80 protein-coding genes, 2 tRNA genes and 1 pseudogene are annotated in these 107,991 nt (G+C 40.0%); 54 read left to right on the forward strand and 29 right to left on the reverse strand.

The annotated features are described in order from the left end of the window. Nucleotides 1-150 precede the first annotated feature (150 nt). Both A9Y75_RS01395 and A9Y75_RS01400 read right to left on the reverse strand, forming a co-directional pair. Nucleotides 151-3,240, reverse strand: a complete 3,090-nt coding sequence (locus tag A9Y75_RS01395; protein WP_071187537.1) for a PAS domain S-box protein — start codon at nucleotides 3,238-3,240, stop codon at nucleotides 151-153. 185 nt (nucleotides 3,241-3,425) lie between these two features. Further along, nucleotides 3,426-4,997: a diguanylate cyclase gene (locus A9Y75_RS01400; RefSeq protein WP_236721298.1), complete on the reverse strand. Its 1,572-nt coding sequence runs from the start codon at nucleotides 4,995-4,997 to the stop codon at nucleotides 3,426-3,428. A gap of 1,038 nt (nucleotides 4,998-6,035) precedes the next feature. Between A9Y75_RS01400 and A9Y75_RS01405 the strand changes: the two genes are divergently transcribed. The 3 genes from A9Y75_RS01405 to A9Y75_RS01415 all read left to right on the forward strand — a co-directional run bounded on the left by A9Y75_RS01405 (nucleotide 6,036) and on the right by A9Y75_RS01415 (nucleotide 10,299). After that, nucleotides 6,036-8,456: a dynamin-like GTPase family protein gene (locus A9Y75_RS01405; RefSeq protein WP_071187542.1), complete on the forward strand. Its 2,421-nt coding sequence runs from the start codon at nucleotides 6,036-6,038 to the stop codon at nucleotides 8,454-8,456. 204 nt (nucleotides 8,457-8,660) lie between these two features. Then, complete coding sequence (locus A9Y75_RS01410; RefSeq protein WP_071187543.1) at nucleotides 8,661-9,848, forward strand: DUF2252 domain-containing protein; 1,188 nt, start codon at nucleotides 8,661-8,663, stop codon at nucleotides 9,846-9,848. A gap of 208 nt (nucleotides 9,849-10,056) precedes the next feature. Beyond that, entirely contained in the window at nucleotides 10,057-10,299 is a 243-nt protein-coding gene (locus A9Y75_RS01415) for a hypothetical protein (RefSeq protein WP_071188782.1), read from the forward strand. 311 nt (nucleotides 10,300-10,610) lie between these two features. Here the strand turns inward: A9Y75_RS01415 and A9Y75_RS01420 are convergent, their stop codons facing one another. Next, nucleotides 10,611-13,310, reverse strand: a complete 2,700-nt coding sequence (locus tag A9Y75_RS01420) for a DUF3536 domain-containing protein (protein ID WP_071187545.1) — start codon at nucleotides 13,308-13,310, stop codon at nucleotides 10,611-10,613. A gap of 496 nt (nucleotides 13,311-13,806) precedes the next feature. Here A9Y75_RS01420 and cax point away from each other — a divergent pair, with 496 nt between their 5' ends. Together cax and A9Y75_RS01430 are read left to right on the forward strand one after the other, a co-directional pair. Then, complete coding sequence (cax, locus tag A9Y75_RS01425; protein ID WP_071187547.1) at nucleotides 13,807-14,895, forward strand: calcium/proton exchanger; 1,089 nt, start codon at nucleotides 13,807-13,809, stop codon at nucleotides 14,893-14,895. A gap of 423 nt (nucleotides 14,896-15,318) precedes the next feature. After that, complete coding sequence (locus A9Y75_RS01430) at nucleotides 15,319-15,876, forward strand: peptidoglycan-binding domain-containing protein (RefSeq protein WP_071187549.1); 558 nt, start codon at nucleotides 15,319-15,321, stop codon at nucleotides 15,874-15,876. Between the two features lie 285 nt (nucleotides 15,877-16,161). Here A9Y75_RS01430 and A9Y75_RS01435 read toward each other — a convergent pair. Beyond that, nucleotides 16,162-16,234 (reverse strand) — tRNA-His (locus tag A9Y75_RS01435). Between the two features lie 113 nt (nucleotides 16,235-16,347). On the opposite strand from A9Y75_RS01435, the gene A9Y75_RS01440 reads away from it, so the two are divergent. The 5 genes from A9Y75_RS01440 (at nucleotide 16,348) to cobA (ending at nucleotide 20,794) form a co-directional block, all read left to right on the forward strand. Continuing rightward, nucleotides 16,348-16,728, forward strand: a complete 381-nt coding sequence (locus tag A9Y75_RS01440) for a DUF4359 domain-containing protein (protein ID WP_071187551.1) — start codon at nucleotides 16,348-16,350, stop codon at nucleotides 16,726-16,728. Nucleotides 16,729-16,944: 216 nt separating this feature from the next. Further along, nucleotides 16,945-18,471, forward strand: coding sequence for a GUN4 domain-containing protein (locus tag A9Y75_RS01445; RefSeq protein WP_071187553.1), 1,527 nt, complete (start codon nucleotides 16,945-16,947; stop codon nucleotides 18,469-18,471). A gap of 107 nt (nucleotides 18,472-18,578) precedes the next feature. Beyond that, nucleotides 18,579-19,151 carry a GAF domain-containing protein gene (locus tag A9Y75_RS01450; protein ID WP_071187556.1) on the forward strand — a complete coding sequence of 191 codons (573 nt, stop codon included), beginning with the start codon at nucleotides 18,579-18,581 and terminating at the stop codon, nucleotides 19,149-19,151. A gap of 166 nt (nucleotides 19,152-19,317) precedes the next feature. Further along, complete coding sequence (locus tag A9Y75_RS01455; RefSeq protein ID WP_071187558.1) at nucleotides 19,318-20,049, forward strand: sirohydrochlorin chelatase; 732 nt, start codon at nucleotides 19,318-19,320, stop codon at nucleotides 20,047-20,049. Then, the gene (gene cobA / locus A9Y75_RS01460; protein ID WP_177176070.1) at nucleotides 20,042-20,794 is read left to right on the forward strand and encodes a uroporphyrinogen-III C-methyltransferase; all 753 of its coding nucleotides are present in this window, start codon (nucleotides 20,042-20,044) and stop codon (nucleotides 20,792-20,794) included. Before A9Y75_RS01455 ends, cobA begins: the two co-directional genes overlap by 8 nt. Nucleotides 20,795-20,805: 11 nt before the next feature. Here cobA and A9Y75_RS01465 read toward each other — a convergent pair whose 3' ends face one another. Beyond that, nucleotides 20,806-21,831 (reverse strand): response regulator, encoded by a 1,026-nt coding sequence (locus A9Y75_RS01465; RefSeq protein WP_071187562.1) that lies wholly within the window; start codon nucleotides 21,829-21,831, stop codon nucleotides 20,806-20,808. A gap of 1,298 nt (nucleotides 21,832-23,129) precedes the next feature. On the opposite strand from A9Y75_RS01465, the gene A9Y75_RS01470 reads away from it, so the two are divergent. The 11 genes from A9Y75_RS01470 (at nucleotide 23,130) to A9Y75_RS01520 (ending at nucleotide 31,644) form a co-directional block, all read left to right on the forward strand. Beyond that, nucleotides 23,130-23,324 carry a hypothetical protein gene (locus A9Y75_RS01470; RefSeq protein WP_071187563.1) on the forward strand — a complete coding sequence of 65 codons (195 nt, stop codon included), beginning with the start codon at nucleotides 23,130-23,132 and terminating at the stop codon, nucleotides 23,322-23,324. Nucleotides 23,325-23,379: 55 nt separating this feature from the next. Continuing rightward, nucleotides 23,380-24,300 carry an RluA family pseudouridine synthase gene (locus A9Y75_RS01475; RefSeq protein ID WP_071187564.1) on the forward strand — a complete coding sequence of 307 codons (921 nt, stop codon included), beginning with the start codon at nucleotides 23,380-23,382 and terminating at the stop codon, nucleotides 24,298-24,300. A 601-nt stretch (nucleotides 24,301-24,901) separates the two neighbouring features. Further along, on the forward strand, nucleotides 24,902-25,423 hold the full coding sequence (locus A9Y75_RS01480; RefSeq protein WP_071187565.1) for a phycocyanin subunit beta: 522 nt from the start codon (nucleotides 24,902-24,904) through the stop codon (nucleotides 25,421-25,423). An 85-nt stretch (nucleotides 25,424-25,508) separates the two neighbouring features. Then, nucleotides 25,509-25,997 carry a phycocyanin subunit alpha gene (gene cpcA, locus A9Y75_RS01485; RefSeq protein WP_071187567.1) on the forward strand — a complete coding sequence of 163 codons (489 nt, stop codon included), beginning with the start codon at nucleotides 25,509-25,511 and terminating at the stop codon, nucleotides 25,995-25,997. A gap of 214 nt (nucleotides 25,998-26,211) precedes the next feature. After that, complete coding sequence (locus tag A9Y75_RS01490) at nucleotides 26,212-27,072, forward strand: phycobilisome linker polypeptide (RefSeq protein WP_071187569.1); 861 nt, start codon at nucleotides 26,212-26,214, stop codon at nucleotides 27,070-27,072. Nucleotides 27,073-27,239: 167 nt separating this feature from the next. Beyond that, entirely contained in the window at nucleotides 27,240-27,485 is a 246-nt protein-coding gene (locus A9Y75_RS01495; RefSeq protein WP_071187573.1) for a phycobilisome linker polypeptide, read from the forward strand. A 10-nt stretch (nucleotides 27,486-27,495) separates the two neighbouring features. Next, entirely contained in the window at nucleotides 27,496-28,326 is an 831-nt protein-coding gene (locus A9Y75_RS01500; protein WP_071187575.1) for a HEAT repeat domain-containing protein, read from the forward strand. Nucleotides 28,327-28,388: 62 nt separating this feature from the next. Next, complete coding sequence (locus A9Y75_RS01505; protein WP_071187577.1) at nucleotides 28,389-28,997, forward strand: HEAT repeat domain-containing protein; 609 nt, start codon at nucleotides 28,389-28,391, stop codon at nucleotides 28,995-28,997. Between the two features lie 110 nt (nucleotides 28,998-29,107). Continuing rightward, nucleotides 29,108-29,947, forward strand: coding sequence for a phycobilisome rod-core linker polypeptide (locus tag A9Y75_RS01510; protein ID WP_071187579.1), 840 nt, complete (start codon nucleotides 29,108-29,110; stop codon nucleotides 29,945-29,947). A 64-nt stretch (nucleotides 29,948-30,011) separates the two neighbouring features. Next, nucleotides 30,012-30,755 (forward strand): phycobilisome rod-core linker polypeptide, encoded by a 744-nt coding sequence (locus A9Y75_RS01515; RefSeq protein ID WP_071187581.1) that lies wholly within the window; start codon nucleotides 30,012-30,014, stop codon nucleotides 30,753-30,755. A gap of 127 nt (nucleotides 30,756-30,882) precedes the next feature. Further along, on the forward strand, nucleotides 30,883-31,644 hold the full coding sequence (locus A9Y75_RS01520; RefSeq protein ID WP_071187583.1) for a phycobilisome rod-core linker polypeptide: 762 nt from the start codon (nucleotides 30,883-30,885) through the stop codon (nucleotides 31,642-31,644). 244 nt (nucleotides 31,645-31,888) lie between these two features. On the opposite strand, the gene A9Y75_RS01525 is transcribed toward A9Y75_RS01520, so the two are convergent. The 9 genes from A9Y75_RS01525 to A9Y75_RS01565 all read right to left on the reverse strand — a co-directional run bounded on the left by A9Y75_RS01525 (nucleotide 31,889) and on the right by A9Y75_RS01565 (nucleotide 55,357). Beyond that, complete coding sequence (locus A9Y75_RS01525; protein ID WP_071187585.1) at nucleotides 31,889-33,679, reverse strand: AarF/ABC1/UbiB kinase family protein; 1,791 nt, start codon at nucleotides 33,677-33,679, stop codon at nucleotides 31,889-31,891. 278 nt (nucleotides 33,680-33,957) lie between these two features. Further along, nucleotides 33,958-38,397, reverse strand: coding sequence for a LamG-like jellyroll fold domain-containing protein (locus A9Y75_RS01530; RefSeq protein ID WP_071187587.1), 4,440 nt, complete (start codon nucleotides 38,395-38,397; stop codon nucleotides 33,958-33,960). Between the two features lie 267 nt (nucleotides 38,398-38,664). After that, nucleotides 38,665-39,948, reverse strand: a complete 1,284-nt coding sequence (locus tag A9Y75_RS01535; RefSeq protein WP_071187589.1) for a hypothetical protein — start codon at nucleotides 39,946-39,948, stop codon at nucleotides 38,665-38,667. Between the two features lie 76 nt (nucleotides 39,949-40,024). Next, complete coding sequence (locus A9Y75_RS01540) at nucleotides 40,025-47,002, reverse strand: SDR family NAD(P)-dependent oxidoreductase (protein WP_071187591.1); 6,978 nt, start codon at nucleotides 47,000-47,002, stop codon at nucleotides 40,025-40,027. Beyond that, nucleotides 46,999-49,908: a type I polyketide synthase gene (locus tag A9Y75_RS01545; protein ID WP_071187593.1), complete on the reverse strand. Its 2,910-nt coding sequence runs from the start codon at nucleotides 49,906-49,908 to the stop codon at nucleotides 46,999-47,001. The genes A9Y75_RS01540 and A9Y75_RS01545 overlap by 4 nt, the downstream gene beginning before the upstream one ends. Before the next feature lie 3 nt (nucleotides 49,909-49,911). Next, nucleotides 49,912-51,240: a hypothetical protein gene (locus A9Y75_RS01550; protein ID WP_071187594.1), complete on the reverse strand. Its 1,329-nt coding sequence runs from the start codon at nucleotides 51,238-51,240 to the stop codon at nucleotides 49,912-49,914. Between the two features lie 190 nt (nucleotides 51,241-51,430). Next, nucleotides 51,431-51,715: an acyl carrier protein gene (locus tag A9Y75_RS01555; RefSeq protein WP_071187595.1), complete on the reverse strand. Its 285-nt coding sequence runs from the start codon at nucleotides 51,713-51,715 to the stop codon at nucleotides 51,431-51,433. 140 nt (nucleotides 51,716-51,855) lie between these two features. Next, nucleotides 51,856-53,463, reverse strand: a complete 1,608-nt coding sequence (locus A9Y75_RS01560; protein ID WP_071187597.1) for an acyl-CoA dehydrogenase family protein — start codon at nucleotides 53,461-53,463, stop codon at nucleotides 51,856-51,858. Then, nucleotides 53,450-55,357, reverse strand: coding sequence for a fatty acyl-AMP ligase (locus A9Y75_RS01565; RefSeq protein WP_071187600.1), 1,908 nt, complete (start codon nucleotides 55,355-55,357; stop codon nucleotides 53,450-53,452). Before A9Y75_RS01565 ends, A9Y75_RS01560 begins: the two co-directional genes overlap by 14 nt. A gap of 1,054 nt (nucleotides 55,358-56,411) precedes the next feature. Here A9Y75_RS01565 and A9Y75_RS01570 point away from each other — a divergent pair. From A9Y75_RS01570 to A9Y75_RS01615, 10 genes are all read left to right on the forward strand, one after another. After that, nucleotides 56,412-57,554 (forward strand): DUF3419 family protein, encoded by a 1,143-nt coding sequence (locus tag A9Y75_RS01570; protein ID WP_071187602.1) that lies wholly within the window; start codon nucleotides 56,412-56,414, stop codon nucleotides 57,552-57,554. Between the two features lie 37 nt (nucleotides 57,555-57,591). Continuing rightward, nucleotides 57,592-58,575, forward strand: a complete 984-nt coding sequence (locus A9Y75_RS01575) for a Rieske 2Fe-2S domain-containing protein (RefSeq protein WP_071187604.1) — start codon at nucleotides 57,592-57,594, stop codon at nucleotides 58,573-58,575. A 196-nt stretch (nucleotides 58,576-58,771) separates the two neighbouring features. Continuing rightward, the gene (locus tag A9Y75_RS01580; protein WP_071187606.1) at nucleotides 58,772-59,893 is read left to right on the forward strand and encodes an acyl-CoA dehydrogenase family protein; all 1,122 of its coding nucleotides are present in this window, start codon (nucleotides 58,772-58,774) and stop codon (nucleotides 59,891-59,893) included. Between the two features lie 63 nt (nucleotides 59,894-59,956). After that, nucleotides 59,957-62,047: an AMP-binding protein gene (locus A9Y75_RS01585; protein WP_071187608.1), complete on the forward strand. Its 2,091-nt coding sequence runs from the start codon at nucleotides 59,957-59,959 to the stop codon at nucleotides 62,045-62,047. A 130-nt stretch (nucleotides 62,048-62,177) separates the two neighbouring features. Then, the gene (locus A9Y75_RS01590; protein WP_071187609.1) at nucleotides 62,178-63,221 is read left to right on the forward strand and encodes a 3-oxoacyl-[acyl-carrier-protein] synthase III C-terminal domain-containing protein; all 1,044 of its coding nucleotides are present in this window, start codon (nucleotides 62,178-62,180) and stop codon (nucleotides 63,219-63,221) included. 228 nt (nucleotides 63,222-63,449) lie between these two features. Beyond that, nucleotides 63,450-65,933 (forward strand): aminotransferase class III-fold pyridoxal phosphate-dependent enzyme, encoded by a 2,484-nt coding sequence (locus A9Y75_RS01595; protein ID WP_236721299.1) that lies wholly within the window; start codon nucleotides 63,450-63,452, stop codon nucleotides 65,931-65,933. Nucleotides 65,934-66,032: 99 nt separating this feature from the next. After that, entirely contained in the window at nucleotides 66,033-67,493 is a 1,461-nt protein-coding gene (locus tag A9Y75_RS01600; protein ID WP_071187613.1) for an NAD(P)-binding domain-containing protein, read from the forward strand. 82 nt (nucleotides 67,494-67,575) lie between these two features. Beyond that, nucleotides 67,576-68,961 carry a cytochrome P450 gene (locus tag A9Y75_RS01605; RefSeq protein ID WP_236721300.1) on the forward strand — a complete coding sequence of 462 codons (1,386 nt, stop codon included), beginning with the start codon at nucleotides 67,576-67,578 and terminating at the stop codon, nucleotides 68,959-68,961. 63 nt (nucleotides 68,962-69,024) lie between these two features. Beyond that, complete coding sequence (locus A9Y75_RS01610) at nucleotides 69,025-69,894, forward strand: class I SAM-dependent methyltransferase (protein ID WP_071187615.1); 870 nt, start codon at nucleotides 69,025-69,027, stop codon at nucleotides 69,892-69,894. Between the two features lie 142 nt (nucleotides 69,895-70,036). Continuing rightward, on the forward strand, nucleotides 70,037-70,714 hold the full coding sequence (locus A9Y75_RS01615) for an isoprenylcysteine carboxylmethyltransferase family protein (RefSeq protein WP_071187617.1): 678 nt from the start codon (nucleotides 70,037-70,039) through the stop codon (nucleotides 70,712-70,714). 423 nt (nucleotides 70,715-71,137) lie between these two features. Here A9Y75_RS01615 and A9Y75_RS01620 read toward each other — a convergent pair whose 3' ends face one another. Beyond that, complete coding sequence (locus A9Y75_RS01620; protein ID WP_071187619.1) at nucleotides 71,138-71,614, reverse strand: DUF3237 domain-containing protein; 477 nt, start codon at nucleotides 71,612-71,614, stop codon at nucleotides 71,138-71,140. A gap of 380 nt (nucleotides 71,615-71,994) precedes the next feature. Continuing rightward, nucleotides 71,995-72,708 (reverse strand): Coq4 family protein, encoded by a 714-nt coding sequence (locus tag A9Y75_RS01625; RefSeq protein WP_071187621.1) that lies wholly within the window; start codon nucleotides 72,706-72,708, stop codon nucleotides 71,995-71,997. A gap of 377 nt (nucleotides 72,709-73,085) precedes the next feature. Between A9Y75_RS01625 and A9Y75_RS01630 the strand changes: the two genes are divergently transcribed. Together A9Y75_RS01630 and A9Y75_RS29240 are read left to right on the forward strand one after the other, a co-directional pair. Further along, entirely contained in the window at nucleotides 73,086-73,943 is an 858-nt protein-coding gene (locus A9Y75_RS01630) for an alpha/beta hydrolase (protein ID WP_071187623.1), read from the forward strand. A gap of 131 nt (nucleotides 73,944-74,074) precedes the next feature. Next, nucleotides 74,075-74,281 (forward strand): annotated as a pseudogene (locus A9Y75_RS29240) (GUN4 domain-containing protein); the annotation flags it as partial. Between the two features lie 59 nt (nucleotides 74,282-74,340). On the opposite strand, the gene A9Y75_RS01635 reads toward A9Y75_RS29240, so the two are convergent. Next, nucleotides 74,341-75,801: an adenylate/guanylate cyclase domain-containing protein gene (locus A9Y75_RS01635; protein ID WP_071187625.1), complete on the reverse strand. Its 1,461-nt coding sequence runs from the start codon at nucleotides 75,799-75,801 to the stop codon at nucleotides 74,341-74,343. Beyond that, nucleotides 75,798-76,820 carry a molybdopterin-dependent oxidoreductase gene (locus tag A9Y75_RS01640; RefSeq protein ID WP_071187627.1) on the reverse strand — a complete coding sequence of 341 codons (1,023 nt, stop codon included), beginning with the start codon at nucleotides 76,818-76,820 and terminating at the stop codon, nucleotides 75,798-75,800. The genes A9Y75_RS01635 and A9Y75_RS01640 overlap by 4 nt, the downstream gene beginning before the upstream one ends. Before the next feature lie 175 nt (nucleotides 76,821-76,995). Here A9Y75_RS01640 and pruA point away from each other — a divergent pair, with 175 nt between their 5' ends. Beyond that, entirely contained in the window at nucleotides 76,996-79,974 is a 2,979-nt protein-coding gene (gene pruA / locus A9Y75_RS01645; RefSeq protein WP_071187629.1) for an L-glutamate gamma-semialdehyde dehydrogenase, read from the forward strand. Nucleotides 79,975-80,035: 61 nt separating this feature from the next. Here the strand turns inward: pruA and A9Y75_RS01650 are convergent, their stop codons facing one another. Further along, entirely contained in the window at nucleotides 80,036-80,371 is a 336-nt protein-coding gene (locus A9Y75_RS01650; protein ID WP_083389462.1) for a hypothetical protein, read from the reverse strand. Nucleotides 80,372-80,600: 229 nt separating this feature from the next. On the opposite strand from A9Y75_RS01650, the gene A9Y75_RS01655 reads away from it, so the two are divergent. Next, nucleotides 80,601-81,386, forward strand: a complete 786-nt coding sequence (locus A9Y75_RS01655) for an HAD hydrolase-like protein (protein WP_071187630.1) — start codon at nucleotides 80,601-80,603, stop codon at nucleotides 81,384-81,386. A gap of 229 nt (nucleotides 81,387-81,615) precedes the next feature. On the opposite strand, the gene A9Y75_RS01660 is transcribed toward A9Y75_RS01655, so the two are convergent. Continuing rightward, entirely contained in the window at nucleotides 81,616-82,224 is a 609-nt protein-coding gene (locus A9Y75_RS01660; RefSeq protein ID WP_071187632.1) for a tetratricopeptide repeat protein, read from the reverse strand. A gap of 320 nt (nucleotides 82,225-82,544) precedes the next feature. On the opposite strand from A9Y75_RS01660, the gene A9Y75_RS01665 reads away from it, so the two are divergent. Together A9Y75_RS01665 and A9Y75_RS01670 are read left to right on the forward strand one after the other, a co-directional pair. After that, the gene (locus tag A9Y75_RS01665) at nucleotides 82,545-83,720 is read left to right on the forward strand and encodes a DNA double-strand break repair nuclease NurA (RefSeq protein WP_071187633.1); all 1,176 of its coding nucleotides are present in this window, start codon (nucleotides 82,545-82,547) and stop codon (nucleotides 83,718-83,720) included. Between the two features lie 95 nt (nucleotides 83,721-83,815). Beyond that, nucleotides 83,816-84,601, forward strand: coding sequence for an FHA domain-containing protein (locus A9Y75_RS01670; RefSeq protein ID WP_071187634.1), 786 nt, complete (start codon nucleotides 83,816-83,818; stop codon nucleotides 84,599-84,601). 95 nt (nucleotides 84,602-84,696) lie between these two features. On the opposite strand, the gene dacB is transcribed toward A9Y75_RS01670, so the two are convergent. The 6 genes from dacB to A9Y75_RS01700 all read right to left on the reverse strand — a co-directional run bounded on the left by dacB (nucleotide 84,697) and on the right by A9Y75_RS01700 (nucleotide 92,138). Further along, a complete protein-coding gene (gene dacB, locus A9Y75_RS01675) occupies nucleotides 84,697-86,136 on the reverse strand; it encodes a D-alanyl-D-alanine carboxypeptidase/D-alanyl-D-alanine-endopeptidase (protein ID WP_236721302.1) in 1,440 nt (479 codons plus the stop codon). Between the two features lie 373 nt (nucleotides 86,137-86,509). Next, a complete protein-coding gene (locus A9Y75_RS01680; protein WP_071187635.1) occupies nucleotides 86,510-87,625 on the reverse strand; it encodes a ferrochelatase in 1,116 nt (371 codons plus the stop codon). 477 nt (nucleotides 87,626-88,102) lie between these two features. After that, nucleotides 88,103-88,336 (reverse strand): DUF3134 domain-containing protein, encoded by a 234-nt coding sequence (locus tag A9Y75_RS01685; protein ID WP_071187636.1) that lies wholly within the window; start codon nucleotides 88,334-88,336, stop codon nucleotides 88,103-88,105. Nucleotides 88,337-88,453: 117 nt separating this feature from the next. Continuing rightward, nucleotides 88,454-89,062, reverse strand: a complete 609-nt coding sequence (gene leuD, locus A9Y75_RS01690; RefSeq protein WP_071187637.1) for a 3-isopropylmalate dehydratase small subunit — start codon at nucleotides 89,060-89,062, stop codon at nucleotides 88,454-88,456. A gap of 57 nt (nucleotides 89,063-89,119) precedes the next feature. Further along, nucleotides 89,120-90,523 (reverse strand): 3-isopropylmalate dehydratase large subunit, encoded by a 1,404-nt coding sequence (leuC, locus tag A9Y75_RS01695; RefSeq protein ID WP_071187639.1) that lies wholly within the window; start codon nucleotides 90,521-90,523, stop codon nucleotides 89,120-89,122. A 205-nt stretch (nucleotides 90,524-90,728) separates the two neighbouring features. Then, complete coding sequence (locus A9Y75_RS01700; RefSeq protein WP_071187641.1) at nucleotides 90,729-92,138, reverse strand: 1-acyl-sn-glycerol-3-phosphate acyltransferase; 1,410 nt, start codon at nucleotides 92,136-92,138, stop codon at nucleotides 90,729-90,731. 78 nt (nucleotides 92,139-92,216) lie between these two features. Here A9Y75_RS01700 and A9Y75_RS01705 point away from each other — a divergent pair, with 78 nt between their 5' ends. Further along, a complete protein-coding gene (locus tag A9Y75_RS01705; RefSeq protein ID WP_071187642.1) occupies nucleotides 92,217-92,849 on the forward strand; it encodes a class I SAM-dependent methyltransferase in 633 nt (210 codons plus the stop codon). Here A9Y75_RS01705 and A9Y75_RS01710 read toward each other — a convergent pair. Further along, nucleotides 92,850-92,922, reverse strand: a tRNA-Ala gene (locus tag A9Y75_RS01710). Between the two features lie 90 nt (nucleotides 92,923-93,012). Here A9Y75_RS01710 and A9Y75_RS01715 point away from each other — a divergent pair. Beyond that, nucleotides 93,013-93,912 carry a rhodanese-related sulfurtransferase gene (locus A9Y75_RS01715; protein WP_071187644.1) on the forward strand — a complete coding sequence of 300 codons (900 nt, stop codon included), beginning with the start codon at nucleotides 93,013-93,015 and terminating at the stop codon, nucleotides 93,910-93,912. 118 nt (nucleotides 93,913-94,030) lie between these two features. Here the strand turns inward: A9Y75_RS01715 and A9Y75_RS01720 are convergent, their stop codons facing one another. Then, entirely contained in the window at nucleotides 94,031-94,693 is a 663-nt protein-coding gene (locus tag A9Y75_RS01720) for a class I SAM-dependent methyltransferase (protein ID WP_071187646.1), read from the reverse strand. 245 nt (nucleotides 94,694-94,938) lie between these two features. Here A9Y75_RS01720 and A9Y75_RS01725 point away from each other — a divergent pair, with 245 nt between their 5' ends. From A9Y75_RS01725 to A9Y75_RS01790, 14 genes are all read left to right on the forward strand, one after another. Then, nucleotides 94,939-95,877 carry a phosphoribulokinase gene (locus A9Y75_RS01725; RefSeq protein ID WP_071187648.1) on the forward strand — a complete coding sequence of 313 codons (939 nt, stop codon included), beginning with the start codon at nucleotides 94,939-94,941 and terminating at the stop codon, nucleotides 95,875-95,877. Nucleotides 95,878-96,021: 144 nt separating this feature from the next. Continuing rightward, on the forward strand, nucleotides 96,022-96,753 hold the full coding sequence (gene radC, locus A9Y75_RS01730; RefSeq protein WP_071187652.1) for a DNA repair protein RadC: 732 nt from the start codon (nucleotides 96,022-96,024) through the stop codon (nucleotides 96,751-96,753). Between the two features lie 292 nt (nucleotides 96,754-97,045). Continuing rightward, complete coding sequence (locus A9Y75_RS01735) at nucleotides 97,046-97,291, forward strand: DUF2281 domain-containing protein (RefSeq protein WP_071187653.1); 246 nt, start codon at nucleotides 97,046-97,048, stop codon at nucleotides 97,289-97,291. After that, nucleotides 97,291-97,677, forward strand: coding sequence for a type II toxin-antitoxin system VapC family toxin (locus A9Y75_RS01740; protein WP_071187654.1), 387 nt, complete (start codon nucleotides 97,291-97,293; stop codon nucleotides 97,675-97,677). Before A9Y75_RS01735 ends, A9Y75_RS01740 begins: the two co-directional genes overlap by 1 nt. Before the next feature lie 91 nt (nucleotides 97,678-97,768). After that, entirely contained in the window at nucleotides 97,769-99,076 is a 1,308-nt protein-coding gene (locus A9Y75_RS01745) for a GTPase (RefSeq protein ID WP_071187656.1), read from the forward strand. A 200-nt stretch (nucleotides 99,077-99,276) separates the two neighbouring features. Continuing rightward, a complete protein-coding gene (locus A9Y75_RS01750; RefSeq protein ID WP_071187658.1) occupies nucleotides 99,277-99,846 on the forward strand; it encodes a hypothetical protein in 570 nt (189 codons plus the stop codon). A 599-nt stretch (nucleotides 99,847-100,445) separates the two neighbouring features. Continuing rightward, a complete protein-coding gene (locus tag A9Y75_RS01755; RefSeq protein WP_071187660.1) occupies nucleotides 100,446-101,702 on the forward strand; it encodes an MFS transporter in 1,257 nt (418 codons plus the stop codon). Nucleotides 101,703-101,847: 145 nt separating this feature from the next. Next, complete coding sequence (gene ilvB / locus A9Y75_RS01760) at nucleotides 101,848-103,764, forward strand: biosynthetic-type acetolactate synthase large subunit (RefSeq protein ID WP_071187662.1); 1,917 nt, start codon at nucleotides 101,848-101,850, stop codon at nucleotides 103,762-103,764. Nucleotides 103,765-104,049: 285 nt separating this feature from the next. Continuing rightward, complete coding sequence (locus A9Y75_RS01765) at nucleotides 104,050-104,256, forward strand: DUF2281 domain-containing protein (protein ID WP_071187664.1); 207 nt, start codon at nucleotides 104,050-104,052, stop codon at nucleotides 104,254-104,256. Between the two features lie 34 nt (nucleotides 104,257-104,290). Then, complete coding sequence (locus A9Y75_RS01770) at nucleotides 104,291-104,533, forward strand: hypothetical protein (protein WP_083389463.1); 243 nt, start codon at nucleotides 104,291-104,293, stop codon at nucleotides 104,531-104,533. Then, entirely contained in the window at nucleotides 104,533-104,793 is a 261-nt protein-coding gene (locus A9Y75_RS01775) for a type II toxin-antitoxin system RelE/ParE family toxin (RefSeq protein WP_071187667.1), read from the forward strand. Before A9Y75_RS01770 ends, A9Y75_RS01775 begins: the two co-directional genes overlap by 1 nt. A 190-nt stretch (nucleotides 104,794-104,983) precedes the next feature. Next, nucleotides 104,984-105,565, forward strand: a complete 582-nt coding sequence (locus A9Y75_RS01780) for a hypothetical protein (RefSeq protein ID WP_071187669.1) — start codon at nucleotides 104,984-104,986, stop codon at nucleotides 105,563-105,565. 168 nt (nucleotides 105,566-105,733) lie between these two features. Beyond that, nucleotides 105,734-105,979 (forward strand): hypothetical protein, encoded by a 246-nt coding sequence (locus tag A9Y75_RS01785; RefSeq protein WP_071187670.1) that lies wholly within the window; start codon nucleotides 105,734-105,736, stop codon nucleotides 105,977-105,979. After that, a complete protein-coding gene (locus A9Y75_RS01790) occupies nucleotides 105,972-106,346 on the forward strand; it encodes a type II toxin-antitoxin system RelE/ParE family toxin (RefSeq protein WP_177176071.1) in 375 nt (124 codons plus the stop codon). Before A9Y75_RS01785 ends, A9Y75_RS01790 begins: the two co-directional genes overlap by 8 nt. Before the next feature lie 133 nt (nucleotides 106,347-106,479). Here the strand turns inward: A9Y75_RS01790 and A9Y75_RS01795 are convergent, their stop codons facing one another. Then, nucleotides 106,480-107,025, reverse strand: coding sequence for an NADPH-dependent FMN reductase (locus A9Y75_RS01795; protein WP_071187674.1), 546 nt, complete (start codon nucleotides 107,023-107,025; stop codon nucleotides 106,480-106,482). 294 nt (nucleotides 107,026-107,319) lie between these two features. Here A9Y75_RS01795 and A9Y75_RS01800 point away from each other — a divergent pair. After that, a partial coding sequence (locus A9Y75_RS01800; RefSeq protein WP_343232337.1) for an ATP-dependent metallopeptidase FtsH/Yme1/Tma family protein occupies nucleotides 107,320-107,991 on the forward strand: 672 nt, incomplete at its 3' end.

Below are 107,991 nucleotides of genomic sequence, written 5' to 3' on the forward strand. Positions count from 1 at the left end.
CTTGTAGCAACTGCCGTCAACTGCCGTTCAGGAGTAAAACTGGCGAATGTGTCTAGGTTTCAATTTTGATTCTGTACCTCATTGATCTGCAATCTGCTGTAGTTTCAATTAGATACAGTCACAAAAAAAGTAGGGTGATGAATATTCATCCTACTTTTTTGTATCAGAAGTCAAAATTTGTAAGATGACCTGGAACTGATAGTTGTGGACTAAACTTTTCAAGCCAGCAATCAAACCAGTGTTTGCTTCGGGAATTTGATCAATCAGATTTAGCACTTCTTCCTCATCACAACATAATGCGGCTTGATGCAATTCATTCAGCCAACTTGAAGGCATAACAGAGAGACTTTCAGAGATTACAGTTTTAGATTGCTCGTCTTGAATATTGTTCCTAATTGGTAATTGAGGATTTCCTTCAGCATATGAACTAGGGGAAATCCCTTCTGCTGTAGCTAATTGGACTGGAATATCAAAATAGAAAGTACTGCCTTGATTGAGACGACTGGTGACTTTGAGATTGCCATTCATCAAGTTAACAAACTTGTGGCTAATGGAGAGTCCTAATCCAGTTCCTTCTATATAAGTTGTACCTATGTTTGAGTTGCTATGCGATCGCACAGATTGGACAAAAGCATCAAAAATTGTGGTTATTTCCTCCGGGGCAATACCAATACCAGTATCTTCGACTTGAAAATGGAGGGTGAGTGGGTCAATTGGGGCATGATTGCGATTTTTGACTTCTACACGTAGAGTGACACTACCTTGATCTGTAAACTTAAGGGCATTATTAAGCAAGTTAATCAGTACTTGGCGGAGTTTATTGGCATCGGTGGTGATGTACTGAGGTAAGTCTGAAGCTAGTTTCAAATTAAGTTGTAAGTTTTTCGCTGCGGCTTTCAAGCAGAACATTTCTTGCAGGGACTTTAACAGATCTATCAGGTCACAGCTAGTTTCATTCAATACCATGCGTCCGGCTTCAATTTTGGATAAATCTAAAATTTCGTTGATGAAGTTAAGCAGGTGATTACCGCTGCGATGAATGATTTGCAGATTTTCTTGTTGCTCTAGATTGAGGGAACTGTCACGTTTCATGACTTGAGTGAAACCAAGGATAACGTTAAGTGGTGTTCGCAATTCATGACTCATATTTGCTAAGAAGATGCTTTTTACCTGGTTTGCGGCTACTGCTGCTTCTTTTGCTTGTCGAAGTTCTATTTCGGCTTGTTTGCAAACGTTAATATCTCGTCCAACTGCTTGAAATTCTACAAACTCTTCTTGCTCATCAAAGATCATCAGGTTAATCCACTGAGTCCAGCGTATTTCTTCACCAACCATGACGCGATTTTCAATTAATACCGTGGGATTTTCCCGGCTCATGGAGTTGATAAGTTGGGCGACATAATCTTTGTCTTCCTCAAAAATGACGGGGTAAAAATTATGTGCCAACAACTCTTCTGGCGATCGCTTAAAGTATCGGCAAAATGCCTCGTTGACAAAGGTTGTAGTTCCATCTGGTTGATAGCGGATAATTAGTTCAGTTTGATCTTGAACAATGGCACGATAGCGATCTCTACTAGCGTGTAAAGCAGCTTGTGCTTTTTTCAGTTCGGTAATTTCTTTACTGATTGTGAGAACGCAGGGTTTACCATCCAGTTCGATGATCTCACAAGAAACGAGAGATACTTTGATTTCTTGTGATTTTGTCCGCCAATGAAATTCTTGGTTGCGTACAAATCCTGTTTGTTGAAGTTGTTGGGCGATGGCTTCTACCTCTGGAGGATTTACCAAAAGATTCATTTCTATTGCTGTACGACCAATAATTTCATCATAGGTATATCCAGCAAGTTGCAAAAAAGCATTGTTAACATTAATCCAGCGCCCATCCTCTAAGAGCGTAATGGTAATAGGATCAGGGCAGGTATGAAAGATGGTGGCATAATTGCCTTCTAATTCTGATAGATTGACTTGAATTTGTGCAAAGTTGTCTCTTAACTGCTGCGCCATCTGGTTAAAAGATTGTGCCATACGAGCCAATTCGCGTATAGGCTGATTTTGGGGAATTCGCTGCTGCAAATCCCCTTGAGCCATTAAGGATGAAATCTGGCTAATATTCAGGATGGGATTGGCCAGCCAACGGGTAATCAGAGAAGTGAGAGCGATCGCTATTATTACCGCAAATATTACCAAATTTATCGTAGTTTGGGTTGTGTCATGAATGCGACCTAGAAAATCGGATTTGGGTACAACTGTCACAATTAACCAATTCAATCCATATTCATTTTTGTAAGGTTGAATCTGAGATAAATAAGTTTGCCTATTATCAATAAATTGCCAATTTTTAAGTTTTTTTATCTGACTCCAATCGTCAATTTTTGATTTTATAAATTGGCTGGCAGATTTAATTAGTGGCTGTCGGCTTTGGTTAGCAATAATTCGCTCTATTTTACCATCACTAGTTTTAATAAAAGGTAATTCATCTGTTGAACTAGCAATTAAGGAACCATCCATTTCGGTCAGAAATACAATCCCCGAATGCCCTAATTTTAAATTATTGAGAAATGTATTGATGTTTTTTAATAATAAATTAACGCCAAATAGTCCCGTAAATTTTTTAGTCACGGGGTCATAAATTGGCATACTCGCATTAATTTTTAGATCCCTGCTATTAGCAGATGTATAAACAGGACTCCAAGTTGCTTTTTTTCTCTGTTTGGATAACTTATACCAATAGTTTTGTCTAATATCCCAATTAGGTCGATATTCTCCCATTTTTAATAATTGAACACGCTCACCTTTGGAGTTCACTTCATACCGTTGAAATTTTCTGATATTCGGACTATCCGTTACAGTAATTTGGCGTTTTCCATCTGTAGAAACAACAATTCTAAAACTACCTTCTTCGTTAGCATAGACAATATTTTCAAGATTATCAAACCTGTAAATTTGCCTAATTAAATGACGTTCTACATCATCAATATTAGTAATATCAAGATCACCATCTTTAACTTCGTTAACATTGAGCCGATTAATCAGATGAGGTAATGATAGATAATTATCTAGATAAAGATAGACACGATTTCCAACTTCAACCATTAATTGCTGTGTTATTTCCTCTACAACCTGGTTACTATTATGCAAACAAAAAAAGTTAGTCAGTCCTACTGTAATCACCAATAGCAAGATCAACGGTAGAGTCAGAACTGTGCGGAGAGGAAGTGGAGGAAAGGGATTGTAACGCATATACAGCAGAATTCAGGAGTCAGGAGTCAGGAGTAAAACTGGCTTGGTGTCTAGGTTTCAATTTTGATTCTGTACCTCATTGATCTGCAATGTGCTGTATAATTATGGTTTAACACAGCAATATTACCAATAGACTTACAAATCTAAAAATATCCCCAAAATGACGCAAAATCCGACAATACCGATTAAATGGTAGAAGATACACAGTAGGTGTTACGTCCTTGGGCTTTTGCCTGATAAAGTGCCTCATCTGCGGCAGCAATAAGCTCTTTTGGTGGAGTTTGACCTTGAGGAATTATACTGGCAATGCCTATACTCAAAGTTACTTGTTTACTAGAGGACAATTGATGGGGAATGGCTAACCTTGCTATTTCTGTTTGAATCTGTTTAGCGAGATGAATCGCTCCGTCTACATCGGTATTAGGTAGTAAAATCACAAATTCTTCACCACCATAGCGTGCTACTAGATCCGCAGGACGATGGCAGGTTTGGGCGATCGCTTCCGCCACTTTTCTCAGGCATTCATCACCAGCTAAATGCCCATAGTAGTCGTTGTAGGACTTAAAATAATCAATATCCCCAAGCAGTAATGACAAGGGTGCTTTTTCCCTTCGCAGTCTTTGCCACTCTTGAGAAAGTGATTGATCAAAACATCTGCGATTGGCAATCTGTGTTAAGCCATCTAAATTTGCTAACCGCAGTAATTCTTTATTCGCTTGTTTGAGTGCCTCATCTGCCTGCTTACGTCCAATAAATGCGCTCAATTCCATAGTCACTGCATTGACCAATTCTACAAGTTTTGAATTATGGGGTAAGGGCGATCGCTTGAAGAAGCACATAACTACAAGTGTTTGTCCTTCAAGAGTAATTGGCACTGCAAATACAGTCTTCAATCCGGCCTGATTCGCCGATTCAACCCTGATAAACATATCTGGCTGTATTTGTGAAATATCCTCAATCCATAGCGGTTGCTGGGTTGCACCGACTTTACCTATTAGTTTTACTCCATAAGAAAAAATATATTTTAAACTTGCTTGGTGAAAGTCTTTTAACTGTTGATCAATAGGATCATAGGCCACTTGCCCTAGTTTCAATCCTGTACCATCTAAGTTGGTGTTCCAAGCCTCTCCATAGTCCCAACCTATCACCTGACAAACTTCACACAAAACAGCATCTAAAGCATGATTTAAATTCGGTGCTTGATTCACTAAATTCATGGTTTTTAATAGCAGTTGCAATCTTGCTTCAGTTTGCTTGCGCTCTTCAATTTCCTTGCTTAATGCCTGATTATGTTGATAAAGTTCCTGGTTTTGTCTGACAATTGTTAGTTGATGCTGAACTCTCATTAATACTTCTTCTGCCTGAAAAGGTTTAGTAATATAGTCAACACCACCCACTTCAAATCCTTTAACTTTATCAGCAACAGCATCTAGAGAACTTAAGAAAATGACAGGGATATGATGAGTTTCATGATTTTGTTTCAGCATTGAGCAAACCCTGTAGCCATCAATTTTCGGCATTTTGATGTCTAACAGAATTAGATCAGGCGCTTCAATGTTTACGGTATCTAAAGCGACTTCTCCGCTGATAGCTTTTCTGACTTTGTACCCTTCCTGGCTTAAAATCGCAGATAGTGTACGCAGGTTGTCTGGATGATCGTCAACCACCAGTAAATTAGCTTTGTACACAGATAGTTTTGTGTCTATTAGCGAAATGGAGGTAACTTGTCTGCTACTGTAACCCTCTTTACCTTGCATTTGGGAGGACATTTCTTACGAAATTTTGGCAGTTTTAAGCAGATTTTTTCGTAGAATTGGGGCTAATTGTCCTGAGCGCATGGTATAGGGTTAATATGGAGTTACTAAAATGATACTTTCTGTTAATATTCTTCATATATAGGTAAATGTCGATATTAACACAATCTAACTTTTTACGCTATTTTATGGTTTTGTATCATTATATGCTTTCTAAGTCCCCTAAGAGGGCATTTTGATTGAAGAGTTAAACAACTTAAAATTTAGAATAGCGCCTACTGTTACTGCAATACCGTTTCACTTTAAGGTTGATATAAATCGACAGATGTGGAAACACGGAGACACGGAAGGAGATTCATTTGGAACTTTAATTAAGCCTCAATAACATCTCCCTAATCCTCTTTTAAAGGCTTCTCTTGATTGTAGGAAAAAGGTTTAAAAGAGATATCTGATCGTGATTCCCACATTTGAGGGGTACAGCAAGAAATATCAACTGCATATAAGCGTAAATATACGGTGACAACTTTGGTTATCAGCAGACTAGAAAATGCACTAAGTAGCCATCATGAACTGCGTAAACCTTGATTCCTTCTTCCCTTTTCCCTGTTACCTGTTACCTGTTACCTGTTACCTGTTACCTGTTACCTGTTACCTGTTACCTGTTACCTGTTACCTGTTACCTGTTACCTGTTACCTGTTACCTGTTACCTGTTACCTGTTACCTGTTACCTGTTACCTGTTACCTGTTACCTGTTACCTGTTACCTGTTACCTGTTACCTGTTACCTGTTACCTGTTACCTGTTACCTGTTACCTGTTACCTGTTACCTGTTACCTGTTACCTGTTACCTGTTACCTGTTACCTGTTACCTGTTACCTGTTACCTGTTACCTGTTACCTGTTACCTGTTACCTGTTACCTGTTACCTGTTACCTGTTACCTGTTCCCTGTTCCCTGTTCCCTATATATGCAACCGTGAATTTACTGTACAAGTATTTGCTTAAGTATATTAAACTATTTATAAATAATTCTGTTCTTCAAGATGTCAAACTTACCTCCACAGTGTAAAAATTTAGCCGCGCAAGTTGAATCTATCTTACAACTTCTACAGCAAGAACCAAGTTTGCGTTCCCAAGATATTACATCTGTCAAGCTTTCTTTGGATAAAGCGATTTCTCCCAAGTTTGAAATTGTCTTTGCTGGTGCATTTAGTGCAGGTAAGTCGATGTTAATTAATGCACTATTAGAGAGAGAATTACTGTACAGTGCAGAGGGACACGCTACGGGGACAGAATGTAAGATTGAGTATGCACCAGCAGATGCAGAAAGAGTAGTTTTAACTTTTTTGAGTGAAGTCGAAATTCGAGAACAAGCGATTTCTTTGTGTCAGCAGTTAGGGTTTAACACAGTTGCAAATATTAATCAATCGGATGTGATTGATTTACTCCGACAAGGTTGTGAAGCAATTATTCAGCAAGAGGGTGGAGAAAGTAAATCAGAACGCGCTAAACAAGCAAAAGCATTAATCTTGTTGTTAGAAGGATATATAACTAACCGCGATCGCATCAAAACAGTTAATAATGCTACATATTCAATGGAACAATTTAATTTTACTAATCTCAAAGAAGCTGCTGGATATGCACGAAGAGGTAGTAACAGCGCGGTTTTGAAACGGATTGAATATTATTGTTATCATCCTCTTCTACAAGATGGAAATGTCATTATTGACACTCCTGGAATCGATGCACCAGTAGAAAAAGACGCACAATTAACTTACAACAAAATTCAAGATGCGGATACTTCAGCGGTAGTGTGTGTACTCAAACCTGCTGCTGCTGGGGATCTGACAAAGGAAAAAACGGAACTTTTAGAAATGATGCGGGGAAATGCGGGAATACGCGATCGCGTTTTTTATATTTTCAACCGCATTGATGAAACTTGGTACAACACCCAACTTAGACAAAGATTAGAAGATTTAATTAATGGACAATTTCGTGACAGCAGCAGAGTTTATAAAACTAGCGGGTTATTAGGATTTTACGGAAGTCAAATTAAACAGACAAATAGATTAGATAGATTTGGGTTAGATTCGGTTTTTGCAGAAAGTGTGAAAGGTTTAGATGGTAGGGAAGAGATACCACAATTTGTCTATGCTTTTAATAACTATTGCGTTAGTTCGGGAAAACTTTCTCCTAGTCAATTCCGAATTTCTCTGAATGGCTTTGAAACTCCCAATGAAAACTATGTCCGAATTTTAGATGAACAAGGAATACTGCTAATTAACCAACTAATTCAAGATAGCGGTATTGAAGAATTCCGCACAGCAATTACTCGCTATTTAACTGAAGAAAAGCGTCCTCAATTGTTTAAAAATCTTGCCGATGATTTGGAAGATATTTGTATTAATCTGAAAAAACATTATCAGAGTTCTCAGCGAGATTTAGATAGTCAACCGCGAGAAATAGAAACGATGAAGGCACAGGAATTACAACGCCTAAATCAGCAACTTCAGCAAGTTGGTAGAGACTTTCATCAACATATCACAGATGAAGTTAATAGATTAATTAATAATTCCTGTGAAGAGTTTGAATCTGATTTTCGCCAATTACAAACTCGGATGATTCGCCGTTTGGATGAGTTGCTAGATACCTTCTCTGTGGCTAATGCTTATCGACGTGCAACTATCAGCCATCCTCGTAACGCAACTGCACCTTTATTAGCTATTTTAGTAGAGGCGTTTTATTACTTAGCTAATCAGTTGGAAGACATTTTAATAGAGTCTTGTGAACAATTAATTGCTAATCTATTCCAACGGTTAATTGAGAAGCTTCAAAAGTCGGAATATTATCGCCAATTGTATCGTTTGTTAGGTAATGATGGCGGAATTGAACAACAAGTAAAAGTGATAGAAAAACAAGTTGCTCAAGTTTTGATCAGTGCTGCTAGTATAGAGTGCGATAGATTTGTCAGAGAAAGTCCTAGATTTTACGATGAAGGTACTTTTTCTATCTATCAATTTCGTCAAACCTTACAGCAAACTTCCCAAGGTTATGATGCAGAAAGCGTTGTAGAAGCCGAACCAGCAATTAGACAATTATTAAAGTTAGATTTTGAGCCGAAAGTTTCTCATACTATTCGCAAATCTTTCCGTCAAACTATTAACCAAACGCTCAAAACTCAGTTGTTACCAATGGCTGAAAAACAAGCCGATCATATTTTGCAGCAGTATCCCTATGCGCGGGCTTATTTAGAAGCTACTTTGGAACAGGAAGCTGCGGAAAAAATTGCCAATAATCAACGTTTATTGGGTGCTGTAGAACAAAAAATTGAAGATTATAATGCGGCTGTTTCTGGTATTAACAATTGTTTGCAAGCGATGCAGTTATATGAACATCTTTTGCCTATAATTGATGTGATATCTTTTAATGATGTGATTGTTTCTGAGGAAGTAGTAGAGGTTTAATTATAATATTAATCACAGGTAAATGTGGGGATCTATCTGCGTTTATCTGTGATTTTATTATTGTTTGTTTCGCGCCAAGTTGGAATTGTATATTTTTAACATTGATTCCTGGGGATATTAGGTGGATAAGCAAAAATAAAACTTCACACTTTTTAAGATTATAAAAGTGATATTTTAAATCCTAATACAACAATATCTAAAGCCATGTCTAACAATATTACCGAAAGAATCTACAAATTCAATAATGGACGCAATCCCGAATTTTTAAAATTAAAATACCAGAATATGCGTTCTGACGTATTCACATTTTATCGCGGAACTTGTCATTTATTTTATGAAGACTTTCCTCAAGATTCATTACTCAATGCAGCACCAGCAGTATGGATTTGTGGTGATTTACATTTAGAAAACTTTGGTAGCTATAAAGGAGATAACCGATTAGTCTATTTCGATATGAATGATTTTGATGAAGCTGTTCTTGCTCCTTGCACCTGGGATATAGTAAGATTTGTAGTTAGTATAATAGTTGGTTGTCACGCTTTGGGAGTAAATGCTACAGAAGCATTGCATTTAAGTAATCATTATCTAGATGCTTACAGCAAAACTCTCTCTAAAGGACAGATAAGAAGTATAGAGAAAGAAACCGCTAAGGGTTTAGTTAAGGATTTATCGGAAACCTTAAAAGCCCGAAAACGTTCTGAATTTTTAGATCAGCGTACCAAAGTAAAAAAAGGTAAGCGGCGCTTAATTATCGATAATAAACGTACTGCTGAAGCAACCGAAGCACAGCAAGAAAAGGTGAAAAGATTAATTGCATCTTGGCACAAAGCTACACAGCAAGATCAGGATTTTTATCAAATATTAGATGTGCAAATCAGGATAGCTGGGACTGGTAGTTTGGGTTTAGAACGCTATATAATTTTGGTAGAGGGTGAAGGTTCTCCAGATCACAATTATTTGTTAGATTTTAAGGAAACAAAAACTAGTTCATTACAACCTTATTTAACAATACCTCAACCACAATGGAACAGTCCATCTGCACGAGTTGTAGCTATTCAAAACCGGGTACAGGGAACTCCACCTGCATTGTTGGAAGCGATTGTTGATAGTGATAAATGCTATGTTTTACGGGAATTGCAACCAACTCAAGATAAAGTGAATTTAAAGGCGTGGCATGGCAAATTCGGACGTTTAGAAAAGTTAATTCAAACTATGGCTGAGGTGACAGCTTGGGATCAATTACGTAGCGGTGGTAGGCAAGGTTCTGCTATTGCTGATGATTTAATTGATTTTGCTCACTCTTATCAATGGCGTGAATCTATTTTAGAATATGCAATTAACTACTCTGAGCAAGTAGAAAAAGATTTTCAGGAATTTTGTCAAATATCATAAGTCGGTTTTACTGATAGCGTGGCGTAAGCCATAAAAGTTGTTCATGAGGAGAGGGAATAGGGAATAGGCAATAGTTTTTTTATCATTATTTAATAACCAATCCATATAAAAAGAGAGTTTCAAGCCTGTTAAGAGTTCCCTGCTGTAGGATTGATTTAGACGACATTTTCAACTTTAAGCTAGGATGGACTTTGAGTTAATCATTTCTATGCCTAAAAAACTCAAAACTAAGTCCCGTGAATTCCCTAAAGCTGTTACTTTGACTCTTTACATCTTCGCTGTTATGGCTGTTTTAGTAGCAGCATTTCCTTGGTTATACGAGATAAAAACTAAAGCAGGGATTGATATCTCACCTAAATATCACGCTGGAACATTTTTTGAGAAACATACTAACGGATTGTTTAGGTGTGAGTGGTTGTATCCCTATCATTGTGACCGTTCTAAAAGTTAAATCGTAATAAAATGGTGGGCAATGCCCACCCAGCTTTGGCGACTAGAAGTCGCGGCTACACAAACAAAGTCCGCCTGCGCGGACTAAATTCCTAAACTTTGAAAGAATGAAATAGTCCATCTACAGCGGTTTCCGCTCTTATGAGGAGCATCTTAGCCCCCTCATCGCTTGCGGTGAACCAGCGCTGTAGGCGGGTTTCCCTCCGTAGGCGACTGGTGTTCGCGTAGCGTGCCGGAGGCATCACCCGAAGGGGGAGGGGGTTGGGGGTGGGGTTCTTGTACCTCATAACACCGGGAAGTGCTGTAACAAATTTAAGCTAATTTCTTCTCAATCATGGTGACATCAACGGCTAATTTTTGCCCTAATTTCAGTAATTGACGACAGTGATCTGTTTCTGCTTGATTGTTAAAGTTGCTGAGACACAGGGGAATTATTTGACTATGCAAACAGCTGAAGTAGAGTTCTTGGGATTTTTCTAAGGAAATGCCAAGATTCAGCTGATATCCTACATCTATCAACTTTTCTAGGCGTTGGATATTTGTCCCAAATGCACCATTAGCGTCGTGTAAAACTTGCCACAGCGATCGCACAATTAACTGTTCTAATATCTGCTTTCCTTCAGGAGTATTCAGGTGACAACGCAGATGTTTAGCTTCAGTAGCGATCGCTTCTAATTCTCCAATATGATTCCAGCTGGATTCTGCTTCGCCAATATCTTGTTCTAAAGACCTTAATGTCATCATACAGCGATAACCCAAAGCAATCTCCGCTGCAACTTGCAATTCTTGGGGAACTGCTAACTCATCGCGATGAAAGGCCATAATCACACCGTAATTTTCCCGGTATGCTTGGGTATATAACTGGTCTAATCTTGTCAGTGTTTCCTGGCTTAATAGCCGCATAATTCTGTGTCGTTCTTCGGCAAATAAATTTTGCAAACTAAAAGCTTCATCCCCAAATAGCTGCGTCATTACCAAGATAGCGTGTGCCGCACTAGCTTGTTTTAGTGATGCCAATAGCTTATCTTTCAATTGGCCGTAGTCACGCCTTCCCGTAAATTGTTGAATACAGCAATGAAAATCCCAGCCTCCCAAATGGAGAACAGCAAACACTAAATTTTCACTTTCCCAAGTAATTTCTGACACCAATTTCAAATGTCCTACCGCCATAGTCAACGATCCCATGCGTTGCATTTGGTAATCTAACTCATTAGCGGCATAACAATAAACACGCTTTTGGTGAGGATGAGGATGTTTATCTGCATCTGGTGGAAACGAGGAATTTTTGTGATTGTTAAATAGGGAAGTAATTGCGTAATGGGCAGCAACTTGTTTAAAACCGATTTGGGCTGTTAGCACCAATTGACGATAAATTTCTCCACCATGCTTAAAGTGTTCCACATTGCTGGGGGCTAAACCCAAACGTTTGAGGAAGCCTTTTTCTAACTGCACACCTGCCACATCTCCGGCTAATTCTAAAGCACGGGAAGCATAACGGAGAATCTGTGTTCCTTCCGGGCGAGAAATTTCTTCAAAAAACCAACCGCAACTAGTAAACATCAGCAAAGCATGACGCTGCATTTCTAATAAACGCAAAGCATCTACTTGTTCTGCGGCTTGTAGTTTCCGGGTTTGATGACGAGAAAGAAAACGGCTAATATTGGCAGGAGAGCGATCGCGCAGCACTTCAATATATTCATCCCTAGCTAACCAGGGATCACGAAATAACTGTCCGCCATATTCTTCAAACACCTCAATTAACTGATCTCGTAGCCAATTTAAGGCATCTCGCAACGGCCGTCGCCATTTTTGATGCCATACACCACCTTCTCCACCGCAACCACAATCATCCTGCCATCTATCGACACCGTGGGCGCAACTCCAGGCGGTGATTGACTTTAATTCCACTTCCCAAGTCGGAGGATTTAAACTGAGATAATGAGCAAAGTTTGTTACCGTCCAACCATGACGGGGAAACTCGCCAATAAAAGCATAAGCTAAAGTTTTCTCAGTTCCCTTTTTATGATGTCCAAAGGTTTCCCCATCTGTGGCTACAGAAATTAATTGCGACTGACGATGATCCCCGCGCACTGCTGCACCAACTCTGCCTGCGAAGTGGCTGGAACTATAAACCACATCACTAAAACCCATATCCCGCGAAATCGGTCCATCGTAGAAGAAGATATCAATGTACGGTAAGCCTTGTGTACTTTCTGAGGTAGTTACACGAGTTGTACTCAACAAAGAAGATGCAATGCTGAGGCTAGGCTTTAAATAACAACGATAGGGACGGGTGGGATCAATCTGACTACCACCAACTTCATGCCATTCATGCTGGGGATCATTTTCATTAGCCAGAGGACGACAACGCTGTGCTTGCGATGGTGCTAAGACAATAAAGCGAATTCCTTGTGCCACTAAAGCTTCTAAAGTGGCATAATCTACAGCCGTTTCCGCTAACCATATACCTTCGGGATCACGACCAAATCGGGATTTGAAGTCTTCTTTACCCCAGCGAATTTGGGTATGTTTATCTCGTTCATTCGCCAAAGGCATGATGATGTGATTATATACTTGCGCGATCGCATTGCCGTGACCATGCAACCTTTGACTACTCTTAGCATCAGCCTCCAAAATCCGCTGATAAACTTCCACATCGTAGCGTTCTAACCACGACATCAGCGTTGGACCGATATTGAAGCTCATGTACTCATAATTATTGACGATCCCCACCAACTCGTTGCGGTCATTTAGCACTCTGGCAAAGGCGTTGGGGCGATAGCATTCCCAATGAATGCGTTCGTTCCAATCATGGAAAGGGGTAGCACTCGGTTGGCGTTCAATCGCATCTAAATAAGGGTTTTCTCGTGGTGGCTGGTAAAAATGACCATGAACCGTTACATATACACCCTGGGACTTTTTCAGGGGATCATTATCAGCAATCTGTTGGGAATCTTGGTGTAATGTCAATGTTGAGCCAGAGCTAACTGGCAGTTCAGCAGCAGAAGTCATGATATTTTTATCCAAAAAAAAATGGTAAATGTGGCGAAAATCTTATTATGTATGCTTTTTACGGTGGTTTTTTCACAAAATCCGGTATAAACAACAGCTATGAAATCCGGCTCAATAGTTATTTTTGCCAAAATAGTTGAAGTTTTCGGAGAAATCTGCATTATCTCGCCGTTATTTCCCGCAAATAAATAGTCATCAACTATGGAATCAAGTCTCTATAGTGGAAATTTTATCACTGGCAACCTTAATCAGCCAATAAAATTAATGGTGTTTTAATGTATTAAAACCCATTTTTGTTATAAAACCCAGGCTTGCATCCATATTTTGGCAACAAAAGATTGCAATAGCTAATTAAATCGCCATCTGATTTTATATCTCTGCTGCTATTATCAAACACAGTAAAATTTGAGAGTATCGTAGAATCAATCTAGTTAAAGATTGCTGTTCCAATTGATCACAAGCATTTGTAACTGATCCCCAAAATTCGAGATGCCAAATGTCAGCTAAAAACATCATTTTTTTCGGCTTGTTACTTTTTATTCCCATTTCCCTAGCTGCTCACTTTCTAGAATGGGGAGACTTAATAGTTTTTATCACCGCTGGACTAGCAATTCTTCCCCTTGCTGGTTGGATGGGTACGGCTACAGAAGAAATTGCCGTAGTTGTCGGTCCTTCATTGGGGGGTTTGTTAAACGCCACCTTTGGTAACGCTACAGAATTGATTATTGCCTTAGTTGCCCTGAATGCTGGGTTAATAGATGTAGTTAAAGCCAGTATCACGGGATCGATTATCAGTAACTTACTCCTAGTCATGGGTTTTTCCATGCTTTTGGGCGGACTGCGTTATAAAGAACAAACATTCCAATCAGTTGTAGCGCGGGTAAATGCTTCATCGATGAATTTGGCAGTAATTGCAATTCTATTACCAACGGCGATGAATTACACATCAGTGGGAATTAATGAAATAACAGTGCAAAATCTTTCCCTTGCCGTTGCTGTGGTGTTAATTCTGGTTTACGCCTTAACCCTGCTATTTTCTATGAAAACCCACGCCTATTTATATGATGTGGGTGTAGCAGAGACAGAAGAAGAACAAGTAGAACCAGAAGTTACCCATGAAAAACCAAATATTTGGTTTTGGACTGCCATACTGCTAGTATCTACCTTACTAGTAGCTTGGGAGTCAGAATTGCTGGTTGAGACTTTAGAAGTAGCCACGTCTAAGTTAGGTTTGACGGCATTATTTACAGGGGTAATTTTACTTCCCATCGTCGGTAACGCTGCTGAACACGCTACAGCCGTCACAGTAGCGATGAAAAATAAAATGGATCTTTCCGTATCTGTAGCTGTAGGCTCAAGTATGCAGATTGCCCTATTTGTCGCCCCTGTTTTAGTGATTGCTGGGCGTTTCATGGGTCAGCCGATGGATTTAGATTTCAATCCCTTTGAATTAGTAGCAGTGGTAGTATCAGTGTTAATTGCCAATAGCATTAGTTCCGATGGTAAGTCTAATTGGTTGGAAGGAACTTTACTTTTAGCCACTTATACGGTTTTGGGTTTCGCCTTCTATTTCCATCCAGTTTAGGTTAGTGGTCGAGCGATACTATTCATCTAATCATTAATTGATTAGACATAAGTAGCTTAGAGACCATAATTATATTTCTGGTTTAGGTAGTTTGATTGGAAACCAGATCTCAATTATCAGAAACTCTTGTGGTGCGGGCCGAAAAGCCCGCCCTAGTTATGCAAATTAAATCTCTAAGAGATTACCAACAAAGAAAAATGATGGCAAGAGATGGAAAACTGCAAAGCTAATGCAATCAGTCTTTGACAATTTCAAATCTAAATTGGTATTATTTGCGGTTGTATTTTACAAATCAAATAAAAGGGCAATCATGCAACTTCTTACGGAGTAAATTATTTTCTTCATCTAGAGTCATACTTTCACTCTCTTTGTTTGTCTACTCCTGGTTTATCCTTATAGGTGCAAGATATGAGATGAACTACAATGACTGAAATTGGCCTGCTGATGACGGGCGTGTTAAACACCACACAACCAACCTTACCTCCTTTACCGGAGCAGCGACCATTTCATCTGGAAAATGGCGTTCACCAGTCAGCAAATAGTCAGTTATCTCAGTTAGTTCCCACTCCTCAAATCACGCCACCTGAATTCATCGAGACAAATGAAAGGGAGAAACCTAAAATCTCAACACTCGCACTCAAACGGGAAAACATACTAAAGCAAATTAGACAAAAGCACCTGTCCCTAGATTCCTTGAAGGTAGCTGAGTCCCAGGATATTTCCATAATAGCTAAGGAAAGTGTCAAGATATCACGATACCAAAGCTATAATCGACCAGCCATGCCGCTTTTGTATTTTGGTAATTCCGGTATGTCCGTGAGAATCTTGCAACGGCTATTAGTTTCCAATGGCTATGGTATCCGCATTGATGGGATTTTTGGACCCCTGACAGAGACAGCGATTAAAGCCTTTCAAAATCAACGCAATTTATTGGTAGATGGTATAGTTGGTCAAAGAACTTGGTGGGAATTAACAATTTAATTACTAGGACAGGTGCTACACCTGTCCTGGTTAATTCGTAATTCGTAATTCGTAAAGCACTTCCCGCTATTGTGAGGTACATATTTAGTGCTGAAAGGGTCGAAAAAGAGGGAGTTTGGGGGGGGGAGACTGTACTTCATAACAGCAGGAACCGCTGTAATAATGCCGACCGCAGGCTACGCCAACATAATTAAGTTTTGCCACGGGGATTTAGACCCTGCCACAAAATTTACTTCTTGATCATCGTGGGGCAAATTAAACCCATAGAAATTATTAAAATAAAAGGGCGAACGATGGGACTTGAACCCACGAATGGTGGTACCACAAACCACTGCCTTAACCACTTGGCTACGCTCGCCATTCACTATCTGAATATAACACGAGTTTGACAAATTGATCAATATTTTTCCAGAATTTTTTCAATTTACTTGTAGTCTTGACAGTATAAGGATCACATCAGATTGAAACTATATGAAAGGCTGGACTATGATTGCTTCTGTAGGAGCCGCAGGAATCGCCGTTTTGGGAGTGGCAATGGCGAATACAAATCCTGAACAGGCTAAATATGAAGAGTATGCAGTACAACGGTTGACAGCTTACTTAAAAACCGATGTTTGCCAAAAAACACCGAATTTCTTGCAAAATCTCATTCAATTTAATTGCAATAAATTGGTTGATTCGGCTAATCCCCAAATCCGAGACATTATTGCTGCGACTACAGCCAGACAGAATTATGTGATTTTTAGCGTCTATCGAACTGAAATAAAAATTGATAATTTATTACCTAACTACAAATTTGAGAGTGTAGGTGCATTTGATAACTTTTATACTTACAAAGCTGAACAGCAATGAGTCCAACAAGTTTAGATTTTGGATTTTAGATTTGTTTTCGCGTTTAAATTTGGGGACTTATCTAAATTCGCGGAGCGTGTTGTAGATAGACGCTGCGCGGCTAAACCTGTTTAAATTTCCAATTTCAAATTCGGTAAACTTCTTTTTTGGGCAACAAAGGGGGCGATAGTTGGGAATACTTATATATAAAGATCCCTAGAAAATCTCCACCTTGTAATGAGTTTCTGTACTGCTTGTCTGTACCCGCAAAATCCAGATACTGCTAAATTTTGTCTTAAATGTGGTAAGCCTTTATTGCTCAAAGAGCGTTATCGCCCACTTTATCCTATTGGACAGGGTGGTTTTGGTAGAACTTTTTTGGCGGTGGATGAACACATTCCCTCCCGTCCCTTCTGCGTGATTAAACAACTTTGTTTTCCAGATGCTGATAGTTCCAGTTTTGGTAAAGCAGCAGAATTATTTCGTCAGGAAGCAGTCCGCTTAGATGAGTTGCAACATCCCCAAATTCCCCAATTGTTTGCACATTTTGAACAAGATCATCAGTTGTATTTGGTACAGGAATTAATTACCGGACAGACATTAGCACAGGAATTGCAACAGCAGGGTGTATTTAGTGAAGCACATATCTGGCAATTGCTCCAAGATTTATTACCCGTACTGCAATTTATTCATTCTCGACAAGTGATTCACCGGGATATTAAGCCAGCAAATATCATGCGAAAACGCTTATCAGAGAATTTAGGATCGATTGATATTGCAGTTCCTCCACAAATTTCTGAAACTGCTTTATTCAATAAAGGTTCTACTATTACTGTCGATAACATCGAATCTTTATTTCCTCAACCAAAGCGAGGTAAAGCAGTACCCAATAGTCAGATTCAGCCAACGAATACCATAGAACTATCTACACGTGGGAATTTAGTATTGATTGATTTTGGCGTTGCTAAACAAATCACCAGTACAGCTTTGGTAAATACTGGGACAACAGTAGGTAGTGCCGAATATATGGCTCCTGAACAAATGCGGGGTAAAGCCTTACCAGCGAGTGATCTCTATAGTTTGGGAGTGAGTTGCATTTACTTATTAACTGGCATTTCACCCTTTGATTTATTTGATGTTACTAGCGATCGCTGGATATGGCGAGATTATTTACTTCCTGGCAATACTGTTACAGAAAACCTGGGTGTAATTCTCGATCAACTCCTGCAAAATGCCCTTCCCCAACGCTACCAATCTGCTACTGAAGTTCTAGCAGCAATTAATACAAAAGCCAACCCAGTTAAGCAGCAGCCAGTTAATACCCTGTATTCAGCCGCAGGAGTTGATTACAAGCGGTTACGAAATTTACTCGCTACTAGGCAATGGCAAAAAGCAGACCAAGAAACCTGGATAGTGATGTGTCAGGTTTTATCCAAGCCAGCTGGTAGCTATTTATTTAATAGTGATTTGGAAAACTTGCCCTGTGAAGATTTACAGATAATTGATCAATTATGGAAAAAATACAGCCAAGGGCATTTTGGTTTCACGGTGCAAACACAAATTTACCTAAGCTGTGGCAGCGACTATGGGCAGTTTTGCGCCGCTGTTGGCTGGAGTTTGACTAAATCTAACTCTCCCACTCACAATTTCTTGTTTATTTGGTCAGTACCTAAGGGAAACTTACCCTCTCACTCGTGGGCTGGTGGAACTCAATTATGGCGACACATGAATGCTTTAACGACAAAGCTGTTAAGTAATTCGTAAACAGGGAACAGGGAACAAAGGTAGAGTCGGTGCATTCTATGTGTCGGTTGGATGATGTTTTTGGTAAAAGATCATTGCGAAAATACAACTTTAGGACTTACCTGTCAATGACTGACTTAGTTTTACCTGAAACCATACAAAGTGTTTTAGACAAATACATCGAGCCAGATGATATTTTTTGTGCAATACTTCCGGCAGTTGGAGAAGTATTACAGTGCGATCGCTGTTTTCTGTACTTGAGAAACCCTCAAACCAAGTTTGGCAAAATCGCCTATTGCTGGCGACGAAATCAAAATATTCCAGATATTACAGACTTTCAATGGAAGTTAGAGCCACCATCATTACCCCAAGCAGACCCCTTATTTGCTGCGGCACTGCGAACAGAAGCTTCCATTTATATTGAAGATGTGGAAACTGCCAGCCCAAAAATTGTAAATCAAGAGTTTGAGCGCAAAAACTTTGGACACCGCGCCTTGATTCATGCTCACTTATGCCAAGATGGTCAACTTTGGGGAATTTTGCAGCCATGTGTCTTTAATCAGAACCGAATTTGGTCAGATTATGACCATGCTGTTATCACTCAATTAGAAAGTGAATTAACACCTTTAGCCGTCACCTACATCACCAACCATCAAAAGCACGGAGAAGCACAAAGCCATAAGAATCACTTAAGTGGCTGACTCAACTAGGGAATATCTCCAAGATGGGAATGGCGATCGCATCTCTACTTAAGGCAATTGTTGAAAATGATGGCTAAATGTTGTGGCTCGCAACTTTTTTCATGGCTGCTCATTGAACCAGGTTAAAATTTACGTAATATTCACTACTAAATTTGTACCTTTGCCTATGCCTTCTGCCTATCTTTTGGTATCTCACGGAAGTCGTGATCCACGTCCAGACATCGCTATGCAGGAACTTGCCAAGCTTGTAAGTCAGAAGCTACCAAGTGGTGAAAATTTAGTAGGGACAGCGACATTAGAGGTAAATGAGCAACCTTTACACCAGCAGATTCAAGATTTTGCTGAAAGTGCTTTGGCCTATGGGTACAACTGCCTGAAGATTATACCGTTATTTCTTTTGCCGGGAGTTCATGTGATGACCGATATTCCCGCAGAAATAGCACTGGCAAAAAAGGCACTGGGTCAAGATATGATCATTGACCTGAAACCATATTTAGGCAGTCATCCCGATTTAGAGAAATTGCTGATGCCGGCAATGGCTAACATCAAAGTAGAAGCATCAATTTTGTTATCTCATGGTAGCCGTCGTTCTGGTTCCCAACAACCTGTAGAAAATATGGCAGCGAGTTTGGGAGCAATAGCTGCTTATTGGTCTGTACTGCCGAATTTAGAGTCAAGAGTGAAAGAGTTAGTCGCTGGTGGTTATAGACAAATTGCGATTCTGCCATACTTTTTATTTACTGGTGGCATAACCGATGCGATCGCCAAATCAGTAGAAGCGCTAAAATTACAATTTCCAGAGGTGACATTTCAATTAGTGCCACCTCTGGGAGCAAGTGCAGAACTAGCTGATTTAATTTGCGATTTATCAACAGAAGAGGAAAAAGTTTTTGGGTAAGGTTTATTTAGTCGGTGCCGGACCTGGTGATCCCGGACTCATGACTCTAAAAGGAAAAGGCTTGTTGCAATGTGCAGATGTAGTTATCTATGATGCCTTGGTAAGTCCGGCAATTCTGGAAATGATTAATCCCCAAGCCGAGCAAATCAACGCAGGTAAGCGGATGGGGAGACATTCACTGTTGCAGGAAGAAACCAGTCAACTGCTGATTGAAAAAGCTCAGGATCATGCCATTGTCGTGCGCTTGAAAGGTGGCGATCCCTTTATATTTGGGCGCGGTGGCGAGGAAATGGCAGAATTGGTAGAAGCCGGAATTCCCGTGGAAGTTGTGTCAGGGATCACAGCCGGAATTGCGGCAGCAGCTTATGCTGGTATTCCCTTGACTCATCGTCTGTATAGTTCATCAGTGACATTTGTAACGGGTCACGAGTCGGCGGGTAAATATCGACCGGCAGTTAACTGGCAAGCGATCGCTCAAGGTTCAGAAACAATTGTGATTTATATGGGTATCCACAATCTACCTTATATTGTGGAGCAGTTAACATTGGCTGGATTAAGTGTAGAGACGGCGATTGCTTTGGTACGATGGGGTACTCGTCCAGAACAAGAAGAATTAATTGGTGAATTGGGAACAATTGTCGAGCAAGTAGAAAAGACTGGTTTTAGCGCCCCGGCGATCGCAGTAATTGGAGCGGTTGTGAAGATGCACAGTATTTTAGCTGGATGTCGTCCAGTGTCATCTTGACTGTAAGGATTTTAAATCATGTGCTGAAAGATAATTTTTAGCAAGTCACCTTGATTAACAGGCTTAGTCATGCAACCAGAAGCTCTGACTAGCTTGGCTTTGGCTCTATCCATCAAGCTGGGTTTTTCTGTCACCATAATCACCGGTGTATTTTTAAAGAATGCCTGTTTCCGCAATAAAGCGCATATTTCATACCCATCTAAATTAGGCATTGTCACATCCAGTAAAATCATATCTGGTTTGACGCGGAAAATTTCCATTAAAGCTTTTAAAGAATCGGTAACACCAATTACAGAAAATATTTGCTCATCTAAAAAACCTCTAATGGTATTTAAGACTATGGGACTATCATCTACACAAAAAATTGTGTAATTTCTTTTGTCAGTAGGTCGTGAGTAGCTTTGTTTGTGTCTGTCCGCAGTGACTTGTCTATTACTAATTGGGGGTAATTGTACTTCTGTTGTGGTGCGTGTCTTGGACTGATTCTGCTGCCAAAACTGCTCCCGCGAAATTTTTACACCTGCTTCACACTTTTCGACTAATAAGCGCAAGTTCAAATGACAAAACTTGGGTAGATCATCCAGAAAGCTCTCAGGGATAAATTCATAACTCCCTTCTTCTATTTTCAGAAACGAATCTAGAAATTCTAGAGACAATTGCTCAATTAGCATTGCGGCTTGTAACGGGCTAAGATATTTCTCGTTAACTAGCCAGCAAATAGCCAAATAATCTGGATTCGGTATCGATTGATTTTCCACACCTCTTTCAAAGATTGTCTGCAACTGCTCATTAATCTCTCTCGGCAGAGTAGAATCTTGTTGACTTAATCGCTGCAAGTTTCTATATAGCGGCTCAAACATTTGTTCTGAGTAACAAGCATAAATGAGCTTACCCTCTTGTACATATATAGACCAAGCCCCTGAAGTGCTAAATACTTGTAGACAACCAGTCACAGACTTGCTGGTGATTTTTTTCAACAGTGATAGGGGTTGTAGCTTTTGGAAAAATCTGTATCTACTAATAGGAAGCGTTTTCATTAGCACGGCTCTAAGCTCAAATAAAAATTTTCAACTACAATTTGTGAACCACCCGTTGGGGATTCACACCGGTCTAAAGTGGACGTACTGCCAGATCAAGATAACGGTTTATATTGGGGTGAGTATAGCAAGTCCTGATCCAGATCACACAATACCCAACACCCCACACCCCACACCAAACTTGCCAAGCCCAAAGTTGGAAATTGTTTTCAGAAAACAGTATTCCAAAAATCAGATTTCATTTCTGTATTTTTCGCTAGACTGGCTCATAGGAGTGAATTTAACAGTGTATGGCAGTTAACTTACTTGTAGAGGCTCTTAACAGGCAACAGGGAAAGAACTGAGATTAATGTGTAGGTCTTTTTTCAGCGCAGAGTGCAGGCCACTTTGGCTATAGCTTACATGGTGTATGACTCCTACGTCGTCACGCAAGCTATAGCCATAGGCTCCTGTAAGGGATACACAACAATCAAATAGAAGTTTTTGATCAGTTTGATGATGGGGTTAAGTTTTCCACAAAGAAGGTGAAAGTTATTGAAGCTATTGGTGGCGGTTTTCAATTCCCCAACATAGGCCTGATATAGCAGGTGACTGGATTGAAAGTCTTTCTGTGTCTAGGTTTATCAACGGCTCTAGCGTAGCGTATGGCTAACGCTGCGCTATCAGTTAATGTCCTCAGCACCATGTCCGTTGCTATAACTCTTCACTTTTCTTTGTTTACTGATTTAAACTTCTGACTTTCTACCTGGTAAGGAAAATCTGACAGTTTTCTTTGCTAGTTTGCGAGATGGAAAATGACCATAACAAATAAAAAAAACGCCTTTACGCTTCTATAACTATGTTTTAGTCATTTTTGGTAGTGCAGTGTCATTTGCGTAGTAAATACCTAAAAAAGAGCCATGTTTAGCCCAATGTGTAGATGCTAAGTAATTACTTCCTAAATTTCAGGTTACTCTAGATTTATCAAAGAAATAAAAAAGTATTTTAAAACTATTGTGAAAAATTGAAGTTGTTAGGAAAACGCTAGAAGTGATGATGACTCTATTTGTTCAGTAGTTTCTTCTAGAAGAGTTTCCGTGTTTCCAAATAATAGGAATTAAAAGACACCGAATTAAGTAAAAATTACCTCCATTATTTATTTTAATGATCATCTCACTAAAATCTTTGAGAAAAAGCATTGATTTGTAGTAAGCTGTTGTACCTATAAGACGCAGCGGTTTGATTTTGGTAAGAGCTTTAACTTTTCTACTTCTGCTCCTGGATAGAAAGCTCTAGCGCTGTTTCAAGATATAAATCAAATGTGGAATACAGCTTACCTGTTAGATGTTGTGGAAAGAAAATCTCCAGCTAATACAGTAGTAGTTTTATTTCTTTCAGCTTCGAGAATTCACCATCAGGATGTTTATGGTGTTACCAAACATGAAACAGCCCCAGTATGTGTATTTCTAATTCCCAATTTAAAATCAGTATCCGGTGCGATCGGCAACTGCTGATGTTGTTAAAATCAGTACAGACCTCACGAATCTAGCAGTTTAAATTTAAGCAATTGTGACCGCAATTAATCTCCAAGTCGAAGAAAAAAGTGACCGCCTTGATCGTTACTTGTCAGAAGAATTACCAGACTTATCCCGGTCTCGTATTCAACAGTTAATTGAACAGGGTCATATCCAACTCAATGACAAAGTATGCACATCTAAAAAAATTCATCTCAAAGCAGGCGATCGCATAATTCTGGAAATTCCTGCGGTGCAACCTTTGCAATTGGTAGCAGAACATATCCCTTTAGACATTCTCTATGAAGACGACCAGTTACTTATTGTCAATAAACCCGCAGGCTTGGTAGTTCATCCTGCACCCGGTCATCCAGATGGTACTTTGGTGAATGCGTTATTAGCTCACTGTCCTAATTTACCGGGAATCGGTGGCGTTCAACGTCCGGGTATTGTCCATCGATTGGATAAGGATACTACTGGAGCGATCGCTATTGCTAAAACCGATCTCGCTTATCAACACATCCAAGCACAACTCAAAGCAAAAACCGCCAGAAGAGAATATTTGGGTGTGGTTTACGGTGCGCCAAAGACTGAGAATGGGATTATAGACTTACCCATTGGTCGCAGTCCCCAAGATCGTAAAAAAATGGCAATTATCCCCATAGAACAAGGGGGAAGATCAGCAATAACTCATTGGCAAATTCAAGAACGCCTGGGTAACTACACATTAATCCACTTTCAATTAGAAACAGGACGCACTCATCAGATTCGTGTCCACAGCGCCAAAATCGGTCATCCTATTGTCGGCGACCCTATTTATAGTTCTGGTCATTCCGTGGGGGTAAATTTGCCTGGTCAAGCATTGCACGCTTGGAGACTCAGGTTACAACATCCAGTAACTGAAGATTGGATTGAAGCCACCGCAACTCTTCCCCACACCTTAATGACCTTGTTAGAAATTCTCCGTCGTCGATGATTGGGGATTGGGGATTCTTCACATCTTCCCCATCTCCCCTGAGAGGACTATGAAAAAGGCTCGTAAAAATATTTAGAAATGTAACATTTACATTGTTTAACAAAACCTGGCGAAACTGTAACCTGCACCAAAACTTGTAAAATAAAGTCCTGATATGGGTTTGGAGAAATCTTAAGATAATATTAAAGCATTAAAATTGCCGCCAATATTTGCATATTGTAAAGTTTTGTAACGAAAATATCCGCATTTTCTCAGTCAAAGTCCTTGTATGTAAAGGAGTTGAGGCTTTTCTTATTGCCACATCTTATTTATTCATAATTTGTAATAAATAAAGGATCTATAGCATTGTATAAACTAATCTGAAGGGGTCAGACAACAGATAAAAGTTAAACGATGCAGCTAATTCACCAGATTTAGTTGTTTCTCATAAAATTACCTCTGATTCTCATAATTTCTGGCACATCATCATTGCTGAAGGATTGAGAACCCAAGTAGAGAAGCAGTTTAATTGCAGTTTGCTGTCAGCCAGTTTCAAATTGATAAAACATCCGTAGTTTTAATCAAAACATCTCTCAACTAAGTAATTAGGAGATTAAAGCCCATGACATTAGATGTATTTTCCAAGGTTGTTTCTCAAGCCGACTCTAGAGGCGAATTCTTAAGCACCGAACAACTAGATGCTTTGACAGCAGTTGTTAGCGCAGGTAGCAAGCGTTTAGACACCGTTAATCGCATCACCAGTAACGCTTCCGCAATTGTTACCAACGCTGCTCGTTCTTTGTTTGAAGACGAACCTAGCTTGATCGCTCCTGGTGGTAACGCTTACACCAACCGTCGCATGGCTGCTTGCCTACGCGACATGGAAATCATCTTACGCTATGTTACCTACGCCACATTGGCTGGTGATGCAAGTGTATTGGATGATCGTTGCTTGAACGGCCTACGCGAAACCTACCAAGCTTTGGGTACTCCTGGTGCTTCTGTAGCTAAAGGTGTTGGCAAAATGAAAGATGCAGCAATCTCCATTGTTAACGATCCTAACGGGATCACCAAGGGTGATTGTAGCTCTCTAGTTTCTGAATTGGCTAGCTATTTTGATCGCGCTGCAGCAGCTGTTGCGTAATAACTTCAAATAGCCTAGAGGCTAAAAAAACGGAGATTTTCTCCAAGTAAAAAAAGCTAAGAAACAATTAAGGAGATATATAACCATGAAAACACCAATTACCGAAGCAATTGCAGCAGCTGATACCCAAGGACGTTTTCTGAGCAACACTGAATTACAAGCAGTTAATGGCCGTTTTGTACGTGCTATTGCCAGCATGGAAGCTGCTCGTGGTTTAACAGCTAACGCTCAAAAATTGATTGATGGCGCAACCAGTGCTGTATATCAAAAATTCCCTTACACCACCTCTACATCAGGCCCTCAATTCGCATCTGACAGCCGTGGTAAGTCCAAGTGTGCGCGTGACGTTGGTCACTACCTACGCATCGTTACCTACAGCTTAGTTGCTGGTGGTACAGGTCCTTTGGATGAATTCTTGATTGCTGGTTTGGCTGAAATCAACAGTGCATTTGATTTGTCTCCTAGCTGGTACGTAGAAGCTCTGAAGTACATCAAGAGCAATCATGGCTTGAGCGGACAAGCTGCTAACGAAGCTAACACCTATCTTGACTACGCAATCAACGCTCTCAGCTAGATAGCGTCATGCCCGGAGAGGGATACAAGTGCTGGATGGAATCAACCCTTCGGGGTTAGCCAGTGGCTCATGGGCAAGTTCCCAAGACCGCGCTGGAACACCTAGCAGTTGGATCTGGCTCCGGGCATAGTTTTATGTAGGCATAAATAACAAGCTTTATTCAGCCAGCACTCGGTCATAAACACCGTAGAGCAAATAAAATAGGGGAAAAAAAATGGCAATTACAACAGCAGCATCCAGGCTGGGAACAGAGCCTTACAGCGAGGCACGTCGAGTTGAAATGCGCCCCAACGCCAGCCGTGAACAAGTCGAATTGGTAATCCACACCGTTTATCGACAAGTATTAGGAAATGACTATATATTGGCATCAGATCGACTGATCAGCGCCGAATCACTTTTGCGCGATGGCAACCTAACAGTGCGTGAGTTCGTGCGGAGTGTTGCTAAATCAGAACTCTACAAAGCCAAATTCTTTTATAACAGTTTCCAAACTCGGTTGATAGAACTCAACTATAAACATTTGTTGGGTCGCGCTCCCTATGATGAGTCTGAGGTGACATACCACTTAGACTTATACATTAACAAGGGTTACGACGCTGAAATTGACTCCTACATTGATTCTCCAGAGTATCAAAATAGCTTTGGAGACAATGTCGTTCCTTACTACCGTGGTTTTGATACTCAAGCAGGGCAGAACATCGCTGGCTTTAACCGGATGTTTAGATTATACCGGGGTTATGCTAATAGCGATACCGCTCAAGTTGAAGGAACTAGATCTCGGTTAGCACAGGAGTTGGCAAGTAATAAGTCTTCTTCAATTGTTGGCCCTTCAGGCAGCAACGATAACTGGGGTTTCCGTGCATCTGCGGATAATGCTCCTAAGCAGAATTTGGGTAACGCTGTAGGGCAATCAGATCGTGTTTACCGAGTCGAAGTAACAGGTATTCGCAGTCCAGGCTATCCCAGCGTGCGACGGAGTAGCACAGCATTTATCGTACCTTACGAACGACTGTCTGGCAAGATTCAGCAAATTCACAAGCAAGGCGGGAAAATCGTCAGCATCACATCAACGTAAGGTGAATTTTAGATTTTAGGTTTTAAATTTTGGATTGTACCCACGGACGAATTCGTGAGCTAGTGAATTTGAGATTATTTCAGTAGCAAAAAAATCTGAAATCGGCTTTTCTGAAATCTAAAATTGACTTTTTGTCGGCAAAATTCATCAAGAGGAGATTAGAAGCAATGTTCGGTCAAACCACACTTGGTGCTGGTAGCGTTTCTTCATCTGCAAGCCGAGTATTTCGTTACGAAGTAGTAGGCTTGCGCCAAAATCAAGAAACCGACAAAAATCAATTCAATATTCGTCGTAGTGGTAGCGTGTTCATCACCGTACCCTATAGCCGGATGAACGAAGAAATGCAGCGGATTACCCGTCTAGGTGGCAGAATCGTCAAGATTGAATCATTGACTTCAGCAGAGGAAAACTAACGCCCTGGCAATGATAGAACCCAGTGCAGAAGAATACTTGGTGGAAAACGGGATACAGTTAACACCAGAGATAGCAATCTCAAATCTGCAATCACCAGATTTGAGTCTCCGCTATTATGCTGCTTGGTGGTTGGGTAAGTTTCGGATCAGTCAGCCAGAAGTTGTAGATGCACTCATTGCCGCGTTAGAAGATGAAGCCGACAAAACAGAACTCGGTGGTTATCCCTTACGACGCAATGCAGCCCGAAGCTTAGGAAAATTGGGAAATGCCAAAGCTATACCAGCATTGATTCAGTGCTTAGAATGCTCTGATTTTTATGTCCGTGAAGCAGCAGCCCAATCGCTGGAAATGCTCCGCGCTTCAACAGCAATACCTGCACTGATGAAACTGCTTGATGGCGGTGTTTCTCAAGCTGTGCAAGTACCTGGCCGTCCTCATCTAGCCCAGCCTTATGAAGCAGTTTTAGAAGCCTTGGGAGCTATTGGTGCCACTGAGGCTATTTCCCTGATTCAGCCTTTTCTCAACCATCCGGTTCCACGAGTACAATGCTCTGCCGCAAGAGCTATGTACCAACTGACACAAGATACCAAGTATGGTGATCTGTTGGTGAAAATGTTGGCAACAGGTGATTTGAAATTGCGCCGTGTTGTTTTGGGGGACTTGGGGGCAATCGGGTATTTAGCAGCCGCAGATGCGATCGCACAATCTCAGGCAGAAAATAGCTTTAAACTTATTGCCCTCAAAGGATTGCTAGAGCATCAACTTCCAAATAAGTTCGATGATATTGGTATTTCTGATGAGGCCGTCAGAGTAATGAACCTGATGGATTCACTGTTGTAGTCAGTGGTAGGGGCGGGGTTTCCCCGCCTACAAAGTTGTTTTTTACTACTGACAAGTGACAAATGGATGAACTAATTCGTGCTGTCACTCTAGCGGAAACACCAGCTCAAATGGTGATAGCCGTGCAGAACCTAGTAGCAGCCAAAGATGCCGCAGCAATTCCCACCTTAATTGCTGTTTTTGGTTATAACAACCCAGGGGCAGCAGCGGTGGCAGTAGCTGGATTGACCGAATTGGGGGATATAGCAGTACCACAATTGCTAGAGCAGATAGATGATTATAACTATGGCGCACGGGCTTATTCGATTCGCACTTTAGCAGCGATCGCAGATCCCCGTGCAATAGACGTATTAATCACAGTTGCTACTACTGACTTTGCGCCTAGTGTTCGCCGTGCAGCTGCTAAAGGACTCGGAAACTTACACTGGCATAAGTTAGATGTTCCCGAAAGTCAAACAGCCATCAACCGCGCCTTAGATACACTGCTGTTAATCTCCCAAGACACAGACTGGTCAATTCGTTATGCTGCCGTTGTCGGTTTACAAGCTTTAGCGAAAATAGCCGATGTGAGACAGTCTATTTTGACTAAACTCCCAGAAATGTTGGCTAATGATGACGAAAAGGCAGTCCGCGCCCGCGTTCAGTTGGCTTATACCAATTGTGGATTTTAGATTTGGGATGAATAGGCTTTTTCCAGAATCTCAAAAAATACTAACTATACCAACTTGGTATTACCATCAATAGACTGCTTTATTTAGCATAAAAAAAGGTAAAAGTAAAGATGTCAATACCACTGCTAAAATATTCACCCTCCTCGCAAAACCAGCGGGTAGATGGCTACGAAGTTGCCAACGAAGATACTCCAACTATTTACTGCTTGAATACTGCCACCTCAGATGCAGATATTGACAGCATCATCTGGGCAGCATATCGGCAGATTTTCAGCGAACACCTAATTTTAAAGAGCAATCGCCAAAGCTTTTTAGAATCGCAAATGCGAAACCGGGCAATTAACGTTCGGGATTTTATTCGGGGTTTAGGTAAGTCAGAAGTATTCCGTACTCAAGTAGCAGACCTCAACTCTAACTATCGCTTAGTAGATATCATCTTAAAGCGGTTTTTAGGCAGGGCTGCCTACAACAAAGACGAAGAAATTGCTTGGTCAATTGTGATTGGGACAAAAGGCTTACATGGCTTCATCGATGCTTTGTTAGACTCTGACGAGTACCTGGAAAACTTTGGTGATGACATTGTACCGTTCCAACGTCGCCGCTTTGGAGAACGCCCCTTTAACTTAGTCAATCCCCGCTACGATGGCTACTGGCGCGATCAACAAAATATTCGCTACATGGGTGGTCGTTCCTTCTACAGCGCTCGCACTTCCGGATCTCTCACCACAGAAGATATTCGGCGGGCAATTCCTGCTAACTTCATGGCAATGGCAGGAAACATTATCCTGACTGAACGTAACTATCAGCGCACAATTGCCTCGGTTACTTCCCAAATCAAAACCCTGGAAATTCCCGAAACCACCCGCGAAATAGGTACAGAGCAACCAACTATCAAACCTGTAGCAGTTGCCTTACCCTATCGTTACATACCAGGAACCCAGAGGAATTAGGTTATTCGTCGTTAGTCATTACTAAAAGTAACTGACAACTTACCAATCACAACACCCCTGAAATATGGCAATACCTTTACTAGAATATAAACCCAGTTCACAAAACCAGCGTGTTGCTGGTTACGAAGTTCCCAACGATGACACCCCCAGAATTTACCGCATAGAAGACTATGCTACCGGTGGCGAAGTTGAAGAATTAATTTGGGCGGCTTATCGGCAATTGTTCAGCGAACACGTCATCCTGAAATTCTACCGTCAAATTAATTTAGAATCTCAGGTGAAGAATAAAGCCATCACCGTGCGGGACTTAATCCGGGGTTTGGCTAAGTCTGAGGCTTTCCAAAGTTTGGTAATTCAGACCAACTCCAACTATCGCTTGGTTGAACTTGGCCTCAAGCGGTTGTTAGGACGCGCGCCTTACAATAAAGATGAAGAAATTGCTTGGTCAATCAAAATTGCTACCGTTGGTTGGGGTGGTTTTGTTGATGCTTTGCTAGATTCTGAAGAGTATCTCAGCAGCTTTGGTGAAAATATTGTTCCCTACCAACGGCGACGCTATAAAGATAGACCTTTTAATTTGGTCACACCCCGCTATGCTAACTACTGGCGCGACAAGCTAGAAGATGCCCGCTACAAGCCAGGAAGTATCCAAGACTTCTTCAAAATGGCTAATTCTATCAGCATTAGAACTGTCACCAACACACCAGTTAGTACTGCGAACATTACAATTCCTGATACCAGCAGGGAAACTAAGCCCCAAGGTATTCCGGTTTCCGTCAGTCCCAGCGCTAATTTTCCAGTGCGTTAAATCTGGGAAAGAAATAGGTGTGTAACCTAATGCGGGAAAATAGATAAAGCGTGAATGAGGAATCTGAGCAATCAAGCCTCTTTCAGTTTTCAAAGTTTAATTTCTTAATTAAGAGGAATAACGCAGCATGGCACTGCCATTACTTCAATACAAACCAACCACTCAAAATCACCGCGTTAGCAGTTTTGGTGTTGCTGACCAAAATGAAGATACTCCATATATCTACCGTGTAGAAGATGTGAGTTCTTACACGGACATCCAAAGCATCATTTGGGCGGGTTATCGCCAAATTTTCAGCGAACATGAAATTCTCAAGTTTAACCGTCAAAAAACTCTAGAATCTCAGCTGAAAAATGGCTCTCTCTCCGTGCGGGACTTCATCCGGGGTTTAGCTAAATCTGAGGCTTTCTATCGTTTAGTTGTCTCCGTTAATAACAACTATCGTCTAGTAGATATCACCCTCAAGCGCCTTTTGGGTCGTTCTGCTTACAACAAAGCTGAAGAAATTGCTTGGTCAATTGTCATTGGTACAAAAGGTTTTAGCGGCTTTGTTGATGCTTTATTAGACAGCGAAGAGTACACCAACAGCTTTGGCGACAACACTATCCCTTACCAACGCAAGCGTGGAGAAGGTCGTCCCTACAACTTAGTGACACCTCGCTACGGTGAAGACTTCCAAGAAACAGCAGGTACAGTCACAACCGACTGGCGCTTTACTTTGGAAAAATACTACACCCGCAAGGCTAAGGAAAAACGACTGGCAGAAGGCGATCCTGGCAAATATGCGGATATGGCTGCGTCACTTTCTAACAAGGGTAATTACGCACAAAAGCTATCTGCATTTGACATTGATTACCTGAATGCAGTTCCTTATCGTGGTAGACGCTAAGAATTGGTAGTTTGCTAAAATTCTATACTGGGTCTGGTTTTTGCGTTGATGTAATGATGGGTTTGCAGGTTTTCTGTTACTTAGAAGTTATGTTAAGTGAAAGCTAGACCCAGTGGTTTTTTGTAGGGTATCAATTTCTGCCTGAATATTCAAACGGGCTGATGGTTCAGCCACTTCTAACATGTTTTAGTAGGTGAGGCCACTAGCATAAAATTCAACCCCTCAAAACTTTTCAAATAGCCTCTTAGATTTGGAAGATATGCATTAATATCCGCCTTCCTAATTGATTAAGTATTTCCTGTACTAAACGCTGGGCTTCTGGTTGCAAAACCAGTTGAGATAATTCATTGATAGAGATAAAGTCTAAAGGGTTAATGAGTAACAATTTACCTATAAATTGCTGAATATTCTGCCAACTGTTATTTAGTCTCGTCGTGTTAGGGAAAGGAGTAATTATTGCTCTCGTCCACATCATGACCTCCTCGAAAGTTTCTTTTGAGAGATTTTCTACCTTGGTAACAACTTCATTAACTAGAACATGACGTAATGGATCTCCTTGAGGAGAGTATAAAAACTCTAACATTCGCTCTGATGTCAGGTAGAGGTTAAAATCATCACTTTGAGAAATATTATTTAATAAATCTGACGCTAGATCCCATTGAATAGTCTTGTTGTTCAAACAGAAATTGTTGAGAGCATCCCATAACACAGGCGATCGATTGGTTAATACCCATTGTGCAATATAGGGATACCCGACTTTGTAAGCCTGAAAATCGGGATTAAATTTGAGAGCTATTCCTTCTATGGTGGCAAAGCATCTAAAAACCAACACGTAGAATTTAGGAATTTGCCAGGAATATTCGTAAATTAAACTTAATAGCTTCTCAAACATTTGCTTGAAGCCCAATTCAGCGATACTAGTTTCCCGAATATTGCCAAACATCTCAGTCAGTTTGGGAATTAAGGGAACTAAGTCAGTTCCTGGGGGTAGAAATTCCAATAAAACAAGGTCTTCAGCAAGGGCTGGAAAATCACCAGTCACCAAATGTAAAAAGAAGATAATCAACAAGTCACGCGTCTCTGGTTCAACTTCGCTCATCATGCCAAAGTCCAGGTACGCTAATTTCCCATCTGGGGTTACTAGTACATTACCAGGGTGAGGATCGGCATGAAAAAACCCGCCTTTGAGGAGTTGTTGTAAAGCAAATTTAAATTCTAAAGAAATTAAATCAGCAGGGTCTAATCCTTGGCCGCGAATCACTTCAGTTGAGGTGATTTTTGCGCCATTGACCCACTCCATTGTCAGGACTCGACTCGTGGTGTACGTTGAGTAGATGCGTGGCACATAAATTTGCGGCAAATCACCGTAGAGTTGGGCAAATTTCTGGGCATTTAAACCTTCTTGGACATAGTCCATCTCTTTAAAGATACTATTAGCAAGTTCATCGGTCAAAGCTCTAATATTGGTGTGGATAAATGAAATATTTTTTTGTACCCAAGTTGATAATTGCTGTAGTAAGTAAATATCTAGAACAAGGATATCGATAATTCCAGGTCGTTGCACCTTGACAGCGACGATTTCACCTGTTTTGAGTTTTCCCTTGTAAACTTGTCCTAAAGAAGCAGCAGCTACAGGTTCGGGATTCAGTTCGGCATAGATTTGGTCATAGGGACATCCGAGTTCTTCTTCTATTACCTTATAAGCTTGGTCATTAGAGAAGGGGGGCAATCGGTCTTGCAGACTTGCGAGTTCGTCCACATAAATAGGTGGTATGAGATCGGGACGACAAGAAAGTACTTGTCCCAATTTGATGAATGTAGGACCTAACTGAATCAGCTTCTGCACTAAGATTTTGGCTCTTAGCTGCTGATTTCGTAGCAAGCGCCCAGTTAGCCAGTCCCATACCAGGAGAATACCGAACCAGAAAAACGAATTTAAAATAGTCAAGCGACGTGACCAAAGTTTCCCAGGCGGCTGGCTATGGTTGGCAATAGCGGCAAGATTATCTGGTAATGGTACTGTACTATGTTTCATTTTTAAGTATAAAATTCATAAGAGTAGTATAAGGTAACAAACAAAGAAGTCCACCACCAAAATATACTAATTTGGTAGTGGAAGAAATGCGACTCTGGTAGCGAAGACTGCAAGAATTCCAAAAATATGGGAGGAATTAGAGCAAATTTTTTTGTCCAATCCCTCATTCCTAGTCTCGTTTACTTGATGATAGTTATATCTTCATCAATCTTGACGCTGCTGGTATTTTTATTACCATTTAAGTCGCTGATTTTTTGAGCGGGATCGACATCTCTTCTCTATTCCTCTCGTAGCAGTTCGAGCAGAAAAGGACGTGCAATATCCTTAAGGGGACGAGCCAACTGATCCCAAAATTGTTTCTGCTCCGTCAATAATTGAAGATAAGTTTCGGGGCTGTGCGGCATGGGAACGGTAAAAGGGATAGTTAAAAGTCCGGGAATCGAGATAGACGCGCTTTGACCACCGGGTCCGGCAACTGCAATGGGTTCGCCTCCGTTAGCATACTTGCCCAGGAAAAGATTCCCTATTTGTAGTCCTTCAGGAGCGATCGCAGAGATAGGGAAGGGAGGATCGTAAGGATATGTGGGAACTATATCCAAAGCATTTTCGATACGATAACAAAGTTCTGCTCCTATTTGCTGGTTGTAGAAATCTATAAATGCTTGATTGCCAATTTTAGGTGATGCGATCGCATAAACTTTGATCAGGAATCCCCCAGCGTCAGCAGAACCGAACCAACGTCGTAGCGATAAACCAACGACTTGGCACAAGGCTGCACCCAAGCTGAAACCAGTTACCCATACCTCTATGGGTTCAGTTAACGGTGATAGCTTAGATAAAAGCTGTTCCTCAAGAAATTGTAAAATTTGCTCCAGTTCTTCATCGTTATCAATTTCACCGTCGGCAAGGACTTTCGCAACTAAATCTTGAGCTTGTTGCTCAAACTCTGTTCCCAGTCGGATTGATCCCACATCAGCTAAAGCCGTAATACAGGCAAATTTTCGTAGGGGAGGTAACTGATGGATCTGCCGGAAATCTGAGGGTTTTAGCTCACCCCGCAGAGTCTTAAAGAAGTATTGAATTTCATCAGCCACCGCCTCACAGGCCAGATGAATCCCTTGCACGACTTTTGCCCCTGGGACAGTCACAGCGCCGTAATTAATCAGTTTCCAATCGAAATCAGAAATTATATTATCTAGGCTGACAACGCTATCTTTAGTACCAAAGGATGTGCCTCTTAAGGAAATTGCGTACTGATGAGCAACTGCCGATTGCGTATTTTTGAGAATTAATCCCCGAATATTTGTGGCATCATTACGGATGGTGTGAACTAACTCCCATCCCTGATTCTTATAGGTAGCCTTATAAAATTTCTTTAGCTCTTCATCGTCTACACTGTCATCATCATACTCGAAAAAATCAAATGCATATTTAGAAAGAGTTGTCATCAGGATAGCTTCATCAAAACTAAAGCCTTTACGCAACTTCAAGACTGGTTGACTGAGTTGTTGATTTTCTGGCGTAACTAAGGATTCCGGCGGTTGTACTAGTTCAGCTGGTTGTTGATTTTCTGGCGTAACTAAGGATTCCGGCGGTTGTACTGGTTCAGCTGGTTGTTGATTTTCCGGGATAACTGAGGATTCAGTCGGTTGTACTGGCTCAGTTGGTTGCTGATTTTCCGGAATAGATGTCGGTTGGCAATAAATTCCTAAGCGCACTAACAAATCCTGGGGGCCGCCATGAGAACCAAAGAAGCCAATAATTTCTTGCCCTTCAGGAGCTTCTAAAACGAAAGGTTCGACTTCTGTTCTTCCGCTTTCTCCGCCAAAAATTGGAGATTTAATGCCTTGTTTGGTTTCAAATTGGATGGTGATAATTTCTTCTTTGGGATATCCTGGTGCTTGCCGTCCCCAAGTTCCACTTATTTTAGTAAGATAATCTCCTGGTTGTATAGAGACTTCTTTTCTATTGCCGCCACCACTTCCAACTATTGCTGTAAGATAAGTTTGTGCAGGAGTAGAGGCGATATTTTCGTATTCTACTTGCAGTCTAGTAATTGCCCAAGCCACATTCATAGAAACGCTTTTTAAGCGTAATTTTGGGGCTGTATCTTCAGGTAACAATTCAAAATCTGTCCCTGATATTGAGCCACCTTTAGTACCGATTTTAAGAAACTTAGATACTGGCGGCTGAGTTGCTACTTCAACATTTCCTTTAACCCTTAATGAGTAAGTGCGATTGCTTGAATTTGAAAATGCTGTAGAGTTAGCACCTGATCCTGTAAATAAAAATTTTCCACTTAAGTTACCGATAGCCCACGCCTGGCTATTTTCTTTAAAGAAACTGACACATCCTGCTTGTGGATGGTATATTCCCACAAAGTCACCTTTGTTGACTTTAATAGATCCAGAAAGTGAAAATTGGTTTAGTCCAACAACAGGAGTTTTAATTTCACTTTTACCGACAACTGACCAGATATCTACCTCTTTTCTATATATAATAAGTTGTACAGGTAAGGTGTTTTCTGCCCAAATTTCCCACTCAGTTAATTCACCATTGCCATTTACAGGATTGTTTGTATCTACCAAGTAAAAATTGGAGGCTGAATCTGCAATTCCATATTTAGTTGGAGTATTACCACCTGTAATTACATTACTCTCATTTTCACTAGATGTTACATCTTTAATTGGCAGTTCTTCTTGCTGCCAAACAGCACCATTAATAGTGCCATTATTACCGTTACCTGTCTTGTCAGTAACGACATTACCCGAACCTTCATTTAAGGGCAAATAAGCAACTAAACCCTCCTCCTTTCCTGTCAGACGCTGATTCATCTTTGCCTGAATTTCTGTCCCTGTAAGGGCTTTATTCCACACACCAACTTCTGCAATTTGACCAGGATAAAAATATTGCGGATTTGCTTCGGTGAAACCAGCACCGATTCGCAGAGGGCATCGAGTATTTAGTGTGTAAACTACATTTTTGCTGCCAACTTCTGTTCCATTGACATAAAGTTTCAGTTGTTTGCCATCAAAGGTACTTGTTATGTGAGTCCAAGTATTAAGAATTACGTCTGAACCAGCAACAATTTCCCAAGCCTGTGTATTATTACCAACCCAAGCTTGCCACTTATTATTATCTCCTGCGTAGATAATATAACCTTTTGATAAAGGACTGGCATCACGGCAGGTAATCACAGAACGAAAGCTTCCTTGCCCTCCAGAAACTTTTACCCAAGCGGAAACAGTCAATACATTAGCATTAAGGGATTGACTGTAAGGAACTTCTACATAATCATCCTTACCATCAAACATTAAAACTGGTTGCATAGTTTTCAATATTTCCTCATTGTTTGTAATTGCTTGAATTGGTAGTTCTTCTTGTTGCCAAATAGCACCATTAATTTTGCCGTGATTAGCGTTGCTGGTTTTGTCATTAGCATCTCCAGCCAAAGGATAATAACCGACTAATCCTGGCTCATTTCCCCTCAGACGGGAGTTCATATTTTGCTGAATTTCTTCTGGAGTGCGAGCAATATTCCAAATCCTAAATTCTGTCAAATAGCCTTTCCAATAGTAAGAATTATTAGAAAAACAACCGATTATAAATTTATCAATTCCTGCTAGAGATTTTTTTTGTCCCTCACCTTGATGCCAGATTTCCGCATTGCGATAAATTAACATTTTTCCGGTGGCAACATCTTTGATAAAAGCCCAATGTGTCCACACATTATATTTTTCTATTTTAACCTCTTTGTTAATACGATCATAGCTACCATTCGCATCACCAGCATCCCAAAATATCTGTCCAACCCAAGGTAGATGAACATTAGCTAGACGATTTCCTTGAGCATTACTAGCATTAAAAATATTGGTTGTTTGTCCGAGATTATTTTCTCCTTTTGCCCAAAATTCGATGGTTATTGCCTTATCAATTGTGGGAAAACCTTTAGGAAGGGTAATATTATCATCTATGCCATCAAAGAATAAGACAGAATCGTTTGTATCTACTTCACCAGATATTGCTGCTTGAATTGGTAGTTCTTCTTGTTGCCAAATAGCACCATTAATTTTGCTGTGATTAGCGTTGCTGGTTTTGTCATTAGCATCTCCAGCCAAAGGATAATAACCGACTAATCCTGGCTCATTTCCCCTCAGACGGGAGTTCATATTTTGCTGAATTTCTTCTGGAGTGCGAGCAATATTCCACAAACGAAGATCAGCAATTTGACCTGCGAAAAAACGTCGACCTCCTCCTCCTTTACTGATAGAAGTACCTGCTGCTACATATAGAGGAGAACTATTTTTTGTAGATTGAATTGTTGTATCTTGGGTTTGGCTTTGTTCAATACCATCAACATACAAGGACAGTTGGGAGTCTTTTTTAACAAAAGCTACATGATGAAATTTTTCGTCATTAACCAATATTTTCGAGGAAACAGAAGGATTTTTTCCATCATAGCGAGAGCTATAAATTGTTCCCTTGGTAGAACTATAACGAATAGCATAGGGAAAAGCACTTCCTTGCCATTTTTCAATAATATTAACATCAAAAATCGTACTAGATCCCGGTTCAATTGTGCCAACTTTTAACCAGAGTTCGAGGCAGAAATTTTGATTTTGATCAAAGTTAATAGTTTTTTGGTTGGGAATAACTAGGTAATCATCCTGTCCATCAAATGCTAAAACAGATTGGTTGGAAATCAGATTATTTGACATAATGCTCGTTACCTAAATGCTTGTTGAATAAGTATAGAAATTGAATCTAAGTGTCACAGAGATTGAAAAATCAAGAGTTGGTTGATTAGTTTTGAAATTTATACAGTTATTTATGGTGAAAAAGTAAGAGTTTTAGACATCTGTAGTCAATGATCTTGCATTTGTTTGCACAGAAAAGTCTGTAAACCTCGGAGACTGGAAGAATTCCCAAAACATGGGAGGAATTAGAGCAAATTTTTTGTTCTAATCCCTCATCCCCAATGCCTTTTACTTGATGATAGTTATATCTTCATCACTATTGACGCTGCTGGTATTTACATCTTTTTTCTGTTCATCATCCAGCAGTTCGATCAGAAAAGGACGTAAAACATCCTTAACGGGACGAGCCAACTCATTCCAATATTTTTTCTGATCCCCCAATAATTCAATATATGTTTCCGGGCTGTGTGGAAAGGGAACGCTAAAGGGGATGCTGAAAAGTCCGCCAAAGGATATAGACGCGCTTTGACCACTACCGAATCCCGTCACTGTAATCGCTTCGCCACCGTTAACATACTCACCAAGGAAAATATTCCCTATTTGTAGTCCTTCAGGAGCGATCGCAGAGATCGGCAGGGGAGGATTTAGGGGAATAGTTGGAATGTTATCCAACGTATTTTCGATGCGATAGCTCAGTTCTGCTCCTATTTGCTGGTTGTAGAAATCTACAAACGCTTGATTCCCAATTTTACAGGCTGCGATCGCATAAACTTTGATCAGCAATCCCCCAGATGCAGCAGAACCGAACCAGCGTCGCAAAGCCAGCGCCGCCAGTTCAGACATCGAGCCACCCAAACTGTGGCCTGTTGACCATACCTCTATCGGTTCTGTTAAGGGTGATTGCTTAGATACAAGCTCCTCTTCTACAAATTGAAAAATTTTCTCTAGTTCTTCATCGTTATCCACTTCACCGTCAGCAAGCACTTTCGCAATTAAATCTTGAGTTTGTTTGTCAAACTCTGTACCAAGTAGAATTGCTCCCGCATCTATCATAGCCGTGATGCAGGCAAATTTTCGCAGGGGTGGTAAATCATGGAGATACCGTAAATCTGCTGATTTTAACTCGCCCCGCAGAGTTCTGAAGAAGCATTGAATTTCATCAGCCACTGACTCAAAGGCCAGATGAAACCCGCGCACGACTTTTGCACGTTGGACAGACAAAGAGCCGTAATCTATCAGTTTCCAATCTACATCAGAAACTACATTATCCAGGTTGACGGCTCCTTTATCAATACCTGCTGAACCTCGGAAGGCAATTGCGTACTGATGTGCCACTCCTGATTGCGTATTTTTGAGAATTAGTCCCCGAGTATTGACCTGGTCGTTACGGATGGTGTGGACTAACTGCCATCCCTGATTTTTATAAAGAGCCTGGTAAACTGTCTTTAGCTCTACATCGTCAACACTGCCATCGTCGTACTGGAAAACATCATAGGCATACTTAGACAGAGTTGTCATGAGGATGGCTTCATCAAAACTAAAGCCTTTACGCAACTTCAACGATGTAGTCATTGTGAGGTCTCCATTTTATGAATTTAAATGAGAATCGGGTATAAACTAGAACTGCACTAGTCAATTCTAATCAGATCTAACCAGAGGTTGTATCGGGGATACAATCAAGGTATCGTGTCAGGATTTGAGCGATCGCAGACGCATGGGGATGTCGTAGTAAGGTAAGATGATTGCCGGGTACAGTATGTATATCGACACCACCTTTTACTAACTCACCCCAACCCCAAGTTTCATCTTGGTCAAGCTGGATATCACTTGTTTTCACAAGGATAGCTTTGCCATCATAAGATGGTGCTTTATACCGATATAAAGCGTCACCATTCGCTATGCCTATCTGCCATAGACGAAGTATGACACGAACTTGCTCACATCTTTTGATGATCTGGGGATTTTTGGTAGCAGAACGATGACCCAAAAATGACATCATCCCTTTGATTAAACCTTTTGTCTGATCAGCACTTTTGGATTGCTGCAAAGATGATGGTTCAGTTGCCCTGACCTGGGTAATGTAATCGTAGATCAACGGCCACATATCCGGCACACTTACTATTAAACCAGCTATTCTCCACAGATCCTCGGCTTTGTAGCCTGTTTTCAAATCAGGAGGAGAATCAAAGAGTACCAATAAATCCACATCCTGATTTGCTTGTTTGAGACGAACAGCCATTTCATAAACAATGTAGGCTCCTAGTGACCAACCAGCTAGTAAGTAGGGGCCTTGAGGTTGAACTGAACGGATGACTTCAATGTAATAAGCAGCCATGTCTTCAACTCGGTTCAAAGGCTGTTTCTCTCCCTGCAATCCTGGTGCTTGTATCCCATAGACAGGGTGATCAGAACCAAGCTGATAGACTACAGGGTAATAGGGAAAGACTATACCAGCCATCGGGTGAATCCAGAAAAAAGGCTGCTTGCTGCCACCTGGTTTGATGGGGACTAGGCAGGGATAAGAAGTGAGAGCCTCTTCAATATCCCTATTACCATTTGCCAGTTCTCCTGATGATTGATCCGGCTTTTCAATAATTTGGGCTAATTCTGCAATGGTGGAAGACTGGAACAGAACCCACAGTTGCAGATCACTCCCAAAAGTCTCCTGTATCTGAGATACAATTTGCGCTGCTAGTACTGAATGACCACCTAGTGTAAAGAAGTTATCATGGATACCTATTTTTTCCAGACCCAGTACTTGTTGAAAGATTTCAGCTAACTGACGTTCAACTTGATTGCGAGGTTCTGTTTGTTCAGAAACCTTCAATCCCGTGTAAGTATGAGTTAACTGTTTTATATCAACTTCCCCTGAATCTGTCAAAGGCATTTCATCCAGTTGGACAAAATGGCATTGAGTGGAAGTACCAAAGCGATCAGCTACGCCGTGCTGAAGGCGATCGCATACTTGCAATTGCTCAACGGATAATTCACGAGTCTTGGCTGTGAATAAAGCGGTTAATTGCTGTAAACTTTGACAATTTAAGGTAAATCGCTGAATATGTGATTTGCCAGCATCCAATCCGATGAAAAGATGGTTAGAGCGATGTGCTAACGCTACTAACAAGGAATCGATTCCTTGAGAGGGTGAAATAGCACAATATCCCTTGGCTTGACTCAGGTCTTTCATGGGATAGCCACGACTCATACCGGTTTCGTCCCACATACTCCAACTCAAGCAATAGCTCTGCCAGGAACTATGTTGTCTTTGATATGTACTAAAGGCTTCTTGGAAACTGTTAGCTGCTGCATAAGCACCTACACCTGTACCCCCAAAGAAACCATTGACTGAGGAAAAGTGGATGAAGAAACCAGGATTCTGATTTTGCAGCACGTGATGGAGTACCCAACTTCCCATTACCTTCTGTTGCAAGCCAGCGACTAAGCTTTCTTTCGTTTCAGAAGCGATTAGGTGTTCTGGCAAACCTCCCGCTAAATGAATTACTCCATCAATTTGAGTATCCCACTGGAATGATACCAAATCAAGGGTCTGTTTCATGTCATCCAGATTACAAATATCAACAGCTTGATAAAGAACTGAACCTGGAAGTTGTCTTAACTGTTGATAAGCTTGAATCTTGGCTGAGAGTTTATCTTCACCTTCTTGATAATTTTTCCAACTACTTTCATCGGGTAAAGGTGTCCGACCAATTAACAATAAACGAGCTTGGTAATGCTCTAATAAATACTTGGCAATTTTAACGCCAATGCCTCCCAATCCACCAGTGATTAAATAGACTCCACCCTTTTTAAAAGGAAGTTCTTGCTGTTCTTGTTCTGCAAAATCTGTCTTTTGCAGACGAGAAACTAACCGTTGTCCATTTCTGTAAGCAACTTCCGGCTCGGAAGTAAAAGCAGAAAATTCTGCCAGTAAATGAGTTCTATTAATTTCAACCGCAGCAATGGGCAGATCAATATGGCGACAGTCTAACCAAGGTATTTCCTGTGGGATAGTTTTCAGGAAGCCAAAAACCGTTGCTTTTTGATATGCAATTGGGTCAGTTGGTAAAATAAATTGACTGCAACTAGCTACAAACAATAACTGTATCCGCTCTTTTGTTTCATGCAACTTCTCTATTGCTTTCACTAAAAACAGTAAGCTATAGAGTCCTTTTTGTTGACTAATCTCAAGAGTTTGCAAGTTGGAGATGCCATCGTGATCGGTTTCATAATTCCAGAGGTGGAAAATATGACCAATGGCATAATTGTTAGTTGTTAATGATTTTATTAAACGGTGATAATCTTCTTCATTATTGGCAGGATTTACAACATAATGTTCACTGCTAATTTGAGCAAAACTATTTCCAGCTTCAACTTTGATACAAGAATAATTTTGAGCTTCCAGTCTTTGACAAACTGATTGTCCTAATCCTAAATCATCAAAAAAGACTATCACCGCTTGTCTGACAGTAGAAATAGGATTAATTCGCGCCTGTTTTTGACACCAGACTTTCTGATAAAACCAATCGGGAATAGTATTCTTGCCTAAAAGAATGTCGATGTCTTGAATTAACGAACTAAAATCACCAGACTCTAGTTTCTTTCTCAGTTGAGAACGCTGAATTTTACCACTTGTGGTTTTAGGAAATTCCTGACGTTCTACAGGAATCACATAATAAGGCGTAATTCCTAACTGAGTCGCAACTTCTCTTCTAATAGCTTGAATAATTTCTAAGTTTAGTTGAGACTCTGTTTTTTCTGGTGAAAAGAAAATTGCTAATCCTTCAGTTCCTGTTTGTTGATTAGAAAATGCACAAGCACCTGCATAGGTGGGAGCTACACCTGCAATGCTATTGACAATATCTTCGATTTCATAACAGTAATAATTAGCTCCATTAATGATGATGACTTCCTTCTCTCGTCCGGTCAAAACTAAATGACCATTCAGAATAAAACCCAAGTCTCCTGAATTAAACCAACCATCTCCAACAAAAGCTTCTGCATTCGCTTGAGGATTATTTAAATAACCTGGGGTAACTACTTTTCCCTTAATCTGAAAACGCCCGATTACACCTTCTGGCAAAAGGGAATTTTTATCATCAGTGATGCGAATTTGCACTCCCGGAACTGGACGACCAAGGTCAGTAAACTCAATCACATCAACATGAGAATCTGTTGTTAGCTCTAACTGAGCGCCAACAGAAGATTTTTTAATCCGATAAATATCAGTTTGCTCGTTAAACTGATTTTGATAAGTCATACAAGTACAGACTTCAGCCATACCAAAAGCTGGTTGCATAACTTGAGAAGAAATACCAAAAGGTGCAACGGAATTCAAAAATTCTCGTACAACTCTAGGAGTTACTTGTTCTCCTGCATTCATCAAGAATTTAACTGACGAAAGATCCCAAGTTTTTTCAGCAATTTTTGCCAGTGCTTCACTAATTAACTTAAATCCAAAGTTTGGTGACCAACTGTGAGAAACTCGATATTCCTCCATCAAATCTAACCATTTTAAGGGGTTAGCTAAGATAACTGCTGTTTCTACTTCGATTTGTTGACAACCCAAATATGTATCTTTGAAGTGGCACGTTAATATCGGTACAACATGGTCAACGGGCAACCAATTCAGGCTAATATCTTCAGTTTGATATCCATTAAATTGTTTAGCTGCATGGATATGAGCGATGATACCTTGATGAGTTTCTTGAATACATTTAGGAACTCCTGTGCTACCAGAAGTTAGCTGTAAGAAAGCTACTTCATCAGGACGACTAAGATAAAATTCTGAAGTGGCTGTGTGATTTCTTAACTCTCCTACAGAGCAAACTTTTAATTCCGATAGCGGTAGTAGCGATCGCAAATTCTCTAGTGCTTCAACGAGAAATTCACTCGCTAAAATACATGGGTGTTCGAGTAATTCCCATATATTGTATAGTTTATTAATAACTGCATTTTTTTCTGTGTAAGTGGGAGCTACAGCTACAGTAACAGGCTGAATTCCTCCCAGAATGCACGCCCATAAGGTGGGAAAATAATCTCGCAACGATGCAATTTGCAAGATAACTCGCTGTCCTGGTTGCAAGCCTTGATTTCGCAAACCATTGAGAATGCATTTAGCTTCGTCTAATAGGCTAGTGTATGTCTGAAATTCCTTTTCGCCTTTTGCAGAGATGTAAGTAATGCCTTGATTTTTGGATCGAGTTGCTGTTTGAATTAATGCTTCTGTTAAAGTTTTGGGAACATCTTCTGGAATATTCAGCGGACCACCATCACTAATCGCGGGTGTTGTAAATTGTGGTGTTTCTGTAGGGACAAGACCAACAACAGAGGCGGTTTCAGCAATCGGTAAGGAAATTGCTGTGTTATTTATTCCTGGTGGTAGTAGTTTTGCTAAGTGGAGTGATGGGGGTGAAGATGTGTGACGTGAACTCGCAATTACTACTGCTTGATCGATTTCGGAATGGCTGTTTAATTGTTGCTGCCATTTTTCTAGAAGTTTAGTATCAATCACTTCTAAAGATGTCAAAACCTGCTCATCAATTTGCCCTGTTGCTGTCAACGGCAAATTAGATATTTGTACATAGGCAACCGGCAACATATAATCAGGCAATTTAGCCTGCAAGTGAGTATTGAGAGACTCCTTTGCTAAGGATTTTGAGCTAACGACGTAAGCAACAAGTTTCCCCTCCCGCGCCAGAACATAGCAATCTTCTATACCAGAGATTGATAGTAACTCTTGCTCTACTGTCTGGAAATTGAGCCGCTGTCCCCCAATCCAGGCTTGTCTTTGTATTAATCCCAGCACCTCTAAAGATCCATCTCGGCGCAGGCGACCCCATGTCCTAGTTCTGAGCAAACTTCCTAACAAAGGATGTTCCAGAACCTCAGTAATAGTTTGATCTTGCTGTTGTAAGTGATTTCTATTTAAATGTGCATCACCAACATAACCAATATAAATTTCTCCTTCTACACCAAAAGGAAGCAATTCTCCATGATTATCTAATACATAAATTGGTGAATTATCTATCCATTCAGGATAAATCAATCTATTATTTTGAGACTTGATCACAGGGTCTTGACAGACCATTAATATCTGCTGTTTTTCTACTTCATTGAGAAGAGGCAGTTGACTAACTTTTTGCTGTGGATTGGATATAATTCCTGCTAATATATTTTGGAAATGACTTGCCATCTGGGCAATAGTCTGTTCATCAAATAAATCAGTGTTATACCTGAAAAACCCGACTAGATCAGAACTTCCTTCTGCCATCATCAAGTCTAGATCAAACTGTCCCTCCATTTGAGAGATTTCGTAAGGTTTTAATTTAAATCCTTCTCGATCTACTTCACCACCTAATAATAGTTGTTGGCTATAGGGAAACTGCCGTAAGTTTTGCAAAACAAAGTTGAATAAAGCCTGAAATATAGGGGAACGGCTGGGATCGCGTTTTGATTGTAATCGTTCTACTAGCAAAGCAAAAGGAAAATCTTGATGCGCCAATGCTTCTGATACACAGCAGCGAATTTGAGACAGAAACTCCTGAAAGCTGAGACTTTCTGAGAAATTCACCCGCATCACAACTGGATCGACAAAGTAGCCAACTAGTGGCATAAATTCAGATTTAGTTCTACCTGAAGAGGGAACACCGACTAAAATATCTTCCTGTCCCGTGTAACGATATAGGAGAATCTTAAATGCAGCCAGCAGCACCATAGATTGAGTCGCACCTTCCTTTTGAGCCAGCTGTTTAATTTGTTCTGTCAGCTTTGGAGATAGTGTGAATCTATGAGAAGCGCCGTTATAAGTTTGTATAGATGGTCTTGGTCTGTCTGTTGGTAAATTGAGTACAGGTAAGTCCCCTGCCAGTTTTTTTTGCCAGTAGTCCCAAAGTTTTTCTCCTTGATCACTTGTCAACAATTCTCTTTGCCAACGCACGTAATCTATGTAGGAGTTCTTCAGAGGAGTTAGATGTGGCTCAACCCCTGACTCTAGGGCAGGATAGGTGATGATCATTTCTTCCATCAGCAATGGAAGACACCACGCATCAATGGAAATATGATGTACTGTTAGTAACAAAATATGTTCTTGTTCAGAACGAGTAAATAAACTCACCCGCATTACTGACCCATTTTCAAGGTCAAAGGGTTGCTGGGATTCTTGAAAAACCTGCTGATGAAGTTCCTGCTCACTCCAAGTAGAAGCATTTATCTGCTGAAAGTCTGTTAACTCGGTTTGATGGATCTTTTGAACTGGCTTGTTACCTTGTTTGGGAAAACTGCTACGCAACTGCGGATGACGTTCAATTAGAGTCTGGAAAGTCTTTTGCAAAGTCGCAACATTGACATAGGAACAGATACGACAGGTAAATGCCACATTGTAGAATCCATTCTCTGGTGCTAATTGCCACAGAAACCACATGGCTTGTTGACCATAGGAGAGGGGATAAACATTGAGAATATCTGGAGTATCTTGGAGTACCTGTAAAATTTCAGTTTTGTGCTGTTGTAGTTGAGCAATGACATCAGAAGTTAAGACAGACTGGGAACCACCAATACGCAATTTTTCGCCGTTAAGTCCTAATTTAACCCCTTTGAAAGAAAGGTCTTGTAAAAATTCTACTATCATATTTCTATCTCAATCCAATCACTATCTTTGACGTTTGTTAGCTGAAATTGATCATTACTTTCTGGCTCCACAGTTTGAGTAACATTTATCGGAGCTAGTTGATGGTTGAGCTTAGTTGATATAGTTACAATAGTAGCTCCTTCCATAAAGGTGGCGATAGGGATATCTAATTTAAAATCGGCTTGAATTTTATTTCGCAACTCCATAACCATTAAAGAATCCATACCCATCTCAAAAAAACCTTGCTCTGGATTTGGTAGATGAGAGCCTTTGAATCCTAAAATTCTTCCGATTTGCTCCTGAAGATAAGTTATTAATAGAGTTATGCGATAGCTTGACTCTGCCGTTTCTAGCTGTTGTAAGATTTTGGTATTTTGGGTGGAAATTGATAGTTTTGCAGCTTGTTGTTCTATTTCGAGCTTTTTTGGCAGAGATTGCTTTTGAGGCTGGATAGTACCTGTGTCAATCCAATATCGCTCTCTTTGAAATGGATATGTTGGTAGTGCAACTTTTGTCCGCTGATAATCACGGTCAAATCCTGACCAATCTACTTTGACTCCGGCTACAAACAACTGCCCTAAACTAGAGAGCATGACTTGCCATTCGTCAAAGCCAGGACACAAAGAAGGTAGCCACAAACCACCGCTATCGGGTAAACATTGATGCCCCATGCCCAATAAGGTCGGCTTAGAACCAATCTCTATAAACACTTTATACCCAAGCTGATGTAATGTCTGCATACTTTGATCAAACTGCACCGCACCAGATACATGATGCACCCAGTATTGCGCTGTTGCAATTTCCTCATTAGCCAGATTACCAGTAACGTTGGATATTAATGGCATTTGCGGCTGATTGTAGGCAATTTGATTAGCAAGGGCTGAAAAATCCTCTGTAGTCATCAGTGAAACCATCTCGCTACCAGATGGTAACTGCTGCATTAATCGTCCTCGATGGGCAATGAGTTTGAGTGCATCTTCTAAGCTGAAAACCCCGGCGACAGTTGCAGCAACATATTCGCCGATATTATGCCCCATGACTGCATTTGGTTGAATACCCCAAGATTTCCAAAGTTGATACAAGGCATATTCAAAGGCAAATAACGCTGGCTGGGTATAGGCAGTTTGATCTAATAATGATGATGCAATTTGTTCTTCGGCTTGGTCAGGATATAGTATCTCTAACAGCGAATGTTCCAGATAGGGGCGTAATATCTCATTGCACTGCTCAAGAGTTTGGCGGAAGATCGGCTGAGTGTCGTAGAGTTGCCTTCCCATGTTGATGTACTGGCAGCCTTCTCCAGTAAATAGGTAGGCAATTTTCGACGGCTTTTTACTTGCTTGATTGCTGAACAATCCAGTAGTATGGTTTCCTGTTTCAAAAGCAGCTAGTTGTGCGATTAATTGCTCTTTTGAGTTAATTACAACTGCTAGACGGTGCTGAAAATGCGATCGCCCTGTATTCGCTGTAAAACAAATATCTGCTAGTTCTAGCTTTGGATCAGCCTCAAGGTGACTTTGATAGCGACTGACCAATGCTTGTAAAGCTGGTTCAGTTTTTGCCGATAAAGTTAATAAATCAAAAGCACGCTCCCGCAAATTTGGACTTTTGACTTGAGGGGGCGCTTCTTCTAAAATCACATGAGCATTCGTACCACCAAACCCAAAGGCGCTAACTCCAGCCAATCTGGGTTGTCCTTGATCTGGCCATTCCTGTAGTTCTGTAGGAATTTGAATAGGAGTGTTTTTAATTTTTATGTAAGGATTTAACTCTTTAAGATGCAGATGAGGCGGAATCTCACCATGTTGTAGCGACAAAACTACTTTTATCAACCCTGCAATCCCGCCAGCAGCTTCCAAATGACCGATATTCGTCTTGACTGAACCAATCCAACAAGGTTGATTTACTTCCCTACCTTCCATCAGCACCGTTTTGAGAGAATTCACCTCAATGGTGTCTCCCAAAGGTGTTCCCGTACCTTGAGTCTCGACATAACTGATCTTTGATGGTTCAACTCCAGCCTTGGCTAAGGCTTGGCGGATAACTGCTTGTTGAGAAGGTCCATTGGGGGCTGTCAGTCCATTACTAAGTCCATTTTGGTTAACGGCTGAACCTCTAATAATCGCCTGAATATTGTCTCCATCCCTCAGTGCATCAGCAAGACGTTTGAGGACTACAACTCCACATCCCTCTCCTCGGACGTAACCATCCGCAGCCGCATCAAAGGTTTTGCATCGACCGTCTGCTGCCATCATTTGGGCATGGGAGAGGGAGATTGTTGCTTCGGATGACAAAATTATGTTAACTCCCCCAGCCAAACACAAATTAGACTCTCCACTCAACAAACTTTGGCAAGCATAATGAATGGCTACCAGTGATGAAGCACAAGCAGTATCTATGACTAAACTTGGACCTCGTAGATTTAGTAGATAGGACAAGCGATTAGCAATAATGCCCAAACTGGTGCCAACTGCATTATAAGCGTTAATTTGAGCATTTTCTTTAGCTAAAATTACACCGTAGTCATAGTTAGTAGCACCTAAAAAAACTCCTGTTTGACTACCACTAAGTTCTGTTGATGCTACTATTCCTGCATTTTCCAAACTTTCCCAAGCAACTTCTAAAAGCAACCTTTGCTGAGGATCTAGACGTTCTGCTTCTTTGGGAGAAATTTGGAAAAAAAGAGGATCAAAGTAGTCTACTTTTTCTAAAAAGCCACCCCATAAGCTTTTTGATTTGCCAGTGGTAGGGACTACGGAATGCTCATGCAACGAGTCCCAATCAAATGGTCGTGATGATAGCTCTTTAATCGCATCTACTTTATTAGATAGAAGTTCCCAAAAAGATGATGGATTATCAGCACCAGGAAAACGACAACCAACTCCTATAATTGCTATTTTTTCCATTTTTTAAAGTGCTATAGAAAACTGATTAAAGGCTTTGATATTATTTTTGATCGCTTTCTTAATTGAACCTCCTGAAGCCATCACACGCATTTCCCGATTTACAGGCCACAAGTAGTCTAGTTGCTCTGCAAACTTACGTAATTCTGATAACAGTTTATTACGTACCTTCAGATTGACATGAAATCCTTCATGCTCATGACATAGGCATTTTTCAATCCACTGCATTGCTTCCTGAGAAGACATATCAAATACAGGACTTTGCAAGAGTTTCATGAGAAAAATTATTGCATCACCATCACTCAAAAAGCGACTGGTTGATATTCCAGAGATATCATTCAAGTTTTCTTGCTGTGCCTGTAATATAGCTAAATTTGCAATTAATTTTTCATAGGTCGATGGCTTAGGTAAACTCTTATAAAAGTCTCTAGCCATAAACAGCGAAGTTGTTGTATGAAAAGACTCATCTAAAAAATGATAATGAGATATAGTTGTGGGACTCGCTATGAATTCATTATTTTTCTGCAATTTTTTGTAGTAATTATGTATACCAAATTCGTGATTTTTTAGAAGTAGATTAGCCATGTAGCGCACAGCATAAAAATTCGACGCTAAGAATGGATGACTTCCCCAGTTATCAGAAAAAAACTGTCTTCTTGATTGAGTGGATTTTCCAGAAAACCCATGGACAAAGCCACTGGTAGGAAATGACCCATGCTTATTGGCATCTTTTCCATCTTTGCTATTTTCAGAATGAGATTGCTCTTTGCCTTTGACCATCATTTTAGCGATCAAGTTGGCAGCAGAGGATAGATAATTTGAAAATTGAAAACTTTTTTGCTTATGCAAAGAAGCCTGATCTGAAACAGGATTAATGAGAGCGTTTTTACCTAGCAAAGATTTCGTAGTTTTATAATTTACTTGGTAGAAAGCATGAATGTGGTGGCGTTCTTGGGAAGTTTCATGAGCTAATAATTCTACAAGCATTTTATAATCACTATTTGCAGCCATCAGGCAATCTGCTGTGATTGTATTGTAATGAATTGTCTCGATTTCACTATCAGCAACTCTTTTGTAAAACGCAACCCAATGCAGATGATTGAGTGCTAATTTTTGAGATTGAGAAGCTTGTTCATAGAGTGGTGTGCCATAAAGAATTGAATGTTCTGGCTCACTCCAGTAAGCATTGCTGTTACTACTATAGTTAAAGTTTTTATCTAATTCTTCTATTTTTTCAGTGTAGTCGGTGTCAAGGTTATTTCCATAGTTCTTTTCCAAGAGAGGAATAACTTTATTAACTTGATATGTGGGTGAAGTTTGACTGCTAGTAATCATGATTTATTTCTGCTTTATGTTGTAATTGATTATGGTTATTAGATATTTGTCAAGTATCTTTTTAACGTCAAATTTCTCAAATCTAACCCCAATTCTAGGGAAGGGGGAATAATGTCACAATCAAAGCCTTTTTTCTTGTCAGAGAAAAGTTATTAAGTTTTTGACTTCTCAAACATCCTCTTGCAATTTTTTAGCTTTCCTCAGCCACATATTCTGCTAACTTGGCGATTGTTGGGTAATCATACATGACTGTTGGTTCTATCTCTTTTCCTAGCCAGGTTCCTAAATCTCCCGTTAAAATCACTGCGGCTGAGGAATCTAAACCAAACCGCGCAAAAGTAGTTTCTACATCTACTTCATCAGGTTCAATTTCTAGCAAATCCGACATATAGGAAACTAGCCAGGTGCTAATTTTTAGTGCTGTAAATTGCTCGCTCTGTTCACTTGATTTGTTGTCTTCAAATAGTTTAGTCATTTTAACAACCTCAATTTGGGGAATATATTACTGCTTTCAAGTCCGTATTTTCTGCTTTTTAAGCTTTTTACTTTAAGTCATCATAAACTGATTTTGATGATCTAACTACATTAGTTTCAACATCCTTATTTTATATGGCGTTAGGCATTGTTACAAAGATATTCGTCAAGTTTATTTTCTTCTCCTGCCAGACTCTGCTCAACATTACCAATCATTTCTGTATACTGATTAATCATATTTTCTACCTGATTAGTATCCAGTACAATCTCTCCGCATAGATTGTCATTCATAGCCTTAGCTATTTTTGCCTGAAAATTTTGTTGACCCCACTGTTCTATAAGTTTTAATTCATTTGATGGCTGACTTTGATAAGACTTTTGTATGCAAGCAACCACAAATCCCCATGCAGCCACATCACCCAACTTTTGAGATAGTATTTTACTCAGTTTCTTATTACTACTCCGAGATAGGTTTTGCTTTTTCAGATAAGAGGCACAATATTCAGATGTGTGTTGTATTTTATCGCTGATTGCTGTTGCTCCTAGAAACTCCTTCAGAGATGAACAAAGTTGAGAGGTGTGGTATAAAGCTAACAAGCCTAAGTGCATTTGTAAAGTTTCAGTAGGCCCTTCAAAGATCCGAAATAAACGAGCATTTCTGAAAATTTGGGGTGCAATATTAGATTCAATATAACCCCGTCCACCTAACAACTGAACAAGATTATCTGCTGCTTGCCACATTAATTCGGGTGCAATAATCTTTGTGACAAGATAAGCTTCTGGAGGAACAGACTTTCCTTCATCTAGCGGTGTAGTGATATTGTTCACCAAGCACTCAACCGCGCCAATTGATGCGGTTAAATCACTAAGACGTTGCAAAGTAATTTGTTGATCTATTAGCCGTTCCATACCAATTGAACGACGAGTTGCATAACGAAGCATAAGTTGAGCGCAACGCTTCATTCCCCCAATACACATAACAGCAATTCCCAATCGCCCTAGTTGCATTGCGTCCTGAGCCACCTCAAAACCAGCACCAATTTCACCTAAGACATTTTCACGATTGGCTTTTACCTGCTCAAGGTGAACGGTATTCTGAACCATACCTCGCATTCCCATAGTGAGAGCTTCAGTACCTTGCCTCAATCCTGGAGCATTTTCTGGTATGGTAAAGGCTGTCACTCCCAGAGATTCGCCTTGTTCATCGATAACGTGAGCAAAAGTATTGATCATGGTTGACCAAGATGCAGAACCGCTCCAAATCTTGGTTCCGCTGAGTAACCACCCGCCATTACCATCTGCATGAGCTTCAGCTTTGATTGCTCTAGGATTAGATCCTGCACATGGCTCTGTAATGGCAAAGGCTGCTAAATCTCTGCCTTCAGCTAAATTCTTTAAATAGGTTTCTTTGATCTCAGGTGTAGCATACTTAAGAATTGGATAGACTCCTAGAGCATTGTTGACACCGACAAATGAAGCTAAATTGAGATCAATAGCTGCAAGTTGTTCCACGATTTGAAACATATCACGGTAGGTTAAGCCAAGACCCCCGGATGATTGAGGGACGAGCATTCCTAACAAGCCCTTTTTGCCAAAGTCTAGAACGATATGAGGAGTTATACACCGTCGCTCGTCCATGAGCTTAGAATTAATTCGTCTTTGGCCATAGTCTCGTAACCAATAGATAATTTCTTCTGCACGTTGACGACTTGAACTTTCCAAGGACTGACTGTGACTATTGAAGTGCATTAGCTTTCGCACCCTCCTTGATATTCGCTCTTTTCAAATCAGGATTAACTTCCTGCACTTTTGTTAAGAGGGAGTTAACATCATCTGTTAACTGTTGCAATTTATCTTGATTATGAGGGCTTTTACTAGAGTTCTCCACCACATTCAAAGTGCCATCTAGAAATCCACGCCGACACGCATGGCGCTGAATCTTGCCACTTGATGTCTTAGGAATACTCCCCGGCTTAATCAAAACTGTTGCATACACTTGTAACCCGTGGTTATCTATGACTGCCTCAGTAATGTTGCCGACGACTTCTTTAATATCCAACCGCCTCAAAGAGGTTCGTTCTACCTCTTGCACAACAACTAATCGTTGTTGCCCTTTTTGCTCTACTGTAAAGGCTGCCCCACAATTCAATCGCAGTGCTGGATGACTGTTTTGAACCGTTAACTCAATATCCTGGGGATAATGATTTTGTCCGCGAACAATAATCACATCCTTAAGTCTTCCTGTAACAAACAACTCTTCGTCTTGCAAAAAGCCTAAGTCTCCTGTCCGGAGAAACGGTCCTTCACCTGTATCTGACAGATAAGCTTGAAAGGTTTCAGTTGTTTGCTCTGGTCGTCTCCAATAGCCAGCAGCCACAGAAGAACCCGACACCCAAATCTCTCCTACCTTACTGGGGGGACACAGAGTTAAGGATTCAGGATCGACAATAGCGATTTTCTCATCTAAGCAGGTGCGACCACAGCCAACAATTGTTGTAGTCCCTTCGTCAGATTCAGTAGCCACTATTCGATTTTCCTCAAGGGCTTTTGCTTCTACCTGGTAAAGAAGGGGGGGAGATGTTTTTAAACCTCCTGAAACAAATAAAGTTGTTTCAGCCATGCCGTAGCAAGGATACAATGCTTCTTTACGAAAACCACACTCGGCAAAATAGTTAGCAAAGCGCTCTAATGTTTCAGACCGAACTGGTTCGGCTCCGTTGAAAGCAACTTCCCAACTGCTTAAGTCAAGACTAGAACGTTCTTCTGGAGTAATCTTGCGAACGCAAAGGTCATAGGCAAAATTTGGACCTCCACTAGTAGTCGCTTTGTATCGAGAAATAGCTTGCAACCAACGCAAAGGCTTTTGCAGAAAAGCTACTGGTGACATGAGAATGGAAGGTAAACCCAAATATAGGGGCTGCAAGACATTGCCAATCAATCCCATATCGTGGAATAAGGGCAACCAACCGACGACTATTGTTTGATCTGTATGTCCGAAGCCGATCTTGATCGCTCTTTCGTTGGACAGCAAATTTCCATGAGTGATCATCACTCCCTTCGGCGTTCCCGTAGAGCCAGAAGTATATTGCAGAAAGGCTACAGTATCGCTCTCTAGTTTTGGTTCTTGCCAATCTGAACTGATATTGCTGTCGATGTCATCAGTGCTTAACCAGTGCATAGTTGGCAATTCTGGATTTTGGTCCCATTGACTTACCAAGTTTACTAACAAGGATGAAGTAGTCAATACAACAGTTGCTTGAGCATCTGTGACCATTGCCTGCAATCTCAACAAGTTCATATTCTGACGGGGTGGATATGCAGGAACTGCTACAACACCGGCATATAAACATCCCAAGAAGGCACTAATGAACTCTAGACCTGGTGGATACAAGAGCAACGCACGTTTGCCAGATGCTCCTAGAGATTGAATATGGGATGCGAACTGACAAGTCAGCGCTTGCGCTATTGCCCGTGCTTTTTGGTCTAGTTCTCCATAAGTTAGGCTGACTTCTTCAGTTTCTCCATCTCGCAGAAAAGTATAGGCTTTTTGCTCAGACTGATTTTGCGCTCTGTAGCTTAGTAGTTGTACTAATGTTGAAAATCTTTCTAGAGAGTTTGGTAAATCGTTCAAACGAACATTCATAAGCCAGTATTTTACAGGTTAGGAAGTAACGCGATCAAAATCAATCTGTTTTCAGTATTCGATCTTTATCCTCATAAACTTTGCTTTTTTTAGATTCTTTGATACCTGCTTTTTGTTGGCATCTTGACATCCAAACTAAACTTACTTTTTCTAAGGTACGAATGTACTAAGCACTTACATTAATTTGCCATTACTTCAAACATTGGCAAATAAACTGCTTTCGTCAAACTGGGAATCAAAAAAACAATTCCCTCATTTTCACGCTTCAAATATGCTCAAGGTCTTAACATTTCATTAATGTTTCAAAATATTTCAAACATTAATAAATCGCCAAAAACTTTGTTAAATAAAGGGTTGAGAGTTTGCGTTGCCGAAAGTGACGAAAGATGGATCAGAATCTGTTGGTCATATCGATAATTATACGTCCAACCTGCGTGATGATATCATAACCCCTCTAGAAAACCAAGTTAAGTTTTTTTTATCCTCTTTTATACTAAGGAGAATGAGGAACTCCATAGAAATTAGCTTAGTTGTGATATCATGTCCCCTAGAATTGGGAAAATAAAGAACTCCGTAGAAATTAGCTTAGTTGTGATATCATGTCCCCTAGAAGTTACGGAACATAAAACTGCCTAAGGCAAAAAAGTCTTATGGGAACTGAGTTATAACACTACTCGTGGGATTAAGAGACTTCCAGATCCAATGGGAAAGCCATTTATCAGGATGAAGTGGAACACGTGGTTTTGTGTAATAAAACCGTAAAGTACGCGAGATGTGAATAGCCAAAAGTTTACTGTACAGTATTACTACTGAACAGCTAATTCATACGGAACCGATCATGATTCGTTTGGAAGCGGTGGTTGGAAAAATGCCAATAATGGTAACTTGCTAACTACCTAACCTACACCCTTACTACAAACACGGTTTTGGATGGTATGGATGAAGCTGTAATGCTCCCCCTCGACCTTCCCAACTCTAGGAAGTCGAAACATGACACATACAAACAAATGATCCAAATATTGCCGTAATCAAGCTAACCAAATAAGAAGGTTTTATGCAAAAATCTAATCAAGAGAAGTGGATCTTATACAGTACCTGTGATGAAGATTCATACTCGGAGTTACGAGCTTTAGATATTACATCAAATGACAGAGTGCTTGCTGTCACGGGCAGCGGATGCCGAACTCTTAGCCTTCTTGCTTGCAATCCCAAGTCATTAATATCTGTAGATTTCTCACCTGGTCAAAATTATTTGCTCGAATTGAAACTGGCAGCCATTCGGGCTTTATCATATGACAAGCTACTTCAGTTTTTTGGTGTAGAAGATTGCTCTAATCGGTGGGAGATATTTTCCTCATTTGAAGATAAAATATCTCCTCAAGCATTTGCTTATTTTAGTGCCAATCGGTGGGCAATTGAAGCAGGAGTTCTTGTTTCAGGTCGTCATGAATTATTTTATGTTAGATTCGTTGCGCCATTAATGCGTCTACTTTATGGTAGACAATTTGAGCAGATTGCTCGTGCTTCGACCTTAGAAGAGCAGCGTGACATTTTCAATAACCATATCTCTGGTTTTTTCTGGAATTCTCTGATTCGTCTGGGCTTTTCACCCTTGTCAATCCAAATCATCCTCAACGATCCCAAATATTTAGTGGAAATGAATGTGAATGTTGGGGATTACTTAATAGAACGATTGCATCACACTTTCAATAATCATTTAGTGCGGGATAATAACTGGACTAGTTTCATGTTCTATGGTAAATATGTGGAATATCAGGGAAAACGTTGTCTTCCTCACTTTTTACTTGAGGAAAATTACCATGCTATACGTCAAGCAACAACCAAATTCGAGATTGTCACAACCAATCTGATCGAATATATGAAGAAAATGCCAGAGAAATCAATCGATAAGTATTCATTGTCAGATGTCACAAGTTGTATTGATGGAGAGACTTTTACCAGTTTAATAAACGAAGTAGTTAGAACAGGTGCAAACCAAGGAAAATTATGTTATCGCAATTTTCTGAATAAGCAATTAATTCCATCTGATTTAGAAGATGTTCTCCAGCGTGATCAGGAGTTAAGCGACTCTCTCTATCACGATGATCTAGCGTTTGCTTATAGTTTTGAGATAGCGCAAATTAACAAAACAAAAAAACCAGTTGCAGAAATTAGCACAGTAGCTGGTATTAGTTAGTAGAGATAACTGAGGTAATATTTAGAGAGTCACGATTATGTGCTTGAATCAAAATTTCAGAATTCACCCAATTCCTAATAGCTGGTATCGTGTTTGTTTTAGTAAAGACCTGCGTCCAGGGGAAGTTAAGCCACTGCGTTACTTCAACAAGGATATCGTTCTCTTCCGCACAGAAAGTGGTGAAGCCTGCGTCTTTGATGCTCACTGTCGCCATTTGGGAGCGCATTTAGGTCACGGAGGAGAGGTAAGAGGTGAAGGTATCCAATGTCCATACCACGGTTGGATTTGGGATAAAGAAGGATACTGCAATCATGTTCCTTATCCTCACACTGGCAGTAATCCAACTGCCAAAATTGGCAAATGGCCAGTAGCTGAACTTAATGGTATAGTTTACGCCTACTACCACGTTGAAGGAAAACCTCCTACTTGGGAAATGCCAGAATTTCCAGAATTTTCTGGAGGAGAGTGGGTATCTGCCGTTCAAATGTATAAACGCAACGTTTCCTGCTCCATACAAGAAATTGCTGAAAATAATTCAGATACTGCACATTTCAGCCATTTACATGGGGCAAGGTTTGGTAAAGTCCTCAGCGAATCTCTGGAACTAGATGGATTGATACGTACTCATATTGCCTCTTATGAAGTTCAGATACCCCTTATATCTAGATTGCTTGGTATCAACGAATTCCATACTACATATCAACAGTATGGATTGGGTTGCAATCGCAATCTTGTTTCTCTCAAAGCCAATGGCAAAACAGTTCTAGAATGGCGACTTGTTTGTATGCATACGCCCATTGACAAAGAAAATGCAGAGGCGCTATGCGTAACAAAACTGAAGAAATTTATTAACGTTCCCATTACTCGTTTCATAGTGGAACTACTAACCAAAAAAGCTTGCGAAGAAGTTGATAAAGATGCAATGGTGTGGGATCACAAAATTTTTCTGGAGAATCCACCTCTGTACAAAGAAGAACACAGCATTAATCAGTTCCGAGAATGGGTTGAACAATTTTACTAAATTTCAGATGCGACAGGAAACGATATCATTCAACGATATCACTACCGACTCACTCTTTCAGGTAAAGAAAATCTAAAAATGCATTTTGTACACGAAGAACGTGTTAGTCCTGTTACTAAATCCAGATGCAACGGGAAACGATATCACTAAACGATATCACTACCGACTCACCCTTTCAGGTAAGGAAAATCTAAAAATGCATTTTTTACAGAAAGAACGTGCTACTCTCGAAAAATTTCTACCAACCCTTGACAACCGACTTCAAGAAAAATCCTTTCTGGATTTGGAAGATAAGGGAAGTCCCGCTCTGCAAATTTTTCGTGAACTGGGTGGACCAGGATTGTTGATTCCACGGGAATATGGAGGGTCTGGTGTTACACCTTTGGAACTCGCTCACATTCAGCGAGCAGTTGCTAGTCGTTCACCTTCTTTGGCCCTTGCGGCAAATATGCATCATTGTACAGTCATAGCTTTCCTGGACAGTCTTGCTGATGAATCCGTTGGGGAGTTTGTTCGGGCTATTGCTGAGAATAATCTCTATTTAGCTTCTGGCTTTTCGGAAGGAAACAGAAGTGCAAGTATCTTAGCACCAACCCTCACATCACAGCGAGTTGATGGTGGTTTACTTGTTAATGGTAGCAAAAAGCCTTGTAGTTTATCCGCATCAATGGATTTTCTAACGGCAAGTGTAATCGTTCCCAGTAGATCAGGAGATGGACAGGAGTTAGCATTAGCTATCATTGCAGCTGATTCACCAGGTATTGAGCGTAAACCTTTTTGGAATACTTGGGTTCTTCGTGGAGCAGAAAGCGAGGAAGTAATTTTAAAAGATGTATTTGTCCCAGAGGAATTTATCTTTTATTTAGGTAAGCCAGAGGACTTAGGAAGCATCATGGCTAGGGCGTTTGTTTGGTTTGAGTTATTTGTATCAGCTTCCTATCTAGGTGCAGCCAGCGCCCTCGTCGAGCGGGTAATTGCCGAACGTAGAGGTACGCCTACTGAGCGTGCATTAGTGGCAATTGAAGTCGAAGGAGCAATGGCTTCACTTGAAGCTGTCGCCCATGCAATTATGCTTGGTTGGTCAAGTGACAGTGAAATTGCACAAGCCTTATTTGTGCGTTATTCAGTGCAACGTTCTATAGAAAGAGTTGTGGAAACATCAGCAGAATTATTGGGCGGACTGGCGTTTATTAGTTCTGGAGAAGTTGCCTATTTGTTAGCAGCGTCCAGAGCGCTTGCGTTCCATCCACCTTCACGTCTGAGTATGGCATCTTATTTAGATGACTATTTAGCAGGTGGACTTTTAGTGATGCCTTAATTTCACAAGACGCGAACTCCACGTCCAGTTGAACATAACGACCACTAACTCTAAATAATTCCCATGAATCAGGTCATTACAACAATTACAAATAGCAATTTTATAAGCAACAACAGCTACTCTAATTTGGTTGATCTTTTACGCTATAGAGCTTTAAATCAACCAAATCAAACTGCTTTCAAGTATTTAGAAGATGAAGAAGGACTAGAATCAACTTTAACTTATCAGCAACTAGATGCTAAAGCTAGAAGTATTGCTGTATATTTGCAGAATCTATCAACTCCAGGAGAAAGAGTTTTATTACTCTACCCACCTGGAATGGATTATATAGCAGCCTTTTTTGGTTGTCTTTACGCAGAATTAATTGCTATTCCTCTCTATTCGCCGAGAAATAACCGCAAGATGTCTCGGATTCAGTCAATTATGGAGGATTCTCAAGCACAAATTGCTTTGACAAATAATCAATCTCTCAATAATTTACAAACATTATTGAATCATACTCCTGATTTGAAAAAGCTACAATGGTTAGCAACTGACAAAATTGATGAAAATTTAGCTGATCAATGGGAGTCAAAATCAGTCAGCAGTGTTTCTATTGCTTATCTTCAATACACATCTGGTTCTACTTCAACACCTAAAGGTGTAATGATTAGTCATGAGAATGCTTTAGAGAACTCAGCAGAAATAGCCATTTCATGGAAAACAGGGACTGATAGTATTCTCGTATCATGGTTACCTCACTTTCATGATTTTGGACAAATATACGGGGTGATTCAACCGATTTACAATGGATTCCCATGTATATTTATGTCACCTGCCTCATTTACTCAAAAGCCAATTCGATGGCTAAAAGCAATCTCTGACTATAAAGCTACTCACAGTGGCGCACCAAATTTTGCTTATGATTTATGTACTGACAAAATCAGCCCAGAACAACGCGAAAATCTAGACCTGAGTAGTTGGCAGGTAACTGTAAATGGTGCAGAACCAGTAAGACAGCAAACATTGGAAAAATTCTATCAAGCTTTTGCACCGTATGGTTTTCGTTGGAGTACTTTCTACCCAGGTTACGGACTAGCAGAGGCAACACTGAAAGTGTCATCTGCTAGAAAGAAGAACTCGCCAACAATTTTAACTGTTCAAGCAGATTCACTATCCAAAAATTTAATTGTGGAGGCATCAGAAGACGAGCCGTTTGCAAAGACATTAGTTGGATGTGGTAGTACTGTATTAAACTCAAAAGTTGTCATTGTAGATACTAAATCTCTGACTCAATCTCCATCTGATCAAGTTGGTGAAATTTGGGTATCAGGTCCTAGTATTGCTCAGGGGTATTGGGGACGACTTGAAGAAACTCAGCGGACATTTGGGGCTTATTTAACTGATAATGGTGAGGGTCCCTTCTTGCGAACAGGTGATTTGGGCTTTCTCAAAGATGATGAGTTATTTATCACAGGTCGAATTAAGGATTTGATCGTCATCCGAGGTAGCAATCACTATCCTCAGGATATCGAGCTAACAGCAGAACAAAGTCACCCCAGTCTACGTTCGGGATATAGCGCAGTATTTAGCATTGATGAGAATGAGCAAGAAAGACTGGTTGTTGTTTGTGAAATCGAGCGTACTCACCTGCGTAAGTTGGATGCTGATGAAGTAATTCGAGCCATACGCAAAGCAGTATCTAAAGAACATGAATTAGAGGTATACGCTGTATTACTGCTAAAAACAGGTAGCATTCCTAAAACCTCGAGTGGCAAAATTCAACGTCAGGCTTGTCGCACTCAATTTTTAAATAACCAATTAGATGTAGTGCAAGAGTGGAAAGATAAGTCAAAAGAACAAGTAATTAATGAAGGTAAATCTCCCATGCAAAATAACTTATCCAGTATCATTAAATTAGGTATTCAAGATTGGCTAATTTCGTGGATTGCCAAAGAGAAAAAGTTAGATATAAAAGAAATGGACCCCAATCAATCTCTTACTTACTACGCGCTTAGTTCTTTGGATAGTATGAATTTACATGGAGATTTAGAAACTTGGCTTGGCTATTCAATTGTTCCTGATTGGTTGTGGGATTCTCCATCGATTGATGCATTAGCCAAGCAAATTTCTCAATCTCAAAATGCTTTTTCAGTCGCTAAAGTAGCATCATAGCGTGCTTCTATAAATCCTTGCATTCTGAGCAATTCTTTACGCTCCTCTTAATTTAAGGAAGTTATTAAGAAAAACTATAACTTCCGATCAACAACCAAAAACAATTGTTGTCTTCTTTCTATAAAATAACATGAAAATTGAAGCAATCAAGGCTGCTTTGCCGACAAAGAAATTGACAAATGATGATATTTTGGCATTAGTTGAGGAATATAGCACACCAATCTTTACAGGAGATTTAAAGACAGCTTTAAGTAAAATCAACTATTTCCTTCGCTATTCAGGTTCAGATATCCGTTACTGGTTAGACAAAGACGAAAAGCCAATTGATTTAGTGACTCGTGCTTTTCAAGAAGCAATTACGGAGGCAAACTGCGATAAAGATGATATAGATTTACTGGTTTATACTGGTATTGGTCGAGGATTTATAGAACCAGCAGCAGGCTACCACGTTGCAGCTAGTCTTGGTTTGCAAAACGCAGAGTGTTTTGATATCCTCGATGCTTGCATGAGTTGGACTCGTACCCTGAACATAGTTCACACACTACTTCAAAGCGGTCGTTATAAACGAGCTTTAATAGTTAATGCCGAGTGTAATATGCACTTTGGTGGACCAGTTTTTCCTACTGTTTTCCAACTGCCCAATATTGAAGCTATGGAATGGTCTTTTCCAGCTTATACTTTGGGAGAAGCAGCGACAGCAACAATTGTTTCCTACGATCCAGATCGAGAATGGGAATTTCACTTTAAATCTCGTCCAGATCTGGCAGATCTATGCAATGTCCCCTTAGATGGATACGAAGGTTATTGCACACCTTCTAAGCGGATTGGTTTAAATGGCGTTAACAAATTTACCTCTTTTGGAGTTGAGTTGCACGCCAACTCATATGAAGAGTCCATTAAGATATTTAAACTCTTAAAAGCTCCTACTGACGAAATTCGGGCAATTTTCCCCCATGCATCGTCAAAAAGAGAGTGGGATAAAGTTGCTGAAGCATTAGGTGTCAAGCATCTCATGTGGCATATTTATCCAAATTATGGAAATCTAGTCTCTGCTTCTATACCCACAGGTATCGCTTCAGCTATCGAGGCAGGAAAGATTCAGCGAGGAGATCGGATTGCGGGTTTGCTTGGTAGTGCAGGTATGTCTTTTGCTGCCTATTCGTTCATCTATTAATTAAGAGCTAATAAGAGGGGTATCCCATTTCTCTACCTCCTCATATTTTCTTTAAAATAGCAAATGATTAATTAATAAGAGGTTTAAGAATTAATGTTGTTTCAATTTTTAAAGCTTATTAGCGTAACTTTCATTTACCTCTGTGGATATTTTATTACTACTGTAGGTAGTAATAAAGAAGAGCGAAGCTTAAAACAAGGGCAATGGATTTACCGCTATTTCCTTCAAATGGGACCGGTCTACATCAAAATCGGACAAATTTTAGCGACACGTTCTGATTTGATTCCAGAAAATTGGGTACAAACATTGCGAGAACTGCAAGATAATGTACCTTATATGAATGAAGCCGATACCAGGAAAATTATCAGCAAAGATTTGCCTCTGGCATTTGAAAATGTTTTTAGTGAATTTTCCTTTCAGCCACTAGCTAGTGGTTCCATTGCTCAAGTCCATAGCGCCACTTTAGTCAGTGGGCAAAAAGTCGCTGTAAAAGTTGTTAAGAAAAATGTTCTTAATCAACTTAAACAAAATCTGGATATTATTCAGTTCTTTGTTGCCATTCTTGATTTTGTAGTTCCATCTGTACGAGAACTAGGTTTACCAAAGCGTCTGCAAGAATTAAGAAATTTGCTGATTATTCAAGCAGACATGAAGCAGGAAGCTCAAAAGCAGGAAGAAGTATATACCAACTTCAAAAATCATCCTTATGTCAAGGTTCCTGCGATTATTAAAGACCTTTCTACTTCTAACTTATTGTTCATGGAGTTCATGGAGGGAATTCCCGGAAAAGATGTTCACAAGGTTGAATTAAAACGCAATCTTCTCGCTCAACGTTTCCAGGATACTATTTATACTATGCTTTATATGCATGGTTTATGTCATGGAGACCCTCATCCTGGAAATATATTTTTTACAAAAGATGGCTCAATTATTCTCCTAGACTATGGCATTACTGTGCAACTTAGCGAAGATGAAAAATGGGGTTTATCGTCCTTTTACTATGCTTGTACTCGCAAAGAATGGGGTGTAGCTGTAGAGCGTTTTACTCAGCACTTTGTCACAGATAAAGACTACATTTTTCAAAATTTGAGTCAGTACGAGCAAGAAATTCAAAGCGTTTTACAATATCACTTTGATATCAGTACAACACAATGGTCAACAGTTAGTTATTTCCAAGATGTTAGCAAGATATTGCGTAAATATCGCGCACGGTACACAACTAATTTTACAAAAGTTGAGTTGGTATTTTTATCTTGCGAGGGTTTTGCAACGCAAATCGATCCCAATATTGATATCTGGGAGAATGCAAGTAAGTTTACAGACCGTTACTCTCCCTATATGAGTTCAGAAGTCAAAGAAACGTTTGATGTTTATTTTCAACAAACGGCTCCTTCTTCTTTAGCAATGCGCGATCGCGCCAATAATTCTTTAGTCGCACCTACTCACATTAACCGATATTTTTTCCCTAGCACTTATCCAGTATTTGTCAAAAAGGCTAATAAAAGCAAAATCGAAGACTTTGATGGTAATGTTTTCGTAGACATATCATGCGGTTACGGTCCTCATCTCTTAGGCTACGCCCATCCTGCCGTTAACCAAGCAATTTCTGAATCTCTTGCTAACGGATTTGTCAACGCAATTGGAAGTGAAGCGGAATTAAAACTAGCCGAAATGCTGGTTGAGGCTTTACCTGGTGCTGAAAAAGCAATCCTTTCCAACTCAGGAACAGAATCAATTTTACAAGCATTCCGTCTGTGTCGTGCTTACCGAAAGAAAGATCGAGTAGCGAAGTTTGAAGGACACTATCACGGATTTTCTGATCAAGGAATGGTCAGTTCTTGGTTTCGCTTTACAGGTGAAAAGTTTGATCCTCAGCCTATTGCTGGAACTCAAGGAACTGAAAGTGCTACAGTCAAAAATACTCTGGTTTTGCAATATGGTTACATTGAAGGTTTAGAGCGATTGCGATCAGAAGCATCTGAGTTAGCCTGTGTTATTTGCGAACCAATGCCTTCATTACTAGCTAATTACGACGTTGAATTTCTCACAAAACTGAGAGAAATATGTACAGAGTTAGATATTCCCTTAATTTTTGATGAAGTTGTTTCTGGATTTCGAGTAGCTTATGGTGGTGTCCAAAACTTGGCAGGAATTACCCCTGATTTGACTTGCTTGGGTAAAGTAATTGGCGGAGGACTTCCTTGCGGTGCAGTTGTTGGGAAACAGAAACTGATTGATATTGGTAAAAGTTCCCAAGATCCTTTTTCTGACTATGAAAAGAAAGCCTTTGTCGGTGGGACAATGAGTGGAAACTCACTGACTTGTGTTGCAGGAACAGCTGCATTAACTTATCTCAAAGAACATCCAGAAATATATGTACAACTGGACAATAACACTAATTGGCTGGCAGAAAAACTACTAGAAATTGGTCACTCTCACGGTGTACCCATCAAAGTCAAAGCCAATCGTTCCATCTTTTCTTTGACATTTAGTCACAGACCTGCTAAATACTTCCGAGAAAAGCAAGCTGGTAGTAATTTTAAAGTCAATTTGGCTTTAGCATACTATATGCGTAAACACGGCATTTATATGCCAGAACTCCACACCTTAATGTTGAGCGCAGCCCACACTCAAGAAGACCTAGAACTTATTTGTACTGCCTTCGATTTAAGTATGCAGGAAATGATCAAGGATGGTTTCTTTACACTTTAGTTAGTGAATCAGAAATAAAGTCTAATGGAGAGATAAGCAGTTTACTCTCCTTTCTCTATTATTTATTCCTCGTTTTTCAAACAATACTGAGATTATTTTATGAATTTACTAAAATCTTCCCCACACTCTACTCGTAAATGTAAAGTTGCTGTCATTGGTGCTGGTGCTAGTGGTATTGCTACAGCAAAATCTCTTATTGAAGATGGTCACGAACCGACTGTTTTTGAAAGCAGCGATCAAGTTGGTGGTGTTTGGGTCTTTAAAAATACTAGCGGCAGGGCTTTTAGTACAGTTCACTTTCAACACTCAAAGTATGTTAGTGTTTTCTCCGATTATCCTATGTCGATGGAGTCCAGTGAGTTTCCTGACCATACAGAGGTTCTGGACTATCTCAATGAATACGTAGACCACTTTGATATTAGGAAACATATCAAATTCAATACAACAGTAGATAAAGTTTCCAGAAAGGATGATGATTGGGAAGTTACTGTCAGCTATCCTGGCGGTCAATCTACTTTCAATTTCGATGCGATCGCTATTTGTAGCGGTATTTATAATGAAGCAAGATGGCCAAATTTTCCTGGCGAAGAAAAATTTCAAGGAAAGATAATCCATTCTAAAGATTATAAAGAACCTTCAATTTTTGCAGATAAAAATGTTCTAATTGTTGGCAATGGACCTAGTGGAGTAGATATTGCAGTCACTGCATCCTATAGCTCTAATAAAGCCATTTGGAGTTATCGTAAAAATCGTTGGTTACTTCCCAGATACTGCGAAAGAATACCCTTTGATTTTATCGTGACTCGCCTGAATAAACATATCCCTTTCCGGCATCAAATTTTATCTTTGGTTCACATTAAAAAGTTTTATCCGATTATGTTAGATCACCAGGCTTGTGGTGTGAAGCCAAATGTTGGTCCAGAGAAATCAGGTCCTGTTTTTAATGAAGATGCCTTAAACCGCATCCGGCTGGGAGCAATCAAAACCAAACCAAATATTGCACATTTTGAAGAAAATAAGGTTGTATTTGAAGATGGTAGCAGTGAATTAGTAGATATGGTTGTGTATGCAACAGGCTACCAAGTTAAAGTTCCTTTCATGGATGAATATTTAGGTGAAGACCATCAAAAAAACTTAAATCTTTATAAGATGGTATTTCCCCCCGAATTACCCAACTGTGGCTTTATTGGATTTGTTTACGGAAACGTCATATTTCCCACTTCTGAACTGCAAGCACGTTGGTTTTCTAAAGTCATTTCTGGTGAAGTTGAATTACCATCAAAAACAGCAATGGAAGAGCAAATTCAAGAACACAGAAAACATCAGGAAGAAGGCTGGCTTGACAGTGCATACCGTAGCTTGCGTATTTCAGCTTTTGATTACATGGATGACATAGCGAAGGAAATTAACGCTATGCCTAAAATTTGGGAAAACTGGACAATTTTGAAGGAAATTTTCGCAGGTCCAATGATGGCAACACAATTCAGGCTTAATGGACCTCATAAATGGCAAGGTGCTGCGTCTTGGATCAAAAAAGTACCCAAGCTAGTTCGGAAATAGGTTATTGATACTAAACACTAATATTTTTAGGTTATGGTAAGCCTGTTGTAATTATTAAAATAAGACATGGAGATGATGAAGCATGAATACGTTTATGAACAATATCTTTCAGCCTTTTATGAGTAAAAATAAATTACCAAACGGACCTGAAGAACCTGAATTATTTCAGTTAATCAATTGGCTTGTTAGACCTTTTGAGTATCTAAAAGAATGTGTAGATAGATATGGCGATATATTTACTATTAGGACATTTGGTTTCTCTCCATTGGTATTTATAGGAAATTCTCAAGGAATTCAAGAAATTTTTAGTACCTATGCTAAATCTTTTGATGTCAAAACTACAAATGCTATTCTGCATCCTATAACTGGCGATCACTCCATAGTATTAATGGATGACTCCAAGCATAAAAGAGAGCGTAAATTACTTATGCCTGCTTTTCATGGAGATAGAATGAAATTATATGCTAAAAAAATATGTGAAATTACTGATAATGTCACTTCTTCCCAGGAAATAAATAAACCTTTTCTTGCTAAAAGTTTCATTGAAGAGATTGCCCTCAAGATACTTGTGGACATATTGTTTGGAATCCGTGAAGAGGGAAAAAGCAAACAATTTTTGTCGATTATAACTGATTGGGTAAATATCATTGATTCTCCAGTGCAATCGAGTTTGATGTTCTTTAAAGTTCTGCAAGTAGACTTAGGAGACTGGAGCCCCTGGGGTAATTTTATCAGAACCAAACAAACAGTTGACAAGCTTCTTCAAGCTGAAATAGAAGATAGGCGAACTAACAGAAAAAAACTTGGCGATGATATCTTCAGTTTAATGCTGGAAGCAACTTATGAAGATGGTCAGAAAATGAGCGATGACCAGATAAAACATGAATTGTTTACTTTTTTGTATGCTGGCTACGAAACAACCGTGACTGCTTTATCTTGGGCTTTTTACTGGCTCGAAAAATACCCCCGCGTAAAAGTTAAACTGTTGCAAGAAATAGATAGTTTAGGGGACAATCCTGACCCGATGGAGATATCTAATCTCCCATATTTAACGGCTGTTTGTGAAGAGACATTGCGATTTTATCCAGCAGTGACATTTGCTTTTGGACGTACTGCTAAACAAGACATGAAAATAATGGGTCGTTTTTTTGAAGCTGGGACAACATTTTATCCCTGTATTTATTCAGTCCATCATCAAGAAGATGTGTATCCAAATTCAAAGCGATTTAGACCAGAAAGATTTTTAGAACGTCAATATACCCCTTACGAGTTCATCCCTTTTGGCGGTGGTTCCAGGTATTGTTTGGGTTATGCTTTTGCTATGTTAGAAATGAAACTACTAATAGCTTCAATTGTATCTAAATACAATTTAAAATTAGCTGATAATCAACCCATTCAACCAGTACGTCATTTAAGCACTATCAAACCCTCCAATGGTGTACCTTTAGTTATAACTGGGTTTCGCTAATAGGCAAAATTAGTAATACGCACATTCGCAAGTTCAGTATTCTATCTCAAGGATTAAAATAAAATGTCAGAGCAAACAAATAGACTCCGCTATTTCAATATTGTGCTTGATTCAATTGAGAAACAAAATCAGGAAGTGATAGAAGCTTTTGGGCATCATGTCCATTGGGGTTATTGGGACTCAAACAGTTTACCAGATGGTTCTGTTGAAGACTTTCGGCGAGCAACAGAAAAGTTATCTGTGAAAATGTGTGAAGCAGGTAGAATTACAGATAATCAAAGAGTTTTAGATGTAGGATGTGGATTTGGCGGCACGATAGCCACTATTAATAATAGATATAAAAATATGGATTTAGTCGGTGTGAATATTGATGAGCGCCAGCTAGCCAGAGCCAGAGAACTTGTTTTGCCTGCGGCAACTAACAAAGTTGAATTTGTAGAAGCAGATGCCTGTAAGCTACCTTTTGAAAATAATTCCTTTGATGTAGTTTTAGCTGTTGAGTGTGTCTTTCACTTTCCCAGTCGAGAGCTATTCTTTCAAGAAGCAAAACGGGTACTAAAACCAGGTGGTTATCTAGCGATTTGTGACTTCACTCCGGCAGATATAGTAATGCCTTGGATTGGGATGTTAGATTTTGTGTTTAATGGCTTATTTCCTAGTACTTATGGTCAAAATAACCTTAACCTGAGTAATAACATAACTTTGCACGAGTATGAAAAACTCGCTGAAAAGAGAGGATTTCGTGTTGTGTATGAACACGACATTACCGTAAATACATTGCCTACTTACCCAATTTCTTGTCAAGTAATGCGTAAAGCCTCACCTCCAGGATGGGATACTGAAGTAGATATGTTTCTTACCCAAACTATGGAATGGTTCAGCCGTCAAGGTTTATATCGTTACATAATTTTCTCATTTGAAGCCCTGTCTTGATAGAGTTCCGGTAGTCATCTGTGCAATGGATAATATCCTTACACCGTAAGAGTTTCATGATTAATATTTGTACCTCATATACCAACGATACGCTGTATTTTGTTGATTGGTGCATAAGTATCAAATACTCAGGAGTTGTATAATGAGCGTATTTAAAGCTATTTTGAGCTTACTAATCTATGGTTTTTTGTCAATTGGTATACCACTTCTAGGTTGGGGTATTGATAACTTGACAGAATTTTTGGCAAATCCAGCGAGAGTTATTTTCTTAGTTGGTTCAACTTTGATAAGTATCGTCTATGCCTGGTTTATACCTCAAAATCTTGTGAGTGACGCGGTTAAAGATAAACTGATAACTCGCCAAAACATCACTTTATGGTTGAGTATGCTTCTTTACGTGATCATTTTTAGCCTCTTGCCATACTGTGATCGCCACAACCTCTGGCAAATTAAAGCTGAAAATTATTTAAGATATGTTGGGGTAGTAATGTTTACCATTGGACTGATTTTCTCCACTTGGGGTCCACTGCACCTTGGTAAACAATTTGTTTTCAATGTGACAATTCAAGAAGGAAATAAATTAGTCACAGATGGACCATTTAGCTATGTACGCCACCCCCGTTATTTTGGTTTGGTTCTTTGGGTTTTAGGAGTTTCACTCATCTATCTTTCAGTTGTGGGGCTAGTCATGACTGGGGTATATATGTTGTTGCTGGCATGGCGAATTTATGACGAAGAAAATTTACTCCAGCAAGAGTTTGGTGAACAATGGACAAATTATTGTCAGCAAACGAAGCGGATAATTCCTTTTATTTATTAAGAAAAATTCATGTTTCAAAACCCCTGATACTGAAACAATAGGGCGACTTACAACAAAATCTTCCCGGCGAAGATAACTCGCTCGACAAGCTACTAGGCAACTCTAATTTCTAAACTTTAATCGAATACGCCTTATGTGAATCAAGTCATAGGATGCTGTAGACCTCAAGCTTTGGTGTCCATACCTTTATCTTGTGGTTTCCCGCTTCTTTTTACTACCCCATCTCACATAAGGCGTATAATAATATTGCTATACCCGGTTTTTGAGTCGTTTGCTACTATAGCCGTGGACAGGGTGGTTAGGACATCAACTAATCCTAAAACTTAGACACTAAAAGGCTTCTAGCACTGTCACCTGTCACCTGTTCCCTGTCACCTGCTATAACTCCCCTAATAGCCGTATAACAATTCCGTTGCTCCCTACCTAATTCACTGCAAAGATTTCGTGAATTACGCCACCTTCACCGGTGCGTCCTTTGCCGATTGCAACTATATTATTCAGCCATGCGTATCGCTCATCACCTGTCTCGAATAAAGGATTGGTTCTGAGATAGTATCGCTCCTCTGCGCCTTGCGGATCGTCCGGCTTAGAATAATCCACCGCATACTCAAAGTTTTCTGGGCTTGCGACCATCCGTCCGCCATAAGTCATGAGAATGATTGCCCCGTCATGCGTCTTTAGGCATAGACGAACGTCGATTGCGCCAGACCCGTCAGCCCTTACTCTAGCCCAATCGCCACCGGACATCGGGATAACCTCACCTTTGAGATTCGGTCCCTCGAACTGTCCAGACTGGGCTATAAAGATTATGCGGTTCCCATCGGGGGCTTGTCCGACATCCATCGGCGGTTGAATTTGTATTCTTATCTCGAACAAGAATTCGGTCTTAAGCTCGGACATCGGTATCTCCTTGGTGTGCATTGCTGCCAGTTGCTGGCTAAATCCAGATGTTTACCCTGGGTGTCAAGCTGCTATTAGCAGATCCATTATTCAAGTATTGGATACTGTTGGCGAATTATTTCTTATACATTGGAATATCCGATAAACCCGTTGTTTGATGTTGGGTTTCCTTCCGTCAGCCCAACCTACGAAAAATTAGGGTTTGAAGTATTCAGTTATATTTCGCCAACAGCATCCGTGTTGGTCATAAAAATCAAACTAGAAAGCAGTATTATATAGAGGCAGCGAAGATTCTAGTTTCTCCAAAGAGTAGTTTTTTTGTCACTACAAGAGTGGAAGTACAGTGTTTGCACTGAGTTTTTCAAAAGTCTGCGGATAAGTTAGATTGCTGTCAGTGGCAGATAAGGGGTTCGATCTGTTACAGGAGCAACATTTAACTCCGCTCTCCATTCTGCTAGTGGCTTTTCCCAAGCTTCTTCCCACTTCTGCGCCAGAAAGGGTTTTGCCTGACGCGCTGCATTGTAGGACTCGTGAACGATAAGCATATAAGTGTCTAACTCTCTCTGCATCTTGATATTATTCAGGATATCTCCGGCGAGCAGTATCGCTCCAACCGGATCGCGGTTTTGCGCGTACTGAAATACTGTAATACCAATTCCCCCAAAAAGAGTGAGGCCATAACCTGAAACGGTATGCCAAATATCATGGGTTTGTCGCATCCGCAGACTGTAATAGCTCACATCATCTAGAATCTCGACTTTGGGATAAAAACCTGCCGGATAGCTTACTTCTCGCAGGTTATAGGCATAGGCATAGCCTAACGAATCTTTAGGTAGCTTGATTAATTCTTCTACATTGTGAGTCGGTCCAATATATCTTTCTTCAAAAATTTGAGCGACTTCAGGAATAGACTTGAGATAGGCAATCTGGGCAGCACGAACGTCCTGTTTGGCGAACCCATCCTCAATATCAAAAATTCCCTGGATATCTACTCCGCTACTGATAAAGCAAAAGAAAGCTTGCACAGCTTTCGCAACTTCTGGAGCAAAGGATAGGCTCACATCCGCATCGATAATGGAGGCAAGTGTTGACATCTGTGAAACTTTAGATAATCAAATTTACACAATAAATTTTATAGCAAGATCGCATTTATAGCAAGATCGCAGAAATATCGAATACTCATACAAAACTTTACCTGCAATTCTTATTTAACTTGGAATGGTGCGTTATGCTATGCTTTTCTTGGATGCCGTAGGATATACAAACCCTACCTCTGCACATTATCTAGTCAATGTTAGAAAATGGTAGGTTCCGCATCGCTAAAATGACCAGTCATAACCCTGCGTATTTTTTTGCGTAAGCGTTTTGGTATGGATGTATTTACTTTTGAAGAGCATCCTGTGGCTTGATTGACATAAGGCGTAAAATATAAAAAAGCAAGCTGGATATTTTTCAGTAACAGGAGGATAACGTGAGTTTTGACGCTCAAGAAAATCACACCCCACAATATAAAACTGTCAAGCTACCCCAAGGAATACTCCACTACAGCGATCGCGGACAGGGACCGATATTAATCTTTCTACACGGGCTTCTGGTTAATGGACGACTTTGGCGTGATGTTGTATCTAAACTCGAAGGTGAGTTTCGCTGCATTGTACCAGACTTACCTCTCGGCTCTCATATCCAACCAATGAACCCTGACACCGACTTAACTCCACCTGGTGTTGCTCGCTTAGTAGCAGATTTTGTTACAGCCCTCAATTTAGATGATGTCACTTTAGTTGGCAACGATACAGGCGGTGCTATATGCCAGTTAGTCATTAACGAGTACCCCGAAAAAATCTCAGGACTTGTACTTACTAACTGTGATGCTTTTGAAAACTTTTTACCGCTGTTTTTTAGTCCCCTTCAGTACGCCGCTCACATACCAGGCTTTATCTTTGCATTTTCACAGTTAATGGACTGGTCTTTAGCCCGACATATCTTGTTTGGGCTACTTGCACATAGACACTTGGAACCAGAAGAAGAATCCGCATACTTTACACCGCTAATTCGTTTTTCTGGGGTGCGTCACGATCTAACCAAAGCTGTGTGTGGTATTTCAAATCGTTACACTCTGGAAGCAGCCCGTTCCTTTCCCAATTTTAACAAGCCAGTTTTAATTGTTTGGGGTGAAGACGATCCATTCTTTACTTATAACTTTGCTGAACGCCTCACAAAATCCTTCCCTAATGCTCGACTAGAGCGTGTTGCAAAATCACGTACTTTCGTACCTGAAGATCAACCTGAACTGCTAGCGAAGTTGATTACAAGTTTTGCTGTTAAGTAGGTAGGTATGAAAAAACAAATGATCCATTGTGTGTGATACACAGTTATAGGCGTTTTGGCTTTTCTGTACAACGCCGTACTTATCAAAGTCTACGGGGAACTAAAAAATTTCGCTGAGAAGTTTGGGATGCTGTTGGTGATCAAGTTGGTTGGAGAAAAGACAATAAATGGATGTACTACGACGATTTGATATTTGATATCACAGCCCCTGAAGCCCATTTACCTAGTGGAATTTTTTGGTTTGATTCTTGGTGGGGGAGGTATGGGTGGTTTTTGTTGGATGGTGTGGAGAAGCGTTTTTATTATTTAATAGTGCGAGTTCTCAAATGTAATATTTGATTGAACTACAATTAAAAACAAGTTTCTGAATTTATGGTGTATTGAATTTTGAATTGTGGTCAATTAACTAGTAGTTCATAAATAGATATTGCTCCATCTTTGCCTTTTACTTTCACTGATTCATCTACGAGTCTGAGACAAAATAATTCTGGATGAAATAAGCTTTTAACTACTGATTCAGTTAACAAAATGCCACATTCATATTGCTTTGTTAGTCCTTCGATCCGAGAAGCAACATTGACTGCATCGCCAATAACTGTAGAATCAATGCGGGACGTAAAGCCCACTGTACCCATCACTACTGTACCACGATGAATGCCGATACCAACGGAAATAATGGGCAAGTTTTTTTGAGATCGCTGATAATTAAACTGATCTAAAGCCTTTTGCATCAAAATTGCTGCTTTGAGGGCGCAGTCTGTAGCATCATCATCAAATAAGGCCATGATGGCATCACCGATATATTTATCAATAAATCCCCCTGCTTCATCTATGGCTTTTCCCATACAAGCTAAATAGTCATTTAAAAAGGTAAATATTTCTATCGGTGCCATTGCTTCAGACATAGAAGTATAACCGCGAATATCACAGAATAAAATTGTCATTTTTCGCGTTGAAGCCCTACCGACTTGAATATTTTCTATTCCTTGGGGGGCAATGACAGAAACGAATTTATCTGGTACAAATTTCTCAAATGATTCTAAAGTTTTTTGCAACTTACTAAAGGATATCTGCAATGTTGCAGCCATTTCATTAAAGGAATTTGCCAATGCGCCAATTTCATCTGTACGATTATTAATATCTGCACGATGTTGTAAATCACCTCCAGCAATTTGAGCTACACTGGATTGTAAACGTTGCACAGGATCACTCAACTGTCGTGCTAGGATGTAGGCACACACCCAACCGACACCCAGTCCTACAGAACCGACTGTTAAAGCTTGATTTACTGCATTAGCAACAGCACGATCTACTTTTTGTAGAGACATCCCAATTCTTAACACACCTAGTTTTTTACCAGCTAGTGTGCGAATATCTGAAGCTACTTCAATGATGGGTTCACCACGTTTAATTCGCAATTGATCTGCAAAATAAACATCTTTGAGGATAAATGTTTCGGATATGCGAGCTTTTTCTGAAGATTTTAAGGCATTATTGGTAATATTTAAAGGAACAATATCGGGTATGTACTGGTTTTGATATTCGTTAGGGGAAGCAGCAGCAATTTGATTGTCTTGACGGTTATCAGAGACGAAGACATAAACAAAGTCTTCATTTTCTCGTAAGATCAAATCTATGTTTAAGCGGATTTGACTCCAATTTTCTTCTGAAAATTCGTTAGAGTATGTATAGCTGAGAATGTTAGTAACACTTTTCGCATCATTCAACTTTTCTTGACGGTAGAGGGTATTTTCACTTTTTACCCAAACTGCAACTATCGCACCAATCAAACCAAGAATCAGCAAGGTGGTAGAAACTATAATTTGGGTACGAATAGAACGAAAAGTAAAAATTTTCATGGTTGTGGAGTTAACTCTTCTACAAAAGTCACCCAGCGTCGATTTTTAGTTTTGCTTGGACAATCATCACCAAAAGCTAGAGTCACAGGACCACCCATTTTTGATAAAATTGGCTGTTTATTTTCACCCCATCTAGTTGCTAAAATGACATTACAGTTATTTATGTCTGTAGATGCTAATTCTGTAGGTTCAGAATTTCTACGGTAAATTTCTGGTTTTCCAGTTACGACTACAGAACTTTGAGGTTCTATTCCAGCTAAAGAAAGCACATCTTTTACTCTGACACCATGTAATTTAACTTTGCTACTAGGCCACCAGACGCGATAACCAACATTTTGGTTCAGGGTAACTTGTGGTAATTTATCAAGATTGGCTAAATTGAGTTGACGATTACCTACGCGAACCAATGCTTTTTCCGTACCAAAGATAACATGAGTTACATAAAATGCCCAAAATCCCTCATTATACTTTTGTTTGATTTGAGGATATTGACTATAGGGAAAGATTAAATAAAGGGGGCCACCTTGGTCACGCTGAATTGGTTTATTATCTTTGGCAAGTGCTAAAATAATTGGGTAAGTGAGTAAGTCTTCTATTTTTACTGTTACTTGATAAGCGTCGTAGCACACAAAAGTTATTTCTGTCACTCCCGGTGGAATACCAAAGTTTTTTAGCAGTGTAGATACAGGTATTCCTTGAAATTTAAATACTTGATTTGGATTAACAATGTTATTTGCATCAATGGTATTAACATTGGTTGTAGCTAACTTAAGCAACTCCGGCCAACTTAAGGTTTCCGATTTACCATTTCCTGTCTCACCCTGAATAACTAAATTCCACTGACGCTGCGAGTTGTTTTTGGCTTTATCTGCTAGAATTTCCGCATTGCGATTGCTGGCTTCTTTCCGCCATACTTCCAATTGTGTATTTGTCGGCTTTTTTGTACAACCTCCTAAGCAGACTATAGCTATCCCCAAAGATACTAAAGCCAAGTTTTTCCAGATATTCAATACAACCACATTCAAAACTACTAGGAAAGTTTACAAAATGGCGTTAACTAAGTTAGAAATAACACCGTAATCCATTTTTACACTATCATTCAACATTACGCCAAAAAAATGTCGTTTGGAAACAGACAGTAAGGGTTTAGCAATGCTAAACCCCTACAACTAACAACTACAACTAACAAATTTTATGGTATTACAAGTAGAAAACAGCGGATACGAAGCGAAAACCCAAGAAATTGCTAAACAAGTTTTAGCTACTAGTCAGGAAAATCGCTCATTTTTATCGGCTTTACGGGACCAAATGCGCTGGGATGATAAATTACTCGATTGGGCTATGAGTAATCCTGGTTTACGGGTACAATTATTTCGGTTTATAGACACTTTGCCTGCTTTACATAGTAAATCAGAAATTGCCTCCCATTTACAAGAGTATTTGGGAGATGAGTCCGTAGAATTACCCGCAGCTTTAAAAGGAATCTTAAACTTTGCTAACCCTGATTCTATGCCCGCACAGGTAGCGGCGACAACTGTAGGCACTGCTGTAGAAACTTTAGCACATAAGTATATTTCCGGGGAAAATATTAAGCAAGTTATCAAAACCGTTGAGAGACTGCGAAAAGATAAAATGGCTTTCACCATTGATTTACTCGGTGAAGCTGTAATTACGGAAACAGAAGCACAATCTTATTTAGAAAGATACCTAGAATTGATGCAGCAATTGGTGGAAGCATCAAAAAATTGGGCGAAAATTCCGGCTATTGATGAAGCTGACGGCGAAAATATCCCGAAAGTGCAGGTTTCTGTCAAATTAACGGCGTTTTATTCCCAATTTGATCCTTTAGATGCTGAAGGTAGTGAAGAACGAGTGAGCGATCGCATTCGTATTCTACTACGTCGGGCGAAGGAATTAGGTGCAGCCGTCCATTTCGATATGGAACAATACGCCTATAAAGATATTACTTTCAAGATTCTCAAAAAGCTGTTACTCGAAGAGGAATTTCGTCAACGTACCGATATCGGGATGACTATTCAAGCATATCTGCGTGATAGTGAACAAGATGCTAAAGATATTATTGCTTGGTTAAAACAACGCGGTTATCCTCTGACTATTCGCTTAGTTAAAGGTGCGTATTGGGATCAGGAAACTATCAAAGCTGCCCAAAAACATTGGCCGCAACCAGTTTATAATGATAAAGTCGCCACAGATGCGAATTTTGAAACGATTACGCAGCTATTACTAGAAAATCATCAGTATGTCTATTCTGCCATAGGAAGTCATAATGTGCGATCGCAATCTCGCGCGATCGCAATTGCTGAAAGTCTCCAAGTTCCCCGTCGTCGTTTTGAAATGCAAGTTCTTTACGGCATGGGTGATAAAATAGCCAAAGCTTTGGTAGATAAGGGTTATCGCGTCCGGGTTTATTGTCCCTACGGTGAACTTCTCCCCGGAATGGCTTATTTAATTCGTCGATTATTGGAAAATACCGCGAATAGTTCGTTTTTACGGCAAAATTTAGAAAATCGTCCCGTTGAAGAATTATTAGCACCACCAATTCTAGTTCCAGCTTCCCCCTCGCTTGCGGGGGGGACAGAGGGGGGGTTCTTCGGTGTTGCGGATACTGATTTTGCGGAAGAGGAAAAAAGGAAGAAGTCGAGTTTGACTTTTGAAAATGTGCGTCAGCAGTTGGGGAAAACTTATTTACCTTTTTTGAATGGGGAATATGTGAATACTACAACTTTTGTTGATTCTCTGAATCCTTCTAATTTTAGTCAGGTGGTTGGTAAAATTGGACTTTTGAATATTGAACAAGCAGAGGAAGCAATGAAATTTGCTAAAGCTGCTTTTCCTGCTTGGAAGAAAACTCCAGTTAAACAACGTGCTGATATTTTGCGGAAAGCTGGGGAGTTAATGGAGGAACGACGCGCTGAACTTTCTGCTTGGATAGTTTTGGAGGTGGGGAAACCTGTTAAGGAAGCTGACGCGGAAGTTTCGGAAGCAATTGATTTTTGTCTTTATTACGCTGAGGAAATGGAACGGCTAGATAAAGGTGTAATTTATGACGTTGTTGGTGAGACTAACCGTTATATTTACCAGCCTAAAGGTATCGCTGTTGTTATTTCTCCCTGGAATTTTCCTCTTGCTATTGCTTGCGGTATGACTGTTGCTGCTTTGGTTTCCGGAAATTGCACTTTACTCAAACCTGCGGAAACTTCTTCTGTAATTACTGCTAAATTTACAGAAATCTTGATTGCAGCCGGAATACCCAAAGGTGTTTTTCAATACGTCCCCGGAAAAGGTTCTCAAGTCGGTGCTTATTTGGTTAATCATCCTGATACCCATGTGATTGCTTTTACTGGTTCTCAGGAAGTAGGTTGTAGAATTTACGCAGAAGCCGCAATTCTTCAACCTGGTCAAAAGCATATGAAGAAAGTCATTGCAGAAATGGGCGGGAAGAATGCCATCATTGTTGATGAAAGTGCTGATTTAGACCAAGCTGTTGTCGGAGTTGTCCAATCTGCTTTTGGTTATAGTGGCCAAAAATGTTCTGCTTGTTCACGGGTAATTGTGCTTGAACCAATTTATGATGCTTTTGTGGAAAGGTTGGTTGAAGCAACAAAATCTTTGAATATTGGGGAAACGGAATTACCTAGTACCCAAGTTGGTCCGGTGATTGATGCTAATTCGCGCGATCGCATTTTGGAGTATATTCAAAAAGGGAAACAAGAAGCGAAAGTGGCTTTGGAATTACCCGCACCAACCCAAGGTTATTTTATCGGTCCTGTGATTTTTTCGGAAGTTCCTGCAAATGGGGTAATAGCACAGCAGGAAATATTTGGCCCTGTCTTAGCAGTAATTAGAGTTAAAGATTTTCAAGAAGCTTTGGAAGTTGCTAACGGCACAAATTACGCTTTAACTGGTGGTCTTTATTCCCGTACACCTTCCCACATTGAACAAGCGCAAGCTGAGTTTGAGGTTGGGAATTTATACATTAACCGAAATATTACTGGAGCGATCGTTTCCCGTCAACCTTTTGGTGGTTTCAAACTTTCTGGAGTCGGTTCAAAAGCTGGGGGGCCTGATTATCTTTTGCAATTCTTAGAACCACGACATATCACAGAAAACATCCAACGTCAAGGTTTTGCACCTATTGAGGGTGCAGACTAATCCTATAATACACAGATACCCGACTTCTCAAAGAAGTCGGGTATCTGAAATTAATTAATTATTATTTTGGACATTCAGGTAAGCTTTTACCAGCGTAGTTACAATCAAAATGAATTAATGCTTCTCTACTCGATTTAAAGCTTCTCGTTTTCCGATAACTATCTGTTTGTGGATCTTTATCTTTATCCCAAATTTTCAAATAGTAATCATTACCATCATCAGTAGACCATAATTCATAGCGATATTCACCACCAAAACCTTCACTTCTCAAGTAGTCTGCTAATGCTGTATTTGATATAGATAGAAGGGTAGATATTGCTAGGATGGGAATTAGAGCTATTTTCAATACCTGAGTTGTCTTCATAGATGAACCAATTTGCGCTTCAATGCCAAGCATAACGTAATTCCGTATTTGCGTCTAGATATAAATCAGCAATTCTACAAAAAAACGTATACCCTTGTCTTCACAGTCTTAGTCATACTACTTTTGACTGCGGTTATAACCTATTGAGAAGCGTCACCTGCTATAACTGCTGACTGTTGGCTCCTGATTGCTGCTGTAATTGTTACATATCCATATATAAAGGTGCGGTAAGCTGAAAATAGCAGTTTTCATCCTCAAAACAATGACAGTGAATAGTCCCACGATTTTAGCCTTAGACTTTGATGGAGTGGTTTGCGATGGACTAATTGAATATTTTGAGGTAGCATGGCGTACCTACTGTCAAATTTGGTCACCTGCTAATGACACAGCACCAGATGATTTAGCTTTAAGATTCTATCGCTTACGTCCGGTAATTGAAACAGGTTGGGAAATGCCTGTTTTAATTAAAGCCTTGATTACTGGATTCTCGGATGATAAAATTATCCAAGAATGGACAAGTATCACTCCACAAATTTTGGCAGCAGATAACCTAGAAGCGAAAGAAGTTTCTACAAAATTGGATAATCTGCGGGATGATTGGATTAAGACAGATTTAGATGGTTGGTTAAGTCTGCATAGATTTTATCCTGGTGTGATCGAAAGATTAAAAATAACTCTTGCGAGTGCAGTTCAGTTATATATTGTTACTACTAAAGAAGGACGTTTTGTCCAGCAGTTGTTACAACAAGAAGGGCTTGATTTACCACCAGATGCGATTTTTGGCAAGGAAGTAAAGCGCCCAAAATATGAAACTTTGCGAGAATTAATTGAGAAAGCAAATACCCAACCTGTGAGTTTATGGTTTGTTGAAGATAGGCTGAAAACATTACAATTAGTTCAACAGCAATCAGACTTAGATCATGTCAAACTTTTTCTAGCAGATTGGGGTTATAATACTCAACCAGAACGGGAATCAGGAAAAAATGATCCACGCATTCAGCTAATATCACTTTCTCATTTTGCTCACGATTTTTCAACTTGGTTGTAATTAACTGGAGAGATATAGCAATTTTTGCAGAGGTTGTGAACATCTTGTAGGTTGGGTTAGATGCGGTAATTAACTTATAACGCTTACAGATAAATCACCAAACCGCGTCGTAACCCAACATCTACTATAAAATAGGTGTTCATGGCTCATTTAGAATCGCTATAGATTACTTCAGTTTCTAATTGGGCTTCAGGAGAATTATAGATCGTAGGTGTAAGTTAAATCTAAATTACTTACGATCTATCTTCTGAATTAACTCAATCACCTCTTGATAATTTGTGATTCTTTTCTGTTGTTGAAATAAGTTAGCTGCTGTCTTTAAATCGGTAATTGATCCTTGATGATCACCTAAGTGATGACGCGTAATTCCTCTATTTTTGTGAGCTTCAGGAAAGTTAGGATTAAGAAGTAATGCTTGGTTGTAGTCTTCAATAGCGCCTTTCAAATCTCCTAAATCATGGCGAGCTAATGCTCGATGATTGTAGACACCAGCATAGTTAGAATTAATGCTTATAGCTCGGTTATAATCGGCAATCGCCCCTTTTAAATCTCCCAATTTATGGCGGGAAAAACCACGTTGATAGTAAACCTCAGGAAAATTAGGATGCAAACGTAACGCTTGAGTATATTCTTCTATTGCCCCTTTTAAATCTCCCGATGTATGGCGGTTAAGTCCGCGATGGAAATAGACTACAGCCTCTTTAAGATTAGTTTGTGCTAAGAAGGATGATTTTATTCTAAATTCGGAAATAGTTGACAAATTTTTGGCACTCACTTTCGGGCTATATAATATAGTTCCTAATATGAGAGTTGCAATTGTTAATTTCCATTTTTTCATTACGCTATTTTACCAATTATTAGCATACAGTTATTAATTATATATCATATCGATTAAGAGGATGTTTGAAAAGTTGCAAATTATACTCTAAACCCCTCTCCAAACCTCTCCCCCACAGGGAGAGAGGCTTTGATTCTTACTCCCCTTCCCTGGTAGGGAAGGGGTTGGGGGTTAGGTTCTGAGACTTTTGATGTTACCAAAAATACTTTTAAAACATCCTCTAATGACTTATCAAAAAAAACTCTCCGCGTGGTTCCCTAATGATACGTCTTTAACCGAAAACGATATTACATTTATTCACACAATTACACTTAGTCAGTATGCTTGATTTAACAAAAATATCGGGACAAATGCAAGGGTTCAGTCAACATTTAACTTCAGAAGTAGCTGCGAGTCGCCAGCGTTTGGAGTTAGCACAGCAACATTTACAAAAAGCTGTTGAGTGTCAAGAGGAGTTAATTGCACGTCAAGAAAAATGGCGCGATCGCATTCTCTTTGCTAATGCTACCCCAATTGAACCCCTAGAAACCTGTATTACTATCCCTGTCCCCCCTAAAGTTCATACTGTCATCGCTACCGATGGTTCGCAAATAGCACCTAATCATCACGAAATCGCTTATTGTTACTTGCTAAATATTGGTAGAGTCGTTTTACATTATGGTCAAAATCGTCACCCTTTACTAGATAGTTTACCGGAGGTATTTTACCGCCCTGAAGATTTATATGTGTCGCGTCAGTGGGGAATTAGAACTGAGGAATGGATGAGTCATCGTCGCACAGCTTCAGAAACTACGGTATTAGCAGAACTTGCTTGCAGTGCGAAAACAGAAGCCCCAGCTTTAGCAATGGTGGATGGTTCATTAATATACTGGTTTTTAGAACAGTTGCCGATGGATGCACGCGATCGCATCTTACCCCCCATTTTAGAGGCTTGGCAACAGATGCGGGCAGCCCAAATTCCCATCATGGGTTATCTGAGTGCCTCTCGCAATATCGAAGCCATGAACTTTTTACGGTTGTTGGCTTGTCCCCACCCAGTACCCGATTGTGTCAGCTATTGCCCCAACCAGTTAGAATATGTACCATGTAAAATATTTGATTCTTTGCGAGATACAACCCTATGGACAACCCAACTCCTACCTGGACAACGTGGCCCCCTATGGCGCAGTAATAACCGGATTTTAGAATTATATGAAGACCAAACTATTTATTTTTGTTACGTTCATGTAGGTACAGAAATTGCCCGGATTGAAATTCCGGCTTGGGTAGCACAAAATACAATCATGCTTGACCAAGCCCTAGGATTAATGCTGGCACAAGTGCAAAAAGGATACGGTTATCCTGTGGCAATTGCGGAGGCACATAATCAAGCCGTTGTCAGAGGTGGTGATAAAGCCCGTTTCTTTGCCCTTTTGGAACAACAAATGATTAAAGCCGGGATCAAAAATGTGGGAATTTCCTACAAAGAAGCTAGAAAACGGGGAAGTATCGCTTAACAGTAATCACTTTCATAAATTAGCTTAATTCCACACCCAATGCTTAATATATTTAGCAGTGTTCAATCATTTATAAATATCCCAAAAAATCAGCTATGCAAAATATAAATATCGTCAACAATATTGGATTTAATTTAGAACTATTTCATCTTCAAACCAATACTTCTTTTGAGTTATCACCCAATCTAACTGTAATTCTTATTGGTAAGCCCAATGAAAAAAGTTTACCAGATATTGATGTTTCTCAGTTGCCAAATGGGGATATAGCTTCTCGCATTCATGCACAAATTCAAATAACAGGTGGTATTTACTTTCTTGAAGATTTAGGAAGTTCCAACGGCACATTTTTAAATAATACTAAGCTAGAAGCTAAAACTCCCTATCAATTAAATATAGGAGATCAAATCACTCTTGGACAAGGAAATGCCATCACATTTGTATTCCAATATCAACAAAATCAGCAATCAGATATTATTGCTACCTCCAATCCCACATCACTTCAACCGCAAATTCCTAACAGAAGTATACCAACTACCTCCGATAAGACCAATAAGCTAATTGGTATAGGTTTAATGGTTGCCGGAATTGTAATTTTAACTGCTAATATCCGAGTTGGCCTTTTTATTCGTTTTCCTGGTATTATAGTCTGTATGGCAGGAGTTTATATTCTTTTTCAAAAGCGGATAAATCATTCTTTAGGCTGGCTGTTACTTGCCCTGGGAATTGGCGTAATATTTTTCACTAGTAATGTATTCGCGTCTGTAAACCTATTAGTAATTATCGGTTCATTTGCTTTATTCATCGCTGGATATCAACTTTTAACTACCGGAAAAATCCTAGATTACGATTTAAGATCAATTCAGAATTTAATTAAGAAATAGCTCAGAATAATCCAGCAGATTGCAGGTAAATGGAGTAAAAAATTTCAACTAAAAATTCAGATATCACGAGGGTTTTACTCTTAAATAATTCTGTATCAACAGCGCCGCAACTGCGACAATAAAACTACAATGTCATCCATAGCTTTCCTGACGACACTTGCCGGCTGTTCAGATTGGTTCACCATAATACTGAAAACTAAAGGCTCATAATTTGGCGCATTAATATATCCAGATAAGGAAACTACACCAGTCATTGTACCTGTTTTTGCTTGGACAATTCCCTCCACAAATGTGTTGCGAAAGCGATTTTTCAAAGTTCCGCTAATACCTGCAACAGGTAAAGAAGCACGAAAAACTTCAGCTTGGGATGATTTACCCATTACCTGCAAAAGTTGCACCAAAGCTTCTGGACTAATTAAATTTTTGCGAGATAATCCAGAACCATCTACTAAAATATAATTTGTTGACTCAATTCCCAATTCAGTTAAAGTAGTTTTTAAAACTTGTAGCCCTGCATCAGCAGTACGTTGATTTTTTGCTAATGTTTGTTTACTACCTAATACTCTGAGTAAAGCTTCCGCAAACAAATTATTACTATTGACATTTGTCTCTACCATCAAATCAGATAAAGGTGCAGATTCAATTGCTGCTATTTCCTGTTCATTTTTACCACCATTGCTACTAGATGTTTGTTGTACAGAAATTTTTTCTCTTCCTAAACTTTGCCGAAAATGTCTTAAAAAATTTTCAACAGGATCAAAAATAGCTAAAGCTGTTATTTCTGGTGGAGAATTTACAGCTAATTGTCCTTGAATCCGTAATATCTGTCCTTTTAAATCACGGTTTACTTCCACAAAACTTCGTTCATTTTCTGAAGTAGTTACAGTATTATTTTCAATCTTCCAGCGATATGCTTCTGTAGGTTCAGCCCAATTAAGTTTTAGTGGCTTACCTATAGTTTGCGGCAAAAATGTTAAAACAGAAGCATTTTCATTTAAAATTAAACTATTTACTGGTGCGCCATAATAAGCCTGTACATCTTCCCATTGCCAACTAGAATGTACAACTTCTCCTTGAAAATAACTATCATCAGCAATTAACTGATTTATTTGCCGAATCCCCTGTTGGGATAACTGTTTTGCTAATACTGTTAGTTGAGCATCTTTTAAGCTAGGATCTCCCCTACCGACAACACGCACAATACCTTCACCATCTTGATAAACAGAGGTACGAATGCGGAAATTTGCTCCCAATTTCTGTAATGCAGCTGCTGTTGTGAATAGTTTAGTATTAGAAGCAGGAATAAAGTATTTTTCCGCATCTCGATTGTAAAGAGATTGCCCAGATGATAAGGGTTTTACCAAAATTCCCCAGCGCATACGACTAAATTGAGGAAGATTGATAATAGCATCTACGGATGAAGGTAATTGAGCAGGACAAGTTGATTTTGTAGTGTTTGCTTGTGCAACTGGGGTTTGTGCTTGCGCTATTTCTTGGGTAACACTCACTTGGATACCGAGAAATAGTAAAATCATGCTAATATAAATTTTCCTAAAAATCATATTAATACCGATTTTAAAAATGATTATGACATTAATTTCTTTGTCCTCATATTAGGGACTACAAAATAAAAAAATATCCAATTAATTCTTTTAAATTATTGTGGGGTAGGCATCTTGCCGGTCTTTGAACACTGACAGGCTAAGTAGGTTGGCGTTAAAAATTGTCGTTATGACAAGACAGGAGGCAGAAGGAAAGAGGTTTTTGGGCAACTTTACGTTTAGTTAGATAGTACTCTTCGAGAAGCCGCTGCGCGTCTACGGTTTTTTTGTGCCTTTCTACTTAGAAGCCCGTCCCACAAAATTGGATAATTATTTTTTCTCTTCTGCTTCTCCTGTCATCTATAACCTAATGGTGATGATGATGATGAGTTATCGCTAACTCTCTATTAACTACCATTTCTTCAGCTTGCATTAATTCTGCAATATGAGCATTTGCCCATTCAGCAGCAATATCTAAGAATTGCGGATTGTCATTTACACAAGCCATTTGTAAATAATCAACATCAGAATGCTGTTTCTCTAAATCATGGATGATGTGGTGAACATCCAAAAGAGTTTCGTGGTTTTCTGTTGCAAAACCAATAGGCATAAAGACTATCACTTTTGCACCCAATTGAATTAGATTTTTAGCCGCTTGGGTAGCAGTTGGTTGTGTCCATTCAATTAGTGGTGTGTCGTGGTTGAGCCAACCCACAGAAATTAAAGGATAACGGTTAATTAACTCATTTCTGACTAATTCGTAAAGCGCTTGACTTTCATCAATTCCAGAAGTAAATCCCTTGGCTTTGTGGGGACAACCATGATTCATCAGCACAATACCAATTTGGGAAGGTAAATAAGCTGCGGCTACGTCAGCATTAATTTTTTCTTCCACCAACTGCGCCATCAATTTGATATATCCTGGTTCATTATAGAACGAAGGAATATAGCGCATCGCCTTAACCCAATGTTCTTCACCATCAGCTAATTCTACAAGAGCATTATTCACTTGCTCAATAGCAATACCACTGGTGAAAATGGAATCTACAACCAAAAGTGGATAAATCAAGATTTTGCTAAAGCCTTGATTTTTAATTTCTGCTAAAACTTGATTTGGCAAAAAAGGAGCGCAAAAGTTAAAAGCTTTGAAAACTTGGACACCACCACCCCATTTGTGTTGTAATTCGTGTTCAATACCAGCCCTTTGCTTTTCAAAGATGGCATTATGTGGGGAGATAAAATCATGGTGTGTGTGTCCCCATTCATGACGGTCAAATAAAGCTAAAAGCTTTGCTAAAGGGGGATAAATCCAAGTAGGAACAGGTGCAAATTTCGCAGTCAGGAGATTTAAAGCTTGTTCGTTATAGTTAGCAAAATCTTCGTAGCTTTCGACTTCGCCATAGCCCATAAGTAATACGGCTACACGGTCTTGGCTGGGTAGATGCTCGTGGGTATGTTGCAGTTTTTCCGGCGTTGCAACCACAATTAAATCCTCAATATAACCAGAATGCAGAGAGTGTAAACAGGAATAACATCAAGCCCTTTTAAATATTTATCATGAAGACAAACGCGGTGACGCGGTGAGTTTTTTTGATAAACAATTAGCCGATCTTGATATAACTGTATAATTCCCTATACTCATTAATTATTATCCCTTCCAGGAGGATAGGATAGACATAAACATAAAAATATACATCTGAAGGTATAGTTTTGCTATTTCTTTACATAGGGGCTTGAGTATTTAGCAGTGTCTCCGCAGGAATATAGGAGCGCAAATTTCAGTAAAATTTCTCATATTGGCAGAAATCACCAGACAGTTAAAATGACGCGCTGTCTTGTGGCTTCTGCCTTATATAGCAACGGACAGGGCGGTTAGGACACCAAGTGATGATAAAACCTAGACACCAAAAGACGTTTCAAACTGTTACCTGTCACCTGTCCCCTGTCACCTGCTATAGTACTAATCTTCTAAATCAATTTCTGCGTCGTCATCATCATGATCATAGGGAATATCATCGAGGTCTATGATTTCAGAAATTTCTTCCACTTCATTGAGACGATCTGATTCTACCGGTTCACGCGCTATTAAGCGTCCAGTGGATTTTAGCCATTCCAGAAGCACAAATTCATTACTTGTACGAATTACAGTAGCTCGTTGGTTGCGAGGTTGTTCATGCAAAGGGCCGTTAAGCATAAAAAAATTCTTTTTGAATTGGGAAAAACTATCTTGACAAGCAAATACTCACTTTACTATAATACCAAACTCGTTTTATAGTGTATTTCCCTAGCCCAGCCAGGGAATGTAAAACCATTAACTTGCTGCTAATATCTCCCAACCAATGTAAGGCAATTTCGCGGCTGTTGTTTTTACCTGTTCTGCATTTGCTACTAACTGTCCGCAAGCGTCCCAAGTTCCCGAAATAAAGGTGCTTCTCGTTCCTTCACCAAGGACAACTGGGGCGGTAAAGTCACCAATTTTCACTTGCAATTTTTCCAAATCTATGGTAAGGGATGCTTGGGGGTTAGCGGTGACTAATTCTTGCAGTTGCTTGACTGTTTCGCTGGGTGCAGTTACGCATGGTATGCCCATGGCGACGCAGTTACCAAAGAAGATTTCGGCGAAGCTTTCACCAATGACGGCTTTGATTCCCCATTTTGCTAGGGCTTGGGGTGCGTGTTCTCTTGATGAACCACAGCCAAAGTTGCGGTTCGCTATTAATATTTTCGCACCTTGATATTGGCTTTGGTCAAATGGGTGTTGACCGTTTAAGGCTTTTCTATCGTCGATAAATACGCCTTCTCCTAAGCCGTCAAAGGTGACTGCTTTTAGGTAGCGGGCGGGTATGATTCGGTCTGTGTCGATGTCGTTACCAATCAGGGGAACGGCGTTACCGGATATTTGTTTGACTTCACTTACCATAGTTTTGAGTTGATGAAGGTCTCACGCAAAGGCGCAAAGGCGCAAAGGAAGAGGGGGTTAAAGTAGTTCGCGCACGTCGGCGATTTCGCCTTTAATGGCTGCTGTGGCTACCATTGCGGGACTCATGAGGAGGGTACGACCGGAGGATGATCCTTGTCTTCCTTTGAAGTTGCGGTTGGAGGAGGAGGCGCTGATTTGTCTTCCTTGGAGTTTGTCGGGGTTCATGGCTAAACACATGGAACAGCCTGGTTCTCTCCATTCAAAGCCGGCTGCTTGGAAGATTTTATCTAGTCCTTCGGCTTCGGCTTCTTTTTTGACTCTTTCTGAACCGGGAACTACGAAGGCTTTCACACCCTCTGCTACTTGGCGACCTTGGGCAATTTTGGCGGCTTCTCTTAAGTCGCTAATGCGTCCGTTGGTGCAGCTTCCTATGAAGCAAACATCAATTTTTGTTCCTTGGATAGGTTGACCTGGATATAAGTCCATGTAGCGATATGCTTCTTCGGCTATAAAGCGGTCTTCTTCTAGGAGTTCTGCGGCTGTGGGGACTTTTTGATCTACGCCAATTCCTTGACCTGGTGTAATTCCCCATGTGACTGTGGGGGGAATATCTTCGGCATTAAATACTACTACGTCATCATATTCTGCATCAGCATGACTACTGAGAGATTCCCACCAAGTCACGGCTTTTTCCCAGTCTGATCCTTTGGGGGCGAAGTCTCTATTTTGCAGATAATCGTAGGTGATTTGGTCGGGGTTGACGTATCCGCATCTTGCACCGCCTTCTATGGCCATGTTACAAACGGTCATCCGTTCTTCCATGTTCATCTGTGCAAAGGTGGTGCCGGCAAATTCGTAAGCGTAGCCTACGCCACCTTTTACGCCGAGGGTACGGATGATGTGTAATATTACGTCTTTGGCGTAAACTCCGGGTTTTAAGTTACCGTTAACTTCGATTTTGCGGACTTTTAATTTTGATAATGCTAAGGTTTGGGAGGCGAGTACGTCTCTAACTTGGCTTGTACCGATACCAAATGCGATCGCTCCAAATGCACCATGACTTGATGTATGACTGTCTCCGCAAGCAATGGTCATTCCCGGTTGGGTGAGTCCTAGTTCGGGAGCGATGACGTGGACTATACCTTGATTCCCTGAACCAATATTGTAAAAAGTTATGTCATTTTCTTGACAACTCTTTTCTAATGCCTGGATCATTTCTTCGGCCATGCTATCCACAAAGGGACGAGCTTGGTTTTCTGTGGGGACGATATGATCAACTGTGGCTATTGTCCGTTGTGGAAATAATACTTTTAAATCCCGCTCCTTGAGCATAGCAAAGGCTTGGGGACTGGTAACTTCATGAATAAGATGTAGTCCAATAAATAGTTGTGTTAGTCCTGATGGAAGTGTCCCAACGGTGTGTAAGTCCCAAACTTTGTCAAACAGGGTTCCCTTGCTCATACGTCAATCTATGTTAAAGGAGTCGGATTTTTTATCGTATCAGAAAATTGTCCGCTGTGGACAAAAAGCCAAAAAAATTAATCTGTGAATATGAAAAATCCTTTTTGTCTGGGTGTGAAACTAATCTTTAACCGAGTACCGTCGGTTTAAATCACCGTCACCAAACTTAATTACGAATTACGAATTACGAATTACAAATTACGAATTATTTAATCAACTCCTCCAACATTACCTGTAAATCCTCAGTCAAATCACTAACACCCTTTCTCAACGCTTGTTTATTCCCCTGACAACTCTCCCACCTTTCACTGACAGAAATTGGCTCACCTACAGTAATCATTGCTTGTTTTAAACCTAAACGCGGTCTTCCTGGTAAAGTAGAATCTTTAATTCGAGACAACATATCAAACATTAATAATGCTGTTTCTGCAAATCTTTCCGCCGTTGGTTTTTCCTGAATATAATTAGCAGTTACAGCCACAAAACTTTCTGCTATTCTCATGTGTTGCATTCTTAAATCAGCTTCTTCTGCTACCCAATCAGCCAAACCACGTTTGAAAGGTGGTAAACTTTGAATATCCTCAATATCATCCCGATAAATATAATTCCAACCTGCTTCTTCTAAGCGCCGACATCTATCAATAAAATTACCCTGGGGCTGAATATTAAAATATTGTTCTGAAATTTGTAAAGCCGTATCCATTAATCGGTGTAATCTGGTAATTAACACTTCATTGGCTGGGACTTTTTCTTCAGTAATGATTTCCGGTAAATCTCGATGATAGAAACGACGATAAAAATCTTCCATTTCAGAAATTAAATATTCAGCTAAACGCAAAAAACGTTGATATAAAAGTTCTTCTTTTTTTTGTCCCGTTAGATTAATTTCTGCAACGGGTAAACAGCTATCAGTTTCTAATTTAGATAACAGCCAATCTATTTTTTCCCAAGGTGGATTAACGTAACTATATTTAATGGCAATAGGAATAATAAAAACCGTTTCTTCACGTTTGGCTTTTTGTAAATCTTCTACACACCAAAAACCCAATTGTGCTACACCCGGTTCTAGAGGACTAACTATGCCACTATGACCATTTGTACCACCTTCTGGTGCAATGGCAATGGGCATTTTGGCATTAGCAAATAAATCCCGCGCCATTTGAATAGAGTTTCGGTCTACTCGTCTTCCCCTGCGAACGGGTACACCCCCAAGTCCAGAGAATAACCATCCTAACCACTTTCCCGCCCATAATGTCATTCCCCGTTCATACATAAAATGACTATGTAGTGGATATTGTAGAGGAATTCCTTGTTGACGCGCCACTTTGGGAACAATGCGGGTAAGAAAATATAACATAGTTAGAGGATCTTCTACCTCTGGGTGACGAAATGCGATTAAAAAGCGGATTTTCCCAGCTTGAAATTCCTGGTATAATTTAGCTAAGACTTCGGCATTCTTGGCTTCAATATTGACAATACCCGCAGGTAGCCAAGGTCTAGTTCTCACCCGCAGAGCAAAGGGGACAACCCAAGAGGCAATTTTCACTATTAGCGGGTTATGGCGTTGGGGAATAAATTTGAGTGGTGGTTGAGTAGAATGAATTGATTTAGGCAAGTTGTTCTCCTGAATTTCTGGCTAAAAAAGTGAACCAATAGCGATCGCTTGATTGCTTAATTCTGATAACTTAATTATATGAATACAACACCAGACAAAAAACAATTTGCACCAGCCACCCAGCGCAACCGAGAAGCCATTTTAGAGGTACTTTTACAAGTATTACCTGCCAATGGCACTATTTTAGAAGTTGCCAGTGGTACAGGTGAACACGCTGTGTTTTTTGCACCTAGCTTCAAACCCCGTCAATGGTTACCTTCTGACCCTAACCCCATATTACGCGATAGTATTACTGCTTGGGCAGAAGAATTTCCGAGTCAGAATATTTCTCACCCTTTAGACATAGATGTAGAGTTACCAATTTGGCCAGTGGAGAAAGAAGCATTACCCGAATCATCTATTTTCGCTATAGTTAACATTAACATGATTCATATTTCTCCTTGGTCAGCCTGTTTAGGACTCATGGCTGGTGCGGGACGGATTCTTCCCTCTGGTGGTATTCTTTATTTATATGGACCTTACAAACAAAACGGTGAACATACCGCACCGAGTAACGAGGCTTTTGATGAGTCTTTACAGCTGCAAAACCCAGAGTGGGGAGTGCGTAATTTAGAGGATGTGATCAAAGCCGCTAACGCGCAAAATTTGATTCTGCACAAAACTTATCAAATGCCAGCAAATAACCTGTCAGTTGTATTTCGTCATCATTAATGGAGGTTAGCGGACTCGAACCGCTGACATCCTGCTTGCAAAGCAGGCGCTCTACCAACTGAGCTAAACCCCCGTTTTCAATTCAAAATTCTTTTTAATAATGAAGGGACGCAATTTTAAATCTTGACAAGATATTATCCTAATATTCATTTTTTGTAAATAGATGCACCAAAAAAATATTGTAGTTGTGGCTGCACTGTATAAATTTATTAGTTTACCTGACTTTGCCGAAATGCAAGAACCCTTGCTATCTTTTTGTCAGGAACAAGGAATCAAAGGCACGATTTTACTAGCTCAAGAAGGGATTAATGGTACAATTGCTGGTTCCCGTCAAGCAATTGATGCAGTTCTTAACTTTCTCCGTGGTGATACTCGGTTTGCAGATTTAGAACATAAAGAATCATACACAGAAACGCCACCTTTTGAAAGAATGAAAGTGCGGTTAAAACAGGAAATTGTGACTTTGGGAATACCTGAAATTGATCCCAATGAAAAAGTGGGAATTTATGTCAGTCCTCAAGAATGGAATGATTTGATTTCTAACCCAGAAGTTACAGTAATCGATACCCGTAACGATTATGAAGTCAGCATGGGTACATTCAAAAGGGCTGAAAATCCGCAAACTCAGATATTCCGAGAATTTCCAGAATATGTAAACGAACAACTTGACCCCAGCAAACATAAACAAGTGGCTTTATTTTGTACTGGTGGCATTCGTTGTGAAAAAGCCTCATCTTATTTGCTTTCTCAAGGCTTCGAGAAAGTATATCACCTCAAAGGCGGCATTCTCAAATATTTAGAAGAAATTCCTGCCGAAGAAACTTTATGGGAAGGAGAGTGTTTTGTATTTGATGAACGAGTCGCAGTTCGTCACGGATTAGAAGAAGGAAGTTATGAGTTATGCTTTTGTTGTGGACATCCCATTGCAGAAGAAGATAAAACCTCACCTAAATATGAAGAAGGAATTTCCTGTCCGCACTGTTTTGATAATTTAACCGAAGACAAAAGAACGAGACAACAGCAAAAATGGAAACAGCATAGCAAGCATATCATGTCCAGTTGAATACTTATCATGATGGCAAACGCGGAGACAGGGAGAGTTTTTTTGATCAGCAATTAGCCGGACATGATATAACTTCATCTTTGCGAACCTCCGCGTTAACCTCCGCGTACCTCTGCGTTTAATTCTTCATCCCTAAAGTCAAACCATCAGCGATAGGAACCAAACTCAGAGTAATTCGTGAGTCTTGATGTAACTTTTGATTCAAAAAGCGAATCTTATTAGTTTGATTATCCTGAACTTCGGAATCTGCGACTTTACCTGACCAAAGGACGTTATCAATGGCAATTAGTCCACCTGGTCGAATTAATTGGAGCGATCGCTCATAATAGTTTTCATAGTTCCCCTTATCAGCATCAATAAACGCAAAATCAAAACTTTCCGCTTCACCAGATGCCAATAATTTATCTAAAGTTTCCAAAGCTGGAGCAATATGTAAATCGATTTTATCAGCTACGTTGGCTCGTTGCCAATAGCGCCGAGCGATACTGGTATATTCTTCACTCACATCACAGGCGACAATCTTACCATCAGCTGGTAAAGCCAACGCTGTCACCAGAGAACTATAACCTGTAAATACACCTACTTCTAAAGTTTTTTTTGCGCCTATCAGCTTCACCAACAACGCCATAAATTGACCTTGTTCTGGGGAAATCTGCATCCGAGCCATTGGCAATTGGGAGGTTTCCTGACGCAGTTGAGTTAATACATCTGGTTCTCGTAGGGAAACAGACAGTAAATAATTATACAGATTTTTTTCTAAACCAATTGTTTGTTTTGTCATCATTCAAAAATATGCCTGTCGTACATAGCACAAACGGATTTTGACACAGATACACAGATGATATCACTTCCGTCATTTGCCTGCCGACTCTACCAAAATATCTCCTCAACTCCGTTTATGTAGAGATGTTGCAAAGATGATTTTGGTTGAATTAATTTTCAATTTCCCTTCTAAAATTAGACAATTAATTAAAATTGTTCTCTGTAAACATTATCACACAACTAGCTTGTGTTAGAGGGGGTAAAATGAGCCGTCCAATTATTCTTGGGATTGTTGGTGACAGCGCTGCTGGTAAAACGACATTGACTAGAGGAATTGCTCAGGTACTTGGACCGGAGAATGTTACCCTCATTTGTACAGATGATTACCATCGTTACGATCGCACACAACGAGCAGAAATTGGCATTACAGCCCTTCATCCTGACTGTAACCATTTGGATATTATGCAGCAGCATTTATCGTTGCTACGGACAGGACAGCCGATTCTCAAGCCTGTTTACAGCCACAAAACAGGGACATTTGAGCCACCACAATACATTAAACCGAATAAATTTGTGATTATAGAAGGTTTACTGGGTTATTCTACCCGTGCAGCCCGTGATGCTTATGATGTAAAAGTATATCTTGCCCCTCCTGAACCAGTCCGCGCTGCTTGGAAAGTTAAGCGGGATACACAAAAACGTGGTTATACCCCAGAACAAGTATTAGCAGAACTAGAAAAACGTGAACCAGACTCAGAACAGTATATCCGTCCCCAGCGTCAATGGTCGGATATTGTGGTTAGTTTCTATCCTACAAAAGAGGAGGAAAATGAAACCAATGGTCATTTAAATGTGCGTTTGGTGTTGCGTCCTTCTATTCCCCATCCAGATTTTACCCAAATTACTGAATCTGGTAATGGTGATTCTCAATCAGCAGTTCGTCTGGGACTAGGCCGAGATATGGGTAAACCAGTGGATGTCTTGGAAGTTGATGGTCACGCTACCTTAGAACAGGTGACTAAAATAGAGCATATTATGTGTTCGGATATGCCTTATTTAAAAAATATATGCGATCGCGAAATTAATCCAGAACTAGGTAAAATTGCGGGTACAACCGGAGAAACACTGCAAAGTTATCCCCTCGCACTTACACAGTTAATCATTACTTATCATATGCTCAAAGCTACGCAAATTTATCAATAAGCGATTACCAGTTTCAACTGGGTATAACTAAGTAATACTGAGCAAAATTAAAGATTTTGCAAACAGGGATAATTGGTCAAGCAAATAAGAGATAAATAAATATAGCTCTACCCAATTATTCCCAATCTCAAATCCCCAAATGGTATGACTTATTGCCTCAGAATTGCCGACTTACCCGAAAATGAGCGTCCACGCGAGCGATTAATGACACATGGTGCAAAAATCTTAGCCACTGCTGAATTAATCGCTATTTTGCTGGGTACTGGACAAGGGCCGGGTAAACTCTCCGCCGTTGGCTTGGGGCAGTTTATACTACAGGAGTTGGGCAAACATCAGCGTGACCCTTTAGCAGCTTTAAGGGAAGTTACACCAGCTGAGTTGATGGCAATTCCCGGTGTGGGGCCTGCAAAAGCCACAACAATTCTTGCAGCAATCGAATTAGGCAAACGCGCTTTTTTATCTCGTCCCTCAGATGGAACAGTAATTGACAGTCCCCTTGCTGCGGCTGCAACGCTTAGTCAAGACTTGATGTGGCAAAATCAAGAACGTTTTGCGGTAGTCTTATTAGATGTAAAAAATAAATTTCTGGGAACAAAGGTAATTACTATTGGTACTGCGACGGAAACTTTAGCTTCCCCCCGTGATATTTTTCGGGAAGTAATTCGTCATGGTGCAACGCGGATGATAGTGGCACATAATCACCCTTCTGGTAATTTAGAACCTAGTGAAGCTGATATAGAATTAACACGGCAATTATTAGCAGGTGCAGAACTTTTAAGTATTCCCCTATTAGACCATTTGATTTTAGGGAATGGTACTCATCAGAGTTTGCGAGAGACTACAACTCTCTGGGATGATTGTCCCCAGGGGGATTGATTATGAGGTGTTGCTGATTAACCAAGCAACACTATCATCGAACTTAAGCACAACAGCTTAGAAACGGGTATCCAAAATTATCTGAATGGTTATCCAAGATAAAATAATCTGAATAACCGCAGATTCTTTTTATAAGCCATACCATACAGTGTGATCGCTGATCTTGTAGCGACTATCTTGATTGTCAACTGCGATGTCAGTTCGCCTATATTGTCGGTTGAGTTGTACTGTACAATTATATTTGAAATGCACCATCATTATTTAATCCTTATAAATTACAAAAGGAGTAATTATGAGTACCGAAACAGCCTTATTAAAAATCGTAGAAAATCTACCCAATTCTCTCAAAATTGAACTTTTACATTATGCCGAATATTTAATCACTAAATCTTCAACACTTCAACAAGCAGAAGAAAAAAAACAAGTCGAAGATGTAACCGTTAAAAAACCGTTATCAGGTTCAATGAAAGGAACTTTTGTGTTACCTTTGGCAGAAGATTTTGATGATCCTTTAGAAGAATTTGAGGAATATATATAATGGATTCTGTGTTGATAGATACTCATGTTTTTATTTGGTTAGCAGAAGCTGATCCAACCTTGCCCAACTCTATAAAAGATATACTTGAAAATACAGATAATGTTTTTGTTAGTATTGCTAGTTTTTGGGAGATATCCATTAAATTGAAAATTGGTAAACTCTCTTTATATTCTGACTTTAATACTATCGAAGATAGTTTTGCAACAACAAGATTTAAGTTATTATCTATTACCTTAAAAGACACTATTCAACTGTATAATTTGCCTTTACATCATAAAGATCCATTTGATCGTATTTTGGTATCTCAAGCAATTAATAATTCCCTAGTTGTAGTGAGTCGTGATCAAACTCTTGATAGCTATCCCATTCAGCGTTTATGGATATGAATCAGAGCTATTGCTACCGAGCGCTTTGCTATCGTGCAAGCGTTGAACACCACAGCTATACTAAAAGTGGTGGCAAGATGAAATTACACCAATGACTGAGCAACCCAACACAGACTCATTGAAGACACCGGCTGATGAAATGAAACCCAAGTCGGAAAATAATTCTTGGAAAAACCGCATTTCTGGTGTTGTCAACAAAACCACAGCCAGATTAATCCAACTCCTACCTGTAGACCAAGTAACACAGACCATAGGACAATGGTTTACTGTCAGTGATGCCCAAGTAGCAGAGATTTTAGAAACCATTCGCGCTGAATTACCCACTACAGAAGCGCTACTGTTAGGTAAACCCCAAGCGGGTAAAAGCTCTATTGTCAGGGGTTTAACGGGAGTTTCTGCGGAAATTATCGGACAGGGTTTTCGTCCCCACACCCAAAATACCCAACGCTATGCTTATCCTTCCAGTGATTTGCCATTGCTAGTTTTTACGGATACTGTAGGGCTAGGAGATGTCAATCAAGATACAGAAACAATTATTCAAGAGTTAATTGGTGATTTACAAACAGAGGCTACAGGGGCTAGAGTCTTAATTCTGACTGTGAAAATTAATGATTTCGCAACTGATACCCTGCGACAAATAGCACAAAAATTGCGTCAACAATATCCAAATATTCCCTGTTTGCTGGTGGTGACTTGCTTACATGAAATTTACCCACCCGCAACAGAGGATCATCCTCATTATCCCCCAGATTTTGCAGAATTAAACCGAGCATTTACCCAAATAAAAGCAAATTTTTTAGGTTTATATAATAATGCAGTTTTGATTGATTTTACTTTAGAAGAAGACGGTTATCATCCTGTATTTTATGGTTTAGAAGGACTGCGAGATAATTTAGCCGAACTCTTACCTGAAGCAGAATCAAAAGCAATTTATCAATTATTAGATAAACAAGCCGGGGAGAAATTAGGTAATATTTATCGGGATGCAGGAAGACGTTATATTTTACCTTTTTCGATCATGGCAGCTACTTTAGCAGCAGTGCCTTTGCCTTTTGCAACCATGCCTGTTTTAACAGTTTTGCAAGTATCAATGGTGGGATTATTGGGTAAATTATATGGGCAAACCTTGACACCATCTCAAGCTGGGGGTATTGTGAGTGCCATTGCTGGTGGTTTTGTCGCTCAAGCCGTAGCCAGGGAGTTAATTAAATTTATTCCTGGTTTCGGCAGCGTAATTGCTGCATCTTGGGCAGCAGCTTATACATGGGCTTTAGGTGAAGGTGCTTGTGTTTATTTTGGTGATTTAATGGGTGGGAAAAAACCTGATCCCCAGAAAATTCAAGCAGTGATGCAAGATGCTTTTGAGGGTGCGAAGGAGCGATTTAAGGGGATTCGTTAAGGGGAAACTGCGCCATTTACAACATGATTTAGCAGATGAATCTAGAGACAATATAGCATTTTCTAGTTTGCTGAGGTACAAATCTATCTGCGTTTATCTGCGTCCATTCTCTTCTATCTGCGGTTAAATCTTTTTTCGGTGTACCTTACTTGGATGAGAATCGCTATATTGCATTACTCCCATGTCAAAATTAACAGAAAATGAAAATAATTATTTGCCCTGGAATCCATGAGCCAGAATTAACTACAAGTTTTATCATAGGAGGGTTAAATCTAGAGCATGATAGATTCAGCCCACCTAATTTGGAAGATATACTGGTTTTTCCGGGAGAAGGTATTTTAGCCGTATCCGCATTCCATATTTTACAGTTTTTGCGCCTTCACCTCCAGGACAGTGAGTTAAAATCGCCTGTTATATTCATTAGCTTTAGTGCTGGTGTAGTTGGTGCAATTACCGCTGCCACAGAATGGCAACTTTTGGGTGGTCATGTCAAAGCATTTATTGCCATAGATGGTTGGGGGATGCCATTATGGGGGGATTTCCCAATTCATCGTCTGAGTCATGATTACTTTACCCATTGGAGTTCTGCTATTTTAGGTAGTGGGCAAGATAATTTTTACGCCGATCCACCCGTTGAACACTTATCAATGTGGCGATCGCCCCAAACAGTACAAGGACAGTGGGTAGACCAATCAATGGGGTTTCCTCCATCCATAAAATCCTTAAGTGCGGCTGAATTTTTGCATTTGTTGTTAAAACGCTATGATTAACATTCTCTCCACCTTGGTGACGCGGAGGGTGGGGATTCCCAAAATCATAAATTAGAGTTTTTCTTTCCACGAGTTGATCTACTTGGAGGAGTTACCAAGCTGCGCCCCGCTTTGCTACTCCCTTCCCAGTGTAAGATTACTTATCTTCTTCCTTCTTCCTTCGCGTCCTATCCCTACGGGACACTTCGTGAACGCGTCTTCGCGGTTCATTAAATCCGTATTCATCTATAGGACTCCTATTTGAATTCCGTATACCTTGATTCCTTCTTCTCTGTTCCCTGTTCCCTGTTCCCTACCTCTACGAGTAAATATGCCTACGGCACGCTACCGCGAACAGAAACCAAACCGGATTCCTATAGTTGGAAGAGAGTAACACCCAAGTTTTGAGCAGTCTCTCCAGAGACATTAGTTCAGATGTAACCTGCCGTACTTATAAAAATAGTCCGGACACTAGCGTTACCAAACAGGAGTGAGAAATAGAGAAAATAAGGGTGACAATAGAAATAAACACGGTTAAATAACTAATGTTCCTCTCATGGCTCCCGGCTTCCGGCTTCTTCCGATCCATCTACCCTAGTCAAAATTCCTAAATATAGTAAATGTTTCCTACTGAACCTACTGCTGTTAATCACGGCTTTGGCGCACTGCTAAAAAACAGGAATTTTATGCTCCTGTGGATTGGGCAATTGGTTTCCCAGTTGGCAGATAAGGTATTCTTTGTCTTAATGATTGCCTTACTGAAGCTCTACCTACCTGCTAATGATGTAGACAATAGCGGTCGTTTCTATTTGTACATGGCATTTACCGTACCAGCAATTTTATTTGGTTCCGCAGGCGGTGTGATCGTTGACCGTGTGCCGAAAAAACTGATTATGGTAGGCTCAGATGTGGTACGTGGACTATTCATGCTGTTAATTCCCTTCCTACCACGGGAGTTTGCAATTCTGTTATTCTTCACCTTTGCCATTTCCACCGTCACCCAGTTTTTTGCCCCAGCAGAACAAGCTGCTATCCCGCTTTTAGTAAAGAAAGAGGGTTTAATGGCTGCCAATGCCTTATTTAGCAGCACGATGATGGCAGCATTAATTATTGGTAATGCTGTCGCTAGTCCAATGTTGGATTGGGTGGAAAACTTAAATAAAGGTTTTGGTAAAGAAATGGTAGTAGGTATCTTATATCTACTGTCTGCTTTGATTATGATGCCTATTCATTTTCAAGAACACAGACACATTGACGAAGATACAGTTAAAATTAATCCTTGGGCTGAATTCTTACAAGGCTTGCGCTATCTCAAAAAAAATCGGCTCGTGTGGAATGCCATGCTGCAAATTGTCACTTTATATTGCGTGTTTGCGGCTCTGATAGAATTAGCGATTGGTATGGCAGCAAAGTTAAACTTAGAAGCCAGGGACTTTAGCTTTTTCGTAGCTTCTGCCGGAGTTGGGATGGTAATAGGTGCGGCAATTCTCGGACACTTTGGTCATAAATTACATCACAAACCCTTACCCTTAATCGGGTTTTTGATTATGGCGGTGTCTTTAGGGTTGTTCACTTTTATTGAAAACCTGCCCCTAGCCCTAGGACTCTGTATTTTCTTAGGTGTCGGTGCGGCCTTCGTGAATGTGCCAATGCAAACTTTAATTCAGCAAGAAACTCCACCAGAAATGCATGGTAAGGTATTTGGCTTTCAAAATCATGCCATCAATATTGCTCTCACCGCACCGCTGTTGATAACGACAAAGCTAGTTAATGCCTTTGGTTTATCAGCTGTGCTGTTGGGAATGAGCCTGGTTGTCGCTGCTGTCGGTGTCTGGGCGTGGCAAAATACACGGCGGGTATTGCAAGATGTGATTTAAAAATTGTAAAATCATAGCCCAAAGATATTGTATGTCTATGCTAGTAAATGGAAATTCTCTAAGCATTTGCTGGAATTTTTCAATTAAAATGAAGTTATAAATACAGAATCTAGGGCTTAAGTTTAGTTATATTTTGAGGTTAACCGTGCGTTCACAAAGTGTCTCCGCAGGAGAATCCCCTTCTCAAATCAGTATCTCACAATCGGCAAATCACAAGCAATCCCCTATCTCTAATTCGTCAGTTGTCACCCCCAAACGTGAATCTGGCGGTTTTGCATTGTTAGATAGTCTCGTCCGTCATGGGGTTGAGTATATTTTTGGTTATCCTGGTGGGGCAATTCTGCCGATTTATGATGACCTGTATAAAGTAGAAGAAACTGGTAGAATTAAACACATCCTCGTTAGACACGAACAAGGCGCTTCCCATGCAGCTGACGGCTACGCCCGTGCTACTGGTAAGGTGGGAGTATGCTTTGGGACTTCTGGCCCAGGGGCAACGAATTTAGTTACAGGTATCGCTACAGCCTACATGGATTCTATTCCCATGATTGTGGTGACAGGACAAGTACCACGGGCTTCGATTGGTACAGATGCCTTTCAAGAAACAGATATTTACGGTATTACTTTGCCTATTGTCAAGCATTCTTATGTAGTGCGTGACCCTAAAGATATGGCGCGGATTGTGGCGGAAGCGTTCCACATTGCCAGCACTGGTAGACCGGGACCCGTTTTGATAGATGTTCCTAAAGATGTGGCTTTAGAAGAATTTGACTATGTACCTGTAGAACCAGGTTCGGTCAAATTACCTGGATATCGTCCCACTGTGAAGGGAAATCCCAGACAAATTAATGCGGCAATTCAGTTGATTCGAGAAAGTCGCCGCCCGTTGTTGTATGTTGGTGGAGGTGCGATCGCTGCCAATGCCCACGCAGAAGTCAAACAACTGGCTGAATTATTTAATATCCCTGTCACTACTACCTTAATGGGTATCGGTGCATTTGATGAACATCATCCCCTCTCCTTGGGAATGTTGGGAATGCACGGTACTGCTTACGCTAACTTTGCGGTGACAGATTGTGATTTGTTGATTTGTGTTGGTGCCAGATTTGATGACCGGGTGACAGGTAAGTTAGATGAATTCGCTTCCCATGCTAAAGTCATTCATATCGATATTGACCCAGCTGAAGTAGGTAAAAACCGTGTTCCCGAAGTTCCTATTGTCGGTGATGTCAAAAACGTTTTAACTGATTTGTTACGTCGATGTCAAAACTCAACTAACAAAACTCCACCTCACCAAAATCAAGAATGGTTAAATTTAATTAACCGTTGGCGACAAGATTACCCTTTGGTTGTACCTCATTATCCTGATAGCATTTCTCCCCAAGAGGTAATTGTCGAAGTTGGTCGTCAAGCACCCCACGCTTTCTACACCACAGATGTGGGACAACATCAAATGTGGGCGGCACAATTCCTCAAGAATGGCCCCAGACGCTGGATTTCTAGTGCAGGTTTGGGAACAATGGGTTTTGGTGTTCCTGCGGCAATGGGTGTAAAAGTAGCGTTCCCTGATGAAGAAGTTATCTGTATCAGCGGTGATGCCAGTTTCCAAATGTGTTTACAGGAGTTGGGAACATTAGCACAGTATGGCATAAATGTCAAGACTGTGATTTTAAATAATGGCTGGCAGGGAATGGTGCGTCAATGGCAAGAAGCCTTTTATGGAGAGCGTTATTCTTGCTCAAATATGGAAGTAGGGATGCCAGATATTGAATTTTTGGCTAAAGCCTATGGTATCAAGGGGATGGTGATTAGTAACCAGGACGAGTTAGAAGATAAAATTGCCGAAATGTTGGCACACAACGGGCCAGTAATTGTCAATGTCAAAGTTACCAGAGATGAAAACTGCTATCCTATGGTAGCTCCTGGTAAGAGTAACGCGCAAATGATTGGCTTACCTAAGCAACAACCGAAAATTGCAGTTGAGCCGGTTTATTGTAGCCACTGTCATACAGAAAACCTACCTAGTCACAATTTCTGTTCTGAGTGTGGAACCAAGTTGTAGTTAGATTTGTAAGGGTTTAGCAATGCTGAACCCTTAGCTAATAATAAACAATTAATACCAATTCTGGATGATAGCTTGCGTGGCATAACCATAGATACGCCAAATTTAGATGGGAAACGAACCGCGTATCGCTAAAGCGTGTTTATTGTAGAGGAGTTACGGCAACACTTACAGCACTTCCCAGCGTCAAGAGGTACAAGCACCCCACCCCCAACCCCCTCCCCGCAAGCGATGAGGGGGCTATGATGTACTTCATAAGAGCGGAAACCGCTGTAAGGAGAAATTATGACTATTGATACAGAAATTTTTCAAACTCTCGTCAAGATGCCAGAGTCTCTAAAAAAAGAGATATTGCATTATGCAGAATATCTACTTGAGAAACACGCAAAGATTGAATCTTCTCAAGAACAGCTTGAACAACTTCATGGTTATGGTAGTTGGGCTGGTCAGATTATTATGTCTGATGATTTTGATGAACCTTTGGAATTGTAAGGTGTTTTAATAGGATTAAGAATAGGAGGAAATGATGACCATAGTTAGATTACAAGTTACTTTTGAATCTTTACTTGAAGGAATTGCATCTCTAAGTTTAGAAGAAAAACATAAGCTTTTAGAAATCATAGAGGAGCAGGTTTTAGAAGCAGAAGAAGATTTACTAGAGGAAGATCCACAGATTCTTGCTGAGGTTTCAGAGGCTCGAAAGGCGTATAAAAATGGTGATTATACAACTATTCAAGAATACATTGCTAATCGGTCTGGGGAAACTTAATGAGTTACGAAGTCATTATCCCAAAGCCTGTAAAAAAACAACTGGATGCTTTACCAGGGGATGTACGGGAGCGAATTTTAGAGAAAATTTTGTCTCTTGTTGAAGATCCGCGTCCATCTGGAATTAAGAAACTAAAGGGCTTTGACGGTGAATATAGAATCAGAGTTGGGGATTATCGAGTGCGTTATGCAATTGATGACCAAGCTTTAACTGTTTTAATCCTTCATTGTCAGCACCGTAAAGATATTTACAAAAGTTAAAAAAACTGGGGATATGGGGTTTAACCTAAATCATTTCCTGGTGTTAATTAGTCGTTTCGAGAATTTTCTCCTGACCTTCATACAGCTTTTGAGAGATTACAGCAAGAAGGAAAGCTGAAAGTACAAGATTAATTAGTCTTAGTCAGGGTAATTAATCCATTTTAGCAAGATAGAAGTTTTTACTAGCAGAATGAATACCAAATCTCCTCTCAATACAACCCTTACACTTGTTACGCTGGTCAACGCAATACTGTTTAGTGTCATTGGAAATATTCACTCTGCTACAGCACAACAAGAATTATGCCGAGATATTGGTGAAGTTTCTCCTGCTGATATTTTACGTACTTTAGAGCTTCCACAATTTGGTATAAATATTGATATTCCCGAAAACTATAGAGCATTAGCTCGTAATGATGGTTCTGTGCAAATTCTTAACCCTGGAAACTTTGAACTCATATCTTGTATTTCCAGAGGAGGAACAGCACCTTTTGCTCGTGGGATGAGTAGCTTCACTATTCGCTTAGTCAATAATGCTAGAAATTTAACACTGCTCAATTTGGCTCAACAACAAGGTTTATACGATGGTAAAAACTATCGTTATAACTTGAGTGGAACACAGATACTCATTACCGAATCTGATTCAGGATATTCTGTTGCTGCATGGTTTACCCCACCAGGAATTAATGGGGTGGTTATGATGGAGATGAGTTGTGATTGCGAATTGGGCAAAGATGATATTGTCATGGAGTTAGACAAAACTCATCTGCGTTAATTCTGAGTCTTCAATATTGGTTTAGAATAAATAAGTGAGATTGCTAATCTTGTAGGTTGGATTGACGTAAGAAAACCCAACTTTTAAAATAAATGTTAAATATCTTAATTATTTTTATTAGTAATCACAAAATAAATGTAACCTCATCTTACCTAAATAATTGAAACAATGAAAGCAATTAAAGTAATGGCAACCATCAATGAACAGGGACAACTTACATTAGATAGTCCTTTAATGACAGATCAAAATAGTCGCGTTGAGGTAATTGTTTTGATTCCAGAGACAACAGAAATAAATGAAGATGAGCAAACTAAAGAAGTTATTTTAGAAGATTTTCGTCAAGCTTGGCATGAAGCCATGACAGGAAAAACTATTCCTGTTGCTCAACTTTGGGAAGGGCTTGATGATGTCTGAACAACCGTTAATTCAAGTTCAAGCATCAGTAACTTTTACCCGCAATATACGCAATCTTGCCAAAAAATATAGAAGTATTCGGAATGATATACAGCCTGTAGCAGAACAACTGGAAAGGGGCGATTTACCGGGAGATAAAATATCTGGAATTGGTTATGATGTTTTTAAGCTAAGAATCCGAAATAGCGATATTCAAAAAGGTAAAAGTGGTGGCTATCGTCTCATTTATTACGTCAAAACTGCAAAGGGAATTATTCTCCTGACTATTTATGCAAAATCTGAACAAGCTGATATTCTAGCAGATGAAATCAGAAGCATTATTACAGAGTATGAAAAATTTGCAGTTGAAGACAAAGAAGATGTTTAGTATAAACTCTACAGATAAATTTTAGCTGCTACAAGGTTTTTATTCCTATCTCCTAATCTTGTCGTCAACAAAGTTGTTTTCCAGGCTAAAAAGGGAGAATAGCCTGTAAATATCCTCCCCTTGTCTCCCAGTTCTAATTAACTCCCCGTAATTTCCGAGTATTATCAACTAAACTCTGAGCAAATTGATCAAAGCGTTGAGATAGCTTTTCATCCAGCAACTTACCTTCAGAGTTAAAAGCACTATAAGCTTGTCCGATAGCTATCTGTTCGGGAATCACCCAACCATGTACCCAACGAATAATTAACCGTAGGTCATTGAGGGCGTTACTATTAGACTGACCGCCTAAAATGCTAATTAATCCTGTTACCTTCCCCGATAGTTCTTCAAAACTCATTAAATCTAGAGCATTTTTTATGACACCACTAACGCTGCCATGATATTCTGGTGTAGCTAAAATTAAGCCGTCGGCATTGCTAACGGTATCGCGCAACCGCTGCACATCTGGGTATTCTGAATAATCTTTACCACCATTGCAAAAAGGTAGCTGCATTTGTTGTAAATCGAGAATTTCGACTTCTGCACCTAAAGCTGCTACTCGTTGTGCTGCTACTTGTAACCCTAGCTGGGTATAGGAGCCGGGTCTTAAACTACCACCAATACCAACAATTTTTACCATAGTTCACCCACAAAACTAGAATTTTAAAAAGCGTAGTCATTATGATTATGACTATTTTAACGATTGATTGCGTAATATGTCAAATTTTAGTTTCAGGAGAAACTTGATGTAATTAGGATTAGATTATCCTAATTGAGCAGCTACATGAGTTCAGTAGTAAATACATGGGAATGTTTTTGTCTGGAAGTTAGACTAGATTAAGAAAACCGTAATTTCCAGTTATGGGAATTTCTGCTAGAAGAATAGGCATAAAACCAAATATCAGCTTATGTCAAAAGAGAAAGGGTAAATATTATGACAAATGTTGGAAAAAAGGCATTGAAGAAACAGCGCTCAACACATGGTATTGCTTGGACTGGGGCTTTAGCAGCCAGTATGATGATGTTGCCAGGAATTGTTGGTGGTTCTCCCGTCTTGGCACAAAAAACAGCGAGTAATTCTTTAAGTTATGGGGAATTGCTCCAGAAAACAGAGCAAGGGGAAGTTAAAAGAGTAGAACTTGATGAAACTGAACAAATAGCTAAAGTTTATTTGGCAGATCAAAAACCAGATGCACCACCTATACCAGTAAGACTTTTAGATCAAAACTCTGAGTTAATTAACAAACTCAAAGAAAAGAACGTTGATTTTGGTGAAGTTTCCTCTGCTAACAATAGGGCTGCTGTGGGGCTGTTAATCAATCTGATGTGGATTTTGCCACTGGTAGCTTTAATGCTTTTGTTCCTCCGTCGTTCTACTAATGCTTCTAACCAAGCGATGAATTTCGGCAAATCCCGCGCTCGGTTCCAAATGGAAGCGAAAACAGGGGTAAAATTTGACGATGTAGCGGGGATTGAAGAAGCGAAAGAAGAACTCCAAGAAGTTGTAACTTTCCTCAAACAACCAGAGAAATTTACTGCTGTAGGCGCTCGGATTCCCAAAGGTGTGCTGTTAATTGGACCTCCTGAAGCCTGTAAAAAAACAACT

It is taken from the genome of Trichormus sp. NMC-1 (genome assembly GCF_001858025.1).
Lineage (GTDB): Bacteria > Cyanobacteriota > Cyanobacteriia > Cyanobacteriales > Nostocaceae > Anabaena.

What these genes read in the sequence shown, in the direction of transcription:
- A9Y75_RS01410 (WP_071187543.1), top strand. Translation starts at nt 8,661, where the DNA reads ATGTCTAACAATATTACCGAAAGAATCTACAAATTCAATAATGGACGC.
- A9Y75_RS01450 (WP_071187556.1), top strand. Translation starts at nt 18,579, where the DNA reads ATGACTGACTTAGTTTTACCTGAAACCATACAAAGTGTTTTAGACAAA.
- A9Y75_RS01620 (WP_071187619.1), bottom strand. Translation starts at nt 71,614, where the DNA reads ATGTCCGAGCTTAAGACCGAATTCTTGTTCGAGATAAGAATACAAATT.
- A9Y75_RS01685 (WP_071187636.1), bottom strand. Translation starts at nt 88,336, where the DNA reads ATGCTTAACGGCCCTTTGCATGAACAACCTCGCAACCAACGAGCTACT.
- A9Y75_RS01430 (WP_071187549.1), top strand. Translation starts at nt 15,319, where the DNA reads ATGACTGAAATTGGCCTGCTGATGACGGGCGTGTTAAACACCACACAA.
- A9Y75_RS01570 (WP_071187602.1), top strand. Translation starts at nt 56,412, where the DNA reads ATGCAAAAATCTAATCAAGAGAAGTGGATCTTATACAGTACCTGTGAT.
- A9Y75_RS01770 (WP_083389463.1), top strand. Translation starts at nt 104,291, where the DNA reads ATGACCATAGTTAGATTACAAGTTACTTTTGAATCTTTACTTGAAGGA.
- A9Y75_RS01775 (WP_071187667.1), top strand. Translation starts at nt 104,533, where the DNA reads ATGAGTTACGAAGTCATTATCCCAAAGCCTGTAAAAAAACAACTGGAT.
- A9Y75_RS01525 (WP_071187585.1), bottom strand. Translation starts at nt 33,679, where the DNA reads ATGAAACATAGTACAGTACCATTACCAGATAATCTTGCCGCTATTGCC.
- A9Y75_RS01595 (WP_236721299.1), top strand. Translation starts at nt 63,450, where the DNA reads ATGGGACCGGTCTACATCAAAATCGGACAAATTTTAGCGACACGTTCT.
- pruA (WP_071187629.1), top strand. Translation starts at nt 76,996, where the DNA reads ATGGTATTACAAGTAGAAAACAGCGGATACGAAGCGAAAACCCAAGAA.
- leuC (WP_071187639.1), bottom strand. Translation starts at nt 90,523, where the DNA reads ATGAGCAAGGGAACCCTGTTTGACAAAGTTTGGGACTTACACACCGTT.
- A9Y75_RS01445 (WP_071187553.1), top strand. Translation starts at nt 16,945, where the DNA reads ATGAGTTTCTGTACTGCTTGTCTGTACCCGCAAAATCCAGATACTGCT.
- A9Y75_RS01740 (WP_071187654.1), top strand. Translation starts at nt 97,291, where the DNA reads ATGGATTCTGTGTTGATAGATACTCATGTTTTTATTTGGTTAGCAGAA.
- A9Y75_RS01555 (WP_071187595.1), bottom strand. Translation starts at nt 51,715, where the DNA reads ATGACTAAACTATTTGAAGACAACAAATCAAGTGAACAGAGCGAGCAA.
- cpcA (WP_071187567.1), top strand. Translation starts at nt 25,509, where the DNA reads ATGAAAACACCAATTACCGAAGCAATTGCAGCAGCTGATACCCAAGGA.
- A9Y75_RS01465 (WP_071187562.1), bottom strand. Translation starts at nt 21,831, where the DNA reads ATGAAAACGCTTCCTATTAGTAGATACAGATTTTTCCAAAAGCTACAA.
- radC (WP_071187652.1), top strand. Translation starts at nt 96,022, where the DNA reads ATGACTTATTGCCTCAGAATTGCCGACTTACCCGAAAATGAGCGTCCA.
- A9Y75_RS01725 (WP_071187648.1), top strand. Translation starts at nt 94,939, where the DNA reads ATGAGCCGTCCAATTATTCTTGGGATTGTTGGTGACAGCGCTGCTGGT.
- A9Y75_RS01660 (WP_071187632.1), bottom strand. Translation starts at nt 82,224, where the DNA reads ATGAAAAAATGGAAATTAACAATTGCAACTCTCATATTAGGAACTATA.
- A9Y75_RS01405 (WP_071187542.1), top strand. Translation starts at nt 6,036, where the DNA reads ATGTCAAACTTACCTCCACAGTGTAAAAATTTAGCCGCGCAAGTTGAA.
- A9Y75_RS01480 (WP_071187565.1), top strand. Translation starts at nt 24,902, where the DNA reads ATGACATTAGATGTATTTTCCAAGGTTGTTTCTCAAGCCGACTCTAGA.
- A9Y75_RS01615 (WP_071187617.1), top strand. Translation starts at nt 70,037, where the DNA reads ATGAGCGTATTTAAAGCTATTTTGAGCTTACTAATCTATGGTTTTTTG.
- A9Y75_RS01735 (WP_071187653.1), top strand. Translation starts at nt 97,046, where the DNA reads ATGAGTACCGAAACAGCCTTATTAAAAATCGTAGAAAATCTACCCAAT.
- A9Y75_RS01535 (WP_071187589.1), bottom strand. Translation starts at nt 39,948, where the DNA reads ATGACTACATCGTTGAAGTTGCGTAAAGGCTTTAGTTTTGATGAAGCC.
- A9Y75_RS01785 (WP_071187670.1), top strand. Translation starts at nt 105,734, where the DNA reads ATGAAAGCAATTAAAGTAATGGCAACCATCAATGAACAGGGACAACTT.
- A9Y75_RS01670 (WP_071187634.1), top strand. Translation starts at nt 83,816, where the DNA reads ATGCAAAATATAAATATCGTCAACAATATTGGATTTAATTTAGAACTA.
- A9Y75_RS01750 (WP_071187658.1), top strand. Translation starts at nt 99,277, where the DNA reads ATGAAAATAATTATTTGCCCTGGAATCCATGAGCCAGAATTAACTACA.
- A9Y75_RS01500 (WP_071187575.1), top strand. Translation starts at nt 27,496, where the DNA reads ATGATAGAACCCAGTGCAGAAGAATACTTGGTGGAAAACGGGATACAG.
- A9Y75_RS01705 (WP_071187642.1), top strand. Translation starts at nt 92,217, where the DNA reads ATGAATACAACACCAGACAAAAAACAATTTGCACCAGCCACCCAGCGC.
- A9Y75_RS01780 (WP_071187669.1), top strand. Translation starts at nt 104,984, where the DNA reads ATGAATACCAAATCTCCTCTCAATACAACCCTTACACTTGTTACGCTG.
- A9Y75_RS01470 (WP_071187563.1), top strand. Translation starts at nt 23,130, where the DNA reads ATGTGGAATACAGCTTACCTGTTAGATGTTGTGGAAAGAAAATCTCCA.
- A9Y75_RS01400 (WP_236721298.1), bottom strand. Translation starts at nt 4,997, where the DNA reads ATGCAAGGTAAAGAGGGTTACAGTAGCAGACAAGTTACCTCCATTTCG.
- A9Y75_RS01635 (WP_071187625.1), bottom strand. Translation starts at nt 75,801, where the DNA reads ATGAAAATTTTTACTTTTCGTTCTATTCGTACCCAAATTATAGTTTCT.
- A9Y75_RS01590 (WP_071187609.1), top strand. Translation starts at nt 62,178, where the DNA reads ATGAAAATTGAAGCAATCAAGGCTGCTTTGCCGACAAAGAAATTGACA.
- A9Y75_RS01490 (WP_071187569.1), top strand. Translation starts at nt 26,212, where the DNA reads ATGGCAATTACAACAGCAGCATCCAGGCTGGGAACAGAGCCTTACAGC.
- A9Y75_RS01415 (WP_071188782.1), top strand. Translation starts at nt 10,057, where the DNA reads ATGCCTAAAAAACTCAAAACTAAGTCCCGTGAATTCCCTAAAGCTGTT.
- A9Y75_RS01530 (WP_071187587.1), bottom strand. Translation starts at nt 38,397, where the DNA reads ATGTCAAATAATCTGATTTCCAACCAATCTGTTTTAGCATTTGATGGA.
- A9Y75_RS01600 (WP_071187613.1), top strand. Translation starts at nt 66,033, where the DNA reads ATGAATTTACTAAAATCTTCCCCACACTCTACTCGTAAATGTAAAGTT.
- cax (WP_071187547.1), top strand. Translation starts at nt 13,807, where the DNA reads ATGTCAGCTAAAAACATCATTTTTTTCGGCTTGTTACTTTTTATTCCC.
- A9Y75_RS01540 (WP_071187591.1), bottom strand. Translation starts at nt 47,002, where the DNA reads ATGATAGTAGAATTTTTACAAGACCTTTCTTTCAAAGGGGTTAAATTA.
- A9Y75_RS01655 (WP_071187630.1), top strand. Translation starts at nt 80,601, where the DNA reads ATGACAGTGAATAGTCCCACGATTTTAGCCTTAGACTTTGATGGAGTG.
- A9Y75_RS01610 (WP_071187615.1), top strand. Translation starts at nt 69,025, where the DNA reads ATGTCAGAGCAAACAAATAGACTCCGCTATTTCAATATTGTGCTTGAT.
- A9Y75_RS01765 (WP_071187664.1), top strand. Translation starts at nt 104,050, where the DNA reads ATGACTATTGATACAGAAATTTTTCAAACTCTCGTCAAGATGCCAGAG.
- A9Y75_RS01515 (WP_071187581.1), top strand. Translation starts at nt 30,012, where the DNA reads ATGGCAATACCTTTACTAGAATATAAACCCAGTTCACAAAACCAGCGT.
- A9Y75_RS01755 (WP_071187660.1), top strand. Translation starts at nt 100,446, where the DNA reads ATGTTTCCTACTGAACCTACTGCTGTTAATCACGGCTTTGGCGCACTG.
- A9Y75_RS01585 (WP_071187608.1), top strand. Translation starts at nt 59,957, where the DNA reads ATGAATCAGGTCATTACAACAATTACAAATAGCAATTTTATAAGCAAC.
- A9Y75_RS01605 (WP_236721300.1), top strand. Translation starts at nt 67,576, where the DNA reads ATGAATACGTTTATGAACAATATCTTTCAGCCTTTTATGAGTAAAAAT.
- A9Y75_RS01745 (WP_071187656.1), top strand. Translation starts at nt 97,769, where the DNA reads ATGACTGAGCAACCCAACACAGACTCATTGAAGACACCGGCTGATGAA.
- A9Y75_RS01395 (WP_071187537.1), bottom strand. Translation starts at nt 3,240, where the DNA reads ATGCGTTACAATCCCTTTCCTCCACTTCCTCTCCGCACAGTTCTGACT.
- A9Y75_RS01715 (WP_071187644.1), top strand. Translation starts at nt 93,013, where the DNA reads ATGCACCAAAAAAATATTGTAGTTGTGGCTGCACTGTATAAATTTATT.
- A9Y75_RS01520 (WP_071187583.1), top strand. Translation starts at nt 30,883, where the DNA reads ATGGCACTGCCATTACTTCAATACAAACCAACCACTCAAAATCACCGC.
- A9Y75_RS01650 (WP_083389462.1), bottom strand. Translation starts at nt 80,371, where the DNA reads ATGCTTGGCATTGAAGCGCAAATTGGTTCATCTATGAAGACAACTCAG.
- A9Y75_RS01580 (WP_071187606.1), top strand. Translation starts at nt 58,772, where the DNA reads ATGCATTTTTTACAGAAAGAACGTGCTACTCTCGAAAAATTTCTACCA.
- A9Y75_RS01575 (WP_071187604.1), top strand. Translation starts at nt 57,592, where the DNA reads ATGTGCTTGAATCAAAATTTCAGAATTCACCCAATTCCTAATAGCTGG.
- A9Y75_RS01720 (WP_071187646.1), bottom strand. Translation starts at nt 94,693, where the DNA reads ATGACAAAACAAACAATTGGTTTAGAAAAAAATCTGTATAATTATTTA.
- A9Y75_RS01665 (WP_071187633.1), top strand. Translation starts at nt 82,545, where the DNA reads ATGCTTGATTTAACAAAAATATCGGGACAAATGCAAGGGTTCAGTCAA.
- A9Y75_RS01560 (WP_071187597.1), bottom strand. Translation starts at nt 53,463, where the DNA reads ATGCACTTCAATAGTCACAGTCAGTCCTTGGAAAGTTCAAGTCGTCAA.
- A9Y75_RS01625 (WP_071187621.1), bottom strand. Translation starts at nt 72,708, where the DNA reads ATGTCAACACTTGCCTCCATTATCGATGCGGATGTGAGCCTATCCTTT.
- leuD (WP_071187637.1), bottom strand. Translation starts at nt 89,062, where the DNA reads ATGGTAAGTGAAGTCAAACAAATATCCGGTAACGCCGTTCCCCTGATT.
- A9Y75_RS01565 (WP_071187600.1), bottom strand. Translation starts at nt 55,357, where the DNA reads ATGAATGTTCGTTTGAACGATTTACCAAACTCTCTAGAAAGATTTTCA.
- A9Y75_RS01545 (WP_071187593.1), bottom strand. Translation starts at nt 49,908, where the DNA reads ATGGAAAAAATAGCAATTATAGGAGTTGGTTGTCGTTTTCCTGGTGCT.
- A9Y75_RS01420 (WP_071187545.1), bottom strand. Translation starts at nt 13,310, where the DNA reads ATGACTTCTGCTGCTGAACTGCCAGTTAGCTCTGGCTCAACATTGACA.
- A9Y75_RS01505 (WP_071187577.1), top strand. Translation starts at nt 28,389, where the DNA reads ATGGATGAACTAATTCGTGCTGTCACTCTAGCGGAAACACCAGCTCAA.
- A9Y75_RS01495 (WP_071187573.1), top strand. Translation starts at nt 27,240, where the DNA reads ATGTTCGGTCAAACCACACTTGGTGCTGGTAGCGTTTCTTCATCTGCA.
- A9Y75_RS01510 (WP_071187579.1), top strand. Translation starts at nt 29,108, where the DNA reads ATGTCAATACCACTGCTAAAATATTCACCCTCCTCGCAAAACCAGCGG.
- A9Y75_RS01795 (WP_071187674.1), bottom strand. Translation starts at nt 107,025, where the DNA reads ATGGTAAAAATTGTTGGTATTGGTGGTAGTTTAAGACCCGGCTCCTAT.
- dacB (WP_236721302.1), bottom strand. Translation starts at nt 86,136, where the DNA reads ATGATTTTACTATTTCTCGGTATCCAAGTGAGTGTTACCCAAGAAATA.
- A9Y75_RS01790 (WP_177176071.1), top strand. Translation starts at nt 105,972, where the DNA reads ATGTCTGAACAACCGTTAATTCAAGTTCAAGCATCAGTAACTTTTACC.
- A9Y75_RS01550 (WP_071187594.1), bottom strand. Translation starts at nt 51,240, where the DNA reads ATGATTACTAGCAGTCAAACTTCACCCACATATCAAGTTAATAAAGTT.
- A9Y75_RS01455 (WP_071187558.1), top strand. Translation starts at nt 19,318, where the DNA reads ATGCCTTCTGCCTATCTTTTGGTATCTCACGGAAGTCGTGATCCACGT.
- A9Y75_RS01440 (WP_071187551.1), top strand. Translation starts at nt 16,348, where the DNA reads ATGAAAGGCTGGACTATGATTGCTTCTGTAGGAGCCGCAGGAATCGCC.